Origin of the sequence: Methanimicrococcus hacksteinii (assembly GCF_032714515.1) — an archaeon.
Taxonomy (GTDB): domain Archaea; phylum Halobacteriota; class Methanosarcinia; order Methanosarcinales; family Methanosarcinaceae; genus Methanimicrococcus; species Methanimicrococcus hacksteinii.
In genome coordinates this window covers 1-115,079 of record NZ_JAWDKC010000008.1, presented here as the reverse complement: position 1 = coordinate 115,079, position 115,079 = coordinate 1, and the positions used below count along the sequence as shown (strand labels likewise).

The following is a 115,079-nucleotide window of genomic DNA, read 5'->3' as shown; positions in this document are numbered from 1 at the left end:
TTGAAATTTTAAACGAAAAAGAACGGCGCATGAAATTTGTGTCATCAGTGATGACACAATCTACTTTTGAGCGGTTCGTCATTGAAATTGAAATTTTAAAAGAAGAATGGTGCATGGAATTTGTGTCAGCAGTGATGACATGATCTACTTTTGAGCCTCTCGTCATTGGAATTGATATTTTAAATGAAGAAGAACAGCGCATGGAATTTGTGTCAGCAGTGATGACACAATCTATTTTTGAGCCTCTCGTCATTGAAATTGAAATTTTAAACGAAAAAGAACGGCGCATGAAATTTGTGTCATCAGTGATGACACAATCTACTTTTGAGCGGTTCGTCATTGAAATTGAAATTTTAAAAGAAGAATGGTGCATGGAATTTGTGTCGGCAGCGATGACACAATCTGATTCTTAGGCGATTATTTTGGAATTGTAGTTCGCAGAAAATTGCGGTATGGAATGTTTGTGCCGCTGCTGCCGATACAAATTGGATTTTTTGTTTCCTGCCTTTGGATTAAAGATTTGGAGTTTGAAAACAAATTGATATAATTTATTTTAATAAATATGATTTTGATTTGTTTTCATTTTTTTAAAAAAACTTAAATCAGATACTGTTTTTTCGGTTTTTATGATAGATATTGATAAGCACATTTATGCAATTATGGAAATGGTTGAAAAATCGCGATATAATGTTCTTAAAAGCGTCAATGCGGAACTGATTCAACTGTATTGGAATGTCGGAAAATATCTCAGTGAGAAAACTTTGGAAGCCGGCGGAGAAAAATCGTTCATTGATGAAACCTCTAAAAGAATTAAAAATCAGTATCCTGAATTAAAAGGATTTGATCGACGAAATTTATACAGAATGCGCCAGTTTTATGAGGCGTATAAAGAAAATGAATTTGTGTCGGCAGTGATGACACAAATCAGCTGGACAAATCACATGATTATACTGTCAAGCACAAAAAGCAAAGAAGAGAAGGAATTTTATATCGGCTTATGTCTCAGAGAGAAATACTCGGCCAGAGAACTGAAACGCCAAATTGAAAGTTCTTATTATGAACGGGTGACGCTTTCTAAATCCGCATCGCTGAAAACGGCTGAAAACGCGCCGATTCTTGATAATTATGTTTTAGAATTTTTGAATCTGCCGGAGATATACTCTGAAAAAGATTTGAAAAACGCTATTGTTCAAAATTTGAAAAGTTTTATTTTAGAAATCGGAAAAGATTTTTCGTTCATCGGTGAGGAGTTTCGGATTCAGGTCGGGAACTCGGATTTTTATATTGATTTGCTTTTTTACCACCGCATATTGAATTGTTTAGTTGCTTTTGAATTAAAGCTTGGAAAATTTCAGCCGGAATATCTCGGAAAAATGAATTTTTATTTGGAAGTTTTAGACAAAGAATATAAAAAACAAAATGAAAACCCTGCCATCGGTGTGATTCTCTGCACAACAAAAGAAGAGGAAGTTGTCGAATACGCAATGAATCGAAATTTATCGCCGACAATGATTTCGGAATATACAATTCAACTCATTGACAAAAATCTGCTCAAAAAGAAATTAAGAGATTTTCAAAAACTGCTGGAAACGAACGAAAAAAGACCGGAAATTCAAAATCATGACTTATGTCTTTGAAAAGATTGTGCCTTTGAAAAAGTGATGTTTTTGAAAAGGTTGGGTCTTTGCCCGGTTGAATAAATATTTATTGGCAGGCGCCTATTTTAAAAGCATGACACTTTTAGAAGACATTTCAGAACTTGACATAACAGAACAGCCGAGGAAAAAAACAGAGCCGGCAAACATTTCGGAAGCACTGAAAAATGCCGGTGCCGATGCTTATTTGATGCACGGCGCAATTCATGACAGCGATATTTATTACGCGACGCGTTTTTTGGCGTCCGACCCGTTTTCTTATTTACGCACTGCAGACGGCGACGAAATATTGCTCGTCTCGGACATGGAAAAAGGACGCGCAGATATCGAATCGCGTGTTCCGAATGAAAAAATAAAAACGACATCCGATTACAATTATCGTGATCTTGTCAAAGCGCAAAAAGATGCAGATCTCGCGTATACGCTTGTGTTAAAACAAATATCGGGGGAAAAGAATGTAAAAACGGTTGCCGTCTCTTATGAATTTCCGGCTTATTATTACAACAGGCTTCAAAAAGAAGGGATTGATGTTGTTTTAATGAAGTCGCCGTTTGAAAAACCGCGTTCTGTCAAAACAGCAGAAGAAATCGGAAAGATTGCCGAATCTCAGAAAGCCGCCGAAAAAGCGATGAGCGCAGCAATTGAAATGATTCAGAAATCCTCTCCTGACGATTTGGGAAGCGGAAAACTCGTTTATGGCGGACAGGTGCTGACCGGAAAAATGGTTCTTTCGGAAATTGCGCGTGTTTTGATGGAAAATAATTGCGCCGATGATGAAACGATTGTTGCCTGCGGACCCGACAGCGCGGACCCGCACGCCAAAACATACGGTTCGCTTTATGCAAATCATCCGATTGTGATTGATATTTTCCCGCAGCACAAATATAGCCGTTATTTCGGAGACATGACAAGAACCGTTATCCGCGGAGAAGTTTCCGAAGAGCTGATTCGTATGTACGATGTTGTCAAAGGGGCACAGGAAATCGGTGTTCAAACGGCAAAGCCTGGCATTACCTGCGCGGCGGTTCACAATGCTGTTTGCGATTATTTGGAAGAAGCGGGATACGACACATACAGAAGCGGCTCAAAAGTCGGATTTATTCATACCACGGGTCACGGCGTCGGTTTGGATATTCACGAATCGCCGTCGGTTTCCGACAACCCGCACATTTTGGAACCTGGAAACGTGATTACGATTGAGCCGGGACTTTATTATCCGGAAATCGGAGGCATTCGGATTGAAGACACAATTGTGATTACGGAAGACGGATGCAGGAATCTGAATACCTTGCCGAAAATTTTTGAGATATAATTTATAAGAGAAAATGACTTTTAGAATTATCTTAAAAATTTTAATTAATTCAATTTAATTCGTTTTTATAATTTATACTCAAATTTATTTCAATCTATATTCAAATTTATTTACATTTCAATATCAGGAATTACAATTATGACAAAACCGGAAATTAATCAAATCAACACGGAAGAAGTTCTGGACAAATACAGAGCGGCAGGCAAAATTCATCAACAGGTTATGGAAGAAGCGCGTGATAAAATCAAAATCGGAATGAATATTTACGAATACGCCCGCTTCATTGACGAGCGCATCCTTGAGCTGGCCGACGGATCGGCATTTCCGGTAAATATCTCATTCAATGATGCCGCAGCCCATGATTCCCCGCTTTTGAATGACACGCGTGTTTTCGGCGAAGATGTCGTGAAAGTGGATGTTGGCGTCCATGTTGACGGCTACATTGCCGACGGCGCGATGACGATTGATTTGTCGGGAAAGCACGGCGATTTGGTGAAAGCCAGTGAAGAAGGACTTAAAGCGGCGCTTGACACCGTCAAAGCCGGCGTGACAACGCAGCAAATCGGCGCGGCCGTTGAGGATACGATTACCGGCCTCGGATTCAATCCGATCAGAAATCTGATGGGTCACGGGCTGGCGCAGTACACGGCGCATGCCGAGCCGTCTGTTCCGAATGTCAGACATTCGGGATTCGGGGCGGAACTGCGCGCAGGCGATACAATCGCAATCGAACCGTTTGCAACAGACGGCGAAGGATTTATCGACAACGGTCACATCAAAGAAATTTATTCTCAGGTCAAACTGAAGCAAACCAGAATGCCGTTTGTCCGAAAGGTTTTGGAACAAATCAATACATACAACGGCCTTCCTTTTGCAAAGCGCTGGCTCAGCGGTGACAAATTGGATTTGGCGCTGATTCAGCTGGAAAGAGAAGGCATCATCACCGGCTATCCGATATTGATGGAAGTCTCAGGCGGTTTGGTTTCGCAGGCGGAACACACCGTCATTGTCACGGAAGACGGCTGTGAAGTAACGACACGCGGCTGAAAAATCCGAGACGGAACAAAACAGGGATGGAACGAAACAGAGACAGAACAAAATAGAGACGGAACAAAACAGAGACAAAACGAAACAGAGGCAGCAGAATGAAAACAGAGAAATTAAGCATCGACGGAAAAGAATTTGACGCTTATTCGATTTCATTGGACGCTGCGCCGTTTCTTTTGATTCGTTCGGCCGACAAATCTTTTTTAGCGTGCGGTTTTTTGGACATTGCCGCTGCCGACGGCCTGTCTGCCTGCGCCGCCAAAGTCCGGGGCGTTCAAACGTTTGAAGATATGATGGCGGCGGAAGTTGCCGCCGTCACAAAGAAAGCGGAAGAAAAAGGCGTCAAGATCGGTATGACCGGAAAGGAAGCGCTGCTGAAATTCTGAAACTTTGTTTGAATTTGAAAAATTTATCCGAGTTTGAAAATATGTCTTTTGAAGAAGCGCTGCGGGAAAAAGACGGCGCGGTTTTGATTGATTTGGAAGTGACGCCGGGATCAAAAGTGATTCAGGTGCCGAGCGGCTACAATGAATGGCGTAAGCGCATTGAAGTTAAAATTACGCAGGCGCCGCAAAAAGGAAAGGCGAACGAGCAGATTATTGAAGAAATCGCGGCGCTGTTTAATGTTTCAACTTCTTCGGTTTCGATTGAAAACGGGATGACAAGTTCGAAAAAAACGGTGAGGATTGAAAGGGTGGATTTTTCGGAAATTAAAAAAATATTGGAAGAAAAATTAAAATAATTTTAAAAACAATTGTTTTGGCTTGAGAGACGGGCAAATTATGAAACAAGACACAATCCGAGATCGAAACAAAATCGCATTGGAAGTAATTGAATCTGTTTTGGATGAATTGAACGGGAAAAACGAAAATTTGACCGATATTCCGGAAAACAGAAATCTGTCTATCGATTCTTTTTTAATCATCGTCGAAGGCAGAAGAGACATCATTTCGCTTCGGAATCTTGGAATCACAGCCGAAATCATTCCCTGCGCCAATCAGCCGGCCGCCGAATTTTGCGAAAAAATTGCGGAAAAGAAAAAAACCGCGATTATTTTGACCGATTGGGACCGAAAAGGCGGCATTTTGGCTTCCCGATTAGAAATTCAGCTGAAAAATCTGGATGTTCCTGTTGATACGTCTCAGCGTGAAAAATTGCTTTTTTATTCAAAACGGGAAATCAAAGATGTTGAAAGCTTGTACAATCATGTTTTGAAATTGAGAGAAATTGTTCACGGGAAAGAGACAATTGAAAAAGAAAACGGATTTGATTCGGTTTTTGAGCCGGAATCAGATTTAGAATGAACATTGAAAAATGTTGAGTGACCGTTTTTGAATTTGGAAGAAACTTTTTTGAATCTGGAAGAAACTTTTTTGAAAAGAGAAAGTTTTCATTGTGAATTGATTTTAGAAGAAGAGTTTTTCATCAGCTTGAAGGCTGTGTTGAGATGTCGACCACCGGACCTTCGGAGGCATCCATTTTAGAAACAGTGAGTAAATTGCCGTTGCGTTCGATTAATGTCGCTTCCGTGACTTTTAATTGATTAACGCCGTCTTTGCTTTTATGGACAACAAGAAGTTTTTGTCCTCTCTCGGGACTATTGCCGAATTTTTGAACCATGTTTGTGACAACTTGTTCAAACTCGGAATAGATGAGGATTTCTGTTTTATTCGCCGATTTTCGGATACTTCCAATCGGTTCAACTGTCATGAGCATAGTTTTTTGCCAACCCAATGTAAATTGATTTTTGAATCATTTTTGATAATTCAGATAAACACAACAAACTTAAACGGCGAAAACGTCAACCACAACGATTCGCTGTTCGTTATTAGTCGATAAACCTCTCTCCCGTATATATGGGTTTCGTTTACTGACGAAATCCGAAAAAGAAGTAAACAATCACTTAAAACAAATGATAAATTCAAAAAAAGAGGAAGATATTTTCAATGACAAGCGACGCTAAAAATTTATGAGAATGACAATATCAAATAAAATCCGCTTTGAAATTCCAAAAAAGATAATGATAAATCATGTCAATTTGGACCGTTCGAAAGAATAAAAATTGTCGATAAAATTAGAAATTGTCGAATATTTAAAAATGAAAGAAAAAACGAAACAAAACAAAACAAAACAAAAACAAAAACAAAACAAAACAAAAACAAAAACAAAACAAAACAAAAACAAAAACAAAACAAAGAAAAAACAAAAACAAAAAAAACGAGAAGAAAGTAAATAAAAACAAAAATAAAACAAAAAGAAATCATTCCGTTTGATTTATCGTTCTGCCGTATACGGCCAAACTTCATATGCCCAGCCTTGGCCGGGGTAACTTGTAAGCATAACGGGATCGGCATAAATTATAACTTGCATTCCTTCTTCAATGTCGTCAGAAAAATATGTTGAAGGCGCATATGAGAAATAAGAAAGCGCATCATGTGGCTCGGAAGTATCGTTCAGAAGAATTCTTCCTTTTCCGAGAACATCAGGGTCTGATTCGATTTTATCAATAAGCCCTTCATGCGGAATTAAACCGCCGCCGCGTTCTGAAAAAACATGGGCGTGCGTCACAATGAACGGAACCGACAAATCATATTTTTCAGGAACGGAATATTTTACATAGATGAATCGGCCGATGTCTAATTTGTAAGTATCGGTGGTGTTGATATTGCTGCTTGTCTCATTGTTAAGAACAAGATCCATTGTCAAAAAATCATAATGAGAGTCAGATCTGTTTTGAACAGTAATGATTGTTTCATCGCCGGCAGCAGACATACCGACAATTTCACCGCTGAACGAGCCGATTTTTTGACCGGAAGCGTCAATTTGCTGATTTTCGGAATCATTGATTCCTAAACATCCTGAAAATAAAACCGCACAAAAAAACAAAATTAAACCCGCTTTAAACCATTTCATTTTCAACACCTTTTAGAAATAAATTAAAAATTAAAAAAGATTATAAAACTCACTGCAATGAATCGTTATAAAATTATTTATTCGAAACGGAATAAAATCACAGAAAAACAAAGAAAATAAACAAAAAAGACAAAAACGAGAAAAAATAAACAAAAATAAAAAACGAGAAGAAATAAACAAAAACAAAAAAACGAGACGGATGTAAACAAAAATAAATATAAAAGAAAGAAAATCAAAAGATTTCCTTTCCGCTTTCAATAATTCATTCAGAATAAGTTCTGACTTCATAAGCCGTTGTCTGCGGCGGCATACTGGTTTGAATCACCCAATTGCCGTAAATGCTGACTTTTGTGCCTGCCGCAACATCAGACATATTCATGTAAAACTGCGTGCTGTTGCCGCAATTGAAAATCATTGTCGTGTTGTTTTCAAGTTTGACTTCGAGTTTTCCGACATACGTTGAATTGCTGACATTAACTGCCGGCGTCACATTCACGATTTCGCCGCTGTAAACAACCAGATCCGCATTCGGAAGAACATTGGCAACAACAACAGTTGCCGGATCGGGCCTGACATCTCCGGCGGGAATGCCGTAATAAACTTCAATGTATTGGCCGACTTTCAAGTCCGTCAGATTGAAATTTGCTTTGGAGTTGTCGCCGAAAACGAAATTCATATTGGCAGCGCCGTAATTTGTTCCGTTTACCTGCGCTAAAGTCATGATTGTTTCATTGTTTGCCGTTGAAATGTTTGTCACATTGCCGCGGTACATTGCCGTGTCTGCCGGCGGTGCAATCGGTGCAGGCGGCGCGGTTGTATTATCACCCGCATCATCGCCGCCGAGACAGCCGGCTGCTAAAACCGCACAAAGCACCAGGCATAAGCCGAGCACTAAAACTTTTTTCATAAAGGAAGCTCCTGTATTAATGGATTCATTTTTCATAAATAAATTAAAACATACAGCATTCTGCTGCATATATATTATTAATACGATTTTTATATATTTATTCATTTCTTAAAGTGCAAAAAGAATTGAAGTCATTTTGAATCTGTTTGAAACAACATAAGAGAAAATGATTCAAAAGAAACAATTTAAAAATCAATTTCATTTGTATCTTGCTGATAAAAAGAAAAAAAGCAAGAAAAAAAGCAAGAAAAAAAGCAAGAAAAAAAAGCAAAAGAAAAAAAGCAAAAGGAAAAAAACAAAAGAAAAAAGAAGAAAAAGAAAAGAGCTGTCAAAAAAGAAACAGCTCATATTTATTCACAATCTAGTTTACCATTTGAAATCATTAATCGCCTGTCACATAATATTGACCGTTAAACATAACAAAATAAGCGTCTTGATCTTGGGTTGTCACGGGATCGCATTGAGAAGACGTTTTGGACAAATACAGCAGGTAAACCGTGACTCTTTGGAAATCCCACGGCCCCGGACCGGATTCACGATAAAAAACAATTGAATCTTCGGCTTCCCCGCCGAAAAGACAGACTGTCACCTCGTCTCCCAAATCGCCTTTAACAAGCTCGTCAATTTCAAAAACGACCTAAGTGTACAGGATATGACCGCGATTGTCGGTATCGTATCGAACATGAGCGCGGCCGTCTTCGTCAGTCCATAATGTCGGCGCCATGTACCCTTCCGGTGCTTTGCCGTCTTCCGTATCCCAAACAGCTTCTTTGACTTCTTTAATATGGCCGTAAATGACAGCATCGGCAGACTCAACTTGCTGCATCGGCAAAAGCCAAGGCCGTGAACAATTGGTTGTCGGGAAACCGGAATTATAAATGCTGTGCTGAAGCAAAACTTTTCCCGTCGGGAAATTATACAAATTCAAAATCGGAAGCGAATTAACAATCTTGCCGCCGGGGGCATCTAAATTTTCAAACCTGAATGTTTCGGCAGGCGCTTCGAAACATCCGGCAGAAACAACGCTGCACAAAACAAGCAAAAATAAAACAAAATAAACTTTCAGCTTCATGATTTCACCTTATTCATTAACAACAAAAATACCGCAATGCGCAATGCCGTAATACGAAACTTTCTCACCGGATTTCAATGTATATGTTTCCGACTGATCCGAATAAATCAGATACTTATCGCCGACTTTAAAATCCCAGGGATTCGGATTGTACGGACCGAGATCAATGAGGAAACCCGAATTTTCGGCATATCCGCCGAGGATTTTAACATAAACATCTCCCGAAACATTTCCTTTGACAGAATCATCAACCGTAAATACAACCGGCGTGGAAATGGAATCCTTTTCAATTGCCGGCAAAATTTCTTTAACGGTCCCGTAAAAAACAACGGTCGAATCATTTTTAATCCGAGCTGCCGCTGCTTTGGGGCTTTCGTAAGCAAAACAGACCGTTGTTTGTGTCATATAAACAGGAGCCGAGCCGTTTTCATCTTCTTCTCCGATTAAATGACCCGGAAGCGGCGGGATATTATAATCATCGGTATAGAAAACGGAAACATTTTTGCGAAGCGGATTCAACCCGTATTTGTCAGGATTGACGGCATATCTGTCAGGTTTAGGCGTTACATTCCAAATTCCGTACTGCAAAACTGTGTAAACCCCTTCCGAATCCGTTTCTTTAAAAGCAAACAAATACATTTTGCCAGGTTCTAAATCCCAAGCATTCGGGGAACCTTCACTCTGCGCCATAACGACATCGTCAACTTGCCCGCCGTAAATTTTAATTTGACGCGGAATAGAAGTTCCGTACTGGCCGCGAACCATATCGTAAATGGAAAAATTAACGAGTGTATAGATATATTCGTCGCCGGATGCAGAAAAGATTCCGTTTTCATCCGCTGCTGCACGGTCATAAAACCCGTCCGGTATTTTCCCGTCTTCGGTAGACCACTTGGAAGGCAAAATCTCTTTGACGGTAACGTAAGTAATTTGATCGGAAATATTGTAAAGTTCGTCTTCTGTATAGATTTGCGGCGAAGACGACCCGTTCCATTGATATTGAATTAAATTGCCGCCGGAAGGGACATTGTTTGGCGCGCCGGTTTTAAATTCAGTGACAGTGGCCGGGAGGCCGCCGCCAAAAGGCGCCTCTTCTCCGATACAGCCTGAAAAAACAGACAAAACAAACAATATGATAAAACCAAAAAAGAACCAAGTTTTTTCCATTAAATAAACCTCTTTATGAAAAAATACAAAGAGATATATTTATATTATTCGGAAAATGTTTGAAATTTTAAGAAAATAAAATTGATAAGACAAACCAAAAAAAAGCCCCGATAAATCGGGGCTTCGTTTTTATTTAATCAAAAGTTTTTGAAAATGAATTTTCATTCAACACCTGAATTTCCATTCGATAAAGGAAGTTTTATCCAATCTGAATTTCCATCCGGTCTTGAATTTTCATTCAATTATTCTTTGTCGAGTTCGAATTTGGTACCGTAGTAAATGATACCGGCATCGCCGTCGCTTCCGAGTTTTCTGAAAACGCTGTGAACGCGTTTTCCGGTTGCGACTTTGTCGGGCTCGTCAACGATTTGTGTTGTGAGCTTGGCGCCTTCGTCGAGTTCGACAATCGCAAGCGCATACGGAACCAAGTCGGAAAATTCGTCGGAGGAGGTGTGCGTGACGGTGTAAGTCACGATTTTACCGGTTCCTTTGAATTTGTACTGTTCCATATCGCCGTCACGGCGGCATTCCGGACAGAGGTTTCTGATCGGATAATAGTAGTTGCCGCACGTCTTGCAGTGAGAGCCGATAAGGTTGTATCTGCTCGGCTGTTCTCTCCAGAATCTTGGTACTGTCATCTTAATCACCTCTCATTTGAGAAAATATGAACCACAGACGTTGCGCCGGAGCCGCCGACATTGTGTGTCATACCGTACTTTGCACCGTCAACCTGGCGTTTGCCGGCTTCGCCGCGGAGCTGGTGGACAGCTTCAACAGCCTGCTTGACACCGGTGGCACCGACAGGGTGACCGGTTGATTTCAAACCGCCGGAGGGGTTCACGGAGATCTTTGCGTTAAGCGCGGTTTCACCGGCAAGGGAAGCCGGACCGCCTTGTCCTTTCTCAAAGAAGCCGAGGTCTTCAATCGCGCAGATTTCGGCGATTGTGAAACAGTCGTGGACTTCAACAAAGTTGATGTCTTTCGGAGCGAGACCGGCCATTTCATAAGCACGCTTCCCGGCGGCAACGGTGGCATCCAATGTTGTGATGTCGCGTCTGTCGTGGAGTGCGATGGTGTCGCTTGCCTGAGCACTGGCTTTGATGTAAATCGGAGTGTCCGTGTATTTGTGCGCTTCATCAGCGGGCACAACAATCACTGCGGCAGCGCCGTCAGAGACCGGTGAGCAGTCTAAGATGTGAAGAGGGTCGGAAACCATAATCGATTTCAAAACCTGTTCGATTGTGAGTTTGCTCTTGAACTGGGCAATCGGATTGTTCATACCGTTGTCGTGGTTCTTCACGGCAACAGCTGCCAGCTGCTCGCTGGTTGTGCCGTATTTTTCCATGTGCATTCTCGCAATCATTGCGTAAATGCCCGGGAACGTGGCACCCTGAATGCCTTCCCATTCACGGTCTGCTGCGGCCGCGAGTGCGTCCGTCACGCCTGATCCGTCAATGTCCGTCATCTTCTCGGCACCGGCCGCGATTGCCACATTGCTGTAGCCGGATGAAACGGCCATGATCGCCTGGCGAAGGGCGAGACCGCCGGAAGCACAGGCTGCTTCAACACGCGTGGAAGCGACGTTCAAGCCTTTTGCGAGACCGGAATAGTCCGCAATCAATGCGCCCAAGTGTTCCTGCTCGATGAATTTTCCGCCGCTCATGTTGCCGACGTACATCATATCAATTTGTTCGCCTGAAATGCCTGCGTCTTCAATGGCGCCGACACCGGCTTCAACGACAATGTCTCTTAAGGATTGCTCCCAGAGTTCTCCGAATTCGGTTGTCTTTGCACCGACAATTGCTACTTCTCTCATTTTTTCACCTCATCCGAAATTGATCTTACCTTTGTGGTGCGCATATTTACCGTAGTCCAAGTAAATCGGATCAGCAAGCAATTCTTCAACGGTCGGAACTTTGCCGCGGAATTCTTCGATCTTGTCGGTGACACGGATACTGAATGCGTCAGATCCTGCGCCTGAACCGTAAGCGGTTGCGAAGATTCTTTCTCCGGGCTTTGCAATGTCAAGCGTTGCGGCGATACCCATCAAACAGGAACCGGAGTAAGTGTTTCCGAGTCTCGGGACGACAAGTCCGGGTTTGATCTGTTCTTTTGTGAAGCCGAGCATCTGCGCGGCTCTTTCGGGGAATTTGCCGTTGGGCTGGTGGAAAACTGCATAGTCGTAGTCTTCGGGTTTTGTGCCCATCTTTTTAAGAAGACCTTTGGCACCGCTTGTCACGTGTCTGAAGTAACCGGGGTCACCCGTGAAACGACCGCCGTGTTTCGGATAGTGCTGGTGTTCGCGTCTCCAGAAGTCGGGCGTGTCGGTTGTAAAAGAGTATGTGTCTTCGATAACGGCGATAAGCTCGGATTCTTTGCTGCCGATAATGAATGCGGCACCGCCGGCTGCTGCCGTGTATTCGAGCGCGTCGTTCGGAGCGCCTTGGGAAACATCGGCGCCGATTGCAAGGCCGAGGTCGACCATGCCGGAGCCGGCAAGACCCATACAGACCTGGACGGCTGCAGAACCTGCTTTACATGCGAATTCAAAGTCTGCCGCTGTCATGTCGGGCGATGCGCCGACTGCTTCGGCAACGATTGTACTGGTGGGTTTCACCGCATACGGGTGGCTTTCGGAACCGGTGTAGACCGCTCCGATTCTCTGCGCGTCAAGACCGACGCGGTTGACTGCATTTCGGGCTGCGGAAACGGCAATCGTTGCCGCATCTTCGTCAACATCAGGAACGGATTTCTCATAGACTTTTAAACCGTTCTTTAAAATTTCGGCATCTCCGCCCCAAACCTTAGCAATTTCTTCGGTTTTGATTCTGTAACGGGGAATGTAAGCGCCGTAGGAAACAATTCCAACTGTCAATTTATTCACCTTTTGTGTCGAATAATGACTGCAAAAAAATATCCGATTCGGATTCAGGCAGTCATCAAATTTTTCGGTTAAGTTGTTGTTTCAGTTCTGTTCTGAACTGTCCTGTGCTTCATAAACAATTAACCAAACCGGTGAAAAAACAACCAAGGCCGATCGTAAAAACATTGAGAAACAAAGTAATATTCCTCTGTGGCGAATCGGAAAAGATTGAAAAATACGACCGATTTTACGGATTTATTAAATTGTTTATTTTATGGCTTCGAAACAGACCGAAAAATCTGCTGCCGGCCCGACGGGTTCGAAGTGTTCAGGCGGCAGCGATTTCTCAGTGCAGGTTTTCGTTTTTTCCTCATATAATACCGTTTTTTAATTTTTTAAACCATTTCTTCTGTCTGTTTAGAGCATTACCTCTTGACTTCGGATGCCCTTTGAAAACTCAAAGCGACATACCCCGAAGCACTTACTGCAAAAGATGAAATCGTGGTATATAAAAGTAACGTAGACGATTTCGTTAATTGACGTGAAATTTAGAACGGATTCGGCAAAAAATACGGCTATTTGATAATTAAAACAAATACCGGATAAAACATTACAGATTATTTTTCAAAACGCCCGAAAAACAAAAAGCAAAACGAAAAAAACGAAAAATAAAAAAGAAAACTAAAAACGAAAAAAAGATCAAAACAAAAAAGAAACGAATGAAAAACGAAATCGGATTCGTGATTAATTATTAGAAATGCAGCGGCCCGCGCGCGGCAAAGCGCGGCAGGACACGGCAAATCCAAATACGAATGCGAACCCGAATGCGAATACGAATATAAATTAATACAAACCGCGCAAATGAATCATGTCGCAAGCGCGGTAATTCCCGTCAGCGCCATAATCAAATTAAAGGCAATGAAAACAACCGTCCAAAAAGCCGTAAACGTATGGCGCCAAACTTTTTTACCGGTTTTATTCTGAGACAAATCAGATTTTATTTGCTTCCGCCCGAAGAATAAAACGGCAATTCCGCCGACCAGGAAAATGCCGTAAATCACGTAAAGCATCAGGTCGGAGGCGGAAGGATCCAAATATTCAAAAAGGCGGCCGAGCAGATCGGAAAACACAAAATTGTTGATGACATGAAGCAAAACGGCCCATTTTAAAGAGTATTCAATCGCAACGTACCCGAGAACCAAACCGACGAGAACGGCGAAAATACTTTGCGTAAAGTTGGCGTGAAAAACGCCGAACAGAATTGCCGAAACGACGATGGCATAAACTTTTCCGTATTTTTCGAGGAATCTGAGAATCGCGCCGCGGAAAACAATTTCTTCGGCAATCGGTCCCAAAAACGAAGCATACAAAAACATGGAAAAAGTCATGCTGACAGAAGATACGGCTTCAATGGCTTCCAGATTTGTCAGGCCGAACAGATTCAAAAACGCTTCAAAAAGCCCGCTCAAAGCAAAGAAAAACGGCTGAGCCAGCATGAAGCAGAAGAAAAGAGCGACAAAAGCCCGCGCGGTCATTGATTTATTCTTTTTTGTCAGATCTGAAAGGAATTCTTTTTTTCGAAAAAGCAGAATGAGAATCATGCCGAGACAAAGCCCTGCAATGATCAGCCAGCCGTTTTCGGCGGTCTTATAAAGTTCCTCCTCAGGAAGGTCCGGATTTTGAAACAAAAGGAAAACGAGCAGCGGAACAAACATAAGCAGCCCGTAAAAAAATAAGGTTCGGGAAAGTTGATTGATGTTTTTCCGAAATGTTTTACAATCTGTTTTTTCAGTTTCTGCCGACAATGAACCGGGGGTTGTTTCTGTCATTATTATGAACACCTTTTTTTAAAGTAAACCGCAATTTCAGCAAATGCGGACAAATAAACAATCAAATGAATGATCAAATAACAAATAAACAATCAAATGAATGAATCAAATAAATGAATCAGATAAATGAATCAAATAACAGCCGAATAATATTCAAATAAATAATCAAATCAAATAAACAATCAAATGACAAACAAATAATCAAATAAATTCAAGTCAAATGGAACAAATAATCAATAAGTAATCCGCTGACGAACAAACAAATCAAATAACTGCAGCCGAACAAAATTCTATTTTTGAAAAACGGAAACGGAAAGGAAATTAAATTCCTTTAATTGAATACTGACCGTATTTTTTCAGCTCGGCGATGGCTTCGTCCAAATCTTTTGTCGTGCAGAGAAGCGGAATTCTGTCGACTTCCGCCATTTTAACGGCCATCGGATCGACTTCGTCTTTGGACAGGCCGTGAAGAACGATTGCGCCGGGCTTTAAGTTTGTGACGCGAATGGCGACAAGCGGAGACTTGCCGGTGGACACTTTGGTAAAAACCATCGCGCGGTCGGTGCTCCAGCCGTAAAGGCGCTGGAATTCGTAAGACGTCATTTCCAAAATGGAACGCTTACTGTCAACGACCGAAAAACCGTAAAGCGGACGTTCCATGCCGCGGTAGAGGACTTGAGCGTCCAGAAGAGAAACCAATTTTTGGAATTGGATCGGAATGGAATATTCGTAAGTGGAATAGATGGATTCTTTGGAACTGTCGGCCGTCAGCATTGTTTCATAAGCGTGAATTTTTTGGCCGCCGCGTTCCGTGTCGATTGCGAGCAGCGATTCAACGATTTTGCTGACCATGAGCGTTCCCGGAGATTTACGCCGGCCGGACTCATAATCACTGATAACCGAGGGCGAAACCTGTAAAGAATTCGAAATGTCCGTTTGAGAAACTTCAAAATTCAATCGCCATTTTTTGAGACATTCGCCGGGCTTCTCGGAGAGCGTAATCTCCCCCGCCATTTTTTCGGCAAGTCTTTTCTTTAAATTTTCGAAAGCTTCGTTGTCTGTCATGACAAAGGAAAAACGAATGATTTCAATATAAATGTATCTCAGCTTCCGGTCATTCTGCGGCTGTCCTGCCGCGCGCGCAGGCGGGACAAACTTCCGAAAAATTCAAAAAACGGAGACCGAGTTTGAAAAAAGTTTACATTCAAAGAATTTGAATTTAAAAAATTTGAATTTAAAAAATTTGCATTTAAAGATATCGATTTTGAAAAAAACGCAATCTGAAAATAGTTTGACTTTTTGAATACAAATCATGTTTCAAAAAAAGAATAAAAAAGAAAAAGATGAAAAGAATGAAAAGAATGAAAAAAATGAAAAAAATGAAAAAACAGTTTTTGTCTCTGAAATTCGAATTTGGTCGGCATGTCCGAAACAATTGTATTTCAAATATTCCGCCGAAAAAAAAGGACATCCGGATTTATTGTTTGGCGACAGCCGAGCCGGGGTTTTTGAAAACAAGGTTTGGCGGGAAATTTGTTTGGAACTGCCGGCTCTTGTTTCGGAACAGATTGATGAAAACCCGGATGTCGTTTTTGCCGAAAATAATGAATTTAAAAAACAGCTGGAAGATTTAAGAATTGAAATTTTAAAAGAGCAGCAGGAATTCGAAGAGAAACAGACGAACGTTACAGAAGAAGCCGAAGAAGCCGAAAAAGCAGAACAAGTTCGGGACAAAATCGAAAAGCTGTGTGCGAATGTTGATTCCGTAATCCGAAGAGATGGAACGGAGATTTTTGAATTTGTCGCCGCCCCGATAAATATTGAAAAAACATTTTATTTCCCAAAAGCGGATTTGACGGGAACGCCGCCCAAAGTTTTAATGATTGATGAAAAACGGCTGCCGTATTTAATTAAAATTTCAAGCGCGCCGTCAAACGGTGTTTGGGAATCGGACAGAATAACGGCGGCAGCTTATTTGATGATATTGAAAAATGAATTCGGGCGGCAATTTGTATCCGACGGCGCCGTCATTGATTACTTCGGAGATTATCGAATGATTCGAATTCGGCCGCAGGACCGAAGAAAAGTTTTTCGCGCCGTCCGAAAAATCAAAGACATCAAAAAAGGGAAAATGCCGCGCGAGAAAAACATTTTTTTGTGCCCGAAATGCGTTTACAGGGAAAAATGTCATGTAAAGGCAAAGACTTTGTTTTCAAAAATATTCGGCGAAGCGTGAATTTAAATAAAAAAAATCATTTTTACGAATAGAACTTTGGAAAAGAACCGGAAAAAAACTTTGAAAAGAATTGGAAAAAACTTTGAAAAAGAACTTGGAAAAACTTTGGAAAAGAACTTTGGAAACAGAAATTATGGATATCGGAAAAGTGCCCCACGACCTTTTGGAAAAAATTGTTTTTCAAAAGCTGAAAAACTTTGATGAAAAGGTAAAAGTCTCGCCGGGAATCGGTGAAGACTGCGCGATTTTAGATATCGGAGATCAGTTTTTTGTTCTCTCCTGCGATCCGATTACGGGAACGGCAAAAGAAATCGGAAGACTTGCCGTCTATGTTTCCTGCAACGACATTGCTTCCTGCGGCGTCCGCCCGCTCGGCCTTTTGGTCACAATTCTTCTGCCGCCCGAATCAACGGAAGACGATTTGGACAAAATCATGGCAGAAATCGCGGAAACCGCAACCGCATTGAATGTCAGCATTATCGGCGGCCACACGGAAGTGACGGATGCCGTTGCAAGAATTGTGATTAACACGACTGCCGTCGGCATTTCAAATAAGAATAATGTCATCAGTTCATCCGGCGCCGCTCCGGGCGATAAGATTATTATGACAAAAACCGCGGCGCCCGAGGGAACCGCAATTATTGCTTTTGAAAAAGAAGAAGAATTGAAGAAAGAATTCGGCGAAGCGTTTGTCAAAAAAGCGCAGTCGATGATTTCTCAAATCAGCGTGATTGAAGAAGGCGCCGCTGCAGGCGAACTGGGCCCGGAAATCATTCATTCCATGCATGACATCACGGAAGGCGGGCTTTACGGCGCGCTGTGGGAGACGGCGGAAGCGTCCAAAACGGGCATCATCGTCTATGAGGAAAACATTCCGATAACGGATGAGACGAAAAAAATCTGTGAATTTTACAATTTGAATCCGTACCGGCTGATTGCAAGCGGCACCATGATTATGACAACGCCGAATCCGGAACTTGTTTTAGAAAAACTGAAAGAAAAAAATATCCCGGCCGCCGTCATCGGAGAAATTGCCGCAAACCCGCTGAAACGCCTGATTTACAAAAACGAAAAACAGGAAACCGAAACGATGAGCGTTTTGCGCGCGCCGAAATCGGATGAGCTGTATAAAGTGCCGCGTTCGTAAAAACCGTTTGCTGCATTAAGAGAACACAGCAATATATTGGCAAAAAAGCAACGATTGCATACAACCCCGAAACAGGCTATGTTATAACCGGCTGGAAAACCGGAAAAAGAGACTTGAAAAAATATAACAAGAGGTGATTAAATGTTAAAAATCGAATTGTCAGAAAAACAATCCAATCTTCTTAAACGTATAAGTGCACCGTACGATCCTGAAAAAGACTACAGCGACGACGATGACTTAATCGAATTGGAGCATTTTATCACAGATTATGTTTTAGAGCATGAAGTCGAAAACGGTGAAGTTTCAAAATTCGGCGAACAACTCCTCGCTGTGCACGGTTATATTATCGATAAATACGACAGTTAATGTGAACCATACATGATTTTTATGAACCGTGTTCGTAAGAAAAATGACTTTTAATAAGATGAAAACATTTTGCCTGCATGGTCAAACCCGTTTTTTTAGGAAAATTAGTCTTACATTGGTGTCCCGCGTGCAATGTTCCTGTTTTGGATAAAAAATGCGCCTGCGGATGCAAAACGAATTTTGTAACCGTCACGCCGCCGGCAGACATCCGTCCGGCGTTTCCGTATGACATTCAGCGCATTAATGAAGTGTCTGTCCGCCAGTTCGGCAAGAAAATGATCGGCGACGGCGAAATTGCCGTTTACAACAAAGCGCCTTATGATGACCGAATGGAAGAAATCATCTGCGGCGGCGAGGTTATCGGAACGATTCGTTTTGAAATTGACAAGCCCGGGTGGGTGCTTTTGCCGCGGCTAACGGGTGCGCGCCGCATTTTTAATAAGGATTCAAAAACAGAAGATCCGGATGCCGAAAAGAACTTGAAGAACTGGATTATGGTTCACGAGAAAGCAATTCCGTTCGTTGCCGACGGGTCCAGCGTTTTGGTCCCGGGAATTTTAAGAACGGCGCCCGGATTTGAAAAAGAAGACGAGGTCGTCGTTGTCACGCCCGATTTTGAAATCATTGCCGCCGGCCGCGCGAAAATGTCTTCCGATGAAATTGAAAATTCCGAGCGCGGCAAAGCCGTTAAAATCCGCTGGAATATGAAAGACGAAACGGAAAAAGAAACCGAAAAAGGTGAAGCAGAAAAAATTGAAGCGGAAAAGGAAAACACGGAAAAGAAAAAAGCAAAAAGCGGAATTGAAGCAAACAGTGCCGCAAGCATACTGCCGCCCGACAAAGAAATTCCCGAGGGAACGCCGGTTCGGGAAATTTGGCAGAAAACCGTTGATGCCAACCGTCATGTGATTGACAAATTTGAAGCCGACAGCATCAGATTTATGCAGAACGCGGCAAACAACATGAGCCGGAAGCTGACTTGTTCGTATTCGGGCGGCAAAGACAGTTTGGTAACGCTTCAGCTGACGGAAAAAGCATTCGGAAAAGATTCCGGAAACGAAAGAGAATATGAAATCATTTTCGCCGACACCGGCCTTGAATTTCAGGAAACGATTGACAACGTCAAAGAAGTCGTTGAAATTTACGGTAAACCGTTTAAAGAAACATCCGCGGGAAATGCCTTCTGGGAAGAATATCAAACCAACGGTCCGCCGAGCGTGGATAATCGCTGGTGCACCCAATCCTGCAAACTTCAGCCGATTACGAATGTGATTGAAATGAATTACGCCGACGACGGCGGCTGCATGACCTTTATCGGCCAGCGCCAGTATGAATCCAAAGCACGCGCCAAAAGCCAAAGAATCTGGAAAAGCCCGTCCGTGCGCGGCCAGATCGGCGCCGCCCCGATTCAGGAATGGACGGCGATGCACGTTTGGCTTTACATTTTCGACCAGAATCTGCATTACAATCCGCTTTATGAAAAAGGTCTTGACCGCATCGGCTGCTGGCTCTGCCCCGCCGCATCCTTAGCCGATTTCGAAAATTTAAAGACAACACATCCCGAAGCGATGGAAATGTGGGAAGGAAAACTCATTGAAGCCGGCCGCGAAAAAGGAATCGAAAACCCCGAGAATTGGGTGAAATTCGGGTTGTGGCGCTATGACAGACTTCCGCCGCTGATGCAGAAATTGGCTGCTGAAAAAGGCGTCAAGTATAAAAAATAAATTTGAGGATTTCCTCAAATTTGTTTTTCTTCTTTTCTTTTTTTGAAAAAAACGGGCGACAGTTTTGATTGTTTTTTTGAAAAACGGGTGCCGATTTTGATTGATTTTTTGAAAAATAGGTGTCGGTTTTAGTTGATTTTTTGAAAAGATGTGCGGCTCGCGCGCGGCGGCCGCAGCTGAGTGCCGAGTGCCGAGTGCTGAGTGCTGAGTGCTGTTCTGCGCACTGTCTTTTAAGGCGAAACCGTAAAAATCGCGCAGCGATCCCGTCACAGATGATTCAAAAGTTATTTTTGACGCCGTTCATTGTGATTGATTCATTTGCTGTTTATTTCTCTCGGTTCTGATTTTTTCATTTTAATTTTTTCCTTATTTTTCCTCCTTTTTTTGGACAAACTTTAAGTCTTTTTAATTTCTTTTTTTCCGCGTGTCAAAATTCGATCCGGTTTTTATGGCCAAAAGCGCTTGGCAGATGAAAGTCAGAAGACGTCCCGTGACAATTTCGCATTCCGTGAATTCTTCCTGCAACCTGCGCTGCTCCTTCTGCGACGAATGGAAAAAGAATCTTGCTGAAAAAGAAACGCTTTCCGATTTACCTGCGAATCCCCGAGAACCTTCTTTTGAAGATGTCTGCAAAATTATTGATCTGGCCGTTGATTTCGGAATCGGCTCTTACAATGCCTGGTCGACCGAACCGCTTCTCAGGAAAGATTTGCCGGACATCATGAAATACGCCAAATCCAAAGGAATGAAAACATTTACGATTACAAACGGCCTGCTGCTCAAAAAAAGGATGAACGCGCTCAAAGATGCGGATTACATTTCTGTTTCCGTTGACGGGCCGACGGCAACGCGCGAAATCCGCGGCGCCGATTACGACACCATTTTAGACGGCATCCGATATGCATCCGAAAGCGGTCTTCTGAACGAACCGCTTTTAATGAACTGCGTCATCAGCGGCAAAAATCTGGATGAAGTCACCGATCTGCTTCGTTTTGCAAAAGAGCTCGGCAACGTTAAGATGGCCGTTGAACCGATTTATTCTTTTCAGAGAATGGACGACACAGACTGGGACGGCATGAGCATCAGAAAAGATCAGCGCCCGCAATTCGTTTCTTTGATGAACGAATTGATTGACATGAAAAAACAAGGTTATCCGCTGATTAATTCCAAAACTTATTTGAAAAGAATACGCGACGGCAAAGTCATTGAAAACTGCCGTGTCGACCGCGGCATTTTAGCGATTGACCATCACGGCAATTTGTATAACTGCCGCATTCATAACACACCGCTCGGCAACGTTTTAGAATCTTCCGTTTTCAGCGAAGACGGCAAAATTATCAAAAACGGCATAACGGAAGTTTGGAACCAAACCAAAAAAGAACGCAAAAATATGATTCAAAATTGCGAAGGCTGCCAGTTTTTCGGCTACGCCGAACTGACGCTGATGAATAATTACAACATCGAATCATTTTACGGCTACGAATGGCTGTAATTTTTTGTTTTCTTATTTTTTCATTTTTCGTTTTCTTATTTTTCCTTTTTTCACTCCTTCTCACCCTTTTTTTATTTTTCTTTTCTTCTTTTTTCTTCGTTTATTGCTGTTTTCTTTTTTCAACTTTTATTTTTAAACACAAATATAACTCAATTTCACTTGTCGTTAAATCCATTTTATTTAATTTATTATTGAAAAACAACATCTGTTTATTATAATATCAAAATAATTTGTTTTAAAATCAATTTTGTTTTTTAAATAGGTATATATCCCAAAAATGAGTTTTAGATTTATCTCATGACTGCAGGCAATCCCTGCATGATTTCAAGCTTTGATGTCATTGAGTCCGTTTTACAAAAACTAAGAGAGGAGTTATAATATGTCCATTGTTACAGACGCAAAGAACGGTATCATTACCGACGAAATGAAAATCGTTGCAGAAAAAGAAGAATTAGACCCTGAATTTATCAGAAGAGGCATTGCCGCCGGCAGAATTGTCATTCCGGTCAGCCCCTACAGAAAAGTCAAACTCGGCGGTATCGGTCAAGGCTGCCGCACCAAAATCAACGCCTCCATCGGCGCTTCTTCAGACATCATTGACATGCAGATGGAAATCGACAAAGCCGTCGCCGCAGAAAAAGCAGGCGCCGACACTTTGATGGAACTCGGAACAGGCGGCGACTTCCTCGGCATCAGAAAAGCCGTTTGTGACGCAATTACGCTTCCGGTCGGATCCGTTCCGCTCTACCAGGCATTTATCCAGGCTGCCGAGAAATACGGTTCTATCGTCCACATGACCGAAGACGAGCTCTTCCAGGCAACAGAAGACCAGGCCAAAGCCGGTACCTGTTTCATGGCGATTCACACCGGTATCAACCAGATTACGCTTGACAGATTGAAAAAGCACGGCAGATACGGCGGCCTCTGCTCACGCGGCGGCGCTTTCATGAGCACATGGATGCTCCACAACGAAAAAGAAAACCCGCTTTTCGCTCAGTTCGATTACCTTTGTGAAATCTTAAAAGAACACGAAGTCACATTGTCCACCGGCAACGGTATGCGCGCAGGCGCCGTCCACGACGCAACCGACCGCGCACAGGTCCAAGAATTGATCATCAACTCCGAATGCGCTGAAATCGCGCACGACAAATACGACCTCCAAGTCATCGTCGAAGGCCCCGGACACGTTCCGCTCGACCAGATCAAGACCAACGTCCAGCTGATGAAAGTCATGAGCAACTACAAGCCGTTTTACATGCTCGGCCCGCTCGTTACAGACATCGCGCCCGGCTACGACCACATCACAACCGCAATCGGTGCCGCTGTTTCCGCATCCTACGGCTGCGACTTCCTCTGCTACGTGACGCCTGCCGAACACTTGGCCCTTCCGAACATCGACGATGTCGTGACCGGTGTTAAGACCTCCAAGATTGCAGCGCACATCGGTGACATGATCCGTCTCGGCAAGAGAGAAGAAGACTTGGCCATGGCCCGTGCCAGAAGAGAACTCGACTGGGAGAAGATGTACGAAATCGCAATTGACGGCGAACACGCAAGAGCTGTCCGCAACAGCCGCGCACCCGGCGACGAAGACGCCTGTACCATGTGCGGTGACTTCTGCGCTCTTAAAATCGTCAACCAACACTACGATCTCGCAAAATAACACTGATTGGGCAATCCTATGATCGCTCGATCATAAAAACAATTCCTCATCAAAACGTAAACAACAGAGAAGGAGTCCCCATCTCCTTCTCTTACGTTTTACCTTTTGTCTTTTGCTTTTTTCATCTTTTTGGGATTACTTTTTTGTTTAAATCTTAAATCAAAACCCGGGTTCGTTTTTCTTTTCTTTTCTTTTATTTTCAAATTGTGCTGTTCGCGCGCGAAGCGGCCGCTCACAATACAAAACAACGTCAAAAAAGCAGAATTAATTCGAATCAATCGGCAGAGATAATGAAAAAAGAAAAAAATGAAAACCGGAATAATGAAATAAGTTTGTGAAAAAATGAAAAAGAATCAGAATTGATCGTATTCTTTTTCCTGTTCTTTCCGGTTGGCTTGAATCGCTTTTAATGTTTTTCTGTGAAGGGTCGCGCTGATGTCGGCGACAAATCCGGCAATCAGAAGAACGGCGCCGATTCCGGCAAAGAAGAAAACGGCTGTTCCGAGCGTTGAGCTGTGCCATGTGATGAACGGATGAGCCGCAGCCAAAAGCAAAGCGATAACGAATGAAAGCAAGCTCCAAACGCCGAAGAAAAACAGCGGGTTGTAGAAGCGCGAATATTTGTAAACGGCCATGCTGATTCTGTAGCCGTCGCGGATCGGGTGAAGCTTCGTCTCCACTTTTTCGGGGCGCGGCAGGTATGTGATCGGCACTTCCATCATTTTTTGGCCTTTTGTCAGGCATTCGACGGTCATTTCTGTTTCAATGACAAAGCCGTTTTGTTTTAAATCCAAAGCTTGAATCGATTCGCGTGTAAACGCGCGGTAACCGGTTAAGATGTCGCGCAGACCGGACCGGAAAGCGCGGCGGAAAAACCAGTTGATCAGGCGGTTTCCGAGAAGGTTTAACGCGGTAAACGCACCCGGCGTTCTTCCGGCAATTCTGTTTCCGGCAACGTGGTCGGCTTTGCCTTCCAAAACCGGATACAGCAAATGATGAATTTCTTCGGGCAGCTCCGTGCCGTCGCCGTCAATCATGACCATGTATTTTTCGGTCATGGCGTCAAACGCCTGAATCATGGCTTGGCCTTTGCCTTTGCCGCTTTGAACGACAACGCGGGCGCCGGCGGCTGCGGCAGCTTCTCTTGTTTTGTCTTTGCTGTTGCCGTCATAAACCAAAATATTGTTGTAGCCGACTTTTTGAAAGCCCTCAATCACGTCTTTAATGGCGTCTTCTTCGTTGAGGACGGGGATAAAAATACAAACATCATTTTTGTCAAAAATCAGGTTTTTGTCTTCCATAAAAATCCCGAATCACTATTTTTCTGTTTTGTTCTCGACCGTTCCTGATATTGAAGCGGCGGAATTTGCTGTTCAAATAATAAGAATAAATAAGCTGATAATAAGAATAAAATAAAGATGAAAATGAAAAAATTAAAAAAATAAAGGACAAGAGACTTACAAAAGTCCCATGTTGTCCAACTGTTCACGGACGACTTCAACGCCGCGTGCGCAGTCTTCGGGTGTTTTGCCGCCGGTGACGACAAGTTTGCCGGAGCTGAAAATCAAGACGACGACTTTCGGGTCGCTGATTCTGTAAACAAGTCCGGGGAATTGTTCGGGTTCGTATTCGATGTTTTCGAGACCGAGGCCGATTGCGATTGCGTTGAGGTTCAAAACGGCTTTGAGGTCGGCGGACGCGACAATGTTTTGGACGGCAATGTCGGGATTTTCAATTGTTTTGATGCCGATGCTGTTTAATTTTTTAGCCATGTTGCCGATGACGGTGTGAACGTCGGCCACATTTTTGGCGCCGGTACAAACGACTTTGCCGGATGTGAAAACAAGGAAGGCCGCTTTCGGGTCGGAAACGCGGTAAACGAGGCCGGGGAATTTCTGTTTGTTGTATTCCGCGGTCTGGAATTTCTCAACAATTAAGTTCAAATCGAATTCTTCCGCCAATTTGGTGGACGCGACAACATTTTCAATTTTAAGGTTTGAATCATTGCTCATAATTATTACCGTATACGATTTTTAATGTTATGTGCTATATCTGTTATAAAAGTCAGTTTAATAAAAAATCAATAATTGTTCGTTAATTCTCGAATTCAGTTTTCTTGAATCAATGCGGATATTCATAAACGCTTATCAAGTATATAAATACTATATATAAGATTTATAAACGAAACGTTTTTTTCCAAATCCTAAAACAAGTAAAATGAAATCAAAAATGAACATCACGAACGTAATGAACGCAAATGAAATGTAAAAAAATGCAAACAAAATTCATAAAATGTAAAAAAAGCAATAAAATGTAAAAAAAGTAAATGAAATGTAAAAAATGCAAAATCTAAAACATTCAAGTCATCGGCGCTTCACAAAAACCGATCAGACGATAAATCCGATTTCCGTTTTCTTCTTCTTTTTGGAAAATGAATGTTTTAGCGTATGTTCTTTTTTTGAAAGTATCGAAATAAATAACGTCCGCATTTTCAATCATCGATTCTTTGATCCGGTTCTCGGCGCTGTCTTCACTCAAGCCCTTTTCCTCTTCTTCATCATCGCCTTCGCTCTTTTCTTCGTCCTCTTCTTCGCCGTTTTCATCAATATCGGGAAGTTCTGTTTCCCATTTTTCAATCTCAATCTCGTCGGCATCTGCTGAAAACGACGCCGCTCCCAAATCTATTTTCGAGCCGCAGCCGTCTTCTTCGTCCGCCTCGTCTTCGTCGGCCGCCATTCTCCATGTCAGCCCGTCTTTTTCCAAGATTGTTTGAATTTCTTCCAAAGAAGAAAATATTTCTTCAATTTCCATGAATTCCATTACGTTTTTCTCCTATATAACAAAAAGGAAGGCTGAGCTTGAATCAGCATTCGAAAGACGCAAAGGCCCGGCACGGGCGCGGGCATGAATGCGGGCGTGAGCGCGACAGCTGTGCAGACAGCAGCAAACGGAAACAGTAAGGTAGCTGTGGCAAACGGAAACGGTAGGTGGCTGTGCCCACGTTCGCGTAGCGAACGGATGTGATAAAAATGATATGATGCATATGGAAATGCAGCTGACTGGCAATCATTGCAGATGCGGACAGCAGCCGGCAGCCGGCAACTGACAGCCGGCAACTGACAAGCAATCAGACAATTTATAAAAAAACGAACCGCAATTTCATTCAATTTTTGAAAAAGCAATCCTATTTTTGGCTAATTCGACGACAAATCGGCACAACCCGCACGCGCCGCCGCCTTTCAAAAGCAAAGCTCACCGATTTAATTTTCAAAAAACAAGAAAAACGACGAGAGGGGGATTTGAACCCCCGAGTTGCAAAGCAACACAGGATTAGCAATCCTGCGCCCTACCGAGCTAGGCTATCTCGTCAAAAGATGATGACTGTTCGTTTTTGCTTTCCCATAAATGGAATTGAGATATTTAATGCTTACCGTCCCTTTCGGACAGTCCGCTTTTCTCGGCAAATCAATAGAAAAGGTGAGCACGCATCCGGTTCGATACATCTTCCATACGCAGTCTCCAAAATCTCTCCTCCGCCCCGCAACCCCGCAAGCGACTGTTGTCCGCGGTAAGTCTGCTCCCTTCCGGGCCTGAACCGGTTTCCACGATTAAGAAAGCCGAACCAAAACTCCTTTTGTCTCGGCAATCACCACATTCCCAGCAGGACGAGGTTTCAACGTTAAGATTTCGGACTTGACATAAAGTCAATGCACCTGGCCGGAAGCTTCATCACCCGCGTATCGGCGATTTCGGGTTACAAGCGACGCCTAGCTGCCCTGACTAGCCCACCGAGTAAATCATAAGCATGGGATAATTTATAAGCCTATCGTAAAAAATTCCTTGCTACGCTCGGAATTTTTCAAAGGGCGGGGGGAGGGCGGTGTTTGCAGAAAAATTGCTTCGCAATTTTTTACGGCTCCGCCTACGATTGGAGGGCGGTGTTTATGAAAAACCGCTTCGCGGTTTTTACGGCTTCGCCTTTTAAAACAGTCGCAGAACGGAACTCAGCGGGGCGTTTCGGACAAAACAGTCGCAGAGTTGAAATTTGCAGGTTTGTTCACAAATAAGACAGTTGCAAGGCAGAACTCGGCGGGGCGGTTTGCAAAAACAGTTGCAGGATTGGTACGGGGGCAGGGCGGACAAAAGAAGACAGTGCGCGGAACGGATAATATCAGCGCCGGCACCGCACTCGCGGCGGGCGCCGCCGCGCGCGAGCGACAGAAGTTTAAAAAGCGACAAAAACCAACCTTGTTTTTAAAATATTGGCAAAACCCAACCCCGTTTTTAAAATATCGGCAAAATCAAATCCTGTTTTTAAAATATCGGCAAAATCCGTTCCCTTTTTTTAAAATATTTTCAAATCAGTTTCGCCGTCTTTTCATTTCGGCAATCATCAGCGCTTTCATCAAACGAACTTCTTCATCGGATAATTTCAAATCTGTTTTTTCAGTAATGGCTGAGTTCATCAGTTTTTCCGTAAATTCGATCTGCAGTTTTTCAATCGTACCTGCAATTGCTTTTTGTTTTTGGTCGGTCATCAGAATATCCAAATTATCAATTTTGCCGGCGGCAATCAGCGCTTCCAAATGCTCGACGATTTTTAAAACCGGAATGCCGCGGATTTCTGAAATTTCGCTGACGGAAAGTCCTTGAGAAAACAAACTTTGTGTCTGTTTCAAATCATTTTCCGAAAAAATGTCGTCTCGGTCGGCTTCAACCGGGTTTTCTACGATTTGCTTTGATTCGGTTTCAATCGAATTTTCTTCGGTTTGCTTTGATTCGGATTTGGGCTTTGGGGGGTCTGCGGGTTTGACCGAAAACGGTGTTTCCACTTCTCCGATATAATCGCTGATCTCGTTAATGAACAGGCCGCCGTATTTTTGAAGTTTATATTCGGCAACGCCTGCAATTTTCAAAAAAGAAGTCTCATCTGTCGGAAAATCGGTTGCCATCTGGCGCAGGCTTGTGTCTGCAAAAATGATGTACGGGGGCAGATTTTTGTCAGTTGCGATCCGTTTTCTTAAATCCCGCAGGCGGTTGAATAAAATTGTGTCAAACTTCCCTTTTTCAATGCTTTTTGGGAGTGCTGCGGTGCGTTTTGTGCTTTTCGGAGCGGGGGCGTCTTCCATGGTGAGCGTTTTTTGAACTTTTTCTTTTTCGGCGGGTTTTGCCGGTTTTAAATATTTTTCAATGCCGTCGGCCATGATTGACTTTTTCCCGCCGTAAACGATGGAGCCGCCCGAATTTTCAGCGTAGTCGTCATTTTCCATGATTTCATTTTCGACTTCAAAATCATCTTCAACGCTTCCGAAAATGTCTTCCGTTTCATCAACATAGGCCCCGGCTGCCAAATCAAGGTCTGCCGCGGCGGCCTCGGGCAGAACTGTCCGCCCTTTTGAAATTCTTGAAATCGGTGCTTCGGTCAGTTCGACCGTTAATTCGCCGGCCATGATTTTTCGGCTGTTCGGATTTAGCTTCACAATCGGAAAACGATCTCCGCCGACATTCAAATATCCCGACTGAACCAATTCGTTGCCGATTCGTTTCCATTCGTTTTTGGAAATATGTTTGCCGGCGCCGTGAATGCTCAATCGGTCGTGGCGCATGTCTTTGACTTTCTGCGTCCGCGCGCCGTACAAAACGTCAACGACGTGAGACATGCCGAAGCGCTGCCCGGTTTGGTTCACGCATTCCAGAAGCAGACGCGCTTCTTCCGTGTTGTCCACTTTCGTCCTCGGGTGGAAGCAGGAGTCGCAGTTGTTGCACGGCTCTTTAATGTCTTCGCCGAAATAGCGCAGAAGAACATTGCGGCGGCAGTCTGTGCTTTCGCAGTAGCCGATGATTTGAGACAATTGCTGAAATCCGAGGTCTCTTTCTTTTTTGCTCGGCTTCTTTTCAATCAAAAACCGGATTTTGTGCCAATCCCCGCGGCTGAAAAATAAAATGCATTCGCACTCCAGTCCGTCCCTTCCGCCGCGGCCGGTTTCTTGGTAATAGCTTTCCAAATTTTTCGGCAGGTCGTAATGAATCACGAATCGGACATCGGGTTTGTCGATTCCCATGCCGAAAGCAACTGTTGCGACAATGATGTCCACATCGTCGCGGATGAATTTATCCTGATGGCGCGCGCGTTTGTCATCCGAAAGGCCGGCGTGATACGGCAGCGCCGAAAAGCCGAGCTTGTTCAGGCGCGCGGCCAGCCGCTCGACGGCATCGCGGCTCTGGCAATAAATAATGCCGGATTTGCTGCGGTTTTTTCGGATATATCCTTCCAGCTGGTCCATCACATCTTTCTTTTCCACAATTTGATACGAAAGATTCGGCCGATTGAAACTGGAAATTCGAATCACGGGATCCCGAAGGCGAAGAACATGAACGATATCTCTTCGAACGCGTTCCGTTGCGGTTGCTGTCAGCGCGGCAACGCAGACATTCGGGAATTTCTCGCGCAGCTCCGATAATTTTCGATACTCGGGGCGGAAGTCATGGCCCCATTCCGAAACACAGTGCGCCTCGTCAATTGCAAAAAGACTGATTTTCGTTTTTTTCAAAAGCGACAGCATCGATGACATCATCAGGCGCTCGGGCGCAACGTAAAGAATTTTTAAATCGCCGTCCAAAAGCCGGCGTTTGACATCGGCACTTTCCGATTCCGAGAGCGTGCTGTTTAAAAAAGCGGCGGAGATGCCGTTTGCAACCAAACTGTCCACCTGGTCTTTCATCAATGAAATCAAAGGAGAAACGACAACGGCCGTTCCTTCTTTCATCAGCGCGGGAATCTGATAGCAAAGCGATTTTCCCCCGCCCGTCGGCATCAAAACGAAAACGTCCCGATCGTCAAGAAGCCCTTGAATGACTTCTTCCTGATTCGGGCGAAACATCGTATACCCGAAGTTTTTCTCAAGAACCGTTAACATTTCTTTGCCGGATGCTGACATTTTTTAAAACCTGTGAAATTATTTGGATTTGGTGAGTAATTTAATCGTTGATAATCGATTTGATAATCAATGATAATCAATTTGATGATTAATTTAATCGATTTGATGATTGATTTGACCGATTTGATGATTGACTTGATCAATTTGATTGATTTTAATATTTCAAACAATTAAAAGGACTTTGGCTTGGAGGGTGAAAGTATTGCCGGACATTTTGCATATTTTATATGCCTGACTGCCGACAGCAAAAGCTGTTTGATGTAATCAAAAAAAGAAAATAAAAAAGAATAAAAATTAAGAAAAGGACCCAAATCAGTATTTGGGTGCGCGTCTGACTTTTCTTGTGACATATCCGGCAACTTTGTTGCGGATGGTTTTGCTTTCAATGGTTGTGTATTTTGTCACAAGCGCTTTGTTCTGGTCAAAGTCTTCTGTAAAAACGTCGCCGTAGTTGTTTAAAAGTTTGAATGAAATGGTTTTGATGTTGGAGTGTCTAATATTTCCCATGTTATCCTCTCTTGATTTTGTTAGTTTTAATGATTTAAATTTAATTTATGCTAATCTTTCTCTTGCCGTTTTTATTTGAATCATAAATGAATGATGATTGTGAAATGATGATTTAATGAATGAAACGTGTGACGCGCCTTACGCGTCTGATTTCTTATAAATCAAACCGAAAGTTTACGATTGAAGGGTTCGTTTTGATTTATACTTTTTGCAAAACTCATCGTAAAGGTTGCTCAAATACTTTTCTTTATTTAAATATATTCCGTTTCAAACCGTTCGGTGAAATCAGAATAAAAATGAGTTGAATCAATTAAAAACGGTCCCGAATTTGAATCGCTTCTTTTGAATCTGTGCGGCTCGCGCGCGGAAGGCAGCGCTGCAGCTCCCTCATGACTCAAACTCAAATTCCATTCCATCATACCCGAGAGGCAACCCGTTCTCTTCAACTTCAACGTCATGCGGCTTATAAAAATGACCCAAATGCGTCAAAACCGTTCGTTTCGCGTGAATCTTTTCCGCAATCTCAAGCGCCTGCTTCGAATTCATATGTTTGTTGACTTCCATATGCGCGGGAACAATCGCGTCGACGATGAACAAATCCGGATTTCGAATGTAGTCCAAGCTTTTCTCTGAAATATTTTTTTCGGAATCGCCGCTGATGACAACTTTGTTTTTCCCGTCCGAAATCATAACGCCGGCGGGATGTGTTTCCGGCGGATGAATGACTTCAAATAACGAAAATTCGAGGCCGATTAAAGAAAAAGGTTCGTAAAAATTCACGTAATGCTTCACAGGTTCAATAAAATGAACCATTTCGGAAATGTAATCCACCGTCTCCCGATAACCGTAGACGTGGATGTCTTTTTGGATACGGTAAAATTCGGGAAAACCGCCGTAGTGATCGTAATGCCCGTGCGTCCAAATCACGCCGTCAATGTGCCCGATGTCTGCTTTCAGAAGCTGAAGGCGCATGTCAGGAGAAGTGTCAATCAGAACATTGCCCTGCTCGGTTTGAACCAAAATTGAAAAACGGGTCCGATTGCTTTTAGTCCCGCATTTCGCATCCGTACACGCGGCGCAGGAACAGCCGATCTCAGGCGTCCCCGGCGCATCTCCCGTTCCCAAAAGCGTAATTTTCATTGACATCAGTTCTCAATATGTCTCTCTCGTCTATTTAAAAATTGTCAAAACATTTCCGATTTTGACGGTTTCGCCGTGAAAACCCGTCCCGGAACAGACCCGCAGGACAGAACGCCCGGCGGCCGCGCGCGAGCCGTGCCATTTTTTAAGCAAACAAAAATGAATCCAGTGTTTATCGAATTTTAAAAAATAAAGGAAAAATAAAAAGATTATTCCGAAATCGGCGGCAAATAATCTCTTTTGAAATTGTATCCTTTGAAATCGTTCTGCCGTTTCAGTTTGTTGTCGGCATTTAATTTTCCGAGGAGCTCAATGACGGAATAGGCGGCGCGCGTGACGCCCATACTTCTTTTGTCGGTATCGGTTCCCGCGATGTAAAGATTTTCAATCGGAGAGCGGATATCGGCAAATTCACCGCGGACAGTGATTGCGGCTTTTTCGGGAATCGTAATTTGTTCATGGCGCATCACAGCGTGTTTTTCGATGTTCGGCAAAAGTCCGAAAAGCTGGTTGTAAGCGTCGTCTGTTTTGCTTTTGACATCTTCATACTGCGGAATGAACGCGAATCCGACGGACTGGCATCCTTGCGGCGCCAAATTCGGGTCGTAGTTGCTGATCGGGCCGCCCCAGTACGGCATTTCTTCAAACTGGACTTCCGATCCGATATAATCAAATTCGGGACAGATTTCATCCAGGCCGAGCCAAATACTTAAGCTGACCGTGTGGTTGATTCCTTTAAGTTTGTTCACATAATCGACAGGCAATTCCATCATCTGCGGCAGCGCGCTTGCAAATCCGGTGTGAACGATTAAATCGGCATAATATTCCGCATCTGCCGTCTCAACGCCGACAGCTTTGTCTTTGTTCGATTCGGCGTCAAATTCCGTTAAAATTTTCTGAACGCGCGTCCCGATTTTAATGTCGGCCAAAGAAGGCATTGAACGGAGCGTGCAGTCCGTAATGGCCTGAACGCCGCCGATCGGGTACCCTTGCGTTGAAAATCCGCCTTTGTGCGTCAGCGTTTTTCTGAAAGCTTCCAAAACGGAATCATTCTTTTCGGCAGATTTTGCTTTCTCGGAACCGGATTTCTTTTCTTTCTTTTTCCCGTCTTTTTTGTCTTTCTTCTTTTCACCCTTTTTATCCGCTTTCTCTTCCTTTTGATCCTGTTTTTCGTCCATTTGATCTGTTTTTTTGTCCTTTTGATCTGCCTTTTCCTCTTTCTTGTCGGTTTTGCCTTTGACAATTGCTCTGTATTCTTCGGGCGTCAGCTTGTCTTTTTCTTTGACAACACCGGCACCCGCGGCCATCCGCTGAACCGAGGTTTCTTTCATGCCGCGGCCGGACATGAACATTGAAAAAGTGTTGGCAAAAGCAAGTGTTTCATGGCTGAGGCTTTTCGGGAGACATTCGTAAACAGACCGGTCGGAATAATCCTCGCCGCGGCTGACTTTAAGCATAACGCCGCCGATGGTTTTGGCCAGCTTCATTCTGTCCGCGACCGGAAGATAATCAAACATCAAAAAATCATGAACATTCGTCGGGCAGCGCACTAAAGAAGCGTCGGGCGTTCGAATGTAATAATTACCGTACGGCTGAAAGTTGGGAACAACAACGTAATACTGGTCCATCAGCATCGGGAGCGGGCCGCCCCGAAGCGCGGTGATTGCGTGCGGGCCGGTGTCCACCGTAAAGCCTTCTTTTTGATAGCTGCGGCAGTTGCCGCCGACAGTTTCGTCTTTCTCAAGAACAAGAACCCGATTGCCGTGTTTTGACAGCGTGAGCGCCGACATCAATCCGCTGATGCCGCCGCCGATAACAATAACGTCATAATCGTCGTTTTGCATAATGATAACATCCAAATTATAATAATGAATATAATAATGACTACACTTTTTGTAAATTCATCAAAGGATAAAAAAGTAGCAGTTTACAAATTTCAGACCGACAGATGAAATATATCACTGCGCCGCCGCGCGCGAATTGCCGGGTTTTTAAATAAAGTCACCGAATTCGGCCGGACTGTTAAAAAATGAGAAGAAAAGAAGATTTTTGAATTACTCAAAAATCTCGGGAACAAGTTTTTTGGCGACCGTTTCATAAGCTTTTGTCAAATCGCCTTTGTCAAATCTGAAAATGTCTTTGTCGAATGATTCTTTGGTCACTTTGTCCCAAATGCGGCAGGTGTCGCATGAAATTTCGTCGGCGAGAACGATTTTGCCGTTCACGCGGCCGAATTCAAGTTTGAAGTCCGGCAAAAGGTAGCCGTTCCGGTCGAAATACGGAACCAAAATACTGTTGATTTTCAGCGCCGTTTCTTTGAGATAAATCATTTCTTCGTAAGCGGCAACACCGAGCGCGTATGCGATGTCTTCATTAATCATCGGGTCCTGATATTCGTCGCTTTTGTAGTCAAAAACCACAATCGGCTTTTCAAAAACTTTTCCTGCGGGCATCGGGTATTTTTTAGTGATGGAGCCTGCGGCAATGTTTCGGACAATGACTTCCAATTTGATGATGTCAACAATATCCACAATCATATCAACATCGGACGCCATGCCTTTGTAATGGGTGTGAATGCCGTTTTCTTCAAGCATTTCGAAAATTTTGCGGGAAATCTGAGCGTTGTAATAGCCCTTTTTCGGCGCTTCGCTTTTCTTATCGCCGTTGAAAGCCGTCAGGCTGTCGCGGAATTCGGCAATATATTTGCCGGAATCATTTGTTGTGTAAATCGTCTTGGCTTTGCCGGAATAAATCGGTTCAAGTTTTTGAATGTCGGACATGTTAAACACCGGTAATTGAGTATTAAATCTGTAATAAATTGAAAATCATAAATTGAAAATCTTGTTTAAAGAATGAATGTATTTAAAGCGTTTGGGAATGAAAAATTTGTCGGATTGATCTGAATTTATTCTAAAACTCGTCACTCGATTCATAACTCATTGAAAGCTTCCATTCACGATAATTGAAAGCTTCCGGTTGTAATGGATAAAAGCTTCCGGTTGTAATGGACGAAAGCTTTCAGTTGTAATGGACGAAAGCTTTCAGTTGTAATGGACGAAAGCTTTCAGTTGTAATGGACGAAAGCTTTCAGTTGTAATGGACGAAAGCTTTCAGTTGTAATGGACGAAAGCTTCCATTCGTAATGGACGAAAGCTTCCATTCGTAATGGATGTATTCAATCATTTAAAATGCAAAATTTTATTATTATTGACGATATAACTTATCCTTTCAAATTAACCCTTATTTTACAAGCAACCCCCAAAACAAAAGGAAAAATGATATTATGGTCTCCTCCGAAACGTTAGATGTTATCGAATTACTCTTAACCGCTGAAATTTACAACGATCAAAATGAGTTAATCGTCAACGATATCCCTTCCAAAATCCGCCGCACACTGTGGGATGCAAAGACCCGCAATGTCGCTAAGCCGATTAAACTCAACAAAACAGTTGTCAAAAACATGTTCGGAATTGAAGATGTCGAAAATGCGCTTAAAGTCAACGGCAAGCCTTTCGCTTATGCCGTTTTGGATACTTATTCCGGAAACCTCCGGCTGACGGAAGGCAGTTTGGAATCCGCAGCCGACTGGTTTAAAAGACAAGACGAATCCCGCGACAGAATTCTGGAAAATCCTGTTCTGGCTTATTATTACGGCAACATTGCCGAAGAAAGCGACATCAGCTACGAAGAAGCTGCTTCCAAAAATCCGCCGAAAGAAGCTTCTAAAGAATGGATCGAATCCATCATCGAAGAACTTTCCGAAGACAAAGGAAACGGCCGCGAATGGCTGAAACTTGCCTACATCAAAGCGCCCGAAGAAGTTCGCGAATCCATGGACGAACTGATTTTGACGGAACGCCAGAAAAACGAGCTTCAGAAAATCGAACTGGCGATTAACAATAAAGAACACTTCAAAAACATCGGCCTTTACGACATCGGAAAAGTTCTTTTCGTCGGCCCTCCCGGCACCGGTAAAACTTCCTTTGCCCGCGCGCTTTCTAAAAAACTGTCCATTCCGATTGTGGAAGTTCACCTTTCCATGATTACCGACCAATATCTCGGCGAGACATCCAAAAACATTGACCGCGTGTTCGCGCTGGCCAAAAAATTCGACCCCTGTATTATGTTTATTGACGAATTCGATTTCATCGCGACATCCCGAACCGCAAACGATGAACACGGCGCAATCAAGCAGGCCGTCAACACGCTTTTAAAAGCGATTGACAACACCAGCCTTGTGGAAGACGGCGTTTTATTGATTGCCGCGACCAATCACACCAAAAAACTCGATGAAGCCGTTTGGCGCCGCTTTGACGAAATCGTTGATTTCGAACGCCCGACACTTGAAATGAGAAAAGATATCTTGGACACCATTTTAAGAAGAATCGAAGGCAATATCGACACAGAAGCCATCGCCAAGAAAACGGAAGATTATACCGGCTCGGATTTGAGAATGGTTGTCCGCGAAGCCGTTTTGTCTGCGCTTCTGGATAAAAGATACAATTTGGTTCAGGAAGATTTGGAAAAAGCCGTCCGGTCTTTTGACAGAAGATCCGGTCTTAAAATGACGGCGTTTATTGAAGAATAACTGCAATAAGCGCTTTTCTTTTTCTTTTACTTTTTTATTTTCTTTTTTGCAAAACCCATCTTGCATTTTTGGATAATTTTGAATTAAAACGGTGCGTCTCGCGCGAGCGGCGGCGGCAGTTGAGTTCGATTCGGCTTTGATTTCTTTTTTCGTTTCCTTTTTTCATTTCCTTTTCTTTTTTTCATTTCCTTTTCTTTTTTTCATTTCCTTTTCTTTTTTTGCCTTAATTCTGCATGAGGTTTTTTGTCAAGCAATAATTTTAATTACTTCTATACTTTAATTTTTGATTCAGCGTTTTGTATTATATTCATACTTTCATGTTTAATCTAAACGCCGGCGCGTTTCTGTTCCTCATCAGGCGCGTGTTTTTACTTTAACCGTTTCAGTTTCAAGTATTGCAGGTTGGTGCAAAATATGAGTCAGAAGTTTAGGGGCGTTATCCCCGCGTTAATTACGCCGTTTACGGCGGACAATCAAATTGATGTCGAAGGGTTCAGAAGAAATATTGAATTCACGATTAAAGGCGGCGTTTCCGCGATTGTTCCGTGCGGCACGACGGGTGAATCCGCAACGATGTCGGCTGCAGAGCATATGCAGGTGACAGATATCGCAGTCGAAACATCCGCTGTTCCCGTGATTGCCGGAACAGGTTCAAACAACACCGCAGAAGCGATTGAATTTACCAAACATGCGGCCGACTCGGGCGCCGCGGCTGCTCTTGTGATTACGCCTTATTACAACAAACCGACCCAAAGTGGTCTCAAAGCTCATTTTGAAAAAATTGCAGATTCGGCTGACATCCCGATTATTCTTTACAATGTTCCGTCCCGAACAAGCGTTGACATGAGCGTTCCCACAATTGCGGAACTTGCCAAACACCCGAATATTATCGGCATCAAAGAAGCCACCGGCGACATGGGCAAAGCCACCGAAATTATCAGCAAAACCAAAGACGAAGATTTCACTTTGCTCTCCGGCGACGATGTCGCGACACTGCCGCTGCTGTCCATCGGCGCTTCCGGCGTTATTTCCGTCATCGCCAACATTCTGCCCGATAAAATGTCGCAGATGGTTGCCGCGTACGAAGCCGGAAAACTTCAGGACGCTTTAAAAATCCACTACGAGCTTGCTCCTCTTATGAAAGTGCTGTTCATTGAAACCAACCCGGCACCGATTAAAACGGCAGCAGGCCTTGCCGGACATGCCGCAGGTCCTTTGAGACTGCCGCTTGTTCCGCTTCAGCCGCTGAATCTTGAACTTTTGACCAACGAACTCAAAAAGTGCGGGGTTTTGGAATGAGCGAATCAGGCATCGAGGTCCGGGCCGCCGTCATCGGCGCATGCGGCCGAATGGGATCTTTGATTATTCAGCGCATTCTGGCAACGGAAGGAATTACGCTTTCCGCGGCGTTTGATGTTGCTTTTATCGGCGAGGATGTCGGCGATGTTATCCGCATCGGCAAATTAGACGTTCCCGTTTCCGACTCCAAAGATTTGGTTTCCGTTCTGAAGGAAACAAAAACAGACGTTGTCATCGACTTTACGATTGCTGCGGCAACAGCTGTTAACGCGCCCGCCGCCGCATCCGCAGGCGTCAATCTTGTGATCGGCACAACCGGCATCAGCCCCGAGCAGCGCGCTTTAATTGACGAGGCGATTGCCAAATACAATGTCGGCGCCGTCATCTCAACCAATTATTCCATCGGCGTTAACGTGTTCTTCAAATTGCTCGAAGAAGCGGCCAAATATTTAAGAGACGACTACGACATCGAAATTATCGAAGCGCACCACAATCAAAAGAAAGATGCGCCCAGCGGAACCGCAATGACCGCTGCCGAAATTCTCAGCGAAGCCCTCGGCGGCAAAGAATTGGTTTTCGGCCGTGAAGGCCTCTGCCCGCGCGGCAAAGAAATCGGAATCCACGCCGTTCGCGGCGGCGACATCATCGGAGATCACACCGCCATGTTTATCGGCAACTCCGAACGCATTGAGCTCCGCCACCAGGCGCACACGCGTGAAATCTTTGTCGGCGGCGCCGTTTTGGCTGCCAAGTGGATTAACGCGCAGGAGAAAGGAAAAGTTTACAGCATGACAGAAGTCTTAGGCTTCTGATCTTGCTTTCCATTTCACTTTCTTTCATTTTATTTTAATCGTGCTTCACTTTATTTAAATCGTGTTTCACTTTTCAATTATATTTTATGAATCATTCTTTAACATAGCAACAAATCTTAAACAAAAACAGCTGCCGGTATTTTTATGATAGGTTCGGTTCTCGGTCCCGCAGGTTCTTATTCGGAAATTGCGGCGCGTACTCTTTTTGCAACGGTCTGTGACGGTAAAACGCCGGAACTTTTGCTTTGCCCGTCTTTGGAAAGCGCAGTGATGCGGCTTTTTGAAGCGGATGCGGACGGTCAAAAATCAGATTTTGCGCTCGTCCCGATTGAAAATTCCGTTGAAGGCGCCGTCGGTGTCAGCATGGATCTGCTTTTGGAAAAAGACGTTTCAATCGTTGCCGAAATGATTCTTCCCGTCAGCCACTGTCTTCTCGTTTCCGAAAATGCCGCCAAGGACCCTGATTTTTCAATTGACAAAATCGATATTGTTTTTTCTCATCCTCAGGGACTTTACCAATGCCGTTCTTTCCTTCAGGCGCATTTGAAGAATGCGGAACTGATTGAAGTCGACAGCACGTCTAAGGCGGCGCAGCGCGTGTCCGAGCTGTCGGAAATCTGTTTCGAAAGCAACCGGGGAATCGAATCCGAAATCAATTCTGAATCGGAGTCCGAAATCGATTCTGAATCGGAGTCCGAAATCGATTCTGAATCGGAGTCCGAAATTCGTTTCAAAAACGGGTCCGCCGATTCTGTCATCTATGCGGCAATCGCTTCCGAAAATGCCGGCCGCGAATACGGCTTAAAAACCGTTTGCAGCGGGATTCAGGACCATGTGAATAATTCCACGCGCTTTTTAATTCTGGTTCGTTCCGAAGTGATTCCGCTTCTGAAAGCTTACGCGTCAGACACCGAATTTTCCATTTTGCCGGAATTTCTTTCTCAAACCGGCAGCGGAAGCGTTTTTTATAAAACTTCTGTGGTTGTTTCTCCCAAACAAGATAAGCCGGGGGCGCTTTTTCACATTCTTGAAGCGTTTTACAATTATGACATAAACTTAACGCGAATCGAGTCCCGGCCGTCGAAAAAATCTTTGGGCGAATATCAATTTTATATTGATTTTGAAGGCAGTCCGTCGGACTCGAATGTTTCAGGCGCGCTTCTGGCGGTTAAAGGACGTTCTGCGCGGCTGAAAATACTCGGAACGTACGGCCGGATTCTGCCGAGCCGACAATAACCTTAATAATCATTGTGTCAATGATAAATGTGAAAATAGCGTTTGAAATCCGTTTCAAACAAGCAAAAAACGGCAAATCAATAAACAATAATTTGTAATTGAGAGACGGCGAGAGGTTTGACGTTGACAAAAGATTTCTTTACGATTGATGATTTTGATGTTTCGGGAAAAACAGTTCTTTTAAGAGTCGATTTTAATGCACCGATGGGCCCGGACGGCCGGATTTTAGATGACGCGCGCATCAAAAGTCACGTTCGGACAATCAATGACTTAAAAGACGCGAAAGTTGTTCTTTTGGCGCACCAGAGCCGCCCCGGAAAATCGGACTTCATGACAACGCAGTCTCACGCAAAAGTTCTGTCTCAGCTTCTCGGAAAAGAAGTCCGTTATGTCGACGACATTTTCGGCTCATACGCCCGTTCCTGCATTTCTGCAATGGAACCCGGCGATGTTGTTCTGCTCGAAAACGTCCGTTTTTACTCCGAAGAATCTTTGGAGCGCAGCGTGAACGAACACGCCGATTCTTATTTTGTCAAGAAGCTTCTGCCTTATATTGATTATTTCTTAAACGACGCTTTTGCCGTTTCCCACCGCTCGCACCTTTCGGTTGTCGGCTTTACGCGCGACATTCCGTGCGGCGCGGGCCGAATCATGGAATCCGAGATTCTCAGCCTGGACCGCGGTTTAGACGGCGAGCGTCCCTGTGTTTATGTGCTCGGCGGCGCAAAAGTAGACGATTCTTTGCGCGTTGCCAATAATGTGCTTTCCAAAGGCAGCGCCGATTTGGTTTTGTTCAGCGGCATTGTCGGAAATGTTGTTTTGGCGGCAGCCGGCTTTAATATCGGCCAGCCCAACATGGATCTGATTGAAAAATTAGGATACGCGTCTTACATTCCGCCTGTCCGCAATATGCTCAAAGAATTCGGTGACAAAATCCGTTATCCGACGGATGTGGCGCTGAATATTGACGGCAAACGGGTGGAAGCAAGTATTAAGGAAATGGGAAAATCCACTTATCCGGCCAACGATATCGGCCTTGAAACCATCGTTTCTTACACGTCTTTGATTGAATCTGCGGGAACCGTCATTTTAAACGGTCCTGCCGGCGTTTCGGAAAATCCGGATTTTGCGATCGGAACGCATGAAATTATCCGCGCGGCGGTCAACGCCAAATTCTCAATTATCGGCGGCGGTCACATTTCCGCCGAAGTCCACCGTCTCGGCATGGATTCTCAATTCTCGCACATCAGCACAGGCGGCGGCGCTTGTATCGAATATTTGTCGGGAACGGAATTGCCGGGAATCAAAGTTCTTCGGGAAGCTGCGGCGCGCAGCAGAGGAACCGGAGCGGACGACCGGGAAATTTTGTAAAACGGAGATTTGAAAATGTCTAAAAATATTCTTCATAAAAGTGAAGGCGTTCTCGCCGTTAAGCTTGCCCGAAAAGTGATTGAAAACGTATTGGGCGGCAAAGATTCCGAAGATGATCTGCCTTCCGTTCCGATTATTTTTTCCGAAAAGCGCGGCGCATTCGTCACGCTTGAAAAAGAAGGCGACCTGCGCGGCTGCATCGGCTATCCTTATCCGGTTTTGCCGCTCAAAGAAGTGCTTGTGAAATCGGCGGTTGCCGCAGCCTTTGAAGATCCGCGCTTCTTCCCGATTGACAAAAAAGATTTTTCCAGAATTACGGTTGAAGTCACAACTTTAACACTTCCGGAATCCGTTGAAGGCGCTTTTACAACTTATTCCAATCAAATCAAAATCGGAACACACGGTTTGATGGTCGAGTACGGTGAAAACCGCGGTTTGCTTTTGCCGCAGGTCGCAGCGGAACAAGGCTGGGACGCGATTGAATTTCTCTGCCAGACTTGCGTGAAAGCCGGATTAACGCCGATGATGTGGAAATACGGCGCGAAGATTTACAAATTCGAAGGTCAGATTTTCAGAGAGACAGAGCCCGGCGGGGCGATTGTTGAAGGGGATGAGTAAATACTATTTTTATTTTAGTTTGCATATGAGGACAATACATGGAAGTTATTGACAATGTTAATAGGACTTTGAAAGACGATCTTTTGATTACCGTTAATCAAAACAGCCGCATTTCAATTGCTTCCGCTTGTTTTTCTATTTTCGCTTATCAAGAACTTAAAAAACAATTTGATAATATTGAAGAATTAAGATTTATTTTCACTTCTCCTGCGTTTGTTGCCGAAAAGGCACCGAAAGAAAAAAGAGAGTTTTATATCCCGCAACTGAATCGGGAAAGAAGTCTTTACGGTACCGATTTTGAAATAAAACTGCGCAATGAACTCTCTCAGAAAATGATTGCAAGAGAATGTGCGGAGTGGATTCGCTCAAAAGTCGAATTTCGTTCAAATGTTACCGGTGGATCAATTAATTCAATGCTGAATGTTGTCAATCAACAGTCCGGTTTTTCTTATTCTCCTGTGAATGCGTTTACAACAACAGAATTAGGATGCCAGCGTGGCGATCATATTACAAATCTTGTTACTAAAATTTCTCATGAAGAAAGTACTCAATACATTCAAATGTTTGAGCAAGTTTGGAATGACAAATCTCTTTTAAAAGACGTAACAGATGATGTCATTGAAAGCATCACAGCAGCTTATAATGAAAATTCTCCGGATTTTCTCTATTTTATTACACTTTATAATATTTTCAATGAATTCCTTGAAGATATTTCCGAAGATGTATTGCCGAATGAAGCAACGGGATTTAAAGAAAGTAATATTTGGAATATGCTTTATTCATTCCAAAAAGATGCGGCTCTTGCTGTCATTAATAAACTTGAAAAATATAACGGCTGCATTTTAGCGGACAGTGTAGGGCTCGGCAAGACATTTACGGCGTTGGCTGTTATGAAATATTATGAAAACAGAAATCGGTCTGTTTTGGTTCTTTGTCCTAAAAAATTATCGGACAATTGGAACACTTTTAAAGACAATTATGTCAATAATCCGATTGCCGGCGATCGTTTGAGGTATGATGTTCTTTATCATACAGATCTTTCCAGAGAGAAAGGAAAGTCAAACGGATTGGATTTAGACAGATTAGTTTGGAACAATTATGATCTTATTGTGATTGATGAATCACATAATTTCCGAAACGGTGGCGAAATTTCCGGTAAAGATGCGCGTGAAAATCGATATTTGCGTTTACTCAACAAAGTCATTCGGTCGGGTGTTAAAACAAAAGTTTTGATGCTTTCGGCAACACCAGTCAATAATCGGTTTGCGGATTTAAAAAACCAGCTTGAGCTTGCTTATGAAGGAAATCCGCATTTGATTAATGACAAACTCAATACTTCCAAGTCTGTTGATGAAATTTTCCGAAATGCTCAAAGGGCTTTCAACTTTTGGGGGGGTTTGGAGCCCGAAGAACGTACAACCGAAAAACTTCTTAAAATGCTGGATTTTGATTTCTTTGAATTGTTGGACAGCGTAACGATTGCTCGATCCCGCAAGCATATTGAAAAATATTATAATATGGCTGAGATTGGTGCTTTTCCGGAAAGATTAAAACCGATTTCTTTACGCCCTCAATTGACGGATATTCATGATGTCAATTATAACAAAATTTATGAAGAATTGGTCAAACTCAATCTTTCGGTTTATACACCGACAAATTATGTTTTTCCGAGTAAGCTTGATAAATATGTAGATTCTTCCGTGAACATCAATCGTTCCGGGCGCGAAGAGGGAATCCGCCGTTTAATGAGTATTAATTTGCTGAAACGGTTAGAAAGTTCCGTTTCTTCATTCCGATTGACATTGGGACGTATTCAAAAACTCATTCATAAAACAATTTCTGAAATTGATGAGTTTGAAGCCGGCGGTATTTCCGTTATTGAATCATCCGAAGTTCGAGAGGATACTGATTTTGATTTGGATGACCAAAATACGGATTTCTTTTCAGGCCGAAAAATCAAAATCGATCTCAATGATATGGATTATAAGACATGGCGTGCCGAACTTCAAAACGATTTTGATATTTTAGAAACACTTGGAAAAATGGCTGATCTTGTAACGCCCGAGCATGATACGAAACTTCAAACGTTGCTGCAAATAATTTCGGAAAAAATTGAAAATCCGATCAATGTCGGTAATAAGAAGGTTATTGTTTTTTCCGCATTTTCTGATACGGCCGAATATTTGTATGAAAATGTCAGTGTTTATCTGAAACAAAAATATGATTTAAACACAGCGTTGATTACGGGATCTATTGACGGCAAGACAACAATTCCGAAGTTTAAGCCGACTTTTAACAATGTTTTGACTTGTTTTTCTCCTCTTTCTAAAGGAAAAGATTTGTTGATGCCGGATTTTGACGGCAATATTGATGTTTTGATTGCAACAGATTGCATTTCTGAAGGTCAGAACTTGCAGGATTGTGATTTTCTGGTGAATTATGATATTCATTGGAATCCTGTTCGAATTATTCAGCGTTTCGGACGTATTGATCGTATCGGCAGCAAGAATGCCGTGATTCAGTTGGTCAATTTTTGGCCGGATTTAACATTGGATGAATACATCAATCTCAAAAGTCGGGTTGAAACGCGTATGAAGATTTCGGTGATGACTTCAACGGGCGATGATGACTTGATTAATTCGGAAGAGAAAGGTGATCTTGAATATCGAAAAGCACAGCTTAAACGATTACAAGATGAAGTTGTTGATATTGAAGAAATGTCTTCGGGAATTTCGATTATGGATTTGGGATTGAATGAGTTCAGGCTGGATTTGCTTGAATATTCTCAAAAACACGGCGATTTGGATAAAACGCCGTTTGGTCTTCATACGGTTGTTTCTGCTCAAAATGAATATCCTGCCGGCGTTATTTTCATTTTGAAAAATATTAACGGCGGTGTCAATATTGATAATCAGAATCGTCTTCATCCGTTCTATATGATTTATCTGGCCGATGACGGGAATGTTATTTGCAATCATCTTTCTCCGAAAGAAATGCTTGATACCATTCGTTATCTCTCTAAAGGCCAAACTCAGCCTGATGTTGATTTGTGCCGCAGTTTTAATACGGAAACGAAGGACGGCAAAGATATGAGCCATATATCGGAATTGCTTCAGGACGCCATTCATTCGATTGTCAGTGTTAAAGAAGAAAACGACATTGCCAGTTTGTTCAAAAGCGGCGGCACATCGGCATTAAATACGACAATCACGGGATTGGATGATTTTGAATTGATTTGTTTCTTTGTCGTGCGAAATGAATGATTGGAGGTGATGATGTTGTTGAATTTGCCGGAAACTACACTTTATGGTAAAAAAGTTCCGAAACAGAACTTTTATGACAATCCCTCTATGACGCCTGCTTTGAAGCGATTGTTTATTGATCAGGTTCATTCAATTGTCTGGCAAAATAAGATTTCTCCGTTTACGGTGAATGTCGGAACCGGCATCTATGTTTCGGAAATTGAAATCATTCATATCCAATTAAACAGTTATGATTTGGATAAAAAAGTGCTTCAGCTCATTGATAAAACCATTCCTTACCACATTTTATTTTTGTTGGAATATCGGAATGAGATTCAAGCGCGGATCAGCTTTAAAGAAGAAAGTCAAAAAGCAGGAACTTTCAAAATCGGAACTTATTATCAAACGGATTGGCTTTCTCCAAGCCAATTGGATCTTCGCCTCGATGGCTTGAGTATGGATTCGGTTTATGAAAATTTTGTTTATCAAATTGCCGGTGATCGCTTAAATTTTGATACAAATGCCGGCAAAACAGAACCTGAAACGCTCAAAGATGCTGTCATTCTTGACGGCAAGCGGCAAAAAATTCTGAGTGAAATCGCTGCTTTGAATAATAAGATTCAAAAAGAGAAACAATTCAACAGACAAACCGAACTTTACAGTCAGGTTAAACTCAAAAATAAAGAATTAGAGGAATTATAATGGATAAAATGCGCTTTGAAACATCGGACTTTGCATCCGAACTCGCCGAAAAAATCGCGGCTCTTGCTCCGTCAGTCGTCACTGAAAAATCCTATGGGGGGGGGGGGGCGAATCAACAACAGCCGACGCTGAAACGTGCCATTAATTTTGACCTTTTACGAACTCTTTTGGGTGACGATGTCGCCGATGATGAAGCTTACGAATTTACTTGGGTCGGTAAAAAAGAAGCTGTGATGGAAGCAGGAAAACCGATTCGAAAAACTTTAAGGCCATGTCCTGAAGAAAGTAAATCCTTTGATTCGACTGAAAATTTGTATATTGAAGGCGATAATTTAGATGTTTTGAAACTTTTGCAGGAGAGCTATCTTGGGAAAGTGAAGATGATCTACATTGATCCTCCCTATAACACAGGGAATGATTTTGTTTATCGCGATAATTTTACACAAAATCTTAGTGAATATGAAGAAGATGCAGGTGTTTTTGATGAAGACGGGGAACGATTGTTTAAGAATACAGAAAGTAATGGAAGATTCCATTCTGATTGGTGTTCGATGATTTATCCAAGATTAGTTTTGGCAAGAAATTTGCTTTCAGAAGATGGTGTTATTTTCATTTCGATTGATGATGGAGAAATTAGCAATCTAAAAAAAATGTCGGATGAAATTTTTGGTGAGTCCAATTTTATCTCTCAACTGATATGGAAGAAAAAAAGTGGCGGTGGGTCCGATTCAAGATATATTGCAATAGATCATGAATATATTCTCATATATGCAAAAAATCTTTCTTTTCAAGAAAAATGGTTTATGCCTATGACTGATGATCAAAGAAGTCAGTTTAAATTAATAGATAACAATTTTGACAAATATGGACCTTATAAGCTGAAAAATTTACATCAAAAAGGTATTGATACAAATAGACCAAATTTAAAATACGGCATTGTTTGTCCCGATGGTACAGAACTTTATCCTCCAACTATTTGGCGTTGGTCACGCGAAACTTTTGATGCTGCTAATTCTGCAGGTGAAATTGAGTTTGTGAAGAATTCTAAAGGAGAATGGAATGTTTTTACGAAAATGTATCTTTATAAAAATGGTGAAGAATATCAAGTAAAGCCACGGAGTATTCTTACAGAAGTTGGGTTTACACGGGATGGAAATAAAGAAATTCAAGATTTAATTAAACAAGGAATATTTAGTTATCCTAAACCATCAAAATTAGTTAAATACCTTTTAAGATTACTTTCGGGTAATACTGGTATTTATTTAGATTTCTTCTCCGGCTCCGCCACCACCGCTCACGCTGTCATGCAACTCAACGCTGAAGACGGCGGCAACCGCAAATTCATCATGGTTCAATTACCTGAAACCACAGATGAAAATTCCGAAGCTTACAAAGCCGGTTACAAAAACATTTGTGAAATCGGAAAAGAACGCATTCGCCGCGCCGGCGACAAAATCAAAGAAGAAAACAAAGACAAAGAAAATATCGAAAATTTGGACATCGGTTTCCGTGTTCTCAAATTAGATGACAGCAATATGAAAGACGTTTACTATGCTGCCGGTGCTTACACTCAAGATTTGCTTTCTTTGACGGAATCCAATATTAAAGATGATCGGAATGACATGGATTTGCTTTACGGCTGTTTGTTGGATTGGGGTTTGCCGCTTTCACAATCACATAAAACGGAAGAAATCGATGGCGTTACTGTTCATACTTACAATGACGGTGATTTAATAGCATGTTTTGCTGAAAAGGTAAGTGAAACAGTTGTTAAGGAAATTGCAAAACGCCAACCGTTAAGAGTCGTTTTCCGTGACAGCAGTTTCTCAAGCAGCCCCGAGAAAATCAACGTGGAAGAAATCTTTAAATTAATGGCACCCAATACTACAATAAAAGTTTTGTAATCGTTTAATGTCTTTGCAATGAATTGAAATTGAAAAAATCAGGGTGTATTGAAATGACCGTTCTTAAAAACAAATTGGGAATTACAAACCAAATCGAATTGAATCGAGAAGAGGAGCGGATCAGTAAAACAAATGCAAAACGCCTTTACGACAGCGGCAATATTTCCGAAATTGAAGTCGGAACATTTGAAGGATTAAAACAAATTCATCATTATTTGTTCAACGATATTTATGAATTCGCGGGCGTTATTCGCGATGTCAATATTTCAAAAGGAAATTTCAGATTTGCGCCGCTGATGTATTTGGAGCAATCTTTAATTTATATTGACAAAATGCCGCAAACGACTTTTGATGAAATTATTGAGAAATATGTTGAAATGAATATTGCTCATCCGTTTCGTGAAGGAAACGGAAGAGCAACGCGTATTTGGTTGGATTTGATTTTGAAAAAAGAAATCAAGAACGTTATTGACTGGAATCTGATTGACAAAAATGATTATCTTTCAGCGATGGAAAGAAGTCCTGTCAACGATCTTGAAATCAAAACGCTTCTAAAAAACGCCTTGGCCGACAAAATCAATGAACGTGAATTATTCATGAAAGGCATAGATGTGAGTTATTATTATGAAAATTATTCAGAATTTAAAATTGAGGAATTATAAATGGATAAAATGAAATTTGAATCACCCGATATAACATCCGAAAACATCAAAAAAATTGCGGCACTCTTCCCATCAGTCGTTACTGAAAAATCATATGGGGGGGGGGAATCCGCAACAGTCGACACTGAAACGTGCTATTAATTTTGACCTTTTACGAACTCTTTTGGGTGACGACGTCGCCGATGATGAAGCTTATGAATTTACTTGGGTCGGCAAAAAAGAAGCTGTGATGGAAGCAGGAAAACCGATTCGAAAAACTTTAAGGCCTTGTCCTGAAGAAAGCAAATCTTTTGATTCTACTGAAAATCTGTACATTGAAGGCGATAATTTAGATGTTTTGAAACTTTTGCAGGAAAGTTATTTGGGAAAAGTGAAAATGATCTATATTGATCCGCCGTACAATACGGGGAATGATTTTATTTATCGGGACAATTTTACACAAAGTTTAGATGAACATGAAGAAGAAGCGGGTGTTTATGATGAAAACGGCGATAAAATGTTTAAAAACACCGAAAAGAACGGACGTTTTCATTCGGATTGGTGTTCAATGATTTATCCTCGGTTGGTGCTGGCCAGGAATTTATTGCGGGACGATGGTGTTATTTTCATCAGTATTGATGATAATGAACAGGAAAATTTAAAAAAAATATGTGATGAAGTGTTCGGGAATAATAATTTTATTAATACAATCGTTGTCAAAATGAGTGAATTGTCTGGACTAAAAATGAAACATCTTAAAAAATTCCCGAAAACGAAAGAATATTTGCTTATATACGGTAAAAATCGGTTCAATACGGATTTAGAAATTCCAAAAACGACGAAGGTCAATGATGATCTGTCAAACTATCTTAAATATTATTCAAATGTTATCGAAAATTTGGAAGATGTTCCGGAGAAATGGAATATTATTCCCTTAAAAGATTATTTCAAAAAAAATAACATTCAATGTTCGGATGACGAGATTGATCAGTGGAAGTTAAAAAACGCGGCCCGAACGGTTTACAGAACGAACAGCGTGACAATAACCAATTTCTTGAAAAAGAATCCTGGTGCGCCTTCTGTATGTGCTTTGATAAATAACGACGGGAACGAAGTTATAAAATGGGACGATAAAGAAATGTTATTTTTATCTAAATATTTGGAGTCATATATGGGGGATTTATGGCTTGACCTCTCCACTATAAATCTGAATAAAGAATTATTATTGGAAAAAGGATTCTTTGAAAACGGTCAAAAACCGCTTTCACTTTTAGAACGCATTCTTAAAACAAGTATAACGGATAATGACATCGTTCTTGACTTCTTTTCGGGTTCCGCTACCACGGCTCATGCCGTCATGCAGTTGAATGCTGAAGACGGCGGAAACCGCCAATTCATTCTGGTTCAGTTGCCTGAAATTGATGAAAGTTCTGAAGCGTACGCAGCAGGTTATAATACCGTATGTGAAATCGGAAAAGAACGCATTCGCCGCGCCGGCGAGAAAATCAAAGAAGAAAACAAAGATAAAGAAAATATCGAAAGTTTAGACATTGGTTTTCGCGTTCTCAAATTAGACGACAGCAATATGAAAGATGTTTATTATGCTGCCGGCGCTTACACTCAAGATTTGCTTTCTTTGACAGAATCCAATATTAAAGATGATCGCAACGATATGGATTTGCTTTACGGCTGTTTGTTGGATTGGGGTTTGCCGCTTTCGCAATCACATAAAACGGAAGAAATTGACGGTGTCACCGTTCATACTTATAATGACGGCGATTTAATGGCGTGTTTTGCCGATAAAGTCAGTGAAGCAGTTGTTAAGGAAATTGCAAAACGTCAGCCTTTGAGGGTTGTGTTCAGAGACAGCAGTTTTTCAAGCAGTCCCGAGAAGATTAATGTTGAAGAAATCTTTAAATTAATGGCACCCAATACTACGGTAAAAGTCATTTAAAGGGATTAAAATGGACGATAAAGCTGAAGAAATCGGAAACATTCTCATTTATCAAAATGAAAGCGGAGATACAAAAATCGATGTTTATTTTGAAGATGATGATGTTTGGATGAGCCAGAAAAGCATTTCTCAGCTTTATCAAACAACACTCCAAAATGTCGGTTATCATATTACAAATATTTACTCTGACGGAGAACTGGATGCAAGAGAAACTATAAAGGATTACTTGATAGTTCGAAACGAAGGCGGCCGGCAAGTCGAACGCCCGATTAAACATTACAATTTTAAAATGATCCTGGCAATCGGTTATCGTGTCAGATCGCATGTCGGTGTTCATTTCCGTAATTGGGCTTCAAATGTATTAACGGAATACAGCCGAAAAGGGTTTGCTTTAAATGACGAACGTTTGAAAGATCCAAAACCGTTTGGAGGAGATTACTTTGATGAATTGCTTGAGCGTATCAGGGATATTCGCGCATCTGAAAAAAGGTTCTACTCCAAAATACGAGAAATCTTTGCAACTTCCGTTGATTATGATTCAAAAGCAAAACAAGCACAAGTTTTTTTTGCAACAGCGCAAAACAAAATGCATTACAGCATTCACGGGCATACAGCCGCAGAACTCATTGCCGAACGCGCGGATTCTTCAAAACCGAATATGGGACTGACAAATTTTAAAGGAGCTGTCGTCCGTAAAACCGATGTCGATACAGCTAAGAATTATTTGAATCAAGAAGAAATTGAGAATCTGAATCGATTGGTTACAATGTATTTGGATTTTGCCGAAGATCAAGCACGGCGGAATATCCCGATGTATATGGCTGATTGGGAAAAAAAATTGGATGAATTTTTACTTTTTACGGGACGAGAAGTGTTAGACAATCCCGGGAAAATTTCTGCTGAAGATGCAAAGCAAACGGCTGAACAAGAATTTCAAAAATATGAACAGCACCGTCATGAATTAGAACATGAATCTGACATGGACATATTAAATCAGGATATCAAAAAAATCGGTAAAGAAAAGAGGAATCTTTGATGAGATTACAATTTAAGCACCAAAAGTTTCAGGCGGATGCGGCAAAGGCGGTTTGTGATGTTTTTGCAGGGCAGCCATATTTGACGCCGTCTTACATGATGGATAAAGGCGTTCTTGCAAAAGGACAAACAACAATTATTGAAGGTCAGGAAATGACCGGATTTGGAAACCAACGGATTGTTCCGCAATTGAATGACAATATCATTTTGGAAAATCTTCAAAAGATTCAGCGCGAGTTTCAAATTGAACCCTCTAAAGCTTTAGAAGGCCGATACAATCTGACGGTTGAAATGGAAACCGGTGTCGGTAAAACTTATACTTACATTAAAACAATGTATGAGCTCAACAAACGCTACGGTTGGAGCAAATTCATCATCGTTGTTCCGAGTGTTGCCATCCGCGAAGGCGTTTACAAATCTTTCCAAATGACGGAAGATCATTTTGCTGAAGAATACGGCAAAAAAATCCGGTATTTCATCTACAACTCTTCTCAATTAACCGAAATTGACAGGTTCGCATCCGACAGCGCAATCAATGTCATGATTATCAATTCACAGGCGTTTAACGCAAAAGGAAAAGATGCACGCCGTATTCACAGAAAGCTTGATGAATTTAGAAGCCGCAAGCCCATTGATATTATTGCCAAAACAAATCCTATTTTGATTATTGATGAACCACAATCAGTTGAAGGCGCAACTACTAAAAAAGCTTTGACTGAATTCAATCCTCTCATCACGCTTCGATATTCGGCGACGCACAAAAAAGACAGCGTTTATAACATGATTTATCGCCTTGACGCGATGGAAGCTTACAACAAAAAGCTTGTTAAAAAAATCTCCGTCAAAGGCATTACGGTAACCGGCGGAACAGCAACAGAAGGATACGTTTATTTGGAAGGATTAAACCTGTCTAAAGGAAATCCGACTGCAACGATTGAATTTGAAGTCAAAGGTACAACCGGCGTTCGAAAAGTACGACGTACCGTCAATGAAAACTTCAATCTTTATTCTAACTCGGGTGAATTGAATGAATACAAAGATGGGTTTACGGTTCTTCGAATTGACGGCAGAGACAGTTCAATTGAATTTACAAACGGCATTAAATTATTTGCCGGCGATGTCATCGGAGAAGTTAACGAAGATCAGCTTCGCCGCATTCAAATTCGTGAGACAATTCTTTCCCATTTGGAGCGCGAGAAACAGCTTTTCTATAAAAACATCAAAGTTCTTTCCCTCTTCTTTATTGATGAAGTCGCCAAATATAAACAATATAACGAATCCGGTCCTTTTAACGGTGAATATGCCGACATTTTTGAAGAAGAATACAAAGTCATTGTTGAAAATTTGATGAAATCCGAAGAAGATGAATATGTCAAATATTTAAAAACAATTTCTGCCGGTCAAACGCATGCCGGATATTTTTCGATTGATAAAAAAAGTAACCGCATGATTGACAGCAAACTCGGCGACAAAAAAGAACGAACCTCCGATGATGCTGACGCATATGATTTAATTATGAAGAACAAAGAACAGCTGCTTGACAGACGCGAGCCTGTTCGTTTTCTTTTTTCTCATTCGGCTCTTCGCGAAGGTTGGGACAATCCGAATGTCTTCCAAATTTGTACACTGAAACAAAGCGGCAGCGATGTTCGAAAACGCCAGGAAGTCGGTCGCGGTTTACGTTTGTCAGTTAATCAAAGCGGCGAGCGTATGGATACAAACGTATTAGGCGAAGATGTTCACAACATAAATGTTTTAACCGTTATCGCAAACGAAAGTTATGAATCCTTCTCAAAAGGGCTTCAAACAGAAATCGCCGAAGCCGTTGCCGATCGCCCGCGCGCGGTGACAGTCGATTTGTTCAAAAATAAAGTTTTCAGAAATGAAAACGGTGATGAACAAGTGGTTGATGTCGAACTGGCTCAAATGGTTTATGAAAGTCTTATCGGAAATAAATATGTTAAAAAAGGTGTTTTAACAGATGATTATTTTGAAGCTAAAAAGAATGATGCACTTGTTTTCGATGAGGAAGTTGCCGAATATCAAGATGCCATTATTGCCGTTTTGGATTCCGTCTACGACAGCCGCGGCTTGGGTCTTGAAAATGCATTCAAAAATAATGTCGAACTGAGTTTGAATACAGATAAATTGAGCAGCAAAGAGTTCAAAGAATTGTGGTCGCGTATTAATGTCAAATCTGTTTATACGGTTGATTTCGACGAACAGGAACTCATTGAAAAATCAATTTCTTCGCTCAATAAAAATCTTCACGTTTCTTCAATCTTTTTCAATGTTGAAAGCGGAAGTATGAATGATATCGAATCAAAAGAACAGCTTTCACTTGGTGATTCCTTTGTTCGCGAAAGCCGCGCAACATACAATGTTAAAACCGCTTCTAATTCATCGGTCAAATATGATCTTGTCGGAAAAGTTGTTTCCGAAACCGGTCTGACTCGAAAAGCGATTGTCAATATTTTACAAGGAATTGAAAAACAAGTGTTTGATCAGTTTGCTCACAATCCCGAAGAGTTTATTATTCGTGCATCTGCACTTATTAACGAACAAAAAGCAACCATCATTATCCAGCATATCACCTATAATAAAATTGATTCTGTTTATGATACGCAAATCCTCACAGAATCAACAATGAGGGGACAGCTTGGTGTCAATGTAATGGAAACAAAAAGACATCTGTTTGATCACCTTCTCTATGATTCCGATACCGAACGCACTTTTGCGGAAAATATTGATATCAGCAAAGAAGTTGCAGTTTATGTTAAATTACCGAAAGGGTTCTACATCAATACGCCTGTCGGAAAATACAGTCCGGATTGGGCGATTGCTTTCCACGAAGGAATGGTGAAGCATATTTATTTTGTTGCTGAAACCAAAGGTTCTTTATCGACATTACAATTGCGCAGTATTGAAAAAGCAAAAATTCATTGCGCAACTGAACATTTTAAAACAATCAGCACCGATTCTGTCATTTATCATGCTGTTGATAATTATGAGAAATTAATGAGTCTTGTTACGCAATAAAAAGGATTCAGCGCGGTTTTTTCAACCGTGCTGTTTATTTTTCATAATTCAAAATTGAATCGGAAATAAAATCAATTCTTAATTCCCTGAGCAACACCCTCGGGAACCATATGTTCCGCAAGCATCGCTCTTTTTTCTTCCGGAATCGGCGTTGTCGTGCCGGCTTTAAAATCATAGTGAACAATAACGGCCCGGCCGTAGGTGCAGAGGCGTCCTTCCTGCCATGCTTCGTGATAAACGGTAAAAGATTTTGTGCCGATTTTCTCAACGTATGTGCGGAGTTCGACATCGAATTCAAAAAACATTTCGCCGACAAAATTAAAATCGGTATATGCCATAATGAGCGGCCAAACGTCGTGGGATAAATTCAGATTCGGCTCAAACAGACGGAAAATCGGGTTTCTTGCCATCTCAAACCAGCGCGCAAGGACTGTGTTGTTGATGTGGCCGAGACCGTCCACTTCTCCGAAACTGGGCGTAACTGTTGCAGTAAACATGTTTCTCTCTAATTTTATAGAATATATTTAAATCTATCATTTTTCCGAAGAAAATCTGATTGTTTGTCATGTGCCTTTCTGTCATGATAAACAATGACAAATATATGAAAACATATTTAACCGATAAACGATTTTTCAGTCTTGTTTGCTTTTCATTGCTGATGTCTGACATTTGCGTCGGCATTTGCATCGCATTTGTTCCAAATCAGGATGAAAAGACAGATTGTATTCATTGTAAAAAGAGGGGATTATATTATTCGAAAATCTGCGTTTCCTTGATACAACGCTTCGTGACGGTGAACAAACTCCGGGCGTGGCGTTAAGTACAGACGACAAAATAAAAATAGCAACAGCTTTGGATGATTTAGGTGTTCACGTTATTGAAGCGGGATCCGCAGTGACATCTGCCGGCGAGCGCGCGGCCATTAAAGCGGTTGCCGGACTCGGGCTGAATGCAGAAATCTGCAGCTACTGCCGTATGCGTACGGACGATATTGATTTGGCACTCGAATGTGATGTCGACTCCGTTCATTTGGTCGTTCCGTCTTCCAATCTTCATATTGAAACAAAATTGAAGAAAGATATCTTTGATCAAAAAGATCGGGAAGATGTTCTGCAAATGGCGGGCAGTGTTGCCGAATACGCGAAATCTCACGGCCTGATTGTCGAATTCAGCGCCGAAGATGCTTCTCGTGCTGATTTTAAGTTTTTAAAAGACCTTTACGCGAGCGGCGTTGCGCACGGTGCGGACCGCCTGTGCTATTGCGATACGGTCGGCATGCTGACGCCGGAAAAAACTTTTAACATTTTCTCCGAGCTTGCGTTCTCGGCAGGCGCGCCTGTCAGCGTTCACTGCCACAACGATTTCGGTCTGGCGGTGGCCAACACGGTCGCAGCTTTCAGAGCGGGCGCGGCAGAAGGACATCTGACAATTAACGGTATTGGCGAGCGCAGCGGAAATGCGGCGCTTGAAGAAGTGATTGTTCAGCTGGAACACCTTTACGGCGCCGATACGGGCATTAAAACCGAAAATCTGTATCAGGTTTCTCGTTTGGTCAGTAAGCTGACAAACATCCCGGTCTCACCCAACAAAGCGCTGATCGGCGGCAATTCTTTTACGCACGAAGCGGGCATTCATGTTCACGACCTTGTCAAAAATACGGCGTCGTATGAGCCGATTTCGCCGGAATTCGTCGGAAGAACGCGCCGTGTCGTTCTCGGAAAACATGCGGGCGCAAGTTCGATTGAGCTGGCGTTAACCGAACTCAAGCTGGACGCCAATGATGTGCAGAAACAGGAAATTTTTAAGCGCGTCAAAGAAATGGGCGACAAAGGCCTTCGCGTCACGGATGCCGATTTGCAGACCATCGCGGAATCCGTTTTGGAAATCCACTGCGAGCCGACAGTCAAATTGAAGTCGTTCTCGGCGGTTTCCGGTCGTCCTTCCATTCCGATGGCTTCGGTTATTCTGGAAGTCAACGGTAAGGAAGAAGTCTGTGTCGACACGGGCGACGGTCCGGTGGACGCGGCGATTCGTGCGATTCAGCGCGCTGTCTCGTCGGTCGGTGATATCGGTTTAGAAGAATATCACGTCGATGCGATTACGGGCGGAACGGATGCTTTGGTTGAAGTGACGGTCAAGATGTCCAAGGACGGTAAAGTTGTCACCGCCCGCGGGGCTCGGACCGACATCATTGAAGCGTCGGTTGAAGCGGTTATTAACGGCATGAACCGGCTTGTTTAAGCGGTTTGTGATTGTTTTAAGCGCGAAACTGTTTTAAAATTCATGATTGAACTGATTCTCTGAAATCAGTTCTTTCATTCCTGATTTGAAACAGCGGCTTTTCTGATTTTTCAAGTCTCTAAAGTTCATTTTTCCGCGTTCGTAAAACAAGCGTTAAATATCATGCCTTAATATTCTGTTCAAAATTATTCTAAATTATTCAAAATTAAAAGCCGTTTCTCAATTCGAAGCGGCGGATAAATAAAACAAATTCATAACACAATTTAAACATTTTAAACAATTTGTCCGGTCGGGCAAATTCAGATCGAAGAGGCCGGAATTCCGGCTGAAAATTACAGGAGATGCTGTTTTAATGACAAAAAATTCTGCGGAGCAGATGAACGGCGCAAAAGCGTTCATCGAATCTCTCAAAATGGAAGGCGTGGACACGATATTCGGATATCCCGGCGGTGTTTTACTCCACATTTACGACGAGATTTACAACTGTGACTTGCGCCACATCCTTGTTCGCCACGAACAAGCGGCAGCCCACGCGGCTGACGGCTATGCCCGCGCAACAGGTAAAACAGGCGTCTGTCTCGCAACATCCGGGCCGGGCGCCACGAATTTGGTTACCGGTATTGCAACCGCTCATATGGATTCCGTTCCGATGGTCGCCTTTACCGGACAAGTTTCAAGCTCGCTCATCGGAAACGACGCGTTCCAGGAAGCCAACATCACAGGCATTACGCTTCCGATTACAAAGCACAATTATCTCGTTCAAAAGGCGGAAGACATCCCGAAAAGCATTAAGGAAGCTTTCTACATTGCGTCAACGGGACGTCCCGGCCCGGTTTTGGTTGACATCACAAAAGATGCGACCTCCAACGAATTCAAATTTTCATATCCCGACAAAGTGGAACTGCGCAGCTACAAGCCGACCGTGAAAGGCAACGCGCAGCAGATTAAGAAAGCGGCGGCAATGATCGCAGCCGCCAAAAAGCCTGTGATTTATGCAGGCGGCGGCGTTGTCTCGGCCAATGCGTCATCCGAATTATACAAATTGGCGGAGGTCATCAACGCCCCTGTTACGACCACTTTGATGGGCATGGGCGCGTTTCCGACGGATCACCCGCTCTTTATCGGAATGCCCGGCATGCACGGCACAAAGTATGCCAATTTCAGCATTCAGGACTCCGACTTGCTGATTGCTGTGGGCGCCCGCTTTGACGACCGTGTGACCAGCAAAATTTCATCTTTTGCGGCCGGCGCGAAAATCATTCACATTGATGTCGATCCCGCCGAAATTTCCAAGAATGTGGCGGTTGATCTGCCGATTGTCGGCGATGCCAAATGCGTTTTAAAAGACTTGATTCCGGCTGTTTCCGAAAAAATCGTTTCGGGAAAAACATCCGACTGGCTGAGCCGCGTTGCTCAGTGGAAAAAAGAGTATCCGCTCGGCTACGTCGACGACGGTTCCACCATCAAGCCGCAGTTCGTGATCGAAACGCTCTGCGAAGTCGCGCCCGATGCGATTGTCGCAACGGAAGTCGGACAGCACCAGATGTGGACGGCTCAGTATTTCAAGTTTAAGAAGCCGCGCAAATTGATTACATCCGGCGGTCTCGGCACGATGGGCTACGGCCTTCCGGCAGCGATGGGCGCGAAAGTCGGCTGTCCCGACCAGGTTGTTTTCGATGTCGCGGGCGACGGCTCATTCCAGATGAACTCTCAGGAATTGGCAACGCTTGTGACCAACGACATTCCGGTCGTTTCCGTGATTTTAAACAACGGCTACTTGGGAATGGTCCGCCAGTGGCAGGAACTCTTCTATGACTGCCATTATTCGCACACCGATATCATCGACAGTGTTGACTTTGTCAAACTGGCCGAAGCGTACGGCGCGCTCGGCATTCGTGTCGAGAAGAAGTCAGAGCTTAAAGAAGCGGTTCAGACGGCCGTCAAATCCGGCCGCCCGACAGTCATTGACGTTCGCGTCGACCGCGGTGAAAATGTGTTCCCGATGGTTCCGGCAGGTGCTTCCATCAATGAATTGGTGGATGAAAGAAAGTACGGAGGGATTTAAATGACTGAAATGCAGTCCCACACGCTTTCCATTCTGGTTGAGAATCATTACGGTGTTTTGACGCGTGTCGCCGCTCTTTTTGCGCGCCGCGGATACAACATTGACAGTCTGGCCGTCGGCATGACGGAAGATCCGGATGTTTCCAGAATGACGATTGTCGTTTACGGCGACGATGCCGTGATTGAGCAGGTGATTAAGCAGCTTTACAAGCTGATTGAAGTCATCAAAGTCGTTGATTTAAGCAAGGAAGAATATGTCGACCGCGAGCTTGCGCTCATTAAAGTGGCGGCAACATCCGAAACCCGCGCCGACATTTTACAGATTGTTGAAATTTTCCGCGCCAAAGTGGTGGACGTCGGCGCCAATACGATGATGATTGAAATCACCGGCGGCAGCGAAAAGATTTCCGCGCTTGAAAAATTGCTTCGCCCGTTCGGCATTAAGGAGCTTGCACGCACCGGAAAAGTCGGTCTTTTGAGAGGGCCCAAGGACATTTCAAAAGAGAAATAAATTGAGAAATAAATTGAGAAATAAATTGAGAAATAAATTTCAATGACAGGCTGAAAAAGTGAATCGAAAGCTTAATGAGTTTTCCGCATTTTTTCAGTTTAATTCATTATTATTTGAATTATTTATTTGATTATTTTTTAAGTTTCATTTTTATTACATATTCAGGAGCTAAATTATGGCACAAATGTACTATGACAAAGATGCAGATTTGAATGTATTGAAAGGAAAAACAATTGCCGTTATCGGTTACGGCAGTCAGGGACACGCTCAGGCAATGAATTTGAAAGATTCCGGCCTTGATGTTGTCATCGGTTTAAGACAGGGCGGCCGCAGCTGGAAAAAAGCTGAGTCCGACGGCATGAAAGTGATGGAAGTTCCGGACGCTGTGAAAGCGGCCGACATCGTTCATATTTTGGCGCCCGACGAAGCGCAGTCCAAGCTTTACTATTCCGAAATCGAGCCGAACTTGAAACAGGGCGCAGCGCTTTCTTTCTCTCACGGTTTTAACATTCACTACAACCAGATTGTTCCGCGCCAGGATTTGGATGTTTTCATGGTCGCGCCCAAAAGCCCCGGTCACATTGTCAGAAGAACATTTTCCGAAGGTATCGGTGTCCCCGGTCTTGTTGCTGTTTATCAGGACAAGAGCGGCAGCGCCAAGAAAATCGGTCTCGCGTTCGCCAAAGGCGTCGGCTGCACGCGCGCCGGTGTTTATGAAACAACTTTCAGAGAAGAAACCGAAACCGATTTGTTCGGCGAGCAGGTCGATTTGTGCGGCGGCGCCGCCAGTTTGATGAAAGCCGCTTTTGACATTTTGGTGGAAGCCGGCTACCAGCCCGAAATGGCTTACTTTGAAACCGTTCACGAATTGAAGTTAATCGTTGACTTGATTCACGAAGGCGGTCTTGAAAAGATGTGGTACTCCGTCTCGAACACTGCAGAATACGGCGGCATGACCGTCGGCCCGCGTGTCATCAACGAAGAATCCGAAGACGCGATGTATGAAGCGCTCATGCGCATTCAAAACGGCGAATTTGCCAAAGAATTCATTTTGGAAGGCTTGGTCAACCACCCGACTTTGAAAGCAATGGAACGCCACGAAAGCGAACTTGAAATCGAAATCGTCGGCAAAGAAATCCGTTCCAAGATTCCGTGGCTCAACAAAGGCATTGATGAAGACTGATTTTTCAGTCTTTTCTTTTTCATTTTTGAATTTTGTTTTTACAATTTCGACAATTTTTTATAAGATAATGGAAATGATTAATTTGCAGCAAAATTTCTGATTTTGCTCAAATATTCTCCGCTTACCGACGGCGGGGTTGAAAAATGGTCGGGACCAAATATTCTCCGCTTACCGGCATGCGGGGTAAATAAATCGCCGGGATCAAATTTATCGGTATTTTAAAAACTGGCCGATCTCTCATTTTTTACAACCTTTAAGGTGATTTTATGAGTGGTCAGTTTTATTTCGTATCTAATCAATATTTTGAAGATTTTTCCGATCCTTATTTGATGAAAAACAAAGAAAGTTTATCGGGAACTTTTCATGATCGTCCTTGTTTTTTTGCTTTTCCAGATTCAAAGTGTTCTAAGCTGTTATGGCTGGTTCCTGTTTCTTCAAAAGTTGAAAAGTATAAGTCCGAATATCAAAAAAAGTGTGATAAGTACGGGTATTGTAATACAATTTATTTTTGTGATTTTCTTGGTCAAGAAAGAGCTTTTCTAATTCAAAATATGTTTCCTGTGGTTGAATCATATCTCTCTGATATTTATATTGATGTTTTTACTCAAAAAAGCGTTCAACTTCGTTCAAAAGATCAAAAAAAGCTTATTCGTCATGCAAAAAATGTTTTAAAGGCACATCGCCAAAAGAAAAAAATAATCTTTGTCAATGTTGATTTAATTCAAAAACAACTTTAGAAATTGCATTGATATTTTTATTAACTCAATTTCTTTTCATTTTTGATATCGGCTGATTACTTTCACCGCGTTCCGCTTCTTTATTTACTTTGTCTTCTTTTTTCTGATGCTCCTATGAGCAGGATGAACTTTTATGGAATACTTACCGGCTTACAATCGCATTTTAAAGGAAGGCGGAATCATTGCTTTGTCAACTTCCGCAAACAACAGCCCGAATGTTCGAATCGTCAATTATTGTTTCGATGAAAATAATCCTTCCGTTCTTTATTTCTCAACAAGCAGCGAAAGCAATAAAATTGCCGAACTCACGGAAAATGAGAAAGCGGCTTTCACAACAATTCCCGCATCACACGATGATGTTCCGCATGTCCGCTCGCACAATTCTGTTGTTCAAAAGAGCGATTTGTCGCTGAACGATGTCAAAGACATGTTCTTGAAACAAACGCCGAGCCTTGCGGAAATGTTTGAAGCGGTCGGAAATTTCCTTGACATTTATGAAATTCATGTCAAAGAAGCGGATGTTATTGCTTCACAGGAAGATGCAGGATCCGTATCGTTCTGAAAAATCTAAATATATTCTTAAACTTGTTAATTTATCTAAAATATTCAAAAATTCAAAACCCGAATGGTGATCAAATTATGGAACAATCCGAAATCCCCGAAAACATGATTTTTTGTCAGTGCTGCGCAATGCCTTTAGACGAAACCGGCGAATTTAACGGAACAGAAGCCGACGGCAGCAAAAGCGAAGATTACTGTGTTTACTGCTACAAAGACGGCGCTTTTACCGCACCCGACGCGACAATGGAAGAAATGATTGAAATTTGCGTTCCGCATATGGTTTCTGCAAACGAAGGCATGACGGAGGAGACGGCACGCGAAATGATGCAGAAATATTTCCCCGAATTGAAACGCTGGAAAAATGAATGAAAAAGTAAGAATGAATGAAAAACAAACGGAAAAATAATATCATTTATGTGTTATATTCATAAACTCTGTTTTTTAAAACGAATCGGATTGAATTGTTTTTCAATCCGTTTTTTCATTTTTGCATCTGTTTCAGTTTAATTTTCATTCTGTTCTCATTACTTTTATTTTCAAGCGATTATTGCAACCGGAATTGCAATAAGCATGAAAAAGGCAATTGCAATAAACGCCAAAGCAACCCAAAAGAGAATCGGAAGCAACAGGAATATAATAATTTCCCAAACGGTCGGTTCTTTGTAAGGCAATTCGTTGTTGTTGATTTTATCGGCATCGGTATAGGCATCATACATGCCCCAAATCCAAATGGCAACTCCGGGAACGATTAAGAAAAGTGTTCCGAGCGGGACGGCAATCATAAAGCCGACGCCTTTCCAGAAATTGCCGTTGTAAACTTGCCCGAGACCCGGGATGATGAATGATAAAATCAATGCGAAAAACGTATTTTTTTCTTTTTTCATCGTGTTTTTCGGAATGTCTTTGTCATAAACCTGTTCGGCCTGTTCAGCCTTTGAGGTGTCTTCGGAATATGTTTGTGACTCCGATTTTTCTGATTTTTCAGTATTTTCCGCGTTTTCCTGCGCTTTTTCGTTCTTGACGGGCATGCCGCATTGAGAACAGACGAGCGCGAATTCTTTTAGCGGTTCTCCGCAATTGGAACAATAATTGTTTGCCATAATTTAATCCTCTAACTCTAAATTTTCTGTCGTTTGTAAAATCCTTTCCCTGATTTCCCAATCACTATTTACGGTCAAACTTATTTATATTATTCTGAAATAAAAACAGCCGATAATTGAATATTTTTTTGATATTTTTTTGACATCTTTATTTGACATTTTAATTTCAGGATGTGTTTTTTTGATTCAAAATGAAATAATTGAAACGATTGAAACGATTGAAACCATTTGTTCCCGCCGAAGCGTCCGCAAATATACGGCCGATTCCGTTTCGGATGAAGCGGTTTTAACAATGCTTGAATGCGCCCGATTCGCGCCGTCGGGTTTGAACAATCAGCCGTGGCGGTTTATTGTTGTTGATGACCGCGAAATCGGACGGCGGCTTTCCGAACTCACGCATTATTCCGATATTGTTGCGTCGGCGCCGCTGTTAATCGCCGTTTTTTTGGACACGGATGCCTCTTACAACCGCGATAAAGATTTGATGGCAATCGGCGCAAGCATTCAAAATATTCTGCTTTCCGCGCATTCTCTGGGACTCGGGGCGGTCTGGCTGGGTGAAATTTTGAAAAACAAGGAGAGCGTTTCAAAAATTTTAAATGCACCGGGAAGTTTTGAATTGACGGCCGTCGTTGCGGTCGGACATTTGGATGAATCCGATCCGGGAACTGCTGAGAGAAAAGCATTGGATGAAATCGTTTTTAAAAATAAATATTGAAAGCAAAATAACACTGAATTGATACAGAATTAAAATACAAGAATAAATGCAAAAATAAATACTAAATTAAATAAAACAGCAGGCAAACGTTTTTTAAATCTTGCCTGCTCTCTTATTATCAGCGTTTTTTGTTGTTCGTGTTTTTGATGTTAACGTTTTTTGATAATTCAGTCGTCGTCTTCTCTTTTACCGAGTTTTTTCTCGATTGCGAGAATTGCGGCGGCATCGTTTTTGGCAAATGTTAAGTCAGCCACAATCTTGGATGTCTGGTCTTCTTCTTCGACTTGTTCGGTGACGAACCACTGGAGGAAGACTTGGGACGCATAGTCCTTTTCTTTGACGGCGACATCCATAATGTTGTTGATGGAAGCGGTCACCAGTTGTTCGTGTTCGTAAGCCTGTTTGAAAAAGTCAAGGAGTGTTTTTCCTTTGAGCGCGGGCTTGTCAATCGGAAGGAGGTCGACGTTTTCACCGGATTCGTGGAGGAAATCATAAATTTTCATCGCGTGTTCGATTTCTTCTTCAGCCTGAACGCGAAGCCACTGCGCAAAGCCGTCGCGGCTCATTTCCGTGCATTTGGAGGACATGCCTAAATAAAGGTAGGCGGCGTAAAATTCTTTGTTGATTTGTTCATTCAATAATTTTAAAACGGGTTTTTTAATCATTTATTATTTCTCCTGTTTATTTTATTAAACAGTTTACTGATCAATTATTAATATCGTTTTACTTTTATATATACTATCTCATGTATATCTAATTATACTCTCGTATCTGTTTCTTATATTCTCTCAGGTCTTTGTTTGCTTTCTTCTCTTCTTTCTTATATCTCTGTTCTTTTTCTTATGTCTTCATTCTTCTCTTTCTTATTTTTTCTTCTTCATTCTTCTCTTTCTTGTTTTCTTTCTCCTTCATCTTCTCTTTCTTGTTTTCTTTCTTCTTCATCTTCTCTTTCTTGTTTTCTTTCTTCTTCATCTTCTCTTTCTTGTTTTCTTTCTTCTTCATCTTCTTCTTGCATTTCATTCATTTTTTGTATTGCTATTCATTTTTTGTATTGTCAACTTTTCTTTTTAAATCCGGTTCACATTGAGATAGATTTAAATCAATTGTGTTCACTCCATCTATCATCATTATAAAATTAAATCAAATTAATAAACAAGGTGCATTCTTTTGGAAAAAACAGCCGATTCCCGAAAAGTCGTCGTCGATGTCCGCGATGTTTACAAAAGTTATTATTTGGGTCACGAAGAAGTTCCCATTTTGAAAGGCGTTAATTTTCAGGTTTATGAAGGTGATTTCGTGGCAATCGTCGGCCCGTCGGGTTCCGGCAAAAGTACGCTGATGAACTTGCTCGGCTGTCTGGACCGCCCGACTTCCGGCGTTATTGCCGTTAACGGCCAGGACATTAATCAGCTGGACGACAACGAACTGGCGCATTTGCGCGGCATGGAAATCGGATTCATCTTCCAGCAGTTTAATCTCATCCCGAGGCTCACGGCTTACGAAAATGTGATGCTTCCGTCTTACGCCAGCAAAAAAGAAAGCATCAACTATCCGGAAAAAGCAAAAGGCCTTTTGAAAATGGTCGGCCTGGAAGACCGCATGAAGCACAAGCCGTCAGAACTTTCCGGCGGTCAGAGTCAGCGTGTCGCAGTCGCCCGCGCCTTAATTAATGATCCCGCGATTCTCCTCGCGGACGAGCCGACCGGAAATCTCGACTCCAAAACCAGCGTCGAAGTCATGGATTATTTCCGCGAGCTGAACAAAAGCGGCTCCACCATCATCATGATTACGCACAACAACGAATTGGCGGTTCAAACCGATCGCGTTATCACAATCCGCGACGGGCAGATTACTTTGGACGTTCCCGCCGTTGAATTCGTTCAGCACATGAAAGAAGAACAATTGGTTGTCATGGAACAATTGGCCGCTCACGAAACACACGAATCGGCGCACAGCTGATTCTTTTCATTCTTTTTTATTTGCCCGGCTTTTCGCTCCCGTTTTTCGCTCCCGTTTTTCGCTCCCGTTTTTCGCTCCCGTTTTTCTTTTTTCCGGCATTTTTTGTTTTCCTGTTCCGACGCATACCGCCGCGCGCGAACAGCCCGATTTTTAAATGATTCAATCCCTGCCCGTTTTTAGAAGAATCATCTCATTTCAAATGTATTTTTTTCAAAAGGATTCCTGCAAAAAAAGATACGAAAGAAATAAATTATAACGAGCGCATTTATAGAAGCATTACCAAACAGGAAATGCCGCGGATGTTTTTAGAAACGGAAACGGCAGCAAAAATTGAGCGGGAAACTTTATGAAAAAGAATAATATGATTATCGAATTTGAAGAGCCGGAGATTCCTGCCGCCCCCAAAAAGGCGGTAAAAGCCGACGAATTGCAGATGGAAGTCGAAAAAGTTTATCCGACCGATGATTTCGGCAAAGGAATCATTCCGCTGGCGCAGGAAGCGATGGATTCTTTGGATCTGTCCGTCGGCGAACCCGTCGAAATCGAAGGCGAAAGAAAGACAGTTGCCCGCGTTTGGAAAGCAAACATCTTGGACGGCGCCACCGCCGACACTGTTCGGATTGACACATTCATAAGATACAACGCAAAAGTTACCGTCGGCGACCGCGTCACGATTCGAAAAGCAAAAGTCGTTCCCGCCAAAAAAATCACGGTTGCGCCGCTCGAAGAAGAACGGCTGACGCTGACGCCGGAAATCGAAGACAAAATTCGGTACAATTTAAGAGAGCGTTATTTGGTCAAAGAAGACATCGTTCCCGTTCGAAAAGACATGCTCGGTTTAAACGACGTGTCCCAGCCGGAAATGAAAAAGCAGACCGTCGAATTCATGGTCACGCAGGTCACGCCGTCCAAATCCATGGTCGTCGTCACCGACGAAACGCAGATCTCGTTTGAGAAAAGCGCCGAAGGATACCGCAAAAAACACATTTCCTACGAAGACATCGGCGGCCTCGGCGACAAGCTGGCCGAAATTCGTGAAGCGGTCGAGCTTCCCATGAAACAGCCCCGCCTCTTCAAGCGCCTGAAAATCAGTCCGCCCAAAGGCCTCATTCTTCACGGAATTCCCGGAACCGGAAAAACAATTATCGCCCGTGCTGTCGCTGATGAAATCGGCGCCAATTTCTATTACATCGCGGGTCCCGAAATCATGCGCAGCGGATACGGCCAGAGCGAAGAAAAAATTCGGGAGCTTTTCGCCGAAGCCGCTAAAAATGCGCCGTCAATCATTTTTATCGATGAAATCGATTCAATCGCGCCGAAACGGGAAGAATCCGGAGAGGTTGAGCGCAGAATCGTCTCTCAGCTGCTGACCGTCATGGACGGCATGATGGACACGACTCAAGTTTTCGTGATCGGCACGACCAACAGAATTCATTCTATCGATCCCGCTCTTCGCCGCCCCGGCCGATTCGACAGAGAAATTGAGATCGGCGCGCCCGACGCTGCCGGCAGGGAAGAAATCATTCGGATTCATGCGCGCGCCATGCCGCTGGAAGGCTATCCGAAGATCAGAAAAATCGAAGCGGCACTTCGAAAAGCCAAAGAGCAGGCCAAAGACCATGTTGAAAACGGTTTTACCGACGAAGGAACCGCAGCAGCTGATAAAGCAGCCATTGCCGATTATTCAAAAAAGCTGGGCGCCGCCAAAGAACAGTATGAAATGAATGCCAAAAAGCTGTTCAAAGAAATGGCCGCCCAAACGCAAGGTTATGTCGGCGCCGATTTAGCCGCTCTTTGCCGCGAAGCCGCGCTCAATGCCGTTAAAAGAATCGCGCCGACCGTTGATTTGGATGAAAATCTGAGCGATGAAATCTTAGAAACGCTTGTCGTCACCAACAAGGACTTCGAGCGCGCGCTCAAAAACAGCGAACCGTCCGCTCTTCGCGAAATTTATGTCGAAATCCCCGAAATCACATGGGGCGACATCGGCGGTTTGGAAACGGTGAAACGGCAGATTATTGAAACGCTGGAATGGCCGATCAAATATCCCGAGAAGTTCGAGCAGTTCGGCATTCAGCCGCCGAAAGGAATTCTCCTCTACGGCCCGCCCGGGACGGGAAAAACCATGCTTGCCCAAGCCGTTGCCAACGAATGCGAAACCAGTTTCATCAGCATCAAAAGCACCGAACTTCTGCTCAAATGGGTCGGCGAATCTGAAAAGGCTATGAAAGAAATCTTCCGAAAAGCCAAACAAGCTTCTCCGACAATTATTTTCTTTGACGAAATCGACGCGTTTGCGACCGCCCGTGAAAGCGGCTCTGCCGGAACGCGCTCGGTCGCGGAAAGCACGCTCAATCAGATGCTTGTCGAGATGGACGGCATCGAACGCCTCAAAGATGTGTTCGTCGTTGCCGCAACCAACCGCCCCGACACGCTGGACCCCGCGCTGATCCGCCCCGGCCGCCTGGACCGAATGGTTTATGTCGGTGTCCCCGACCTGCCGGGAAGAAAAGCCATCTTTGAAATTTATCTGAAAAGAACGCCGCTTGCCGAAGATGTCAGTATTGACGCTCTGTCCGACAAAACCGACGGATACACCGGCGCCGACATCGAAGCCGTCTGCCGTGAAGCCGTGATGACGGCGCTTCGCCGGAATATGGATGTTAAAGTCGTCGGCGAATCGGACTTTGACGAAGCGCTTGATGTGATTCGTCCGTCCGTCGGCGAAGAACTGAACGAGAAATACGAAAAAATGGAAGACTTCATTAAACACAAAGACGAACCCGATGATGATTATTTCACCGCGTACAATTGAAAAAAAGCGACGCGAAAAATATGAATCTGTAAAACAAAAAGAAGCTTCACAAAATGAAAATGTATATAAAATAAAAGTGATTTTAATAAAGCAAAGAATTTGTAATGAATTGCAAACTGTAAAGTCATTTTTCAATTTTGCAATATTGCAATTAAAATTCACTTTTCACCAATTCAAAGAGGAAATGAAATGAAATATTATGCAAAGCGCTTGCTTGACAACAAAAAAATCATGTCGACCGACGCCAAAGAACTCGGAACGCTCGAAGACATTCACATCAACGCGAAAACCGGCGCCATCATGGATTTGGTCGTCAGCCCCGCGGAAGGCTTGGACCTTGCCAAATACCAAAAAGACGAAGACTACATCTTAATTCCGTTCAGCGCCGTCAGCGCCGTCAAAGATTACATTATTGTTGACAAAGACAAAGCAAAAACTTTCATGGCGAGATAATTTTCGCCTTCTCTTTTCATTTTTTATTTTCATTTTTAAAGCTTGAGCAAACATGCTTTGCAATTCCTTTTGCCTTTGCTTTTTTGTTTTTATTTTTGTTTTTGCTTTTGTTTTTGTTTTTGTTTTTGTTTTTGTTTTTGTTTTTGTTTTGAGCCTGTCGCTGCTGCCCGCGCGCGAGCGGCATCAATTTTTGAAATGAATCAAAAAACGGAGTTCGTTTTTCTTTAACTTTTTGAAAATTTATATTCCAATTCTGCGGTTTTTCCACTCTCATTTAATCTTTCATTTAGCAACAGTGTCTTGCAGCATGGCCGGTGTTTCCATATGCATCTGCTTCTTTTTTGAGCAGCCGTTCGCTTCGCGAACGGGGGCGGCTGCCGCCTGGTTTGCATTTGCCGCCTGGTTTGCATTTGCCGCCTGGTTTGCATTTGCCGCCTGGTTTGCATTTGCCGCCTGGTTTGCATTTGCCGCCTGGTTTGCATTTGCCGCCTGGTTTGCATTTGCCGTCAGGTTTGCATTTGTCGCTGTCTGCTGCCGCTGTCTGCGCGCGAGCCGCACCGATTCAAAAAAGATTCCAAAACCGCATCCCGGTTTTTGATTAAAAAACGTAAAAATCCCGGCGGTTGTCTTCGAGTTCGATCAAATCGTTTTGAATCAAATAATCCACCGCCTCGGCAAAACCGGCGCCGAATTTTTTGGTGAGGACATAATCCGCTTCTTTTTTGACTTCCGGCGTTGCATTGGCAACCGCAAAAGAAAATCCGGCGGCTTGGAACAAGTCGATGTCATTGTTCGAATCGCCGACGGCAACGAAATCTTTGGCGTCCATGCCCATCAGTTTTGCGGTTCTGATGAGGCCGTCGCTTTTGCAGATGTTTTTATCTGTCAGATGGTACGCAAATTCGGCATCGACAAAGTAAATGTTCGGAAAATCCGACAGGTACGGCAGAATTTCTTCTTTGTCAACCGTTTTGGCAAACGAAATGTCCGTGATTCTGTCGCGGGAATCAAAAACGGTCAAATCGAAATGTTTTGAAAGCACATTGAGCGCGGCATTCAGTTCGTCCCGGCAGGGCTCAATCAGAATCGGATCCGAATCATAGAACGGCAGAATCAGGCCGCCGTTTTCGGCAATCAGAGGCGAGCGCGTCCCGAGCATTTTTGAAACGGCACGCGTAAAACAAAGCGTATTTCCGGAAGCCAAAACAACGGGAATTCTGCCCGAAAGCATATGCGCCGACTGAAGCGCTTCGGCCGATAAACGGCGGTCGTCATGCGTCAGCGTGCCGTCAATATCTGAAACAATTCCGGAAAAACGAGCCATGCAGGAAAAAAGATCTTTTTTGATATAGAGTTATGTTTCGGAAAAGAATCCGAAACAAATTTGAAAAAACCAAGCAGATTTGAAACAAATTCAAAACAAATTCAAAAAATCAAACAAATTTGAGACAAATTTAAAACAAATTTTAAAAATTCAAACAAATTCAAAACAAATTCAAAAAAATCAAACAGATTTGAAACAAACCCAAGCAGATTCCAAAACAAAATTAAAACCCGATTCAATCGATCACTTGAAAGAGAAGTGGATTTGAACTCTTTGGATTTTCGGCATCTGTCTCCGAAAGAAACAATTAAAATGAACCGCAATACGAACAGCTTAATATACGTTAAAACCCAATTCCATACCAGATAAACCATGAGTCAGAATCCGTTAAAAAAACATATTCAGAGTTTTCAAGGTTGTCTTCACGGGGGGTTAATTAAAGAGAGCGCCGAAAAGTACGGGCTTTCGGAAAGTGAGATCTTGGATTTCAGCGCCAATCTCAATCCTTTCAAAACGCCGTTTGATCATCCGGAATACGGCCTGGATTTTTTAAAGATCGCGGCAGAATCGTATCCCGATTCCTACAACTATCCCGACAACAGATATATTCCGTTCAGAGAAGCAGCTGCCGCGTTCATCAATACGGGAATTGAATCCGACACGCGCCTGACCAAAGAAAATATCATTCCCGGAAACGGATCCACCGAAATTATCCGCTTATTCTGTCAATGCGTTTTAAATGAAGGCGACAAAGTCATCATTCCGTACCCGACATTCGGAGAATACGAAATCCAATGCCGGCTCCAAAACGTTGAAATCGTTTACATCCCGCAGGAGCAAGTCGGCACATTGACCGCCGAAGAATTAAAAGAAATCGGCGCAAAAATCCTGTTCATCTGCAACCCGAACAATCCGATCGCCGCTCTCCGCACGCGCGAAGAATTAATCAAGCTGGCCGAGATTTGCGAAAAATCAGAAACAGTCCTTTTCATGGACGAAGCATTTATCGAACTTTCCGATCCGCAGCAATCTGTTGCCGATTTGGCGAAAGATCACAAATTCGTTTTTATCATGCGGTCTTTGACCAAATGCTTTGAAATCCCGGGCATCCGTCTCGGATTCGGCATTGCGCAGGCAGAAATTGCCGAAGCGCTGAACAACGCCCGCCTCTCCTGGAATCTCAGCCCGCTTCAGGAAAAAACAGCCGTTGCGCTCCTGTCAATGGACGGCGGCGCAAACAGCGACTACCTGAAAAAATCGCGTGACTTAATCTTAAAAGAAGCCAATTTCTTAAAAGACGAGCTGTCCAAAATCTGGGGCTTTAAACCGGGGGCGGCAACGACAAATTTCTTATTGGTCGATATCAGCGAACGGACGATTAAATCCACCGAGCTGGCCGAACGCTTTGCCAAAAACGGCATCTTAATCCGCAACTGCATTTCATTTCGGGGCCTTGGCGAAGATTACATTCGAATCGCCGTCAGAACCCGTCCCGAAAATGAAAAATTCATTCAAACCATTTCCGTTGTTTTTGACGAATGGGCCAAAGATTTCGCGGACAATGAACTGAAATCCGCGCTGATGATTCACAAAACCGGCCGTCAGCAGAACAAAAGAGAAACCTGTGAATATTATCCCTGCCACTTTGAAGGCCAGGACTGCACCTTCTGCTACTGTCCGTTCTACCCCTGCGGTGACGACAGAGGCGGCGGCAAATACATTCAAAGTTCCAAAGGCGGTCAAGTCTGGAGCTGCGTGGACTGCTACATCCCGCACATTTCTCCCGTCGTTGAAAAAATGATGGAAGGCCTCATGGAAGAAGACGAAACGGAAGAGATTCTCAAGAAAGAATGGGAAGAAATCATTCTGCCGATTATGGAAGAGCGGGACAGCGATCAAGTTCTTGCTTTGTGCCGGAAAATCAAAGAAGAAAATGATAAAAATCCGAAGCCTGCAAGAAAGGCGAAAGGATCTGAATCATAATCTGTCAGACTCGTGAGGAGCCGAAAACAATGGTTTTTGAATTTTATCAGGCAATTGCCCCGCTTCACCAATATTTATCGGACGCGTTTACATATGCGCCGACAGAACTGATTTTGGTTCTGCTTCTGGCGATTTTAATCGATTTGGTTTTCGGAGAGCCGCCGTCGGCCGTTCATCCGGTCGTTTGGATCGGAAAACTCATCGGCTTTTTAAAATCCAAAGCCCCGAAAACACACAGAAAGGCGTACGGCATCGCAATGGCGCTGACAGTCATTGCTTTTGCGGTTCTGCTGGGAATCTGCGTTGTTTTGATCGCGCATTGGAAATACATGCCGTATGCGGCAGGTCTTCTCATTCAGGCGTTCTTCCTGAAAGCGACATTCGCCGTCAAATGCATGGTTCAGCCGGCAAAGGAAATCCAAGACAAATTGGACAATGATATTGAAACCGTCCGAAAGGAACTGATTACTTATGTCAGCCGCGACACGTCCAAGCTCAGTAAAAGTCAGATTGTATCCGCTGTTGTCGAATCGATCTCTGAAAATTATGTGGATGCCATGCTGACGCCGGTTTTCTTTTATGTTGTTCTCGGCCCGTTCGGTCTGCCCGCCGCTTATCTGTTCAAAGCGGCCAGCACGCTGGACTCGATGGTCGGCTACAAAAATGAAAAATACATTCAGCTCGGCTGGTTTTCCGCGAAATTCGATGATTTTTTAAACTGGATTCCGGCACGGCTGTCGCCGATTTTCATTGCCGTCGGCGCGGGTATTTCAAATTTTATGAGCGGCAATTTGGAGAAATTAAAACCGATTGACGGCCTGAAATGCGCGTTTCGGGAAAACAAAGCAACGCCGTCACCGAATTCCGGATGGCCGATGGCAGCGGCAGCCGGCGCGCTTCAAATCCGTTTTGAAAAACCCGATACTTACATCATCGGCGGCGAATACCGAGAACCCGAAGCCGCCGACATTTCAAGAGTGTCGATTCTGATTATTCTCACATCCGTCATCACCGCCGCTGCCGGATGTTTGGCAATCGCGGTCTTATGGTATGCCGCTTCATGGATTTAAAATAAAATCAGGAATATCAAGGAAAATAAATAAAAGAACAAACGGTGTTTAAAGAAAAAACATTGAAGAAAAACGAATGAAATGAAAAAACGAATAAAATAACGGAAAAAAAGAATAAAAGAAACGGTAAAAGATGAAAAAACGAGGACAGGAATACTGATAAAAGAGAGGGAGAAACGGAAAATGAAATTGTCAAATATTGATGACGGCTTTAAGAAAAATCAGCCGGATGTCATTGAGGAAGCAGCCTCCCGAAACATTACCGATGTTTTGGAAGAATTCGGCATTACATATACCGATATGGAAAATACCGCAATGGAATTTTATGTTCCTCACCCGGGCATTGAAACCGAAGAAAAAGCCCGCGCCGTCTTTAAAAAAGAGTTTGATGCGGCGATTCGCGATTCCAATCTTCAGCTTTTGATTTACACGGCGCTTCTGCTTGAAAAAGAAGGGCAGAAAGGAAATCTTCCCGGCCTCAGCAAAAAATCGTTTGAACAGGACCTTTCATTCATCATCGCCGACGAAATCCTCGGCGAAGCCGTTGCCGGATATATCGGCGGCACCAAAGGAAAATTCGAATTCGTCCGCTTTGACAAAAACAAGCCGGGCATTTTAAAAGAGCTGGGCATGTTTATGGACGACATTATCGGCGGCCTTCTCGGCGGCGTTTCTGCCAACATGTACACGCGCGCAATGATTGACGCGGACAGTGAGGCGAAAAAATGACGATTTGGGAAGCGTTTAAAGCCGGATTCGGATTCTTGTCCGTCATTCCCGTCGGCATCACAATGGAAGGCATTGACGCGCTGATGAAGCGCCTTTACATGTATCCGATTGTCGGCTTCTGTCTCGGCATTTTAATCGGAATCATCACATTTATCGCCGAAATCGTTCTGCCGTCTCCTTTGACAATTATTGCGGTCATGGCGGCGGTTTACGGCATCATCTGGTTTAACCATTTAGACGGCGTGGCCGACTTGGGCGACGGCATGACGGCCCACGGCTCGCTGGAAAAGAAAAGAAAAGCGCTCAAAGACATGTCTCTCGGAATCGGCGGCGTCGCTTTTGCGGTTTTGCTGATGCTTTTCTTTTATTCGTCCTTGTATGCGCTTGAAAGCATCGTCCCCGAAATTATCGGCGCGCCGACTGTTTTTGCGGGACTTTGGACATATGTCTGTTCGGCCGTGTACGCATCCGACTTATCGGGCGCGTGGGGATCAGCGATTATAACGGCGTCAATGATGGCGCTGACGGCGACGCTTGCCGAAACCTGCGGCAAACAGTCGATGCTGACGATTGCGGCATTCGGCAAATCATTCAGCGAAGGGCTGGGGTCGATGACGATTGCCGGCGGCACGCGGAAGAACTTTACCATCGGCATTGTGTTTACGGCCGTTGTTTCTTTTGTTCTGCTCGGGTTTATCGGTTTGATCGCACTGGCGGCTTCGACGCTTGCGGCATTTATTATTTTAAGAATCAGCAACCGCCATTTTGAAGGTTTGAACGGCGACGGCATCGGTACTTCAAATGAAGTCGGCCGCGCGGTCACAATCGCATCTGTTGCGGTGTTTCTTTTCCTGTTGTACGGAGGGATGTTTTGGACGCTTTAATTATGGCCGGAGGCCTGGCACAGCGTATGGGATGCGGTGAAAAATCCTGCATCGAATTAAACGGCAAATCTTTGATTTCATACATCATCGAAGCGCTTGAAGAAGCGAAAGGCATCGGAAAAATTTATGTTTCCGTCACGCAGGCAACGCCTGAAACAAAAAAATTGATTGAAACCCAATATCCGGGACTTCATTTGATTGAAGCGGCGGAAGGCAGTTATGTCGGCGACATGATTTATTCGATTAAAACGGCCGGCTTAATCGGCCCCGTGATGGTGGTCATGTGTGATTTGCCGCTGGTGCGGTCAGATATCATCGACGACGTTTTAAACAAATACGAAACGTGCGAAGAACCGGCGCTTTCGGTTTATGTCCCGATTGCGCTCTGCAAAAAAATCGGAATTCGTCCGGACACCGTTTTTAATAAAAATACGAAACTGATCGTTCCGACCGGCATTAACATTCTGGATGCGTCGGACATCAACAACGAACAGCCGGATTACAACTATATTGTCGACGATCCGCGGCTGGCAATGAATGTCAACACGCCCGAAGATTTGGAAAGATGTAAAAAAATGATTTCGGAAGGATTCGAATAACAAAGGAATAACAAAGTTATGAATCCGACAGCCTCGGCTGACATTAAAAACAAAAATAAAAAATAAAAATGTGTTAAAACTGACGAATCAGTTTTTAATTTTATTAAAAAAATTAATCTTTAATATTTGTTTCAATTCTTCTGCCGCCTTCGGAAAGCCGGTCGCAGAGTTCCAGACCCCAGTTGCGTGCGCGGTCGCCGCGACTCAAAATATATCTGGAATCGAACCTGCTGTCGCTGTCAAACAAGCCGAGCAAAGCGATTTCATTTGTCACGGAAATTTCGGTAATGCCGAGGCCGTCTGGAATGACATAGAATTTTGCATTTTTCCAGTCCAGGAATTTGACGTCGTCCTGTTCGGATGTGCCGTCATAAACGTATTCTGACAAAATTCTGTCAAAGACGGACTGAGAATAAATCAGCGTCAAATCACAGCCGTTCTTAATCATGGTGTTGTACATTTTATTGTACTGCGGCTGGAAAAAGTTGGACAGCGTGACACAGAATGTCGCGTTAATCATGGCGTCGACCACATCTTTATTGGCGTCAAAGACGTGCGCTAAATCGGATTCCAAAAGCTGCGCCGGTCCGAGTTCGCCGACTCTGTCAAGCAGCTGCGGCGGAATGCCGGAAAGATTGTGTGTCGCCCAATATTTTTGGTTGTTTTCATAGACGCAAAGAATGTTTAAAAGCTGTTTTGAATTGTTTGCAATGGCCCGTCCCATATCTGTTAAATAATAGACGCGGTCTTTGCTGGTGATGAGATCCCATTCCTCTAATTTTTTAATCTGCGGAATCATCGCCCCCCAATTTACGTTCAGCTTATCTTTGATATCATCAGATGTCTGCGGTCCTTCAAGCAACAGAAGGAGCAGGTTTTTCCGTTTATCGGAAAGAAAAATTGTATCAATTAAACACGATTTCATATTGATGTAACCTCCATAACATCAACGAAGTAACGGTTTTTAAAAACTGCAAAATCCGAATAAAATCTGCCGCCGGAAAATCCCCATTCCGGCCCGGCTTTTCGGAAAGGTGCTGCTGCAGCCTCAAATCAAGCCATATAATCGTTTTTGGTAATTTTTCGAGAAATAAAATTATTTACCGAATTTAACCGTATTGTATAATTGGCGAAGATAGGATTTGAATGTTTCGATTGTAAAAATGAGAATAAGTCCGATTTTAAAGCGTTGTTTGAAAATTACAACGGCGTTAGAAACTGATTTTATCGGTTGCATATTAAAGACAAACAACATTTAAAAGTTTTTCGTGTAATATTATGGATTTGAGGAAAGAACAAGAGGTAAAATAAAATTTTAAGAGATTATAAAAAACGTTGAAATTTAATTTCATCGAAATTCATACAAATATTGAATGAAAAAAAATCATGAAATTCAAATCTCAGAATTTTAAAATTATATTTTACATTAATATTTTACATTAATTATGTTTTACATTAATTTTTTACATTAATTTATGTTTTACATTAATAATTTAAATTCAAAGATAATTTAAATTTAAAGTTTATTCAAAATTCAAATGGTCATTCATAATTTTTCATAAATTCAAAATTTATTAAGATTCATACCATTCCGTATCTCCCGAATCGTCGCCCGATTCAAAGACGGGGACTCGATTTGCATCTTTTAAAGGCAACCCTGTTTTTTCCGCGGCTTCGTTGATTGCCTGAGAAAAATCTCCCAGATAATCTGAACAGGAAAGACTGTTGTAAATGAATTTTTTATTCGGCTGAATATTGCGCTCAATCGTTTCGGATTTCGGAACAATCTGTACGGGAATTCCGGTCTGCTCGGCTGCTTTTATCATCGCTTCGCGGAAATCGCCGATGCAGTATGCAATTCTGCAGTCATAGTTGTCTTTTGTTTTTTCCAAGTATTCGGAAATTCGCTTTGTTTCTGTTTTTAAGAAGTCGCGCTTGACTTTGGCGACATTACACTGTCCCATCATGAAAGAATAATTCATGAACGGATATTCGACATCCAGCTCTCTCGGAACGACACCGCAGGTTCCGAACGTAACGATGTGAACATCTTGGTCATCCAATTTGGAATAAATAATTTCATCAAACTTCTGATGGGACGGACTTGTATGATACGGTTTTTTCTTCGAACACGGCACGAAGATGCAGATTTTGCGCTCCGGTATCTCGTATTCGGTTACAATCCATTCATTTGCGCGTTCCATATCGGGATGATGAATAATATTTTCAGTGTCGAGCGGTTCGGACGAACGCTCGTCTTCCGGAATGATGCGGGTCATATAAAACTCCTAATGCCTTTCTCCTATTAAAAAAAGCCGTTTCGGTTTGCCGGCGGAATGCGCTGCGGTCCGCGCGCCGCGCGCGAACGGCACAAATTTCAAAAATGACCGATGAAAACCGCACCTCGGTTTTTCAAAAATAAAAATGAAAAGAAAACAAACAAAAAACAAAAAGAAAACAAAAAGAAAACAAAAAGGAAAAAGAAAACAAAAACCATAAAACATAAAAGAGAAAGAACAATATAATACTCAAAAAGAATCGGAGAAAAAGAAATGCCGGACATAAGATTGGGAATTGATGAAGCAGGAAAAGGGCCCGTCATCGGCCCGATGTGTATTGCCGGCGTTTGCGCGACAAAAGAGCAGGAAATAAAGCTTAAAAATTTGGGCGTTGCCGATTCTAAAAAACTCACCGCCAAAAAAAGAGAACAATTGGCTGTTTCGATTAAAAAATACGTGACATCCTGGTACATCTATGAAGTTGAAGCGAAGCAAATCGATGATTTGCGCAAAATCATGACGATGAATGAAATCATGGTTTTGTGTTTTTCAAAGGTGATGGAAGAACTTTCGATTCCCGAAGACAAAGCGTTCACTGTTGTCTTTTTGGATGCCGCCGACGTTTCAGAAGAACGGTTCGCGCGCCGCGTTCACGACGAGTACGCCAAAAAATTCGAAGAGCGGGCGGATAAAATTGAATACATTTCCAAACACAAAGCCGACACGCTCAGCCCCGTTGTTTCGGCCGCCTCGATTCTTGCAAAAACCCGCCGTGACGAATTGATTGAAGATATCAAGAAAAAAGAAAACGTTGATTTCGGAAGCGGCTACCCGTCCGATCCGAAAACGAAACAGTTTTTGGAAAATTACGCGAAAGAACACGGCGATTTTCCCGATTATGTCCGGAAATCATGGAAAACGGCCGAGAATTTACTTTAATTTTTATTTTTATTATTCTTCGGCTTCAAAATACAGCGTCATAATGTAATCGTTCATGTAGAAATCGTTGCCGATATCCGTGACGGCTTCTTTGTCAATGACAAAGCCGACTTTTTTGTAAAATTCGATGGATCCCGCGTTTCCTTTGTTGACGGTCAGCCAAAGACGCGGCCGAGCGTATTTTGTTTTGGCGTAAACGGAATCCGGCATTCGGGTACTTTCTTTTGCGAAATCCAATGCAAAATCCGTCAGCATTTTGGCAGCGCCCTGCCGGCGATATTCCTTTTTGACATAGATTTTGCTGAGAAAAACACCTTTGTCATCGGGCTGAAGCGCCAGGTAGGCGATTTGTTCATTGCTGCCGTCCGGAAAGACCGCGAAATAACTGTAATTCTTTTCGGCGATATCGCTTTTGATCCGGGATGCCGACTGAAAAACGGCAATCATATATTCCGTCTGCGCCGCGCCGATTAACGGGACATAATGTTCCGTCCAAATTTCTTTTGCCAAAGCGGCAACATCATTGATTTCTTCATCCGTTTTCAGTTTTCGAATTGTGAATGCCATAATTTCTCATTTTTGAAAGTTTTTAAAATTGAAGAATTCATACAAAGCGGCATCTTTAAATTTTGAAATTCTGAACTTTGAATTTTTAAATACAAATTAAAAAATTGTATTTCATTTTAAATTTGTGCCGTTTCCGATTATTTTTAATTTTAATCGTACAATATTATTTAAACTATTATGAATTTAAAGGGAAAATTATATAAGTATTCATTGTAAACTCTACTCAAATTATTGGTAAACATTAGAACTTTGGGATGCCGTTTTCGGCGTATCTGCAGTGTTTTAATTTTTATTAAGGTGAAAGAATGTCAAAAAAGATGAACTCTGCACTTCGAATTCTCCTCGCATTAATGCTTATCCTTGCGCTTTTTTCGGGGACCGTATCGGCCGCTCCGGGACTGAAAATTACATTGGTGGATCAGACACCGTATCCCGCTCAGCCCGGACAGCAAATCCGCTTTTGGATTCAAGCTGAAAACATCGGCGACGGCACGCTGAACAATGTGACCGTTCAAGTCGTTTCCGACGGCGTCTTTTCCGCTTCGTCTTCCGAATCTACAAAAACATATTCAAATATTTACGCCGGTTCCAAAGTGTATCATGAATATGTCATGTATGTCGCAAGCGACGCCCCCGACGGCCCGCGCGATTTAACGGTCCGCTACAAAGAAGGCAATGCAAGCGCCTGGATTGAACAGAAATTTACGGTCGGCATCGGCGGCATTGTTGATTCCGACAACCGCGGAACGCTCATTGTTGAAAGCGTCACCAGTACGCCCGAAGTTTTCATGCCGGGAGATGAAGGAATTGTTTGGGTCACTTTAAAAAACAACGCGACCAATCAAACCGTTTCAATCAACAACAAAACCCTCACGACAAATGCCAGAATTCAGTCGGCCGATCTTTACTCAAAAGATAATATTATCGTTAAAAGCGAAGCCGTCAACGATCTCGGAATCATCGCACCGGGCGACAACATTTCCATACCGTTCCGCATCAGCGTTCCCGAAGACACAGAAGACGGCACTTATCTCTTGACATTAAACGTCACCGCAAGCACTTACGAATACAACATTAAGAGAAATGTGGAAATCAAAGTCGACTCATCCGGCATCAAAGCCATTCAGTCCAAAGCCGCTTCCGCATCTGCCGCCGGAAAAACCATTGAAATCGACATTGTCAACTACCATCAGGGAACTGTCCGCGGCGTTTCCATCATTCCGGTCGCGGAAGGCATGTCCTTTTACCCGACCGAATACTTCATCGGCGAAATGAAACCCGACGATTTGTACACGGCCAAATTCAATATTTCGCAAGGCGCGGGCGACTCAAATGTTGAGTTTAAAGCGGTTTACTATAACGGCGACAACGCGCACGAAGACAGCATCACGCTGGACATCGGCCAGGTTATCAAACAGTCTTCCGGAATCGGAACATACATTGTTTATTTGATCATCATTCTTTTGATTGCCGCGGTTGCTTCGCATTTCTATTTGAAGAAAAAGAAAAACATTTCTTTGATTGATTATTTGAAACTTCAGAAAGCTCAATTCAAGGAAAAAAGAGATGCCAAAAAGAGCAAAAAAGAATAATTGATTCTGGTTTGACTGCGATGCTTGCCGTTTTGAACGGCAGCAGTTTTTTCATTTTTTTTCAAAACAATTCTCATAAATACGCTAGAGGCTCGATAAATGATCAGTTTGTCTCACTGCATTTCAATGGCGGTTGCCAGCTTAAAAAGTTCCAAGCTCCGGTCGGGGCTGACGGCGCTCGGTATCATTATCGGCATTGCCGCCGTCATCACTGTTTTCACACTCGGCGACAGCATGAGCGGTTACGTCAATACGCAAATGGATCAAGGCCCGCCGTATATTGAAATTTATTCGACGAAAGAACGCATTTTTTACCAGCAGCAGGCGGATCTTGTCGCGAATACCGCCGGCGTTGAAAGCGTCACAATCGAATGGGGCGCGACAAGCGTTGTTCGGTTTTCAAATGAAGAGCAGAACATATCGATTATCGGGACGAATGAAAGCATGGCCGACGTCATGGAAATGAATTTTACCGACGGCCGTTTCTTCACGGATAAAGATTCTTACGTTGCCGTTGTCGGAAAAGGGATTGCCGAAGATTCGTTCCGGAATGAAATCGGCGTTCGGAGTTCCGTTGACATTTCCGTTTACAATTATGACACCAAAGATTACGTGACCGAATCTTTCCAAGTAATCGGCATTGCCGGTTCCGATTCCGAACTCGGCTATTCTTACGGGCAGAATTCGATTTTCATTCCGATTCACACGATGCAGAAAATGTCCGGGCGGACGGATTTCAATGTCATGACTGCTATTGTTGACGACGTGAATACAATTAACGAAACGGAAGATGAAATCAAAAGGCGTCTGGCCCGCAACTTGGGCGTTTCCGAACGCGACATCGCAGAAAACGACAGTCAAGTGCCGTTTACGACGTTCAATAAAATCGAAATGCTGGAACAATTCCAAACCGTGACGGCAACGCTTCAGTATTTCCTGGTCGGCATCGGCGGCATTTCTCTTATTGTCGGCGCGGTCGGCATCATGAACATTATGATTGTCACCGTTACCGAACGGACGAAAGAAATCGGCACTTTAAAAGCGCTCGGCTATTCGGCCAGGGATATTCTGATGATGTTCGTCATCGAATCCATCATTATCAGCATTCTCGGCGGCATTATCGGAACGGTTGTCGGTTTGCTTGCAGCCTACATTCTGACGGCGCTGCTGGGCGTTCCGATGGGCTTTCCGGTCACCAGCATTTTAGCAGGTGTCGGTCTGTCCGTTGTCGTCGGCGTTTTGGCCGGCGCCCAGCCGTCGTACCGCGCGGCCAAAATGAATCCGGTTGACGCGCTGAGGGATCAATGATGAGATCTGAAATTTACAGCGGCCGAGAAAACGAAGGACGGAGGATACATTATGATTGATCTGACATACGGCATTGACATGGCGGTTGCCAGCCTGAAAAGTTCCAAACTGCGTTCGGGGCTGACGGCGCTCGGCATTATCATCGGCATTGCCGCCGTTATTGCAACACTCACGCTCGGCGGCAGTTTCAGCGATTATTTCAACAGTGAAATGGATGCCAGCGGTTCCAATTATATTGCAATCGGCGCGACAAAAGCGGATTTGCTGCATGAGCAGCAGATTGATGTCATTCGGAATTCAAAAGGCGTGGTGGATGTTTCCCCGCTCATCAGCGCATCAGCGGATGTTGAATTTATGGGGGAGACGAAAACGATTGAAATATACGGTGTCACCGAAGATTATCAGAATGTCACGTCTGTAACCATCGAAGAAGGCAGTTTCATCAGCGACAAAGACACGTTTATGGCGGTCATCGGCCACGATACGGCCGTTGATGAATTCAAGAATGAAATCGGAACAGGTTCCCGCATTACATTAACCGTTAAAAATGAAGACAATGAAGATGTGACGCGGACATTTACGATCAAAGGCGTCATGGAAACGCCGGTATCGATGGTGACAATCGGGTCTTACAAAACAATTTACGTTCCGATTGACGTTTTGCAGGAAATGACCGGACAGGACTTTTACAGCAGCGTTTACGCAACAGCCGAATCGATGGAAGCTCTTGATGAAGCCGAAGAGGAAATCAAATTGAATCTGATGCGCAATTTGGGCATTTCTCAGCGCGAATATGATAACAGAAGCGCTGTTCCGCTTTATTTCATCAATCAGGCGGACTTAATTCAGGAAGTCAACACGATGACCTCAACGATTCAATACTTTTTGCTTGCCATCGGCAGCATTTCTTTAATCGTCGGTTCCGTCGGCATCATGAACATTATGTTTGTGACCGTGACTGAAAGAACAAAAGAAATCGGAACCTTAAAAGCACTCGGCTATACGTCCAAAGATGTTATGGCTCTTTTCTTGGTTGAGTCCGTTATCATCAGCGGTGCCGGCGGATTTATCGGCGCGATGATCGGATTGATTATTTCATACGCCGGCGCGCTTTTGCTCGAGATGCCTGCTTCTTTTCCGCTCAGTATGCTGTTTTTGGGAATTCTGATTTCCATGATTATCGGCATCATTGCAGGTGTTTATCCGGCAAGGCGGGCGGCAAAAATGAATCCTGTGGACGCGCTTCGAACGGTTTAAATTTTGAAAAATTTTTAATAATAATGCAGTAAGGAGGTTCATTCTATGCTTTGGCTCGTAATAGTGCTGATTGCTGCGGCCGCAATCTTGATTTTTTTGATTAAATCCGGCAGGAAGCTATGGAAGGCGTATCTGTCCGATGTGAAAACATCTTTTGCCGAAATGAACAGCTGCAATGCATCCAATGCATCTAATGTATCCAATGCATCAATGGAATTATTTACTGAAACCGGAATCCGCGGATTGCCCGCCCTGCTTCAGAAACATATCGCCAACGGCGGTTATTTGAACAAGCCTTTAATGGATAATATGCTCATTCGTTTTCATAACACAAAGTTCCGAATGTCGCCGGATTCGAAGCCGATGAATATAGAATTTATGCAGGTCAATTTTGCATACAGGCCCGATCGTCACGCGTTCCTCACAGGCCGAATGGCCGGGCTTCCGCTAAACGGCAAAGACAGTATACTTGACGGACACGGGTCAATGACGGTTACATTTGCTAAAGTGTTTCAGCTTTTCCATGTCACCGGTCCTGAAATGGATCGGGCCCAGCTTGTCACCGCCCTTGCAGATGCCGTCTTTATGCCGTCGTTGTTCTTGCAGGATTTCATTACTTGGCGTGAGACGGACGACCATACTGTCGAAGGCGAGATTCGCTGGAAAGGTGTCTCTTCAAAAGGACGATTCTCCTTTGACGAATGCGGAAACATTATTCGCTTTGATACGGATGACCGCTACATGGACGACAACGGCAAAGGCGGTGCACTGACGCCGTGGTATGTTCTTTATTCGGACTACAAAGAGCAAAACGGTTACTTTCAGCCGGACAGCGTAAGCGTGAACTGGTCACTTCCCGGCGGAGATGATAACTATTTTGTGAGCGACAGTATTGAAATCCGATATTCGGTTAATGAAGAAGCTTTATGATGCAAAGGAATAAATTTTACAAAAGAAAGAGGAAAAATTATGGAACGAGTCATGCTGCAAGTCTACGTAAACGGTGCCGCGGATGCAATCCGGCTGTATGAAAAAGCATTTGGTGCAACGCTATTGGAAATCCACAACACGGATGATGGAAAAGTTTTTCACTCCGAATTAGACGTGGATGGTTATATTTTGTCGGTGGCCGACAGAGATGACAGTGACGGAATCAATGACAACACCGGCAACATCATGCAATTTTGTCTCCATTACGAAAAAGGAAAAGAGTCATTTGTTGCAGCGGCGTATGAAGCATTGTGCGAAAACGGTGTTATCCGCGTGCCGTTAGGGCCGTGTGTTTTCAGTGACTGTATGGCGGATGTTGTTGATCGGTTTGGGGTGCGGTGGTGTATTTTCACGGCGTAAGCTGATGCGTGCCGGGCAGCGGACGGGTTTATGAGGCGCGTAACGTTCAACTGTTAATCACATCCGCAGCCGCTGTATTTCTGCAATTTGGATTTCCGGCTCCGCAAATTCTGTACGGACATTTTCGATATTTTCGAAAGCGCGGAAAAGCTTCCTGTACGCAAAATTCATTTTTCATCATCCATTCTGCCGCGGCAAATGCAATGTATACGGCATGAGTCGGCAGATTTTTGGGAAACAGCGCTCGTTTATGTCGTTATTTTAGCGGCAGTCCTATACCTGATTTTATTTCGTTTGTTTCGTTTGTTTCGGTTAATTCGTTTACAGAGAAGAATTTATGAAGAATGAACTTCTCTAATCAAGAGCCTAACCGTAAATAGAACGGCGTTATCCGCCGATAAAAGAGTTATCCGAAATGATCAGTCTGTCTTATTGTTTTAAAATGGCTGTTGAAAGCCTGAAAAGCGCCAAACTCCGCTCGGGACTGACGGCGCTGGGCATCATTATCGGCATTGCCGCAGTGATTGCGACTTTTACGCTCGGCAGCAGTTTTACAGGCTATTTTACGGAACAATTGGATACGCAAGGCTCAAATTACATTATGGTCGGCGCGTCCAAACCGAATCTGTTTTATGACGCGCAATTGGACATTATCCGCAACACGCCGGGGGTGACGGGTGTCGCAACCGAAATGTCGCAGACGGGGGTTGTGACGTTTGCCAATGAAGCGAAAAACCTGACGATTCTCGGGACGCAGGAGGATATGATAGAAATCCTGTCGCTTCCGATATATGAGGGGCAGATGTTTTCCGATAAGGATTCGTATGTCGCCGTCGTCGGCAAAAATATTTCCGAGGATGAATTTCGAAAAGAAATCGGTCTTCGCAGCACGATTGAAATTACGCTTTACAATTCACAGTCCAAAGAATATGTGACGGAATCGTTCAAAGTCATCGGCATTTTGGGATCGGACGAAACCAGTTTGGTGACGGGCGGCAGCGAAAACACGCTGATCGGCATTCCGACGCATATTATGCAGAGCATGACCGGCGAAACCGATTACAACGTCATTTATGCGATGTCGGATTCCCGTGAGGATATCAATGAAACGACGGATGAAATCGAAAGGCGCCTTGCGCGCAATTTGGGCGTTTCCGAGCGTGATTTGGATGACGATGAAAAAATTCCGTTTATGACAATGAATCAGGCGGAGCTTTTGGAACAAATCGGCACGCTGACAAATACGCTTCAAATGTTTTTGCTGGCGATTGGCGGCATTTCTTTGGTTGTCGGGGCGGTCGGTATTATGAATATTATGATTGTCACGGTGACGGAGCGGACGCGCGAAATCGGAACTTTGAAAGCGCTCGGTTATTCGTCCAAAGATGTTTTGATGCTTTTTGTCGTTGAATCGATTATTATCAGCGCAATCGGCGGGCTGATCGGAACGATTATCGGACTGATTATCGCGTACATCGGCGCAAGTTTGCTCGGTCTGACAATGGCGATTCCGTATTCGAGCATTTTGTTCGGCATCGGCTTGTCCATTGCGGTCGGTGTTTTGGCCGGCGCTCAGCCGTCGTACCGCGCCGCAAGAATGAATCCGGTCGAAGCTTTGAGGGATCTGTAAAGGGAATCGGAAAGGATCGGAAAATCAGAAGGGATCGGAAAATCGGAAGGAATCGGAGACGTCGAAAATGATCAGCATTTCTCACAGCGCAAAAATGGCGGTTGAAAGCCTTAAAAGTTCCAAACTTCGGTCGGGACTGACGGCGCTCGGCATTATTATCGGTATTGCGGCCGTTATTGCGACGTTTACGCTCGGCGCGAGCTTCGGCGCGTTTTTCTCCGAACAGATCAGCGCCAGCGGCTCGAATTATGTTATGATTATGTCAACCAAGGAAAATCTGTTCTTTGATCAGCAGGTGGATGTGGTCCGAAATACGCGCGGCGTCGTTGCGGTTTCTCCGATTCTGGGCGTTGACGGAACGGTGACTTTCATGGGCGAGTCTAAGGATATGCGGGTCATCGGGGTGCTGGAAGATTATCGGGAAATCGGGAATGTTCCGATGCTTGACGGCGTTTTTATCAGCGATCAGGATACTTCCGTCATTGTTGTCGGAAAAGATGTTGCCCGGGATGATTTTAAGAATGAAATTACGACGCGCAGTTCGGTTGAAATCACTGTTTTCAATAATGATACGCGGGAATATGTGACGCGGACATTCAAGGTCAAAGGGATTGCCGGCTCGGAAAACACAAGCATTGTCACGGGCGCCGACTCCAATACTGCGATTTATGTGCCGCTTGCCGTTGTCCGGGAAATGACGGCGCAGCAGGATTACCGCAGCATGTTTGCGATGACGGAATCGGACGAGACGGTCAAGGAAACGAATGACGAAATTGAAAAGAATCTGGCGCGGAATTTGGGTGTTTCCGAGCGCAATTTAGACAACAGCGACTTGGTTCCGTTTTGGACGATGAATCAGGTTGAGATTTTAGAACAAGTCAGCGAAATGACGCAGACGATGCAGCTGTTCTTAATTGCAATCGGCGGCATCTCTTTGGTTGTCGGTTCGGTCGGCATTATGAATATTATGATTGTGACTGTGACGGAAAGAACCAAAGAAATCGGAACGCTCAAAGCGCTCGGCTACACTTCCATTGATGTTCTCGTTTTGTTCATCATTGAATCTATCGTCATCAGCGTCATCGGCGGGGCAATCGGAACGGTTTTGGGCCTGATTATTTCTTACATCGGCTCTTCTCTGCTTGGAATTACCATGTCCCTCTCTTACGGCGTGATTGCCGGCGCCATTTTGATTTCAATTATAATCGGCGTCGTTGCCGGCGCTTATCCGGCAAAGCGGGCCGCGGATATGAATCCGGTGGACGCGTTAAGAACGATTTGATTTCAAATCGTTTTTCTTCCTTTCTTTTTTCATTTCCCGTTTCTTTTTCTAAAAAATTCATTTTTCATTTTTCTGACCTTGAAAACCGATATGATTGCGGGCGGAAGACGCAATGAATAGGTATCATCTTCATTGAAAATAATCGCTTGTATGATTAATTATATCGGCTTAATGGAAAAACTGCGCCAATAATTAAAATCTGTAAAAATTGAAATTTTAAAAAAGAGATCTATAATCCGGAGAATGCTGTTAATCTTCTCCATAAATAGACTTAAAAATAACGAGTTCTTCTTCATCATATCGGGTTCCGTCCAGTCGGATTCCCGCTTTTATTCTTTGGATTTGACGTTCTAAATCTTCATCCATTCTTTTTAATCGTTTTTTTGTTTCTTCTGCTTGTTCCGGAGTCGGCTCGGGCGCTTGCCCGACATAAGTAAATATTTCATCAAAAGTTTCATACCACACAGCTTATTCCTCCGGCATTTCAATTTTATATATTGTATGTTCTGTTGTTTCTCTTAAATAAATTTTTTGAATTTTTTTGATTTCATATGTTGATTCTCTGGGACGCAATATTTCATTTTCACTCCTGTCTACATACAGCATATTCGTTCCCTTTTCTGTTTCCAATTGAAAAATTATCGGGTTTTCGGGATTTGAATACCGTAATGCTCTGTTTAAATCCAATGTGAAGCTTCCAAATGCTTTTTCTGTGAATGTACCTCCCACATTCGCATTTTTCAGCCAGCTGAGGTCCGTAACGCCTCTGTATATGGTATATTCTCGGTCGGTTTTGCTTTTTCGAATGGCATTGTCAATATTTTGAATATTAAATTCGATGAGTTCTTTTTCTGCGGTTGATAATTTTCTCTAAAAAGTCGTGTCGCGACAGCACGAATTTATAGCATAGCACCACGGTTTAATTTCCCAATTTTTCGGTAAATTAAAATTCCAATCCTTTTTCTGTTTATTCCAAAAATGCACATCCTGATAATTGCCGATACAAACTTTTTCTGCCGATGACAAGTCTTTTCGATCTGTATACGGGATCCGAAAAGTAGTATATTCTTGCAACAGCTCACGCTTTTCAGCAATGACATTTGGATAAATGCCGATATTTGTTTTGTCAAAAGTGTTCATACAATTGAATTTTTTCAAAACCATTTAATGAAATCGTTTTTTTCAAAATCGACAGTTTTAAATCTTAAATCCGGTGATATTTTCAGTAAACTTTAAAACCAATCCCGCCGAACGTTTCTCTATGACTGCTATTTCATTTTCCGTCCCCGTTCCTTTTCAAAATTTTGATTCGGCGGCAGCCGAGCAAAAAATCATCGCTTTTATCCGAAATATTGCCGGCGATGCCGGCTGCCGCGGCGTCGTCCTCGGTCTTTCCGGGGGCATTGATTCGGCGCTTGTCGCCGCGCTTTCTGTTAAAGCGCTGGGGGCAAAAAATGTTCATCCGATTTTCTTTTACAATGCGGCGGATGATTCTCCTTGTAATTCCGACGATTTGAAAGACGCGTCAATTCTTTCCGAACAGCTCGGGCTGACGCTTCAGACAATTAATTTATATCCGACGGCAAATGCCGCCGAATCTTCCTTTTCCTTTCCCGTTTTGTTTTCAGAATCCGGCAGCTCCGCTCTTTCTCTCGGCAATTTAAAATCCCGGCTGCGGATGTCTTTGCTCTATTATTATGCCAACACCGGCAATCTGCTTGTCATCGGGACGAAAAACAAAACCGAACGTCTGACCGGATATTATACGAAATACGGCGACGGCGGTGTCGACCTCGACCCGATTGCCGATTTGTACAAAACGGAAGTTCGCCTGCTTTCAAAACACATGAATCTGCCGGAATCGATTTTATCCAAAACACCGTCCGCCGGATTTTGGAACGGTCAGTCCGACGAAGCCGATCTCGGTCTTCGGTATGAGCAGCTGGATTCTTTGCTTTACGAACTTGAAAAAACGGCGGAAACAGAAGGCGTCGATGACGTTTTGAAGCTCAATCCCGATTCGGAAGCGTTAAAATCCGCTTTTGAAAAAATCGGATTGACGGAAAAACAATACAAATCCGTTCTTCTTCGGATGAAATCCGCGGCGCATAAGCAAAAGCCGCCGAATTATCCGATAATTTCTTAATTTAATTACATTTTTAATTACATTTTAATTACATTTTTAATTACATTTTAATTACATTTTTAATTACATTTTAATTATATTTTTTCATTCTATTCGTTCCGGAATTATTTAATAAAGTATTTATCGCTTCTGTTTTTATTGGAAAATAATAATAACGGAGTTGATAAAATGTTTTCAAATTTGTTTGATGATTGTCCTGTCTCTGTTATTCGGGACATATCATTGTTTCACGGAACTTCTCGTGAAAATGTCGATAAAATTGTCTCTGAAGGTTTTAAGCCTTCTATCAGTGAGGATAATTACTTGGGAGCGGGCGTTTATTTTTACGACAGTGAATTTTTTGCAATTTGGTGGAAATTCAACGGTGATCCGTGTTTGAAAATTCCGGTTCAAAAAATGTCTTCCGGGATTGATTTAACCGACGGCGAATTGAATGAACTGATTTCAAGATTTCAGTCCCAGCACGGTGTTATTGTTGCAAAAATGACTGACATCAATTATTTGGACATGGACAATTTTAAGATAAAAGAAATGTTCAATGAAATTTATGAGAATTTATATAAAATTTGCAATGCCGATACAATATTTTACACTACTGTATATGATTACCTCTTCGAAAAAATGAATCTTCAAGATAAATATGATATGGTCGTGTTAACTTCAAATTTATATAAATTGACGAACAAACCAAATTTTAGAAATAAAGCTCCCCAGGCATTAATTCCTTATCGAATTTATTGTGTGAAGAATTTCAAAAAGATCGGGATTGTTTCAGAATATACTATAAACGAAAAACACATAGATACTTTTATTAGATTTCTAACTTTGAGAGGAACTCCTTCGTGGTGATAATTATGGATCAAATTATGAAAAAATAGGCAGAAGACCGCATGGTCAAAGATATGGAAGAGGCTTTAGAAGCAACAAAAGTTCTTCTCTCTAAAATGACTCCCGAAGAGGTTGACGCGATGTTAATCGAATTAGGTAATGACAAAGCCGCTCCGGGATCAATGTTTATGTCAAGAGAAGATTTCAAAAGAAAATCTGAAAAAAATGTCGGCGGCCAATCAACGGAAATAATCTGATTTTGATTTTTGATTTTTGATCTCGGCCGATTTACTTTTTTTGCAGATTCCAAAAATGATAATCCTGATAATTGCCGATGCAAACCTTTTTCGGAAAAATTGAGGAGCTTGGTCATTTTATCAGATTACTTTGTTATAAAATATGATTTATATTTAAATATGTTCAAAAATCAATTGCGGCAAACTCTTTTTAATAAGCTATTTATACTCCCTAAAACCTCTTTATCAATGCAGATTGGTGCAAATGTATTTCTATTAATTATCGTCCGTATCAATCTTTTATATGTATTTTATATGTCTCAACGACAAAAACGGAGACAAAATGATTGGGAGGCAAAAAATGACAGCTGAAATTGCAGAAAACCTGCGCGGTGCAAAAGAAATTGCTCAATGGTTTGCATCCAGAGGATTGGATAATCCAAAAAATTCATTGGAAGGGAATGTAAAGCTTCAGAAGCTTCTTTTTTTTGCATGGCTGATCCATTATTATAATTATAAAGAATATTTGTTTAATGAACCGTTCTTCGCCTTTTCAAAGGGGCCGGTCGTTGAAGAAATCAGAACGGATTACTATTACAATTACAGTGATTATAATACAGGAAACACTCCCGAACTGTCAGATTCTCAATTAGATTCTGTTCACCTTACAGAAAAACTGTTTGGAGATGCAGATTCTGATGAATTAATTGAATTAAGCCATAATTCACAGACCTGGAAAAAATATCTTAACATGTCATGCGCAGAAGATGGTTTCAAAATAACAAAACTTGCAGAAATGCCGTTTGAAGAACTGACGGAAAAGGAAATGATTCTGATTGAGAATGTTATCCTCGCGGACAGATTCTCTGAATCAGGGGATTCGGCGGAGGGGTTAAAAAGTGATTGAATGCCGTCACGGTCTTCTTCTGTCACTTCCTCATTACATAGATGAAGAATCAATGTACAAACTTTTTAAAAATTACCCGCCGACCAAAGAACGAACATTTCTTGTCATCCAACACGATAAATCGACAAATGAATTGATTTTATTAAATGTTGCATCAGATGAAGGAGATAAAAAACGCCTCATGTTTGACGACCGATATGTTTCAATCTATCCGTTCAAACCGCCGTTTAACCGCCTTTCTTTTGCCCGGGTTGACAGCGTTTATTTCATTGAATATTTTCAAGAACTTGAATCAGCTGTCCTTCACGAGGGTGGTTTGTTGGATGAAGGGCAATTTAAAAAAATAATAAATCAAATCTCTCAAACATCCCATGTACGATTTACAAAATCCGATTTGCTTTCATGCAACAATTTTTAAAATAAAATGTGAATTATATTCCTCATTGAATTCACTCTCATATAATTCCTCATTCTCATATAATTCCTATATTATATCTCTGATTGAAGATTAGGATTGAAATTTTTCTCTCTTTTTGCCCTTTCTTCATTATTTATTTCTCTTTTATTCCATTTCTTTCGTTCATTGGCTATCTTGTTAACTATTTTGTTAATTATTCGGTTAATTATTCTTTAACTATATTCTGTTGATCATTCTGATTCATTCCTTCGTTTTTCTTCAAACAACAAACATTTTCAACGACAAAATTAAATCCTTTTACGGCATTTTTCAAAATCCATTCCAAAAAAGTCGAAATTTGGTCTTATTTCGTTCTGAAACATATCGTTTTGCCTAAAAAACACAATCGGCAAAACACGCCCTCTCATCTTATAGCCCCCCTGCTTTCAATAATTCTTGTCGTCGATTATCGACCCCTCAATCGTTTGAAAGTGAAGTTTTGCCCTTATTTTTATTTATAAGACCGCAAAAGTTTAATAACCCTTTTGTCAGTTTTATCCTCTGTATAAGCTCGGGTATTCGTGACTATCACTGAATTCGGATAAAATAACCAAAAAATCCGGATATTTCAATGATTTTCGAACACATTTCGACAATTCGTTGATTTCCGTTCCTTTTCGAATAACAAAACCCGCGTTTACCATTCTAATATGGAGGAAAAATAAATGCAAATGAAACACTTATTAGTTGCATTACTTGTTCTTCTCGCATTCGTCGGAACTGCATCTGCAGCTTCTGTTGACGAGGTCGAAATCAGAAGTACAATCTTGCACTATGGAACTTTTAATTATGATTCAACTGTTCCGGATTATATGCCTCCGATTGGCGCCGGTGCTGCTGGCGACTCTTGGTACATTGATGCAACAACCTGGGCAGGTTTTTACTATAACCTTGACTCTGGAGCAGCTACAGAAAGCTTTTTCATCACCAAAACCGTTGATGGTGGCGGCGTAGTGAAAAATAACCAGATTAACATCACATACAGAACCAGCCCTGAATTCCAAGAATATGCATTCAGCTGGGGCGAGAGAACACAACCCGCTGCTCCTGCTACTGATGAATACGGTTTCGCAATCATCGGCTTCTTCGCAGAACCCTATGTTGCACTCGGTGACAAAAACACATCTGAACTCAATATCGATGTCAATGCAAGCAAGATTGCAAAACTTGTTATTGATGATGATACAAAATACACATTAAAAACAGGCGCAACCCTTGAACTTGGTTCCGGCTATTCTATTATTGTTGACCAGATTGATGTCGACGGTAACAAAGCTTACCTTAAACTCTTCCACGATGGCAAGGAAATTAACTCCAGCATTGTGAACACACAGGGCGACAACAGCTCCACAATCGGCTCCGGCGGCGACTGGATCTACGACCTTAAAGTCCTTGGTGAAAGTGGCATGCAGGTCATGAGAGTCCACGTTAAAGATGTCTTCCAGGGAACTGAAAGCAGCCTTGTTGAAATCGACGGTCTTTGGATGGTCGACTACCTTAATGCAATTGAAGTTAAATCTGATGTTGACTACGGTAAATTCAACGGTTCAACTGCTTCCAAGACAGAATTGGTTTATGAAGCAACTAACATTACATTAAGTGGCGACATGGAAACTGACCTTGGCAGAGATGTCATTATTAAAACCGAAACTGACTACACAGGTGCAGGTACAACCGACCAGTTCTACTTCATTAAAAAATATACCGAAGCAGGTACATATGAAGTTCGCAGTGATGTCAGAGAATATAAAACCGGATCCTTTGTGTACGACTACACCTCCTTTGCTGCTTTCTACTATGATGTTGATAACAGCAAATGGACTGAAGAAATGACACTTACCATTACAAACAATGTCAATGTCACAAAAGGTGCAGGTTTGACTTACACCACCACACCCCAAAAAGTCCCGTATGAATACAACTGGACTCAGCCTGGTGTTGTACCCAACCCCCCTGCTGAAGAATACTATGTTATGGGCTTCTTTGGTGAAAAATATGTTCCGTTCAACATGGTTGATAATAACGGTACATTGAAAACTGGAACTGACCTTGAACCTGAAAAGATGGCTAAACTTATCATTGATGATGATGAAAAATACACATTAAAGACAGGCGCAACCCTCGAACTTGGTTCTGGCTATTCTATCATTGTTGACCAGATTGATGTTGACGGTAACAAAGCTTACCTCAAATTCTTGAAGGACGGCAAAGAAGTGAACTCCAGCATTATCAACACAAACGACACACTCAGCACCTGGATCCTCAAAGACAAGCTTCTCAGCAAGACTGATGTCCAGATTCTCAGAGTTCACGTGAAAGACGTGTTCCAGGGAACACAGGACAGCCTTGTCGAAATCGATGGTCTTTGGCTTATGGACTATGTTAATGCAACAGAAATCAAAGCTGATGACACATACGGTGCTCTTAACTTCGTTGGTACAGACACCTGGGCCGCTGGTACTACATTCGCTGGCATGAAATACTTGTCTTTCGACTTGGACTCTAACTTTACAATGAGCCAAGACATGGACAAGCAGATTGCAAACAACATGTACCTCAAGACCAATGACAACGACACAGAAACCAGATTCTACTTCTATGTCGCTTATGAAATCGGTGACGGCGGCGAAACACCCACACCCACACCCTCTGAACCTGCACCCACACCCACAGAAACACCCACACCCACACCCACAGAAGTTACACCCACACCCACAGAACCGGCACCCGGCCCTGAGGAACCCGGGGAATCCTTCTGGTCTAAATACATGTGGTACATCATTGGTGCAATCGTCTTGATCATCATCATCGGCGGTGCAGCATACTACTTCATGGTTTACAAGAAGCAGGCATAAGTGTGATTGAACGATTTAAAAATTAAGTAAGGATTTCTCTGAAATCCTTTACTTTTTTCTTTTTTTTTCTGTTGTTTTTAAAAATTGCTTATTTTGTTTTTGTTGCTTTTTTGTTGTTTTTCTCGTTTCATTCGTTTTTTTGGATTTTATTTCATTTTGTTTTGGTCTGTTTTTCAATGTTATGTGATTGGTCTATTCCTATTGAATTTTGCATAAATCATAGCAATCATTTTATATAATATCTCTGCATTTTCCGTTTCTCGGCAGTTAAGAATACTTTCATTATTTTTGTATTCACTGAACTCGAAAAACGTTCAGGCGTTTTAAGGTATGGTTTTTTTAAAAAGTTCTCTCGTTAGAGGTTGAAGTTATGAGATTTAAAAATTTTAACATTTTATTGGTGACAGGGCTGATTCTTTTATCATTGGCCGGCTTGTCTTTTGCGGCGGATTCCGTTGAATATCGGAGTTCTGTTCTTGAATATTATTATGAGGATTTTGGTGATTATGGATACGGCATCATTTCTCCTTGGAGTCTTGATTCTGTTTCAATGAGCGGGGTATGGCCTGTTTTGTATTTTGATATGAAAAGTAATTTGTGGACCGAATTTATTTACTTCGATACTTACGATGTTGATGATTTGTCGTTTCTTGATCCGGGGCATTTGAATATTTTTTACAATACGTCTCCTGCTCTTAAAAAATATGAATACGAATGGTCTCAGGAAGTCGATTTGACCGAACTTTTCGGTTCCGAAGATCCGGTCGTTTGGACTTTTTATGACACATTTGGGGTCATCGGATTTTTCGGAAAGCCTTATGTTACATTGAGCAGCAATGAAATTTTTGTCTTCCAAGGCTCTGAGTTGTATTACGGCAATTTATTTTAGGGCCAAGATGAGAACAGCACAACAATCCCAATATAAAATAAACACACTGTTACCGAAAAATTTGTTGAAAAATCGTTTTAAAATTTTTGCAAACAAAAATTAATGTCTGTAAAAATTCTGTTCCGGATTTGGTACGAATCCTGTATTTAAAATTCAGTACCGAGAGGAGTTATAATGCAACAAGATTAATGGAAATAGTAAAAAATCATGAAATAAATTCCTGAAATTCCTATGAAAACTTCATTCTATTCTACTCATGACCCTTATTTTATTTTAATCAAGAAGTTTTTCCTTACCTTCCCGACGAATATCTCCCCCGTGCCAACAAATTGGCGCCGCTGGTGACGGACGATGATTTGAAGTATACTTTATCTGCGAACTCTTCCATTGAGCTGGGCGGCGGATACGAGCTGGCGGTTGATCAGATTGACGTCAAAGGTAAAAAAGCGAATTTGGTCTTGAAGCATGACGGAAATGAATTAAATTCAAGCATCGTCACAACAGGCGACGGAATGTCCGGCGACTGGATTTTTAAAACAGATGTTCTGAACGATAAAAATGTTCAGGTTCTGCGCGTTCACGTCAAAGATGTTTTTCAGGGAACGAAAGACTCAATCGTTGAAATCGAAGGCCTTTGGCTTGCCGATTATTTAAACGCTTTTGAAGTTAAATCCGATGAAGATTATGGCAAATGGGAAGCCTATGACGTCAATTCCCAAAGATTGAGTTATGTCGCCAAAGATATTTCTTTGAGCAGCGGCGCTGTCATCGATTTAGGCCAAAACTGGAGTTTGAAAGTTCAGGACGGATTTGAAATCCCTCCTGCGGAACGGGATGAAGATTATGAATTCAACAACAGATTCTATCTTTTCGAAGAATATACAGAGCCCGGGAAATATGAATTGAGAAGCGCCGTTTCTTTCGCAAATCGGCCCGTTGATCGGCTTGGTATTTTGAATTTCTATTCTTTCTTCAATTTCCCCGGATTTTTCTATGATTTGGATAAACATTTGTTTACCGAATTCCTGCTCGCCATTCCTGACGGCACAAAATTCACGGATGATCTTTCATCTTTCGCATATGTGACAACTTATGTCCATACCGATTATGAATATCTCCCGAATGACGGTCTCGGAGAAGATCAAACTCTTCTCAACTCCTGGGATTCCGGTTATGATGTCATGGGGTATTTCGGCGAACTTTATGTTCCGTTCAATATTGTTGATATCAGCGGTTTCCATGAGCACGATGCAACCAAGCTTGAAAAATTTGCTCCGCTTGTTATCGACAGCGATGACAAACACACGCTGAACAAAGGCGGTTTCATCGAGCTGGGCAAAGGATATACCCTTCACATTCTCGATATTGACGTTGAAGGCAACCAGGCGCACCTTGAACTTCAAAAAGACGGCACAATCTTGAATTCAAGCATTGTGACAACAAGCAGTGAGCCCGGCGGCAGCAATTGGATTTTCAAAGACAAAGTGCTCGGAACATCCGATGTCCAAATTTTGCGCGTTCATGTCGAAAACGTTTTCAGAGGCGAAAAAGATGACTTAGTGTCAATTGACGGTCTTTGGCTGACGGATTATCAAAATGCCGTAAGTATTGATCAAGGCGACGAAGTCGGCCTTTTGGAATATCACGGCGTATACGGTCCGGATGAAATATATATAGGCCCTTCCTCTGAGCAATGGCTGGTCTTCGGCCTGAAAAATAATTTGAGTTTGTCAGACGGCATGGATCTGCAGATCGCCGAAAACTTAAACATTCGCGCCGAATCCGGTACAAATGGTATCCCGCCGTCCGGTCCCGTTTCGAAAATGTCTCTCCCCTCCTACTACATTTCCGATCTTCGCTATTATTTCTATTCAATTGCCGAAATTGAAGAATTGGGCTCAGGCAGCGGAAACAACGACAACGGTTCCAACAACACAAGCAACGGATCCAATAATACAAGCAGCAGCGATAACGACAACACGAAAGGCGTCGAAAAGGAAGAAGGGCAGCCTGTCGGATCTTCCTTCAATGTGCTGGCTGCACTTGCTTTGGCATTCTTCATTGCACTGCTTATTTTAATCATTGCTTACCTCTACATGAGATACAGAGCAAGAAAGAAAGCAGCTGAGATGGGAAACCCGAACATGAAAAGTTAAAATGAGATTTTTTTAAAAATCTCTTTTTCTTTTCTTATTTTTTTATCTTTTCTTATTTTTTTATCTTTTCTTATTTTTTATCTTTTCTTATTTTTATTTCGTTCCTCATGCTGTTCTTGTTTGCTTTTCATGTTTGTTTTTCTATTTGCTTTTCATGTTTGTTTTTCTATTTGCTTTTCATGTTTGTTTTTCTGTTTGCTTTTCATGTTTGTTTTTCTGTTTTGCTTCCTATTTGCTTTTCGTGTTTGCTTTTCTTTTATTGGCGTTCTTCTTTTCGTTGTCGTCAATTATCGACGGTTTAAACGTTATATCGTATAACAGATTGCGTTTTTTAAAAATAATGACCGCAAAACTTAATAAAGGGTTTTTCGTGATTTGATGTTATACCAAGCACGGTATGGTGGTTTACTCAATTTTTCAAACCGCCGGCGGATGTTGAAAAACATTTGACGGTTTATGCATTGCATTTGATCTTGTTTGAAAAATTCCGTGCTTGACGATCAGGATAAAGGGGGAATATTGATTGAGCAAAAAAGGATTGCTTATCGCAGCCGTTTTAATTTTTGCGCTTGTTGCAACGGCAATGGCACTTGAAAATAAAAACGCGAACGATAACTTTACAAGTCAGGAATATCTGAATGCAAAATCAATTGAATCAATTCCCGATGCGGCAAATGCCGGAGATTTGGACGCGGATTTCGAAGAATATTCTTTGAGAACCGGTCCGGATCGGTGGACAAGTATGTTTTCAACACTTCAGCCCTCTTCGGGGAACGGAATATAATTCGGATTTCATTGTCCGCAATTCTATTCGGGTTTATTTATCAGGTTTTAAAATCAGTTCTCAATTCTTAACAAATTAAAAATAAACAAATCGAGTGATTCAAATGAAAAAAAGCATTTTAATCGTTTTGTTGGTGGCTCTTTTGGCTGTCGCAGTCGGCGTTTCCGGCTGCTTGGGCGGCGATGACACCCCGACAAACAATTCATCAAATAATTCAAACAATTCAAACATTACAACAAACGCAACCTTCGACGGTTCAATTGTGACCGTTGATCCCGTTCCGGCCGGTTACGAACTTCTGGCCGTTAAGAACGTGACAGCAGACAATGAAAATATCGACGGCATCAAAGATGCGCTTGCCGGATTTTCAGGCTATTACGCACGCAACTCCTCAAACATCTATCTGAATGTTTTCCAAACCGAAAACAACAGCTCTGCAAAAGCTTATGTTCAGGCAATGATTGACGCCAACAAAGAAAAATACCCGCAGACCAGCAATGTGACGACCACTAAGGTCAACGGCCACGACGCAACATTGATTACAACAACCGTTACATCCGGCGGATCCGATGCTGAAAGATACGTTCTTGCATGGACAAACGGCAGTTACCTTGTTGTCGTGAACGGACCGGCAGCCTTTGATGAACTCAAAACAATTGCCGACGCTTCCAAACTTTAAGTTAAAACAATTCTAAGAGAGAATTTTTCTCTCTTTAATTTTCTTTTAATTCTATTTTTAATCTCTATTTCGTTTTAGGTTTCTTTTTGATCATTATGGCAAAACATTGGTTTCCGGTTTTTTCAAATTCTAAATGCGCTCACTGCGGATCCTGCGTTAAAGCTTGTCCCGATTCGCTTTTGGAGTCCGAAAGCGGTTTGCCTGTTCTCTCAAATCCCGACCTTTGCCGGCCGAATTGTTTTGAATGCACCAAAGCATGTTCTGAAGGAGCCGTCGGAATTGTCCGCCCGGCAAAACCGTGTGACTGCTGTTCATTCTGACAGCCTCTTAAAATCTGTTTTTAACGCTCGAATTAAATAATATAAAAGCCTTCCATATATGATTGGTTTTTGATCAATCAGGTGGGGTTTTATGACAAAACTGATGACAATTCTTTTGATCATTCTTGCCGTTTTTATCGCGGTCGGCGCTGCCGGCTGCCTGGGCGGGGATGACGGTACAGATTCGGGCGACGGCACCGACAATGATTCCGTTCCGGCAGTGTCTGTCGGATCGTTAAATTACAGCACAAATATCGTGACGGTCAGCAATCTTCCCGCGGGATTTGAATTCCTGTCCACGCAAAGCGTCAAATCACACGGCGAAGGCATCGGCATTACCGACGTTTTATATGGTTACCGCGGCTATTATAAATTCGCAAACGATTCCGTGACAAACGCAACCGTTTATTTCTACTGCTTCAAAACAAACACAAGCGCTGACGCTTCCAAATATTTGCAGCAGATGAACACATCCTATGAAAATTCCTATTCTGCAAGCGTTTCCGAAATCACGTTAAACGGTCACAGCGCCGCCAAGCTCACATCCGATTCCGGTCCCGATATGATCGGCTGGACGCGCGATAATTTGATTTTCGTCGTTAAAGGACAAGTTCCGGGGCAAGTCGATTACGACACCATTGAGTCGTTGGCCGTCGCTTCAGGACTTTAATCTCAAAATTTGAGTTTGGAATCTGATTCGTAATTTAAGGGTTGGTTGGGACAATCAATCCTGTTTATTCTTTTTCATTTTCCATTTTTCTTTTTGTTTTCCATTTTCTTTTGTTTTCCGCTTTTCTTTTTTGTTTTCCATTTTCTTTTGTTTTCCGCTTTTCTTTTTTGTTTTCCATTTTCTTTTCCGCTTTTCTTTTTTCACTTCTTACTTTTTGTCATCCGTTACCGTTTTCCTCTTCTGTCGGTCACAGCGTACCATATGCATCTGCTTCTTTTTTGAGCAGCCGTTCGCTGTCGCGAACGGGGCCGCAGCTACCTTACTGCTTCCGTTGCTGCTGTTACCTTACTGTTTCCGTTGCTGCTTGTACCTTACCGTTTCCATTGCTGCCTGCTGCCTTGCCGTTTCCGTTGCTGCCGCGCGCGGGAAGCTGTCGTTTTTTGAAAAAATTCGGTCAAACCCGAATGTCTTTTTTGCTTCATTTCAATGGCGGGTATTTGTTTTTTGTTTTTTGTTTTTTGTTTTTGTTTCTTTGCTTTGAATTTTCCGAATTTCGTTTTTGTTTTTCAAAGATTTCCGGGAAATTTCGGATTCAAATCGCTTTTATAAGATGATTGCGTATTTACCTTGCGATTCTTGATAAAAATTGAGGTTTTCCCATGAAAAAATCTATTCTTTTGATTCTGATTTTATTGACCGCTGTTTTAGTCGGGGTTTCCGGCTGCTTGGGCGGCGATGACAATACGAACGGCACCGACAATGGAACAAACGAAACAGTCAGCGAGCCCGTCCCGACGGAGCCTGCTGAAAATAACACGCAGTCGAATGCGACAATTATCACCGAATTCAACGGCAGCGTTGTTACGGTCAATCCGCTTCCCGCAGGCTTTACGCACCTTGCGACGCGCTCCGTTATTGCAAACACGCAAGGACTCGGCATTTCCGATGCCCTGATCGGCTACAGAAACATGCTGACATACAACGATTCCAATGTTTATTTCTCCGTTTACAAATGCAACGGCAGCAAAACAGCGGACGAATACATTCAGGAAATGATTTCCTCTCACGCTTCCAAGTACGGCGGTGACAGCCAGGTTTCAACCGTTTCAATCAACGGGCACGGCGCAACGCTCCTTGAAGCAACCGTTCAGGACACCCCCCAAGAAGGCCGCTACATTTTGGTTTGGTCCAACTGGTCCGGCGATGTCTATGACGACAGCTATCTTGTGATTGCCAACGGCCAGGTCAATTATTCCGTTTTAAAAGAGCTCGCGGAAGCATCTGATCTTTAAATAATTTCAATTATGAAACCATAAATGAGGCAAAAACATGAAGAAAAACATTCTTGTTGCGTTTCTTCTCCTCGCTGTCGTTTTCGCAGTCGGCGTTTCCGGCTGCCTCGGCGGTGATGACGCAGACAACGCGACAAACAACACAACCAATACGACCGACAACACGACAGGCAACAACACGGGAAACACTTCAAATGAAACGGACAATTCAAGCAATGAATCCGTTCAAAAACCCGTTCCGCCGTTTGATGCGAATTTGACTTTGGTTCACCCCGTTCCTGAAGGATTTGTTTTCTTCTCAACGGCGACCGTTAAGTCTCACGGACAGCACATCGGCGTCACGGATGCGCTGTACGGTTACCAAGGCATTTACCATTACGGATCAGCCGGAACACCCGTTTTCCTGACATATTACGATGTCGCGATTGCGAACACGACCAAAACGCCTGACTCTTACATTCAGATGATGAAAGACAGCCATTTGAAAACATACGGCAGTGACAGCAACATCACAACGATTCAGTTCAGCGGTCACGACGCGACTTTGTTCGCGGCCGAAACTGATGAGGCGCCGCAGTACGGCAAGTACATGGTGGCTTGGGCGCTCGGCGACAGCATGTTTGTCACCGTCACGGGGACGGTTGACGACGACGCGCTCATTACGCTGGCAACCGCAACCGGATACTGACAGTGCATAATAAAACAGTTGAGAGACTTATCGTCTCTCTTGTTCTTTTATTTTCTTTTTTTAAAAATGTTACAGAATTTTACAGGCTTCGTCAAACTTAAATCTGTCATCGCGCGGATGCAGTTTGCTTTTGTCTCCGATTCCCAGGTTGCACAAGAAAACGGATTTAAACCGGCCGTCGGGGAAAAATTCCTTATCGACGCCCGCATTATCAAAGCCGCCCATCGGTCCGCAGTCCAGTCCCAAAGCGCGCGCCGCAATTATCAGGTAAGCGCCCTGCAGCGATCCGCTTAAAAGGCCTGCTCTTTCGGCAAACGTTTCGTCTTGGGAAAACATTGTATAATAGTCCCCGTGCGGGTAGAGGCGGGGCATAAATTCATAGAATTTCGAGTCATACGCAGCAATAACCGTCGCCGATGCTTCTTCAACTTTTCTTTGATTCGATTCGGCAACAAAAGGAAGAAGCCGTTTCTTGCCTTCTTCACTTTTGACGAACACAAAACGTCCCGACTGGCAGTTCGCCCAAGTCGGCGCCATTTTCAGTTCGTCATAAATTTGAATCAGCAAGTCGTCGGAAATTTCCGTTTTTTCAAAATATTTGTGCGTTCGGGCTTCATCAAAGATGAGGTCCATGGATTCTTTGTCTAATTTCATTTTTATCGCCTTCGTTTTTGTTTTTCATTCTTGTATTATTCATTAATTCATTATGTTTTCATTTTTGTTTTCATTTTTGTTTTCATTCTGTTGTTTTCGTTCTGTTGTTTCCATTTTTGTTTTTATTTTTTAAATTTTATTAACGGCATCTTCCGCCTGTTTAATAATGTCGGGTTTTGCCTGAACCGCGCCGGCTTCCATAACGCCTTTGGCAACGATAATGTCAGCCATTTCAACACCGATATAATCAAAAGCATCTTGATACATTCCGATTACGTGAGACGCGGTTTTTTCTTCCGTATCTTCCATCGGGACAACCAAAATCACTTTCTTATTTTGGAACGTTTCGCGCGGCAAACCGTACCATCTGTCGGTAAAAACTTTCATTTGCGCCGTCGGCCCCCACCAATAAACCGGCGTTCCGAGAACCCAGACATCGGATTCTTTCATTTTTTCACCCATTACTTGCATGCCGTCTTTTTTCACGCAGCCCTTGCCGCTTTTACGGCACGCGTCACAAGCTTCGCAAAAACCGATGTCGGCTTTATTCAGCGAAACATATTCCGTTTCAAACCCCTTTTCCGCCGCATTTTTTAAAATCGTTTCAATTAAAAAATGCGTGTTGCCGTTTTTCCGCGGGCTTCCGCAGAAGCCGATTACTTTCGTCATTATGTCCTCTCTTCGTATTTTATTTAAATATATGCATTTTTATTTATTTGAAAGCACTTTTAATTAAGTTCGTCTTTTATTTATATTTTTATAAATCCTAAAAAACAAAAAGACAGAAAAACGGTAAAATCCTCCATTTCAATCAATATCTTTTAATATCAAAATGTTTATTCTAATGCATCCGACAGCCCGGATAGCCTAGTCGGTTGGGGCGCCAGACTCATAGGGAAAATAATGACGGCGTCTTGTTGGAATTTCAAAATTCCTGAGACATCTGGAGGTCGCGTGTTCGAGTCACGCTCCGGGCATAATATCAGTTGTTCGGGTCACGTACCCGGACATCTTTCTTTATTTTTTAAAATCCGATAATTTCATTTCATTTCTGTTTTTTTCTTTTTCTTTTCTATCACAAACATTTTTAAAAAAAGCTGAAGCCGAAGAGTCCGCACTCTTCCGCTTTTTCGAATCTTCTTCGTTTAATTCCAATCCGGCAAAACGTTTTTGAATTTTACGGACTGAAATACGGATTCAACATCGTATTCCGATTCATCTTGTCCTCGTTTTTCAGTTCCGAGTTTCTCTGCCGAATACAAAAGAACGCTCATAATGACTATTGCCGGCGTCCATTTTTCTTTGTAAATGCGCGAAAATTCAAAAACACTGTAAACGAGTGCCGTCAATGTGATAACAGCGATCATCAAAGCGTCCGAGCCGGCAATTCCCGTAAAATGAACTGCAAAAACAATCAGCGCATAGGAAATTGCAAAGCTGAAAAAGAATACGATCATCAGATAGCTGAAGATAAACAATAAATTCCGGATAAATTTCTTAATATATTTCTCTGACATTTTATGCACATCCTGATGTGTTTTCCGTGTTGGTTGTTTCTATTTTTAATTTCTATTTTCATTTTTGTTTTCTGTTTCTGCTTTCGTTTTCTATTTTCCGTTTTTGTTTTCTGTTTCTGCTTTCGTTTTCTGTTTCTGCTTTCATTTTAATTTCTATTTTTCGTTTTCATTTTTTTGTTTTCAAAGTTTCATTCTGTTTGGCGGCAGTATTCTTTTTGAATATCTTTGATGCAATAATATGTGTTAAAAACATAAAACACTAAAATCACAATTGAAGTTGTTATGCTGAGGGTCAGTCGGAATACTTTATACAGCATATTGTTCTGCATATTGATTTCTTCCAGAATCTTTAGAATAACGAGGTCGACTGTCACCATTCCTATGAACAGCAGCGCACAGCAAATCATACCTGAAATGATCAGTATAAAGCAGGCGTGATTTACTGAAATTGCTTGCTTCGTTGTTTCATCCAGTATGATGTTAATCTCTCCGTTTTTTTGTTAATTCTTGCAATTTCTATGTTTGTTCATTCAATCATATTAATCTTTTTTTATTCTTCTGATTTCGATTTGTCAATAAATATATTAAAAAATTCAATCATTTATTCTCTTATAATTTTCATGATTTTATCAATTTGAACATTATTCGGTCAATTAATCGGCAAATTTGATTTTGGTTTTGGTTTTGGTTTTGGTTTTGTTTTGATTTTGGTTTTGGTTTTGTTTTGATTTTGGTTTTGGTTTTGGTTTTGGTTTTGGTTTTGGTTTTGGTTTTGGTTTTGGTTTTGTTTTGATTTTGATTTTGGTTTTGGTTTTGTTTTGATTTTGGTTTTCATCCTTGATTTTTGTTTTTCCGTTTTTTGATTTTCATTTTTATTCTTTAATGCTGAATTGTTGAATCAATTTGTTTTTTTTCTGTTTTTTTGGTTTACAATTATCCATCATGTATATATATGACAAATTTTAGACTTTTTGACTAAGCCTATCTCGGCTTATTCATTTATCATGGAGAATTCAAAATGTTTGATTTAACAGGCAGAGTCGCCGTTATTACGGGCGGCTCATCAGGACTCGGTGTACAGTTTGCAAAAGTATTGGCCGAACAGGGGGCAGATGTCGCCATTATTGCGCGCCGGATGGATAAACTCGAAAGTGTCGCGGCCGAAATCCGCAAAACCGGTCGGAAATGCCTGCCCGTTCAGGCGGATTTGACTCAGACAAAAGATATTCAAAATGCGGTTGCCGCCGTTATTGAAGAATTCGGAAAAGTCGACATCTTAATCAACAATGCCGGCTCTGCCGTTCCCGCGCCGGCCGAAGAAATGACGGACGAACAATGGGATTTCACGGTGACATTGAACCTATCGTCCGTTTTTAAAACCGCGCGCGAGTTCGGAAAAGAAATGATCAAAAACAATTACGGCCGCATTATTAATATCGCGTCGATGCACGGCCTGGTCGGAAATATCAACAAAGGACTGGCGACATCATGCGCTTATCACGCGACAAAAGGCGGCGTCGTGAACCTGACGCGCGCGCTTGCCGTTGAATGGAGCAAATACGGCATCACCGTCAACGCCATTTGTCCCGGCTTTTTCCCGAGCGAATTGACGCAGCCCGCATTTGAATCCGAAGAATTCCAGCGTTACATCAGGCTGACAACACCGCTGGAACGTACCGGCAGAGACGGAGAACTCAATCCCGCGCTGCTTTCATTGGCTGCCGACGAAGCAGGCTACACAACCGGGTCTATCGTTGTCATCGACGGCGGAACAACGGCTTATTAAGCCATTTCATTTTCTTTTTTATTTTTCCGCCTTTTCTTTTTTTATTTTCTCTTCCCTTTTTCTTTTCAGTTTCTTTTCCTTTTCGTTTTTTCATTCCAAAAAGGATATATTAAATTAAACAAGTTTATAGCCGATATGAATTTTCAGATTCTTGACGCGGATTACAAATTGATCGGTGAAGACGAACCGGTCATCAGGCTTTTCGGAAGAAGCGAAGACGGCAAAAGCGTATGCTGTTTGATTCCCGGATTCGAACCGTTTTTTTATGCCGAAAGCACAACGCCGGAAGAAACTCAAAAGGAGTTGTCGGAGAAGTTTCCTCAAATCGTCCGCGTTGAGATTGTCGAGCGCTACGCGCCGGTGGGTTACCAGACAAAAAAATCGCCGTATTTGAAAATTATTGTTCAAGCGCCGCGAAACGTTCCCGAAATCCGCGACGACGTCGCCAAATTACCGGGTGTGACGGCGCTTTTTGAAAGCGATATTCTCTTCCGCAACAGATTCCTCGTCGATATGAACCTCGGGGGTTTCCAATGGGTGGAAGCGGAAGAAGACGCGAGTTTGGACCGTGACCATCTGCTCAAAGAAATTCCGATTAAATCCGATCTGATTATCTGCGCCAAATCGGTGACGCCGCTTGACCGCATTTCAAACGCGCCTTTGCGCTATCTTTCTTTTGACATTGAATGTCTGCCCGATCGCGGCAACATGCCGACGCCTGAGAAATCGCCGGTTATTCTGGTCAGTTTCGCGTTTGAGCCGGCTTGGAACGGCAAAAAAACGCTTGTTTATGTCGGAAAACCCAAGCCCGACGAGTTTGATTATGAAACAAACGATGCCGACGGCGACACAATTTGGCTGGAAAATGAAAACGAATTGATGGCAAAAACGTTTGAAACCATCAATGCATATGATCCTGATTTCATTACCGGATACAATATCGGTGATTTCGACATTCCTTATTTACTCCGCCGCGCCGACATTTTAAAAAAGAAAGGCGCAGCGATTAAAACCGGTCTTGCGCGTGACGGCAGTCCGACTTATTCTAAAAAATTCGGCTTGACCGTGAAAACAGAAATTACGGGGCGCATTGTCTCCGACGTTTTACCGCTCGTCCGCCGCAATTTCAGCTTAAAGCAGTATACGCTCCGAAACGCCGCGAAAGAATTGCTCGGCCGCGAAAAATTGGATGTTCCGGCTTCCGAAATGGAAGCTTATTGGAGCGACCGCGGCGAAAAGCTGGCGCAATTTATCAATTATTCCCGCCGCGACTCGGAACTTGCAATCGAATTGCTTTTAAATCTCAAGATTTTGGACAAATACATCGCGCTTGCGCGCATCACAAATTCCGTCGTTCAGGAAACGCTTGACGGCGGCCAGACTTCTATGGTCGAGCAGGTCATGCTGAAAGAATACGGCAAACATGATCGTGTGATGCCTGTCAAACCCGACGGCGAAGCGTATGAAGAGCGCGACAGTGATGAAGAACTCAAAGGCGGCGCCGTTTTAGAGCCGGTCCGCGGCCTGCATGAAAATGTCATTGTTCTGGACTACAAATCTCTTTATCCGACAATCATGATGGCGCACAATCTGTGCTACACGACCATTGTTCAGGACCGCCGCGATTTGGAAGCGCTCGGTCTTACCGACAGCGATGTCGAAGTCACGCCGACGGGCGGCATTTTTGTTAAACAGAACATTATCAAAGGAATTGTTCCGTCCATTTTGGAAGATTTGCTCAACCGCAGAATGGAAACCAAAAAGCTGATGAAGCAAACCGAGGGCGAACAGGAAATCCTGGCGCTTGACGCAACGCAGATGGCGCTTAAAATTTTGCTCAACAGCTATTACGGTTATACCGGCTACGCCCGCGCTCGTTTATACAGTATGGCGATGGCCAGTTCCGTTACCAGCATCGGCCGGGAAAATATCATCAACACGGAACGCATTATCACGCAAGAAATCGGCAAGATTTACCTTTACGACAACAAAGCGTGGCTGGAAAATGAAATCAAGGACGAATTCAAAGCCGGGGGAAAAACAGTTGAAGCTGATTTCGATTCCGGGAATATTTCCGATTTGGATTCCGCCGTCATCAAAGGCGATGTCAGAATTATTATGCTTTCCGTCGTTTACGGCGATACGGACAGCGTTTTCATGCATTGTACCGCCGAATCCGGCGAAGAATTAACGCCTGAGCAGTTCAGTTTGGAAGATGCCGCGCTGGTCGGCTCCAAAACCGCGTCGATTGTGACGGCTTCGCTGCCCGCGCCGATGGAACTGGAATTTGAAGCGGTTGCGCGCCGCGCGGTTTTAATTGCCAAGAAACGGTATGCTCAGTGGCTGTTTGAACGCGGCGGGTCCGGATGGACGAACAAAATCAAAGTCAAAGGGATGGAAACCGTTCGCCGCGACTGGTGTGAGCTGACGTCCGAAACGCTGACGCGCGTCCTGGAACTTGTTTTAATGGAAGGTAATGTCGATGAGGCGGTCAAGTATGTCCGCTCCGTGACAAGCGAGCTTCGCAATTTGAATTTGCAGGAAAATCCGGAATTTATCAACAAACTGATTCTCACCAAGAATTATTCTAAGAAAACGGACAATTACAAAAACAAGCAGCCGCATTTGACGGTTGTCGAGAAAATCAAGGAACGAACGGGAATCTCAACGCCGATCGGAACGCGTGTTCCGTTTGTGATTACGTCGGGCAAAGGATTGTTTGTCGAACGCGCTGAAGATCCGGATTTTGTTTTAAAGCACAACATTCCGATTGATACGGAATATTACATTAAGAAACAAATTCTGCCGCCGGTGGAACGCATTTTGGAAGTTTTCGGCGTTGACGGCGGATCGCTTGACAAATATCAGCAGAAAGGATTGTTTGATTTCGCCGATGCCGCGCCCGCTGCGCCCAAAGAGCCGGCTGTGCGCTCCGTTTCGGATCTTGCGTCCAACAAAAGCTCGACACCCGCCGATGCCGGCACTGCCGAAGACACGGGCCCGTCCAAAGCGCCGACTTACAAAGAAGAAGCTGCAGACGATATTCCCGAAACATTTTCGGACGATTTATCCGACGAATTTGAAACCGGAAAATCCGATTCTTCCGAAACTGTTTCCGAAGTGGATCTGCCGGAATCCGAGTCGGCTTCAGCGGAATCTGAACCGGTTTCAACAGAATCCGAACAGGTTTCAACAGAATCCGAACCCGTTTCTGAACTTGTTTCCGAACCTGTTTCTGAATCCGCTTCCGAATCGGTTTCTGAGCCCGCATCAAAACCCGTTTCAAAAGAAAGCGGCAAGAAAAAACCCCAAAAATCTCTTTTTGATTTTTGATTGTCTTTTTCGTTGCCTTTTCTCTTTTTCTTTTCCTTTCTCTTTCTCTTTCTCTTTCTCTTTCTCTTTTTTTCCTTTTTTCTTCCTTCCGTTCATTAAACGTGCGGCTCGGTTCTTATTTTTATTTTTTAAATTCGGGCTGTTCGCGCGCGCGGCAGGCATCGAGCGAAAACAGCGTCACAAACAATTTTTCAGGTGAAGTTTATTAAACTTGAAAGACAATGCTTCTTTATGCCCGATGTTCTGATTCAAAACGCACGTATTCTCGAAGACGGCCGCTTGGTGCCTGCTGAAATTTTAATTGAAGACGGCAAGATTAAAGGAATTGCCAAAGAATTCCGAGTCTCTGCTTACGATGAAAAAATTGACGCCGATAACATGGTTGTTATTCCGGCGGGTATTGACGGGCACGTCCATTTCCGGGATCCGGGGCTGACTTACAAAGAGGACTGGTATACAGGATCCTGTTCGGCGGCCGCAGGCGGAATTGTAACTGTTTTGGAACATCCGAATACGATTCCTCCCGTCGTTGATAAGGTTGGTTTTTCTCTTAAACTGAAGCACGCCAAAAAGAAATCTGTTGTTGATTACGGTATCAACGGCGGCGTCACGGATAATATTGACAAGCTTAAAGAGTTGTGGCGTCTCGGAATCAGTGTTTTCGGCGAAATTTTTATGGCCGAATCCACAGGCGCTTTAAACATCAGCAAAGAAACATTGGGGGCAGCGCTGTCACAAATCGGGCAGATGGACGCGCCGGCCTGCATTCATGCCGAAGACGAAGCGATTCGCCTGGAAAACGAACAGCTTTTGAAAAATGACACCGGTATTGATATTCATTCCCGTGTTCGGCCGAACGAAAGCGAAGAAAAAGCGGTTGCCGATTGTTTGGAAATCAATAAAAGCGCGGCTTTTCCGGCCCGGCTTCATTTTTGCCACACCAGCACGCCTGAAGCGGTGAGACTGATTACGCAGGCCCAAAAAGACTCTTCTCCGCTGAACAATGCCGGCAAAGTCACCTGCGAGGTTGTGCCGCATCATTTATTTTTATCCACAAAGGATTACGGCAAATTGGGAACGCTCGGCAAAATGAATCCGCCGCTGCGCTCGCCCGCTGATGCGGCTTACATGATTCAGGCGCTGAATTCTGGACTTATTAATGCCGTGGCATCCGATCATGCGCCGCATATGCGTTATGAAAAAGATGCGCCGATGCTGTCTGCGCCGTCCGGTGTTCCGGGTGTCGAGACTTTGATGCCGCTGGTGCTTGCCGGCGTCCGTAAAAATCTGTTTACGCTTGAGCGCGTCATTCAGGTGACCAGCCGGAATCCGGCTTACATTTTCGGTTTGGACCGTCTCGGCAAAGGGTCGATGGCAGAAGGGCATGACGCCGATTTGCTGCTGTTTGATCCGAAAAACATTGTTCCGATCAAAGCCAAAAATCTGCATACGCAGTGTGACTGGACGCCTTATGAAGGAATGGACGGCCTTTTCCCCGGAATGACGCTTTCGCGCGGCGATGTCGTTTGGGACGGCGCGCAGGTGATTGCCAAAAAAGGACGCGGACAGTTCTTGCCGGGAGCGGGCTTGAAAACGGATGAGGACGGCAAAATCATTTTGGATGATAATGAGGATGACGAATGAACGGTCTCTATTGATCTCGATTATTTTCTTTCGTTGATTTTGTTTATTCTCTTTCGTTGATTTTGTTTATTCTCTTTATTTTTTATTTTTTTAATTTGCAGGTGATGAAAAAATAACGCAGGCGGGCGAAATAATGACAAATGATTTACTGCTTAACATTGACAAGGTGCATACGACCGATTTGGGCGTCATTCGAATTAAACGGAATTTAGAATTGGATATCGAGGATGTTGTCACATGGTGCAGACAAAAAATCGAAAATGCGGACAGTATTTCCAAAAGAGGCAAAAATTGGTATGTTAATGTCGATTCTATTGAAATTACTGTGAATTCCCGCAGTTTTACCATTATCACGGCGCACAAAAAAAAGCCCGCAAATAAATAACTAAATAAATAAGCAGGCGGTATCGCGCGCGTAAACGGCACATTTATTTTGAATTAAAATGAGATCTGAATTTTTAAAAAAGGAAGAGTGAAGAATTATTCTTCCTCTTGTTCGTCTGCGTCTTCTTCCATGTCAATATATTCGATGGAATCCAATTGCGAGCGGATTAAATCGTCATGCTTCTTTTCAAGGAAACTGTAAACGGTTCCGTGGTTGACGCCGTTAATGAGCATGTCAACGGCGGTTCTGATGATTGTTGTCTGTTCCGGAAATCCGATCACGCTGACGGTTTTGCCGTACACGGAAATTTTGACGTTGATGAGCTTTTCGGCAATTTCGCGGGTTTTGCCTTCGCGGCCGATGATTCTGCCTTTGAGGCGCGCCAATTCTTTCGGCGTCGATGCGGCTTCCGATAAGTCAATAATGTCCAGCGTCAGGAAATCTTCATAAAAAAGTTCCAACGCTTTTTCGGGTGAAAAACCGCGGGCGATTGCTTTAATCACTTCCATTGCGCGCATTCCGGCAACGGGGTCTTCTTCGTCTTTGATTTCAACGCGGCCGTCTTCGCTGTTGATTTCCAGTTTCAGTTTAGCGGCTTCTTCGATTTGTTTTTTAACGGCGCCGTTCGGGCCGATAATGACTGCGATTCTTTCTTTGGGAACTTTTACAAATTGGGTCATTTTCATTCTTCCTTTTTATTTTCAATCGTTTTCTTTTTCAGGAATCCCTGCATTCATTTCTTCATCTGTGCCTGTTTCTTCATCTGCACTTATATTTTCATCCGTTCTTGTTTCTTCATCTGTGCCTGTTTCTTCATCCGTACTTGTCTTTTCATCGGCGGCTTTTACATCCGTTTCATCCGGCTCTACAATGATGTCTTCTTCTTTCTTTTGTTTGATTTGTTCCAATATGCTTTTTGTTTCTTCTTCAATGCCGTATTTTCTGAAGAAACGCTTTATATTTTCAACATCGCGGAGGAGAAATTCGCGGGCGTTTGGATGATTCAGTGTAACGGCCTGGCCGACATCAATGATGACGGCTTCTCCTTTCTCAATATCAATTAAAATGTTGTATTCGCTTAAATCGGCATGCACGAGGGATGCTCTGACATACATGCGGCGCATGTCTTCAATAATCTGGTCGTAAAAGATGCGCGCGTCTTCGTCATCCATTTTGACATCTTTCAGCGATGGGTATGCAACGCCGTTTTCGCCCATGAATTCCATGATCAGAACATTGCGGTCACAGGTAATCGGCCGAGGCGCGCGAATTCCTGCTTTGCTGATCCGGAGCAGGTTTTGATATTCTTTTTGCGTCCATGCAAAAATGATATCTTTTCGGCTGTGGCGGATGTGGGTAAATCTCGGATCTTTGAGAATATACGGATCCATTGCCTTGAATGTGCTTGAATTGATTCTGTAGATTTTGACGGCGACTTCGCCTTCGTTTCCGGTTGCATAGAAGACGTTTGCTTCTTTTCCGGTGCTGATTGAGCCGCCGAGTTCATTGATATACCCTTTGTTGGCGAATGAATAAAGCAATTTTAAAGTCGGCACGTCAAAGACATTTTCTTCGGCTTTGAGAAAAGATGAATCTTTTTTAAAGATGCGGCTCTTGGCGCGCTTATCTTCGATTTGCTTCATCTGTTTGTCAATCTTCTTTTGACTCATTCAGTCACCTTAAAAATCGGGGCGGAGTTGATTTGATTTCGCTGTCTGTGAAATCGGTAATCTAAAAATGATTTGTTAATTAATGAACGAATTAATGAACGAATAATGAATTCATTAACGATAATGGGTGGATTAATGTCAGATTAATCACCTAAATTGACTACCCGGCCAATTATTGAATTAATTATCGGGTTATGTTATTGAATTAATTATCGAGTTAAGTTATTGAATTAATTATTGATTTTACCAAATGTAAAATTAAAATTTGAGAACTTTATGTTCTCAAATAACCTTTTTTGTCCAGCCAGTCCACCTGCGGGCGGGTGTATTTCCAAATAATGTCTGCTTTTTCATCCTGGAAATCCCACGGGACGGCAATCACGACATCGCCTTCGTGAATCCAGATCTTCTTTTTCATGGAGCCGGGGATACGTCCCATACGGACGACGCCGTCCATGCATCTGAGTTTAAGGTGGTTTGCGCCGAGCAGGCTTTCTACAATTGCCAATACTTCGCGTTCTTCTTTTTTCGGGATTCTGACGCGAATGACCTGTTCGCCCTCCGGAGGTGCAGGTCCTCTTCTTCCGCCTCTGTTATTGTGATAATTTGCCATAAATTTAAACCTTCAATTATGAGTTTTTGATAAATATTTGATAATTATTTGATTAAATATTGCTGAATCTTTGAATATTGATCCGCTGTTGTTAAAATGCGCCTCTTGCAATGAGGCGGAACAAACATTTCATTTTTTATAAAATTGTAAATGCTGATTTTTATGTAAGAATAATGTTTTCATGTTTAAATGTTATGTCCGATTTCATTCTTTCAAAATCCGATTTTTCTTTTTTTCATGAATTTTCGGCTGTTTTTTCAGACCCTGTCACAACCTTTATATACGAAATGTGATATTGTTTGGAATCGCTCAGTTCGAGTCTTTCAAAGTCTCGGATTGAATGGATTGACATTTTATTCGTTTAGAATCATAAGTAAAATGAGTACGGATTTTATTTGTCCGAGCTTTTTTGAATTTGACAAACGTGTCAAAATTCTTAAATACAATGTCAGCTTTATATTGTATTCCGCGTAATTTGCTGAGTTTTCTCAGCCGAATTCGTGATATTACATTCATCAATTAATGAAGTCGGGAGTTTTTTCCCGTACTGATATGTGACCTGATGTTTCGGTAAACTTCGGCGGTGATTTTCAAAATTTCATCTTTAACAAGATGGATCTTTCAATTTGCTCAGCAAATTGAACAAAATTGTAAATCATCGTTACGAGATTTACAGGAATATCAAACTGTGTACAAAGGAAAGCAACTCAAAAATCTAAGAACTAAGTGTGAATAGCGCTTTATTCGTGGTTGATAAGTTTTTTCCGACAATTCTGATTATTCAGCAATGTTTGCAGTATTTCCAAAACCAGCTATAAAAAGCAACATCTAAGTGTGTACAGGATTACATTGAGAATGCTCACAGCGTTTGAAATGTTCAAATCTATTAATAATTCCGGTTGATCCTGCCGGAGGTTACTGCTATCGGTGTTTGACTAAGCCATGCGAGTCAAATGTTCTTCGTGAACATGGCGTAATGCTCAGTAACACGTGGATAACCTGCCCTCAGGTCCGGC

113 protein-coding genes, 2 tRNA genes, 1 rRNA gene and 1 other RNA gene are annotated in these 115,079 nt (G+C 42.8%); 75 read left to right on the top strand and 42 right to left on the bottom strand.

Translation table 11 applies throughout. The features are described 5' to 3' along the window. The first annotated feature begins 200 nt into the window (after positions 1–200). From MmiAt1_RS02075 to MmiAt1_RS02045, 7 genes are all read left to right on the top strand, one after another. The gene (locus MmiAt1_RS02075; RefSeq protein ID WP_318785248.1) at positions 201–413 is read left to right on the top strand and encodes a hypothetical protein; all 213 of its coding nucleotides are present in this window, start codon (positions 201–203) and stop codon (positions 411–413) included. A 213-nt stretch (positions 414–626) separates the two neighbouring features. After that, complete coding sequence (locus tag MmiAt1_RS02070) at positions 627–1,637, top strand: PDDEXK nuclease domain-containing protein (protein ID WP_318785247.1); 1,011 nt, start codon at positions 627–629, stop codon at positions 1,635–1,637. Positions 1,638–1,731: 94 nt separating this feature from the next. Then, entirely contained in the window at positions 1,732–2,967 is a 1,236-nt protein-coding gene (locus MmiAt1_RS02065) for a Xaa-Pro peptidase family protein (protein ID WP_318785246.1), read from the top strand. A gap of 138 nt (positions 2,968–3,105) precedes the next feature. Continuing rightward, complete coding sequence (map, locus tag MmiAt1_RS02060; RefSeq protein ID WP_318785245.1) at positions 3,106–4,014, top strand: type II methionyl aminopeptidase; 909 nt, start codon at positions 3,106–3,108, stop codon at positions 4,012–4,014. A gap of 98 nt (positions 4,015–4,112) precedes the next feature. Then, positions 4,113–4,400, top strand: a complete 288-nt coding sequence (locus MmiAt1_RS02055) for a YunC family protein (RefSeq protein WP_318785244.1) — start codon at positions 4,113–4,115, stop codon at positions 4,398–4,400. A 41-nt stretch (positions 4,401–4,441) separates the two neighbouring features. After that, on the top strand, positions 4,442–4,756 hold the full coding sequence (locus MmiAt1_RS02050; RefSeq protein WP_318785243.1) for a DUF167 domain-containing protein: 315 nt from the start codon (positions 4,442–4,444) through the stop codon (positions 4,754–4,756). 40 nt (positions 4,757–4,796) lie between these two features. Further along, positions 4,797–5,318, top strand: coding sequence for a toprim domain-containing protein (locus MmiAt1_RS02045; RefSeq protein WP_318785242.1), 522 nt, complete (start codon positions 4,797–4,799; stop codon positions 5,316–5,318). Between the two features lie 121 nt (positions 5,319–5,439). On the opposite strand, the gene MmiAt1_RS02040 is transcribed toward MmiAt1_RS02045, so the two are convergent. After that, positions 5,440–5,730, bottom strand: coding sequence for a hypothetical protein (locus tag MmiAt1_RS02040; protein WP_318785241.1), 291 nt, complete (start codon positions 5,728–5,730; stop codon positions 5,440–5,442). A 382-nt stretch (positions 5,731–6,112) separates the two neighbouring features. Between MmiAt1_RS02040 and MmiAt1_RS02035 the strand changes: the two genes are divergently transcribed. Further along, entirely contained in the window at positions 6,113–6,250 is a 138-nt protein-coding gene (locus MmiAt1_RS02035; protein ID WP_318785240.1) for a hypothetical protein, read from the top strand. 38 nt (positions 6,251–6,288) lie between these two features. Here the strand turns inward: MmiAt1_RS02035 and MmiAt1_RS02030 are convergent, their stop codons facing one another. From MmiAt1_RS02030 to MmiAt1_RS01985, 10 genes are all read right to left on the bottom strand, one after another. Then, positions 6,289–6,927 (bottom strand): hypothetical protein, encoded by a 639-nt coding sequence (locus tag MmiAt1_RS02030; protein WP_318785239.1) that lies wholly within the window; start codon positions 6,925–6,927, stop codon positions 6,289–6,291. A gap of 262 nt (positions 6,928–7,189) precedes the next feature. Then, the gene (locus MmiAt1_RS02025) at positions 7,190–7,834 is read right to left on the bottom strand and encodes a hypothetical protein (RefSeq protein ID WP_318785238.1); all 645 of its coding nucleotides are present in this window, start codon (positions 7,832–7,834) and stop codon (positions 7,190–7,192) included. Positions 7,835–8,216: 382 nt separating this feature from the next. Continuing rightward, positions 8,217–8,423 (bottom strand): hypothetical protein, encoded by a 207-nt coding sequence (locus MmiAt1_RS02020; protein WP_318785237.1) that lies wholly within the window; start codon positions 8,421–8,423, stop codon positions 8,217–8,219. 48 nt (positions 8,424–8,471) lie between these two features. Further along, complete coding sequence (locus tag MmiAt1_RS02015) at positions 8,472–8,906, bottom strand: hypothetical protein (RefSeq protein WP_318785236.1); 435 nt, start codon at positions 8,904–8,906, stop codon at positions 8,472–8,474. A gap of 9 nt (positions 8,907–8,915) precedes the next feature. Then, a complete protein-coding gene (locus MmiAt1_RS02010) occupies positions 8,916–10,073 on the bottom strand; it encodes a hypothetical protein (protein WP_318785235.1) in 1,158 nt (385 codons plus the stop codon). A 242-nt stretch (positions 10,074–10,315) separates the two neighbouring features. Then, the gene (locus tag MmiAt1_RS02005) at positions 10,316–10,711 is read right to left on the bottom strand and encodes a Zn-ribbon domain-containing OB-fold protein (protein WP_318785234.1); all 396 of its coding nucleotides are present in this window, start codon (positions 10,709–10,711) and stop codon (positions 10,316–10,318) included. Positions 10,712–10,716: 5 nt separating this feature from the next. Then, entirely contained in the window at positions 10,717–11,889 is a 1,173-nt protein-coding gene (locus tag MmiAt1_RS02000; protein ID WP_318785233.1) for an acetyl-CoA acetyltransferase, read from the bottom strand. A gap of 9 nt (positions 11,890–11,898) precedes the next feature. After that, positions 11,899–12,948 carry a hydroxymethylglutaryl-CoA synthase gene (locus MmiAt1_RS01995; protein ID WP_318785232.1) on the bottom strand — a complete coding sequence of 350 codons (1,050 nt, stop codon included), beginning with the start codon at positions 12,946–12,948 and terminating at the stop codon, positions 11,899–11,901. An 854-nt stretch (positions 12,949–13,802) separates the two neighbouring features. Continuing rightward, on the bottom strand, positions 13,803–14,765 hold the full coding sequence (locus MmiAt1_RS01990) for a CPBP family intramembrane glutamic endopeptidase (RefSeq protein ID WP_318785231.1): 963 nt from the start codon (positions 14,763–14,765) through the stop codon (positions 13,803–13,805). Between the two features lie 321 nt (positions 14,766–15,086). Then, positions 15,087–15,830, bottom strand: coding sequence for a helix-turn-helix domain-containing protein (locus tag MmiAt1_RS01985; RefSeq protein WP_133517474.1), 744 nt, complete (start codon positions 15,828–15,830; stop codon positions 15,087–15,089). A 472-nt stretch (positions 15,831–16,302) separates the two neighbouring features. On the opposite strand from MmiAt1_RS01985, the gene MmiAt1_RS01980 reads away from it, so the two are divergent. The 6 genes from MmiAt1_RS01980 (at position 16,303) to thiC (ending at position 23,393) form a co-directional block, all read left to right on the top strand. Next, the gene (locus MmiAt1_RS01980) at positions 16,303–17,001 is read left to right on the top strand and encodes a CRISPR-associated protein Cas4 (RefSeq protein WP_318785230.1); all 699 of its coding nucleotides are present in this window, start codon (positions 16,303–16,305) and stop codon (positions 16,999–17,001) included. A 118-nt stretch (positions 17,002–17,119) separates the two neighbouring features. Continuing rightward, positions 17,120–18,148: an AIR synthase family protein gene (locus MmiAt1_RS01975; RefSeq protein WP_318785229.1), complete on the top strand. Its 1,029-nt coding sequence runs from the start codon at positions 17,120–17,122 to the stop codon at positions 18,146–18,148. A gap of 141 nt (positions 18,149–18,289) precedes the next feature. After that, entirely contained in the window at positions 18,290–18,514 is a 225-nt protein-coding gene (locus MmiAt1_RS01970) for a hypothetical protein (RefSeq protein ID WP_318785228.1), read from the top strand. Positions 18,515–18,657: 143 nt separating this feature from the next. Continuing rightward, a complete protein-coding gene (locus MmiAt1_RS01965) occupies positions 18,658–20,238 on the top strand; it encodes a phosphoadenosine phosphosulfate reductase domain-containing protein (protein WP_318785227.1) in 1,581 nt (526 codons plus the stop codon). A 448-nt stretch (positions 20,239–20,686) separates the two neighbouring features. Next, positions 20,687–21,730 (top strand): radical SAM protein, encoded by a 1,044-nt coding sequence (locus MmiAt1_RS01960; RefSeq protein ID WP_318785226.1) that lies wholly within the window; start codon positions 20,687–20,689, stop codon positions 21,728–21,730. A gap of 379 nt (positions 21,731–22,109) precedes the next feature. Further along, positions 22,110–23,393: a phosphomethylpyrimidine synthase ThiC gene (thiC, locus tag MmiAt1_RS01955; protein WP_318785225.1), complete on the top strand. Its 1,284-nt coding sequence runs from the start codon at positions 22,110–22,112 to the stop codon at positions 23,391–23,393. A gap of 353 nt (positions 23,394–23,746) precedes the next feature. Here thiC and aglJ read toward each other — a convergent pair whose 3' ends face one another. The 13 genes from aglJ to purC all read right to left on the bottom strand — a co-directional run bounded on the left by aglJ (position 23,747) and on the right by purC (position 34,758). Next, positions 23,747–24,694 carry an S-layer glycoprotein N-glycosyltransferase AglJ gene (gene aglJ / locus MmiAt1_RS01950; RefSeq protein ID WP_318785224.1) on the bottom strand — a complete coding sequence of 316 codons (948 nt, stop codon included), beginning with the start codon at positions 24,692–24,694 and terminating at the stop codon, positions 23,747–23,749. Between the two features lie 156 nt (positions 24,695–24,850). Next, positions 24,851–25,405 (bottom strand): TATA-box-binding protein, encoded by a 555-nt coding sequence (locus MmiAt1_RS01945; protein ID WP_318785223.1) that lies wholly within the window; start codon positions 25,403–25,405, stop codon positions 24,851–24,853. Positions 25,406–25,751: 346 nt separating this feature from the next. Beyond that, positions 25,752–26,213, bottom strand: coding sequence for a hypothetical protein (locus tag MmiAt1_RS01940; RefSeq protein ID WP_318785222.1), 462 nt, complete (start codon positions 26,211–26,213; stop codon positions 25,752–25,754). Positions 26,214–26,256: 43 nt separating this feature from the next. Beyond that, entirely contained in the window at positions 26,257–26,520 is a 264-nt protein-coding gene (locus tag MmiAt1_RS01935) for a hypothetical protein (RefSeq protein ID WP_318785221.1), read from the bottom strand. A gap of 157 nt (positions 26,521–26,677) precedes the next feature. After that, positions 26,678–26,762 (bottom strand) — tRNA-Ser (locus tag MmiAt1_RS01930). 106 nt (positions 26,763–26,868) lie between these two features. Then, positions 26,869–27,184, bottom strand: an RNA gene (ffs, locus tag MmiAt1_RS01925) — signal recognition particle sRNA. 190 nt (positions 27,185–27,374) lie between these two features. Then, positions 27,375–27,632, bottom strand: a complete 258-nt coding sequence (locus MmiAt1_RS01920; RefSeq protein WP_318785220.1) for a hypothetical protein — start codon at positions 27,630–27,632, stop codon at positions 27,375–27,377. Positions 27,633–27,754: 122 nt separating this feature from the next. Next, positions 27,755–30,331 (bottom strand): DNA helicase RecQ, encoded by a 2,577-nt coding sequence (recQ, locus tag MmiAt1_RS01915; RefSeq protein WP_318785219.1) that lies wholly within the window; start codon positions 30,329–30,331, stop codon positions 27,755–27,757. Between the two features lie 312 nt (positions 30,332–30,643). Further along, complete coding sequence (locus MmiAt1_RS01910) at positions 30,644–30,838, bottom strand: 30S ribosomal protein S17e (RefSeq protein ID WP_133517497.1); 195 nt, start codon at positions 30,836–30,838, stop codon at positions 30,644–30,646. 251 nt (positions 30,839–31,089) lie between these two features. Continuing rightward, positions 31,090–31,236, bottom strand: a complete 147-nt coding sequence (locus MmiAt1_RS01905) for a hypothetical protein (protein ID WP_318785218.1) — start codon at positions 31,234–31,236, stop codon at positions 31,090–31,092. Beyond that, positions 31,226–31,978 (bottom strand): MBL fold metallo-hydrolase, encoded by a 753-nt coding sequence (locus MmiAt1_RS01900; RefSeq protein WP_318785250.1) that lies wholly within the window; start codon positions 31,976–31,978, stop codon positions 31,226–31,228. Before MmiAt1_RS01900 ends, MmiAt1_RS01905 begins: the two co-directional genes overlap by 11 nt. A gap of 209 nt (positions 31,979–32,187) precedes the next feature. Then, positions 32,188–33,822 carry an NAD(P)/FAD-dependent oxidoreductase gene (locus MmiAt1_RS01895; RefSeq protein ID WP_318785217.1) on the bottom strand — a complete coding sequence of 545 codons (1,635 nt, stop codon included), beginning with the start codon at positions 33,820–33,822 and terminating at the stop codon, positions 32,188–32,190. 210 nt (positions 33,823–34,032) lie between these two features. Then, positions 34,033–34,758 carry a phosphoribosylaminoimidazolesuccinocarboxamide synthase gene (gene purC, locus MmiAt1_RS01890; protein WP_318785216.1) on the bottom strand — a complete coding sequence of 242 codons (726 nt, stop codon included), beginning with the start codon at positions 34,756–34,758 and terminating at the stop codon, positions 34,033–34,035. Between the two features lie 503 nt (positions 34,759–35,261). Between purC and MmiAt1_RS01885 the strand changes: the two genes are divergently transcribed. The 14 genes from MmiAt1_RS01885 (at position 35,262) to MmiAt1_RS01820 (ending at position 54,419) form a co-directional block, all read left to right on the top strand. After that, positions 35,262–36,566, top strand: coding sequence for an ATP-binding protein (locus MmiAt1_RS01885; protein ID WP_318785215.1), 1,305 nt, complete (start codon positions 35,262–35,264; stop codon positions 36,564–36,566). 414 nt (positions 36,567–36,980) lie between these two features. After that, positions 36,981–37,865 (top strand): 4-hydroxy-tetrahydrodipicolinate synthase, encoded by an 885-nt coding sequence (gene dapA / locus MmiAt1_RS01880; RefSeq protein ID WP_318785214.1) that lies wholly within the window; start codon positions 36,981–36,983, stop codon positions 37,863–37,865. Next, entirely contained in the window at positions 37,862–38,677 is an 816-nt protein-coding gene (gene dapB / locus MmiAt1_RS01875; RefSeq protein WP_318785213.1) for a 4-hydroxy-tetrahydrodipicolinate reductase, read from the top strand. Before dapA ends, dapB begins: the two co-directional genes overlap by 4 nt. A 144-nt stretch (positions 38,678–38,821) precedes the next feature. Then, positions 38,822–39,913, top strand: a complete 1,092-nt coding sequence (locus MmiAt1_RS01870) for a prephenate dehydratase (RefSeq protein ID WP_318785212.1) — start codon at positions 38,822–38,824, stop codon at positions 39,911–39,913. A 117-nt stretch (positions 39,914–40,030) separates the two neighbouring features. Further along, positions 40,031–41,284, top strand: a complete 1,254-nt coding sequence (locus tag MmiAt1_RS01865) for a phosphoglycerate kinase (protein WP_318785211.1) — start codon at positions 40,031–40,033, stop codon at positions 41,282–41,284. A 15-nt stretch (positions 41,285–41,299) separates the two neighbouring features. After that, positions 41,300–41,902 (top strand): TIGR00296 family protein, encoded by a 603-nt coding sequence (locus MmiAt1_RS01860; protein WP_318785210.1) that lies wholly within the window; start codon positions 41,300–41,302, stop codon positions 41,900–41,902. A 38-nt stretch (positions 41,903–41,940) separates the two neighbouring features. Continuing rightward, positions 41,941–45,165: a helicase-related protein gene (locus MmiAt1_RS01855; RefSeq protein WP_318785209.1), complete on the top strand. Its 3,225-nt coding sequence runs from the start codon at positions 41,941–41,943 to the stop codon at positions 45,163–45,165. 18 nt (positions 45,166–45,183) lie between these two features. Then, positions 45,184–45,846 (top strand): DUF4391 domain-containing protein, encoded by a 663-nt coding sequence (locus MmiAt1_RS01850; RefSeq protein ID WP_318785208.1) that lies wholly within the window; start codon positions 45,184–45,186, stop codon positions 45,844–45,846. After that, positions 45,846–47,750, top strand: coding sequence for a site-specific DNA-methyltransferase (locus MmiAt1_RS01845; RefSeq protein WP_318785207.1), 1,905 nt, complete (start codon positions 45,846–45,848; stop codon positions 47,748–47,750). Before MmiAt1_RS01850 ends, MmiAt1_RS01845 begins: the two co-directional genes overlap by 1 nt. 53 nt (positions 47,751–47,803) lie before the next feature. Beyond that, the gene (gene fic, locus MmiAt1_RS01840; protein ID WP_318785206.1) at positions 47,804–48,412 is read left to right on the top strand and encodes a protein adenylyltransferase Fic; all 609 of its coding nucleotides are present in this window, start codon (positions 47,804–47,806) and stop codon (positions 48,410–48,412) included. Continuing rightward, positions 48,413–48,553 carry a hypothetical protein gene (locus MmiAt1_RS01835; RefSeq protein WP_318785205.1) on the top strand — a complete coding sequence of 47 codons (141 nt, stop codon included), beginning with the start codon at positions 48,413–48,415 and terminating at the stop codon, positions 48,551–48,553. It begins immediately after the preceding gene. A gap of 22 nt (positions 48,554–48,575) precedes the next feature. Further along, positions 48,576–50,345 (top strand): site-specific DNA-methyltransferase, encoded by a 1,770-nt coding sequence (locus tag MmiAt1_RS01830; RefSeq protein ID WP_318785204.1) that lies wholly within the window; start codon positions 48,576–48,578, stop codon positions 50,343–50,345. Between the two features lie 10 nt (positions 50,346–50,355). After that, on the top strand, positions 50,356–51,381 hold the full coding sequence (locus tag MmiAt1_RS01825; RefSeq protein WP_318785203.1) for a virulence RhuM family protein: 1,026 nt from the start codon (positions 50,356–50,358) through the stop codon (positions 51,379–51,381). Beyond that, the gene (locus tag MmiAt1_RS01820; protein WP_318785202.1) at positions 51,381–54,419 is read left to right on the top strand and encodes a type III restriction-modification system endonuclease; all 3,039 of its coding nucleotides are present in this window, start codon (positions 51,381–51,383) and stop codon (positions 54,417–54,419) included. The genes MmiAt1_RS01825 and MmiAt1_RS01820 overlap by 1 nt, the downstream gene beginning before the upstream one ends. Positions 54,420–54,490: 71 nt before the next feature. Here MmiAt1_RS01820 and MmiAt1_RS01815 read toward each other — a convergent pair whose 3' ends face one another. Next, entirely contained in the window at positions 54,491–54,916 is a 426-nt protein-coding gene (locus tag MmiAt1_RS01815; protein ID WP_318785201.1) for an acyl-CoA thioesterase, read from the bottom strand. A 247-nt stretch (positions 54,917–55,163) separates the two neighbouring features. Between MmiAt1_RS01815 and MmiAt1_RS01810 the strand changes: the two genes are divergently transcribed. From MmiAt1_RS01810 to MmiAt1_RS01780, 7 genes are all read left to right on the top strand, one after another. After that, positions 55,164–56,660 (top strand): (R)-citramalate synthase, encoded by a 1,497-nt coding sequence (locus MmiAt1_RS01810; protein ID WP_318785249.1) that lies wholly within the window; start codon positions 55,164–55,166, stop codon positions 56,658–56,660. Between the two features lie 352 nt (positions 56,661–57,012). Next, positions 57,013–58,725, top strand: a complete 1,713-nt coding sequence (locus MmiAt1_RS01805) for an acetolactate synthase large subunit (protein ID WP_318785200.1) — start codon at positions 57,013–57,015, stop codon at positions 58,723–58,725. Continuing rightward, positions 58,726–59,235, top strand: coding sequence for an acetolactate synthase small subunit (gene ilvN, locus MmiAt1_RS01800; protein WP_318785199.1), 510 nt, complete (start codon positions 58,726–58,728; stop codon positions 59,233–59,235). It begins immediately after the preceding gene. Between the two features lie 175 nt (positions 59,236–59,410). Further along, the gene (gene ilvC, locus MmiAt1_RS01795; RefSeq protein ID WP_318785198.1) at positions 59,411–60,418 is read left to right on the top strand and encodes a ketol-acid reductoisomerase; all 1,008 of its coding nucleotides are present in this window, start codon (positions 59,411–59,413) and stop codon (positions 60,416–60,418) included. A 266-nt stretch (positions 60,419–60,684) separates the two neighbouring features. After that, a complete protein-coding gene (gene cptIN, locus MmiAt1_RS01790; RefSeq protein WP_318785197.1) occupies positions 60,685–61,155 on the top strand; it encodes a type III toxin-antitoxin system CptIN family toxin in 471 nt (156 codons plus the stop codon). A gap of 133 nt (positions 61,156–61,288) precedes the next feature. Then, entirely contained in the window at positions 61,289–61,717 is a 429-nt protein-coding gene (locus MmiAt1_RS01785; protein ID WP_318785196.1) for a pyridoxamine 5'-phosphate oxidase family protein, read from the top strand. A 77-nt stretch (positions 61,718–61,794) separates the two neighbouring features. Next, positions 61,795–62,085, top strand: coding sequence for a zinc ribbon domain-containing protein (locus MmiAt1_RS01780; protein WP_318785195.1), 291 nt, complete (start codon positions 61,795–61,797; stop codon positions 62,083–62,085). Between the two features lie 167 nt (positions 62,086–62,252). Here MmiAt1_RS01780 and MmiAt1_RS01775 read toward each other — a convergent pair whose 3' ends face one another. Beyond that, a complete protein-coding gene (locus MmiAt1_RS01775; RefSeq protein ID WP_318785194.1) occupies positions 62,253–62,816 on the bottom strand; it encodes a DUF5683 domain-containing protein in 564 nt (187 codons plus the stop codon). Between the two features lie 181 nt (positions 62,817–62,997). On the opposite strand from MmiAt1_RS01775, the gene MmiAt1_RS01770 reads away from it, so the two are divergent. Further along, positions 62,998–63,534: a nitroreductase family protein gene (locus tag MmiAt1_RS01770; protein WP_318785193.1), complete on the top strand. Its 537-nt coding sequence runs from the start codon at positions 62,998–63,000 to the stop codon at positions 63,532–63,534. A gap of 167 nt (positions 63,535–63,701) precedes the next feature. Here the strand turns inward: MmiAt1_RS01770 and MmiAt1_RS01765 are convergent, their stop codons facing one another. Together MmiAt1_RS01765 and MmiAt1_RS01760 are read right to left on the bottom strand one after the other, a co-directional pair. Beyond that, a complete protein-coding gene (locus MmiAt1_RS01765; protein WP_318785192.1) occupies positions 63,702–64,199 on the bottom strand; it encodes a ferritin in 498 nt (165 codons plus the stop codon). Between the two features lie 212 nt (positions 64,200–64,411). Next, positions 64,412–64,549, bottom strand: a complete 138-nt coding sequence (locus MmiAt1_RS01760; RefSeq protein WP_318785191.1) for a hypothetical protein — start codon at positions 64,547–64,549, stop codon at positions 64,412–64,414. Between the two features lie 152 nt (positions 64,550–64,701). On the opposite strand from MmiAt1_RS01760, the gene MmiAt1_RS01755 reads away from it, so the two are divergent. The 5 genes from MmiAt1_RS01755 (at position 64,702) to MmiAt1_RS01735 (ending at position 69,359) form a co-directional block, all read left to right on the top strand. Beyond that, positions 64,702–65,493, top strand: a complete 792-nt coding sequence (locus MmiAt1_RS01755; protein ID WP_318785190.1) for an ABC transporter ATP-binding protein — start codon at positions 64,702–64,704, stop codon at positions 65,491–65,493. Positions 65,494–65,839: 346 nt separating this feature from the next. Next, complete coding sequence (locus MmiAt1_RS01750) at positions 65,840–68,308, top strand: CDC48 family AAA ATPase (RefSeq protein WP_318785189.1); 2,469 nt, start codon at positions 65,840–65,842, stop codon at positions 68,306–68,308. After that, positions 68,280–68,501 carry a hypothetical protein gene (locus MmiAt1_RS01745; RefSeq protein WP_318785188.1) on the top strand — a complete coding sequence of 74 codons (222 nt, stop codon included), beginning with the start codon at positions 68,280–68,282 and terminating at the stop codon, positions 68,499–68,501. The genes MmiAt1_RS01750 and MmiAt1_RS01745 overlap by 29 nt, the downstream gene beginning before the upstream one ends. Continuing rightward, positions 68,498–68,761 (top strand): PRC-barrel domain-containing protein, encoded by a 264-nt coding sequence (locus MmiAt1_RS01740; protein WP_318785187.1) that lies wholly within the window; start codon positions 68,498–68,500, stop codon positions 68,759–68,761. Before MmiAt1_RS01745 ends, MmiAt1_RS01740 begins: the two co-directional genes overlap by 4 nt. 307 nt (positions 68,762–69,068) lie before the next feature. Continuing rightward, positions 69,069–69,359: a hypothetical protein gene (locus tag MmiAt1_RS01735; protein WP_318785186.1), complete on the top strand. Its 291-nt coding sequence runs from the start codon at positions 69,069–69,071 to the stop codon at positions 69,357–69,359. On the opposite strand, the gene MmiAt1_RS01730 is transcribed toward MmiAt1_RS01735, so the two are convergent. Continuing rightward, positions 69,360–70,085, bottom strand: coding sequence for a phosphoglycolate phosphatase (locus MmiAt1_RS01730; protein ID WP_318785185.1), 726 nt, complete (start codon positions 70,083–70,085; stop codon positions 69,360–69,362). A gap of 372 nt (positions 70,086–70,457) precedes the next feature. On the opposite strand from MmiAt1_RS01730, the gene MmiAt1_RS01725 reads away from it, so the two are divergent. The 5 genes from MmiAt1_RS01725 to MmiAt1_RS01705 all read left to right on the top strand — a co-directional run bounded on the left by MmiAt1_RS01725 (position 70,458) and on the right by MmiAt1_RS01705 (position 75,350). Next, on the top strand, positions 70,458–72,068 hold the full coding sequence (locus MmiAt1_RS01725) for an aminotransferase class I/II-fold pyridoxal phosphate-dependent enzyme (RefSeq protein ID WP_318785184.1): 1,611 nt from the start codon (positions 70,458–70,460) through the stop codon (positions 72,066–72,068). A gap of 29 nt (positions 72,069–72,097) precedes the next feature. Beyond that, positions 72,098–73,138, top strand: coding sequence for a cobalamin biosynthesis protein (locus MmiAt1_RS01720; RefSeq protein ID WP_318785183.1), 1,041 nt, complete (start codon positions 72,098–72,100; stop codon positions 73,136–73,138). 183 nt (positions 73,139–73,321) lie between these two features. Beyond that, positions 73,322–73,867, top strand: a complete 546-nt coding sequence (cobZ, locus tag MmiAt1_RS01715) for an alpha-ribazole phosphatase CobZ (RefSeq protein WP_318785182.1) — start codon at positions 73,322–73,324, stop codon at positions 73,865–73,867. Beyond that, entirely contained in the window at positions 73,864–74,751 is an 888-nt protein-coding gene (locus MmiAt1_RS01710; RefSeq protein WP_318785181.1) for an adenosylcobinamide-GDP ribazoletransferase, read from the top strand. The genes cobZ and MmiAt1_RS01710 overlap by 4 nt, the downstream gene beginning before the upstream one ends. Beyond that, on the top strand, positions 74,739–75,350 hold the full coding sequence (locus tag MmiAt1_RS01705; protein ID WP_318785180.1) for an NTP transferase domain-containing protein: 612 nt from the start codon (positions 74,739–74,741) through the stop codon (positions 75,348–75,350). The genes MmiAt1_RS01710 and MmiAt1_RS01705 overlap by 13 nt, the downstream gene beginning before the upstream one ends. A 112-nt stretch (positions 75,351–75,462) precedes the next feature. Here MmiAt1_RS01705 and MmiAt1_RS01700 read toward each other — a convergent pair whose 3' ends face one another. Both MmiAt1_RS01700 and MmiAt1_RS01695 read right to left on the bottom strand, forming a co-directional pair. Beyond that, positions 75,463–76,275 carry a helix-turn-helix transcriptional regulator gene (locus tag MmiAt1_RS01700; protein WP_318785179.1) on the bottom strand — a complete coding sequence of 271 codons (813 nt, stop codon included), beginning with the start codon at positions 76,273–76,275 and terminating at the stop codon, positions 75,463–75,465. Between the two features lie 649 nt (positions 76,276–76,924). After that, positions 76,925–77,629, bottom strand: coding sequence for a DUF5591 domain-containing protein (locus tag MmiAt1_RS01695; RefSeq protein WP_318785178.1), 705 nt, complete (start codon positions 77,627–77,629; stop codon positions 76,925–76,927). A gap of 273 nt (positions 77,630–77,902) precedes the next feature. On the opposite strand from MmiAt1_RS01695, the gene rnhB reads away from it, so the two are divergent. Next, entirely contained in the window at positions 77,903–78,568 is a 666-nt protein-coding gene (rnhB, locus tag MmiAt1_RS01690) for a ribonuclease HII (protein WP_318785177.1), read from the top strand. A 12-nt stretch (positions 78,569–78,580) separates the two neighbouring features. Here rnhB and MmiAt1_RS01685 read toward each other — a convergent pair whose 3' ends face one another. Next, positions 78,581–79,135 (bottom strand): GNAT family N-acetyltransferase, encoded by a 555-nt coding sequence (locus MmiAt1_RS01685; protein ID WP_318785176.1) that lies wholly within the window; start codon positions 79,133–79,135, stop codon positions 78,581–78,583. A gap of 305 nt (positions 79,136–79,440) precedes the next feature. Here MmiAt1_RS01685 and MmiAt1_RS01680 point away from each other — a divergent pair, with 305 nt between their 5' ends. From MmiAt1_RS01680 to MmiAt1_RS01670, 3 genes are all read left to right on the top strand, one after another. Next, on the top strand, positions 79,441–80,727 hold the full coding sequence (locus MmiAt1_RS01680; RefSeq protein WP_318785175.1) for a COG1361 S-layer family protein: 1,287 nt from the start codon (positions 79,441–79,443) through the stop codon (positions 80,725–80,727). A gap of 99 nt (positions 80,728–80,826) precedes the next feature. Next, positions 80,827–82,035: an ABC transporter permease gene (locus MmiAt1_RS01675; RefSeq protein WP_318785174.1), complete on the top strand. Its 1,209-nt coding sequence runs from the start codon at positions 80,827–80,829 to the stop codon at positions 82,033–82,035. 51 nt (positions 82,036–82,086) lie between these two features. Continuing rightward, the gene (locus MmiAt1_RS01670; protein WP_318785173.1) at positions 82,087–83,292 is read left to right on the top strand and encodes an ABC transporter permease; all 1,206 of its coding nucleotides are present in this window, start codon (positions 82,087–82,089) and stop codon (positions 83,290–83,292) included. A 38-nt stretch (positions 83,293–83,330) separates the two neighbouring features. Here the strand turns inward: MmiAt1_RS01670 and MmiAt1_RS01665 are convergent, their stop codons facing one another. Beyond that, positions 83,331–83,495, bottom strand: coding sequence for a hypothetical protein (locus MmiAt1_RS01665; protein ID WP_318785172.1), 165 nt, complete (start codon positions 83,493–83,495; stop codon positions 83,331–83,333). Positions 83,496–83,502: 7 nt separating this feature from the next. Here MmiAt1_RS01665 and MmiAt1_RS01660 point away from each other — a divergent pair, with 7 nt between their 5' ends. The 4 genes from MmiAt1_RS01660 (at position 83,503) to MmiAt1_RS01645 (ending at position 87,554) form a co-directional block, all read left to right on the top strand. After that, complete coding sequence (locus MmiAt1_RS01660; protein WP_318785171.1) at positions 83,503–84,222, top strand: DUF6544 family protein; 720 nt, start codon at positions 83,503–83,505, stop codon at positions 84,220–84,222. A gap of 39 nt (positions 84,223–84,261) precedes the next feature. After that, positions 84,262–84,642, top strand: a complete 381-nt coding sequence (locus tag MmiAt1_RS01655) for a VOC family protein (protein WP_318785170.1) — start codon at positions 84,262–84,264, stop codon at positions 84,640–84,642. A 415-nt stretch (positions 84,643–85,057) separates the two neighbouring features. Then, the gene (locus MmiAt1_RS01650; RefSeq protein ID WP_318785169.1) at positions 85,058–86,272 is read left to right on the top strand and encodes an ABC transporter permease; all 1,215 of its coding nucleotides are present in this window, start codon (positions 85,058–85,060) and stop codon (positions 86,270–86,272) included. A 67-nt stretch (positions 86,273–86,339) separates the two neighbouring features. Next, positions 86,340–87,554, top strand: coding sequence for an ABC transporter permease (locus MmiAt1_RS01645; RefSeq protein ID WP_318785168.1), 1,215 nt, complete (start codon positions 86,340–86,342; stop codon positions 87,552–87,554). A 249-nt stretch (positions 87,555–87,803) separates the two neighbouring features. Here MmiAt1_RS01645 and MmiAt1_RS01640 read toward each other — a convergent pair whose 3' ends face one another. Beyond that, entirely contained in the window at positions 87,804–88,019 is a 216-nt protein-coding gene (locus MmiAt1_RS01640) for a hypothetical protein (protein ID WP_318785167.1), read from the bottom strand. A gap of 3 nt (positions 88,020–88,022) precedes the next feature. Then, positions 88,023–88,394: an ADP-ribosyltransferase gene (locus MmiAt1_RS09395; protein ID WP_420891265.1), complete on the bottom strand. Its 372-nt coding sequence runs from the start codon at positions 88,392–88,394 to the stop codon at positions 88,023–88,025. A 421-nt stretch (positions 88,395–88,815) separates the two neighbouring features. Here MmiAt1_RS09395 and MmiAt1_RS01635 point away from each other — a divergent pair, with 421 nt between their 5' ends. The 15 genes from MmiAt1_RS01635 (at position 88,816) to MmiAt1_RS01565 (ending at position 102,461) form a co-directional block, all read left to right on the top strand. Then, the gene (locus tag MmiAt1_RS01635) at positions 88,816–89,700 is read left to right on the top strand and encodes an NAD+ synthase (protein ID WP_318785166.1); all 885 of its coding nucleotides are present in this window, start codon (positions 88,816–88,818) and stop codon (positions 89,698–89,700) included. A 168-nt stretch (positions 89,701–89,868) separates the two neighbouring features. Beyond that, the gene (locus MmiAt1_RS01630) at positions 89,869–90,549 is read left to right on the top strand and encodes a poly(ADP-ribose) polymerase family protein (RefSeq protein ID WP_318785165.1); all 681 of its coding nucleotides are present in this window, start codon (positions 89,869–89,871) and stop codon (positions 90,547–90,549) included. Positions 90,550–90,590: 41 nt separating this feature from the next. Then, the gene (locus MmiAt1_RS01625; RefSeq protein WP_318785164.1) at positions 90,591–90,785 is read left to right on the top strand and encodes a hypothetical protein; all 195 of its coding nucleotides are present in this window, start codon (positions 90,591–90,593) and stop codon (positions 90,783–90,785) included. 340 nt (positions 90,786–91,125) lie between these two features. Beyond that, entirely contained in the window at positions 91,126–91,671 is a 546-nt protein-coding gene (locus MmiAt1_RS01620; protein WP_318785163.1) for a Panacea domain-containing protein, read from the top strand. Continuing rightward, a complete protein-coding gene (locus MmiAt1_RS01615) occupies positions 91,664–92,089 on the top strand; it encodes a hypothetical protein (RefSeq protein ID WP_318785162.1) in 426 nt (141 codons plus the stop codon). Before MmiAt1_RS01620 ends, MmiAt1_RS01615 begins: the two co-directional genes overlap by 8 nt. Before the next feature lie 704 nt (positions 92,090–92,793). Continuing rightward, positions 92,794–94,983: an S-layer protein domain-containing protein gene (locus MmiAt1_RS01610; protein WP_318785161.1), complete on the top strand. Its 2,190-nt coding sequence runs from the start codon at positions 92,794–92,796 to the stop codon at positions 94,981–94,983. A 370-nt stretch (positions 94,984–95,353) separates the two neighbouring features. Next, positions 95,354–95,872 (top strand): hypothetical protein, encoded by a 519-nt coding sequence (locus tag MmiAt1_RS01605; protein WP_318785160.1) that lies wholly within the window; start codon positions 95,354–95,356, stop codon positions 95,870–95,872. A gap of 329 nt (positions 95,873–96,201) precedes the next feature. After that, positions 96,202–98,028, top strand: a complete 1,827-nt coding sequence (locus MmiAt1_RS01600; RefSeq protein WP_318785159.1) for an S-layer protein domain-containing protein — start codon at positions 96,202–96,204, stop codon at positions 98,026–98,028. Between the two features lie 523 nt (positions 98,029–98,551). Then, positions 98,552–98,812 (top strand): hypothetical protein, encoded by a 261-nt coding sequence (locus MmiAt1_RS01595; protein ID WP_318785158.1) that lies wholly within the window; start codon positions 98,552–98,554, stop codon positions 98,810–98,812. A 103-nt stretch (positions 98,813–98,915) separates the two neighbouring features. Further along, a complete protein-coding gene (locus tag MmiAt1_RS01590) occupies positions 98,916–99,491 on the top strand; it encodes a DUF4367 domain-containing protein (RefSeq protein ID WP_318785157.1) in 576 nt (191 codons plus the stop codon). A 95-nt stretch (positions 99,492–99,586) separates the two neighbouring features. Continuing rightward, positions 99,587–99,811: a 4Fe-4S binding protein gene (locus tag MmiAt1_RS01585; RefSeq protein ID WP_318785156.1), complete on the top strand. Its 225-nt coding sequence runs from the start codon at positions 99,587–99,589 to the stop codon at positions 99,809–99,811. A gap of 91 nt (positions 99,812–99,902) precedes the next feature. Continuing rightward, a complete protein-coding gene (locus MmiAt1_RS01580; protein WP_318785155.1) occupies positions 99,903–100,481 on the top strand; it encodes a hypothetical protein in 579 nt (192 codons plus the stop codon). A gap of 214 nt (positions 100,482–100,695) precedes the next feature. Beyond that, positions 100,696–101,022: a hypothetical protein gene (locus tag MmiAt1_RS01575; RefSeq protein WP_318785154.1), complete on the top strand. Its 327-nt coding sequence runs from the start codon at positions 100,696–100,698 to the stop codon at positions 101,020–101,022. 118 nt (positions 101,023–101,140) lie between these two features. Continuing rightward, positions 101,141–101,773: a hypothetical protein gene (locus tag MmiAt1_RS01570; RefSeq protein WP_318785153.1), complete on the top strand. Its 633-nt coding sequence runs from the start codon at positions 101,141–101,143 to the stop codon at positions 101,771–101,773. A 37-nt stretch (positions 101,774–101,810) separates the two neighbouring features. Then, entirely contained in the window at positions 101,811–102,461 is a 651-nt protein-coding gene (locus MmiAt1_RS01565) for a hypothetical protein (protein WP_318785152.1), read from the top strand. 69 nt (positions 102,462–102,530) lie between these two features. Here the strand turns inward: MmiAt1_RS01565 and MmiAt1_RS01560 are convergent, their stop codons facing one another. Next, a complete protein-coding gene (locus MmiAt1_RS01560) occupies positions 102,531–103,115 on the bottom strand; it encodes a malonic semialdehyde reductase (protein WP_318785151.1) in 585 nt (194 codons plus the stop codon). Positions 103,116–103,244: 129 nt separating this feature from the next. Then, on the bottom strand, positions 103,245–103,784 hold the full coding sequence (locus MmiAt1_RS01555) for a flavodoxin family protein (protein ID WP_318785150.1): 540 nt from the start codon (positions 103,782–103,784) through the stop codon (positions 103,245–103,247). A 187-nt stretch (positions 103,785–103,971) separates the two neighbouring features. Between MmiAt1_RS01555 and MmiAt1_RS01550 the strand changes: the two genes are divergently transcribed. Then, positions 103,972–104,092: transfer RNA gene (locus tag MmiAt1_RS01550), tRNA-Met, on the top strand. Positions 104,093–104,260: 168 nt separating this feature from the next. Here MmiAt1_RS01550 and MmiAt1_RS01545 read toward each other — a convergent pair. Beyond that, the gene (locus tag MmiAt1_RS01545) at positions 104,261–104,632 is read right to left on the bottom strand and encodes a hypothetical protein (protein ID WP_318785149.1); all 372 of its coding nucleotides are present in this window, start codon (positions 104,630–104,632) and stop codon (positions 104,261–104,263) included. A 649-nt stretch (positions 104,633–105,281) separates the two neighbouring features. Beyond that, positions 105,282–105,467, bottom strand: a complete 186-nt coding sequence (locus MmiAt1_RS01540; protein WP_318785148.1) for a hypothetical protein — start codon at positions 105,465–105,467, stop codon at positions 105,282–105,284. Between the two features lie 183 nt (positions 105,468–105,650). Between MmiAt1_RS01540 and MmiAt1_RS01535 the strand changes: the two genes are divergently transcribed. The 4 genes from MmiAt1_RS01535 to MmiAt1_RS01520 all read left to right on the top strand — a co-directional run bounded on the left by MmiAt1_RS01535 (position 105,651) and on the right by MmiAt1_RS01520 (position 111,780). Then, complete coding sequence (locus tag MmiAt1_RS01535) at positions 105,651–106,418, top strand: SDR family NAD(P)-dependent oxidoreductase (protein ID WP_318785147.1); 768 nt, start codon at positions 105,651–105,653, stop codon at positions 106,416–106,418. A gap of 135 nt (positions 106,419–106,553) precedes the next feature. Then, a complete protein-coding gene (locus MmiAt1_RS01530) occupies positions 106,554–109,751 on the top strand; it encodes a DNA-directed DNA polymerase (RefSeq protein ID WP_318785146.1) in 3,198 nt (1,065 codons plus the stop codon). Positions 109,752–109,982: 231 nt separating this feature from the next. Then, the gene (locus tag MmiAt1_RS01525; protein WP_318785145.1) at positions 109,983–111,395 is read left to right on the top strand and encodes a dihydroorotase; all 1,413 of its coding nucleotides are present in this window, start codon (positions 109,983–109,985) and stop codon (positions 111,393–111,395) included. 133 nt (positions 111,396–111,528) lie between these two features. After that, positions 111,529–111,780, top strand: coding sequence for a DUF3781 domain-containing protein (locus MmiAt1_RS01520; RefSeq protein WP_318785144.1), 252 nt, complete (start codon positions 111,529–111,531; stop codon positions 111,778–111,780). Positions 111,781–111,875: 95 nt separating this feature from the next. Here the strand turns inward: MmiAt1_RS01520 and MmiAt1_RS01515 are convergent, their stop codons facing one another. The 3 genes from MmiAt1_RS01515 to eif1A all read right to left on the bottom strand — a co-directional run bounded on the left by MmiAt1_RS01515 (position 111,876) and on the right by eif1A (position 114,063). Beyond that, positions 111,876–112,460: a KH domain-containing protein gene (locus tag MmiAt1_RS01515; RefSeq protein WP_318785143.1), complete on the bottom strand. Its 585-nt coding sequence runs from the start codon at positions 112,458–112,460 to the stop codon at positions 111,876–111,878. Positions 112,461–112,481: 21 nt separating this feature from the next. Continuing rightward, positions 112,482–113,450 carry a serine protein kinase RIO gene (locus tag MmiAt1_RS01510; RefSeq protein ID WP_318785142.1) on the bottom strand — a complete coding sequence of 323 codons (969 nt, stop codon included), beginning with the start codon at positions 113,448–113,450 and terminating at the stop codon, positions 112,482–112,484. Between the two features lie 274 nt (positions 113,451–113,724). Continuing rightward, a complete protein-coding gene (gene eif1A, locus MmiAt1_RS01505; RefSeq protein ID WP_318785141.1) occupies positions 113,725–114,063 on the bottom strand; it encodes a translation initiation factor eIF-1A in 339 nt (112 codons plus the stop codon). A gap of 892 nt (positions 114,064–114,955) precedes the next feature. Here eif1A and MmiAt1_RS01500 point away from each other — a divergent pair. Further along, positions 114,956–115,079, top strand: a 16S ribosomal RNA gene (locus tag MmiAt1_RS01500); the annotation flags it as partial.

Coding starts and splice junctions, on each gene's coding strand:
- MmiAt1_RS01560 (WP_318785151.1), bottom strand. CDS start 103,115: ATGAAATTAGACAAAGAATCCATGGACCTCATCTTTGATGAAGCCCGA.
- MmiAt1_RS01570 (WP_318785153.1), top strand. CDS start 101,141: ATGAAAAAATCTATTCTTTTGATTCTGATTTTATTGACCGCTGTTTTA.
- MmiAt1_RS01985 (WP_133517474.1), bottom strand. CDS start 15,830: ATGACAGACAACGAAGCTTTCGAAAATTTAAAGAAAAGACTTGCCGAA.
- MmiAt1_RS01725 (WP_318785184.1), top strand. CDS start 70,458: ATGAGTCAGAATCCGTTAAAAAAACATATTCAGAGTTTTCAAGGTTGT.
- MmiAt1_RS01530 (WP_318785146.1), top strand. CDS start 106,554: ATGAATTTTCAGATTCTTGACGCGGATTACAAATTGATCGGTGAAGAC.
- dapA (WP_318785214.1), top strand. CDS start 36,981: ATGAGTCAGAAGTTTAGGGGCGTTATCCCCGCGTTAATTACGCCGTTT.
- MmiAt1_RS01835 (WP_318785205.1), top strand. CDS start 48,413: ATGGATAAAATGAAATTTGAATCACCCGATATAACATCCGAAAACATC.
- MmiAt1_RS01765 (WP_318785192.1), bottom strand. CDS start 64,199: ATGATTAAAAAACCCGTTTTAAAATTATTGAATGAACAAATCAACAAA.
- MmiAt1_RS01585 (WP_318785156.1), top strand. CDS start 99,587: ATGGCAAAACATTGGTTTCCGGTTTTTTCAAATTCTAAATGCGCTCAC.
- dapB (WP_318785213.1), top strand. CDS start 37,862: ATGAGCGAATCAGGCATCGAGGTCCGGGCCGCCGTCATCGGCGCATGC.
- MmiAt1_RS01605 (WP_318785160.1), top strand. CDS start 95,354: ATGAGATTTAAAAATTTTAACATTTTATTGGTGACAGGGCTGATTCTT.
- MmiAt1_RS01525 (WP_318785145.1), top strand. CDS start 109,983: ATGCCCGATGTTCTGATTCAAAACGCACGTATTCTCGAAGACGGCCGC.
- MmiAt1_RS02070 (WP_318785247.1), top strand. CDS start 627: ATGATAGATATTGATAAGCACATTTATGCAATTATGGAAATGGTTGAA.
- MmiAt1_RS01635 (WP_318785166.1), top strand. CDS start 88,816: ATGACTGCTATTTCATTTTCCGTCCCCGTTCCTTTTCAAAATTTTGAT.
- MmiAt1_RS01780 (WP_318785195.1), top strand. CDS start 61,795: ATGGAACAATCCGAAATCCCCGAAAACATGATTTTTTGTCAGTGCTGC.
- map (WP_318785245.1), top strand. CDS start 3,106: ATGACAAAACCGGAAATTAATCAAATCAACACGGAAGAAGTTCTGGAC.
- MmiAt1_RS01645 (WP_318785168.1), top strand. CDS start 86,340: ATGATCAGCATTTCTCACAGCGCAAAAATGGCGGTTGAAAGCCTTAAA.
- MmiAt1_RS01825 (WP_318785203.1), top strand. CDS start 50,356: ATGGACGATAAAGCTGAAGAAATCGGAAACATTCTCATTTATCAAAAT.
- MmiAt1_RS01760 (WP_318785191.1), bottom strand. CDS start 64,549: ATGCAAGAAGAAGATGAAGAAGAAAGAAAACAAGAAAGAGAAGATGAA.
- MmiAt1_RS01720 (WP_318785183.1), top strand. CDS start 72,098: ATGGTTTTTGAATTTTATCAGGCAATTGCCCCGCTTCACCAATATTTA.
- MmiAt1_RS01820 (WP_318785202.1), top strand. CDS start 51,381: ATGAGATTACAATTTAAGCACCAAAAGTTTCAGGCGGATGCGGCAAAG.
- MmiAt1_RS01625 (WP_318785164.1), top strand. CDS start 90,591: ATGGTCAAAGATATGGAAGAGGCTTTAGAAGCAACAAAAGTTCTTCTC.
- MmiAt1_RS02055 (WP_318785244.1), top strand. CDS start 4,113: ATGAAAACAGAGAAATTAAGCATCGACGGAAAAGAATTTGACGCTTAT.
- MmiAt1_RS02075 (WP_318785248.1), top strand. CDS start 201: ATGGAATTTGTGTCAGCAGTGATGACACAATCTATTTTTGAGCCTCTC.
- MmiAt1_RS01700 (WP_318785179.1), bottom strand. CDS start 76,275: ATGAAATCGTGTTTAATTGATACAATTTTTCTTTCCGATAAACGGAAA.
- MmiAt1_RS01650 (WP_318785169.1), top strand. CDS start 85,058: ATGATCAGTCTGTCTTATTGTTTTAAAATGGCTGTTGAAAGCCTGAAA.
- MmiAt1_RS01580 (WP_318785155.1), top strand. CDS start 99,903: ATGACAAAACTGATGACAATTCTTTTGATCATTCTTGCCGTTTTTATC.
- ilvC (WP_318785198.1), top strand. CDS start 59,411: ATGGCACAAATGTACTATGACAAAGATGCAGATTTGAATGTATTGAAA.
- MmiAt1_RS01710 (WP_318785181.1), top strand. CDS start 73,864: ATGACGATTTGGGAAGCGTTTAAAGCCGGATTCGGATTCTTGTCCGTC.
- eif1A (WP_318785141.1), bottom strand. CDS start 114,063: ATGGCAAATTATCACAATAACAGAGGCGGAAGAAGAGGACCTGCACCT.
- MmiAt1_RS01960 (WP_318785226.1), top strand. CDS start 20,687: ATGGCCAAAAGCGCTTGGCAGATGAAAGTCAGAAGACGTCCCGTGACA.
- MmiAt1_RS01510 (WP_318785142.1), bottom strand. CDS start 113,450: ATGAGTCAAAAGAAGATTGACAAACAGATGAAGCAAATCGAAGATAAG.
- MmiAt1_RS02025 (WP_318785238.1), bottom strand. CDS start 7,834: ATGAAAAAAGTTTTAGTGCTCGGCTTATGCCTGGTGCTTTGTGCGGTT.
- MmiAt1_RS02010 (WP_318785235.1), bottom strand. CDS start 10,073: ATGGAAAAAACTTGGTTCTTTTTTGGTTTTATCATATTGTTTGTTTTG.
- MmiAt1_RS02050 (WP_318785243.1), top strand. CDS start 4,442: ATGTCTTTTGAAGAAGCGCTGCGGGAAAAAGACGGCGCGGTTTTGATT.
- MmiAt1_RS01515 (WP_318785143.1), bottom strand. CDS start 112,460: ATGACCCAATTTGTAAAAGTTCCCAAAGAAAGAATCGCAGTCATTATC.
- MmiAt1_RS01620 (WP_318785163.1), top strand. CDS start 91,126: ATGACAGCTGAAATTGCAGAAAACCTGCGCGGTGCAAAAGAAATTGCT.
- thiC (WP_318785225.1), top strand. CDS start 22,110: ATGTCCATTGTTACAGACGCAAAGAACGGTATCATTACCGACGAAATG.
- MmiAt1_RS02000 (WP_318785233.1), bottom strand. CDS start 11,889: ATGAGAGAAGTAGCAATTGTCGGTGCAAAGACAACCGAATTCGGAGAA.
- MmiAt1_RS02045 (WP_318785242.1), top strand. CDS start 4,797: ATGAAACAAGACACAATCCGAGATCGAAACAAAATCGCATTGGAAGTA.
- MmiAt1_RS01590 (WP_318785157.1), top strand. CDS start 98,916: ATGAAAAAAAGCATTTTAATCGTTTTGTTGGTGGCTCTTTTGGCTGTC.
- MmiAt1_RS01945 (WP_318785223.1), bottom strand. CDS start 25,405: ATGAGCAATGATTCAAACCTTAAAATTGAAAATGTTGTCGCGTCCACC.
- MmiAt1_RS01685 (WP_318785176.1), bottom strand. CDS start 79,135: ATGGCATTCACAATTCGAAAACTGAAAACGGATGAAGAAATCAATGAT.
- MmiAt1_RS01680 (WP_318785175.1), top strand. CDS start 79,441: ATGTCAAAAAAGATGAACTCTGCACTTCGAATTCTCCTCGCATTAATG.
- MmiAt1_RS01885 (WP_318785215.1), top strand. CDS start 35,262: ATGGTCTCCTCCGAAACGTTAGATGTTATCGAATTACTCTTAACCGCT.
- MmiAt1_RS01555 (WP_318785150.1), bottom strand. CDS start 103,784: ATGACGAAAGTAATCGGCTTCTGCGGAAGCCCGCGGAAAAACGGCAAC.
- recQ (WP_318785219.1), bottom strand. CDS start 30,331: ATGTCAGCATCCGGCAAAGAAATGTTAACGGTTCTTGAGAAAAACTTC.
- MmiAt1_RS01900 (WP_318785250.1), bottom strand. CDS start 31,978: ATGAAAATTACGCTTTTGGGAACGGGAGATGCGCCGGGGACGCCTGAG.
- MmiAt1_RS01870 (WP_318785212.1), top strand. CDS start 38,822: ATGATAGGTTCGGTTCTCGGTCCCGCAGGTTCTTATTCGGAAATTGCG.
- MmiAt1_RS01940 (WP_318785222.1), bottom strand. CDS start 26,213: ATGGAATTCATGGAAATTGAAGAAATATTTTCTTCTTTGGAAGAAATT.
- MmiAt1_RS01740 (WP_318785187.1), top strand. CDS start 68,498: ATGAAATATTATGCAAAGCGCTTGCTTGACAACAAAAAAATCATGTCG.
- MmiAt1_RS01735 (WP_318785186.1), top strand. CDS start 69,069: ATGGCCGGTGTTTCCATATGCATCTGCTTCTTTTTTGAGCAGCCGTTC.
- MmiAt1_RS01540 (WP_318785148.1), bottom strand. CDS start 105,467: ATGAAAACCAAAATCAAAACAAAACCAAAACCAAAATCAAAATCAAAA.
- ilvN (WP_318785199.1), top strand. CDS start 58,726: ATGACTGAAATGCAGTCCCACACGCTTTCCATTCTGGTTGAGAATCAT.
- MmiAt1_RS02005 (WP_318785234.1), bottom strand. CDS start 10,711: ATGACAGTACCAAGATTCTGGAGAGAACAGCCGAGCAGATACAACCTT.
- MmiAt1_RS01730 (WP_318785185.1), bottom strand. CDS start 70,085: ATGGCTCGTTTTTCCGGAATTGTTTCAGATATTGACGGCACGCTGACG.
- MmiAt1_RS01545 (WP_318785149.1), bottom strand. CDS start 104,632: ATGTCAGAGAAATATATTAAGAAATTTATCCGGAATTTATTGTTTATC.
- MmiAt1_RS01860 (WP_318785210.1), top strand. CDS start 41,300: ATGTCTAAAAATATTCTTCATAAAAGTGAAGGCGTTCTCGCCGTTAAG.
- MmiAt1_RS02035 (WP_318785240.1), top strand. CDS start 6,113: ATGAAAGAAAAAACGAAACAAAACAAAACAAAACAAAAACAAAAACAA.
- aglJ (WP_318785224.1), bottom strand. CDS start 24,694: ATGGAAGACAAAAACCTGATTTTTGACAAAAATGATGTTTGTATTTTT.
- MmiAt1_RS01775 (WP_318785194.1), bottom strand. CDS start 62,816: ATGGCAAACAATTATTGTTCCAATTGCGGAGAACCGCTAAAAGAATTC.
- MmiAt1_RS01695 (WP_318785178.1), bottom strand. CDS start 77,629: ATGACCCGCATCATTCCGGAAGACGAGCGTTCGTCCGAACCGCTCGAC.
- MmiAt1_RS01750 (WP_318785189.1), top strand. CDS start 65,840: ATGAAAAAGAATAATATGATTATCGAATTTGAAGAGCCGGAGATTCCT.
- purC (WP_318785216.1), bottom strand. CDS start 34,758: ATGTCCGACATTCAAAAACTTGAACCGATTTATTCCGGCAAAGCCAAG.
- MmiAt1_RS01630 (WP_318785165.1), top strand. CDS start 89,869: ATGTTTTCAAATTTGTTTGATGATTGTCCTGTCTCTGTTATTCGGGAC.
- MmiAt1_RS01785 (WP_318785196.1), top strand. CDS start 61,289: ATGGAATACTTACCGGCTTACAATCGCATTTTAAAGGAAGGCGGAATC.
- MmiAt1_RS02015 (WP_318785236.1), bottom strand. CDS start 8,906: ATGAAGCTGAAAGTTTATTTTGTTTTATTTTTGCTTGTTTTGTGCAGC.
- MmiAt1_RS01535 (WP_318785147.1), top strand. CDS start 105,651: ATGTTTGATTTAACAGGCAGAGTCGCCGTTATTACGGGCGGCTCATCA.
- MmiAt1_RS01745 (WP_318785188.1), top strand. CDS start 68,280: ATGATGATTATTTCACCGCGTACAATTGAAAAAAAGCGACGCGAAAAA.
- MmiAt1_RS01910 (WP_133517497.1), bottom strand. CDS start 30,838: ATGGGAAATATTAGACACTCCAACATCAAAACCATTTCATTCAAACTT.
- MmiAt1_RS01610 (WP_318785161.1), top strand. CDS start 92,794: ATGCAAATGAAACACTTATTAGTTGCATTACTTGTTCTTCTCGCATTC.
- MmiAt1_RS01815 (WP_318785201.1), bottom strand. CDS start 54,916: ATGTTTACTGCAACAGTTACGCCCAGTTTCGGAGAAGTGGACGGTCTC.
- rnhB (WP_318785177.1), top strand. CDS start 77,903: ATGCCGGACATAAGATTGGGAATTGATGAAGCAGGAAAAGGGCCCGTC.
- cptIN (WP_318785197.1), top strand. CDS start 60,685: ATGAGTGGTCAGTTTTATTTCGTATCTAATCAATATTTTGAAGATTTT.
- MmiAt1_RS02030 (WP_318785239.1), bottom strand. CDS start 6,927: ATGAAATGGTTTAAAGCGGGTTTAATTTTGTTTTTTTGTGCGGTTTTA.
- MmiAt1_RS01990 (WP_318785231.1), bottom strand. CDS start 14,765: ATGACAGAAACAACCCCCGGTTCATTGTCGGCAGAAACTGAAAAAACA.
- MmiAt1_RS01675 (WP_318785174.1), top strand. CDS start 80,827: ATGATCAGTTTGTCTCACTGCATTTCAATGGCGGTTGCCAGCTTAAAA.
- fic (WP_318785206.1), top strand. CDS start 47,804: ATGACCGTTCTTAAAAACAAATTGGGAATTACAAACCAAATCGAATTG.
- MmiAt1_RS01855 (WP_318785209.1), top strand. CDS start 41,941: ATGGAAGTTATTGACAATGTTAATAGGACTTTGAAAGACGATCTTTTG.
- MmiAt1_RS01565 (WP_318785152.1), top strand. CDS start 101,811: ATGAAGAAAAACATTCTTGTTGCGTTTCTTCTCCTCGCTGTCGTTTTC.
- MmiAt1_RS01660 (WP_318785171.1), top strand. CDS start 83,503: ATGGAATTATTTACTGAAACCGGAATCCGCGGATTGCCCGCCCTGCTT.
- MmiAt1_RS01670 (WP_318785173.1), top strand. CDS start 82,087: ATGATTGATCTGACATACGGCATTGACATGGCGGTTGCCAGCCTGAAA.
- MmiAt1_RS01805 (WP_318785200.1), top strand. CDS start 57,013: ATGACAAAAAATTCTGCGGAGCAGATGAACGGCGCAAAAGCGTTCATC.
- MmiAt1_RS02065 (WP_318785246.1), top strand. CDS start 1,732: ATGACACTTTTAGAAGACATTTCAGAACTTGACATAACAGAACAGCCG.
- MmiAt1_RS02040 (WP_318785241.1), bottom strand. CDS start 5,730: ATGCTCATGACAGTTGAACCGATTGGAAGTATCCGAAAATCGGCGAAT.
- MmiAt1_RS01895 (WP_318785217.1), bottom strand. CDS start 33,822: ATGCAAAACGACGATTATGACGTTATTGTTATCGGCGGCGGCATCAGC.
- MmiAt1_RS01520 (WP_318785144.1), top strand. CDS start 111,529: ATGACAAATGATTTACTGCTTAACATTGACAAGGTGCATACGACCGAT.
- MmiAt1_RS01845 (WP_318785207.1), top strand. CDS start 45,846: ATGGATAAAATGCGCTTTGAAACATCGGACTTTGCATCCGAACTCGCC.
- MmiAt1_RS01655 (WP_318785170.1), top strand. CDS start 84,262: ATGGAACGAGTCATGCTGCAAGTCTACGTAAACGGTGCCGCGGATGCA.
- cobZ (WP_318785182.1), top strand. CDS start 73,322: ATGAAATTGTCAAATATTGATGACGGCTTTAAGAAAAATCAGCCGGAT.
- MmiAt1_RS01970 (WP_318785228.1), top strand. CDS start 18,290: ATGTTAAAAATCGAATTGTCAGAAAAACAATCCAATCTTCTTAAACGT.